Origin of the sequence: Cryobacterium serini (assembly GCF_004404025.1) — a bacterium.
GTDB classification, from domain to species: Bacteria; Actinomycetota; Actinomycetes; order Actinomycetales; family Microbacteriaceae; genus Cryobacterium; species Cryobacterium serini.
The window spans coordinates 458,150-569,779 of sequence record NZ_SOHN01000009.1 but is presented as its reverse complement, the minus strand read 5'-3'; the positions used below and the strand labels follow the sequence as shown (position 1 = coordinate 569,779).

101 protein-coding genes, 2 tRNA genes, 1 other RNA gene and 1 riboswitch (1 of these 105 running past the window's edge) are annotated in these 111,630 nt (G+C 62.4%); of the genes, 44 read left to right on the top strand and 60 right to left on the bottom strand.

All coding sequences use genetic code 11. The features are described from left to right. The coding region (locus E3T51_RS08195; protein ID WP_134529393.1) for a hypothetical protein at window positions 1–376 on the bottom strand (376 nt) is incomplete at its 3' end. A gap of 494 nt (window positions 377–870) precedes the next feature. On the opposite strand from E3T51_RS08195, the gene E3T51_RS08190 reads away from it, so the two are divergent. Further along, window positions 871–1,392 carry a DUF3145 domain-containing protein gene (locus E3T51_RS08190; RefSeq protein WP_134529392.1) on the top strand — a complete coding sequence of 174 codons (522 nt, stop codon included), beginning with the start codon at window positions 871–873 and terminating at the stop codon, window positions 1,390–1,392. A 150-nt stretch (window positions 1,393–1,542) separates the two neighbouring features. Here the strand turns inward: E3T51_RS08190 and E3T51_RS08185 are convergent, their stop codons facing one another. The 7 genes from E3T51_RS08185 to aceE form a co-directional block, all read right to left on the bottom strand. After that, window positions 1,543–2,778 (bottom strand): beta-ketoacyl-[acyl-carrier-protein] synthase family protein, encoded by a 1,236-nt coding sequence (locus tag E3T51_RS08185; RefSeq protein WP_134529391.1) that lies wholly within the window; start codon window positions 2,776–2,778, stop codon window positions 1,543–1,545. Window positions 2,779–2,882: 104 nt separating this feature from the next. Then, window positions 2,883–3,131 (bottom strand): acyl carrier protein, encoded by a 249-nt coding sequence (locus E3T51_RS08180; RefSeq protein ID WP_092108059.1) that lies wholly within the window; start codon window positions 3,129–3,131, stop codon window positions 2,883–2,885. 59 nt (window positions 3,132–3,190) lie between these two features. Continuing rightward, window positions 3,191–4,213: a beta-ketoacyl-ACP synthase III gene (locus E3T51_RS08175; protein WP_134529390.1), complete on the bottom strand. Its 1,023-nt coding sequence runs from the start codon at window positions 4,211–4,213 to the stop codon at window positions 3,191–3,193. Between the two features lie 17 nt (window positions 4,214–4,230). Then, a complete protein-coding gene (locus E3T51_RS08170) occupies window positions 4,231–5,151 on the bottom strand; it encodes an ACP S-malonyltransferase (RefSeq protein ID WP_134529389.1) in 921 nt (306 codons plus the stop codon). 135 nt (window positions 5,152–5,286) lie between these two features. After that, entirely contained in the window at window positions 5,287–6,774 is a 1,488-nt protein-coding gene (locus E3T51_RS08165; protein WP_134529388.1) for an amino acid permease, read from the bottom strand. Between the two features lie 186 nt (window positions 6,775–6,960). Beyond that, entirely contained in the window at window positions 6,961–8,163 is a 1,203-nt protein-coding gene (locus E3T51_RS08160; RefSeq protein WP_104192638.1) for a PucR family transcriptional regulator, read from the bottom strand. 6 nt (window positions 8,164–8,169) lie between these two features. Beyond that, window positions 8,170–10,896 (bottom strand): pyruvate dehydrogenase (acetyl-transferring), homodimeric type, encoded by a 2,727-nt coding sequence (gene aceE / locus E3T51_RS08155; protein ID WP_134529387.1) that lies wholly within the window; start codon window positions 10,894–10,896, stop codon window positions 8,170–8,172. A gap of 271 nt (window positions 10,897–11,167) precedes the next feature. Here aceE and E3T51_RS08150 point away from each other — a divergent pair, with 271 nt between their 5' ends. The 6 genes from E3T51_RS08150 (at window position 11,168) to rnpB (ending at window position 14,467) form a co-directional block, all read left to right on the top strand. Then, window positions 11,168–11,638 (top strand): peroxiredoxin, encoded by a 471-nt coding sequence (locus E3T51_RS08150; protein ID WP_134529386.1) that lies wholly within the window; start codon window positions 11,168–11,170, stop codon window positions 11,636–11,638. Between the two features lie 68 nt (window positions 11,639–11,706). After that, a tRNA-Val gene (locus tag E3T51_RS08145) sits at window positions 11,707–11,779 on the top strand. 201 nt (window positions 11,780–11,980) lie between these two features. Beyond that, window positions 11,981–12,316 carry a hypothetical protein gene (locus E3T51_RS08140; protein ID WP_134529385.1) on the top strand — a complete coding sequence of 112 codons (336 nt, stop codon included), beginning with the start codon at window positions 11,981–11,983 and terminating at the stop codon, window positions 12,314–12,316. A 79-nt stretch (window positions 12,317–12,395) separates the two neighbouring features. Beyond that, on the top strand, window positions 12,396–13,214 hold the full coding sequence (locus E3T51_RS08135; protein ID WP_134529384.1) for a Nif3-like dinuclear metal center hexameric protein: 819 nt from the start codon (window positions 12,396–12,398) through the stop codon (window positions 13,212–13,214). A gap of 73 nt (window positions 13,215–13,287) precedes the next feature. After that, a complete protein-coding gene (locus E3T51_RS08130; RefSeq protein ID WP_134529383.1) occupies window positions 13,288–14,025 on the top strand; it encodes a zinc ribbon domain-containing protein in 738 nt (245 codons plus the stop codon). Window positions 14,026–14,072: 47 nt separating this feature from the next. Next, an RNA gene (rnpB, locus tag E3T51_RS08125) (RNase P RNA component class A) lies at window positions 14,073–14,467 on the top strand. Window positions 14,468–14,545: 78 nt separating this feature from the next. Here rnpB and ppgK read toward each other — a convergent pair. Further along, window positions 14,546–15,304, bottom strand: coding sequence for a polyphosphate--glucose phosphotransferase (gene ppgK, locus E3T51_RS08120; protein WP_104192644.1), 759 nt, complete (start codon window positions 15,302–15,304; stop codon window positions 14,546–14,548). A gap of 30 nt (window positions 15,305–15,334) precedes the next feature. Continuing rightward, complete coding sequence (gene map / locus E3T51_RS08115; protein WP_134529382.1) at window positions 15,335–16,198, bottom strand: type I methionyl aminopeptidase; 864 nt, start codon at window positions 16,196–16,198, stop codon at window positions 15,335–15,337. A gap of 12 nt (window positions 16,199–16,210) precedes the next feature. On the opposite strand from map, the gene E3T51_RS08110 reads away from it, so the two are divergent. After that, entirely contained in the window at window positions 16,211–16,399 is a 189-nt protein-coding gene (locus E3T51_RS08110; protein ID WP_134529381.1) for an SPOR domain-containing protein, read from the top strand. Between the two features lie 14 nt (window positions 16,400–16,413). Here E3T51_RS08110 and panB read toward each other — a convergent pair whose 3' ends face one another. After that, window positions 16,414–17,292: a 3-methyl-2-oxobutanoate hydroxymethyltransferase gene (panB, locus tag E3T51_RS08105; RefSeq protein WP_134529379.1), complete on the bottom strand. Its 879-nt coding sequence runs from the start codon at window positions 17,290–17,292 to the stop codon at window positions 16,414–16,416. Between the two features lie 115 nt (window positions 17,293–17,407). Here panB and E3T51_RS08100 point away from each other — a divergent pair, with 115 nt between their 5' ends. Next, window positions 17,408–18,745 (top strand): glutamine synthetase family protein, encoded by a 1,338-nt coding sequence (locus E3T51_RS08100; RefSeq protein WP_104192648.1) that lies wholly within the window; start codon window positions 17,408–17,410, stop codon window positions 18,743–18,745. A gap of 37 nt (window positions 18,746–18,782) precedes the next feature. After that, complete coding sequence (locus E3T51_RS08095) at window positions 18,783–21,878, top strand: bifunctional [glutamine synthetase] adenylyltransferase/[glutamine synthetase]-adenylyl-L-tyrosine phosphorylase (RefSeq protein ID WP_134529377.1); 3,096 nt, start codon at window positions 18,783–18,785, stop codon at window positions 21,876–21,878. A gap of 107 nt (window positions 21,879–21,985) precedes the next feature. On the opposite strand, the gene glnA is transcribed toward E3T51_RS08095, so the two are convergent. Next, the gene (gene glnA, locus E3T51_RS08090; protein WP_134516089.1) at window positions 21,986–23,410 is read right to left on the bottom strand and encodes a type I glutamate--ammonia ligase; all 1,425 of its coding nucleotides are present in this window, start codon (window positions 23,408–23,410) and stop codon (window positions 21,986–21,988) included. Between the two features lie 144 nt (window positions 23,411–23,554). On the opposite strand from glnA, the gene E3T51_RS08085 reads away from it, so the two are divergent. Next, window positions 23,555–23,983 (top strand): RDD family protein, encoded by a 429-nt coding sequence (locus E3T51_RS08085; protein ID WP_420898418.1) that lies wholly within the window; start codon window positions 23,555–23,557, stop codon window positions 23,981–23,983. 81 nt (window positions 23,984–24,064) lie between these two features. Here E3T51_RS08085 and E3T51_RS08080 read toward each other — a convergent pair whose 3' ends face one another. Genes E3T51_RS08080 through lipB form a run of 3 tightly spaced genes read right to left on the bottom strand, consistent with a single transcriptional unit; the run spans window position 24,065 to window position 26,486 of the window. Continuing rightward, the gene (locus E3T51_RS08080) at window positions 24,065–24,772 is read right to left on the bottom strand and encodes a DUF4191 domain-containing protein (RefSeq protein ID WP_134529373.1); all 708 of its coding nucleotides are present in this window, start codon (window positions 24,770–24,772) and stop codon (window positions 24,065–24,067) included. Window positions 24,773–24,819: 47 nt separating this feature from the next. Next, on the bottom strand, window positions 24,820–25,809 hold the full coding sequence (gene lipA, locus E3T51_RS08075; RefSeq protein WP_134529371.1) for a lipoyl synthase: 990 nt from the start codon (window positions 25,807–25,809) through the stop codon (window positions 24,820–24,822). Continuing rightward, complete coding sequence (gene lipB, locus E3T51_RS08070; protein WP_134529369.1) at window positions 25,806–26,486, bottom strand: lipoyl(octanoyl) transferase LipB; 681 nt, start codon at window positions 26,484–26,486, stop codon at window positions 25,806–25,808. The genes lipA and lipB overlap by 4 nt, the downstream gene beginning before the upstream one ends. A gap of 167 nt (window positions 26,487–26,653) precedes the next feature. Here lipB and E3T51_RS17390 point away from each other — a divergent pair, with 167 nt between their 5' ends. Continuing rightward, window positions 26,654–28,534, top strand: a complete 1,881-nt coding sequence (locus tag E3T51_RS17390) for a protein kinase domain-containing protein (RefSeq protein ID WP_166806417.1) — start codon at window positions 26,654–26,656, stop codon at window positions 28,532–28,534. Window positions 28,535–28,579: 45 nt separating this feature from the next. Here E3T51_RS17390 and E3T51_RS08060 read toward each other — a convergent pair whose 3' ends face one another. The 3 genes from E3T51_RS08060 to E3T51_RS08050 form a co-directional block, all read right to left on the bottom strand. After that, complete coding sequence (locus tag E3T51_RS08060; protein ID WP_134529365.1) at window positions 28,580–30,037, bottom strand: 2-oxo acid dehydrogenase subunit E2; 1,458 nt, start codon at window positions 30,035–30,037, stop codon at window positions 28,580–28,582. A gap of 62 nt (window positions 30,038–30,099) precedes the next feature. Further along, window positions 30,100–31,473, bottom strand: coding sequence for a dihydrolipoyl dehydrogenase (gene lpdA, locus E3T51_RS08055; RefSeq protein ID WP_134529363.1), 1,374 nt, complete (start codon window positions 31,471–31,473; stop codon window positions 30,100–30,102). 100 nt (window positions 31,474–31,573) lie between these two features. Further along, window positions 31,574–33,067, bottom strand: coding sequence for a leucyl aminopeptidase (locus tag E3T51_RS08050; RefSeq protein ID WP_134529361.1), 1,494 nt, complete (start codon window positions 33,065–33,067; stop codon window positions 31,574–31,576). A gap of 115 nt (window positions 33,068–33,182) precedes the next feature. Between E3T51_RS08050 and E3T51_RS08045 the strand changes: the two genes are divergently transcribed. The 5 genes from E3T51_RS08045 (at window position 33,183) to E3T51_RS08025 (ending at window position 39,073) form a co-directional block, all read left to right on the top strand. Then, complete coding sequence (locus tag E3T51_RS08045; RefSeq protein WP_104192659.1) at window positions 33,183–34,106, top strand: proteasome assembly chaperone family protein; 924 nt, start codon at window positions 33,183–33,185, stop codon at window positions 34,104–34,106. A 69-nt stretch (window positions 34,107–34,175) separates the two neighbouring features. Then, complete coding sequence (locus tag E3T51_RS08040; RefSeq protein ID WP_134529359.1) at window positions 34,176–35,510, top strand: MFS transporter; 1,335 nt, start codon at window positions 34,176–34,178, stop codon at window positions 35,508–35,510. A 194-nt stretch (window positions 35,511–35,704) separates the two neighbouring features. Beyond that, entirely contained in the window at window positions 35,705–36,994 is a 1,290-nt protein-coding gene (locus tag E3T51_RS08035; protein WP_134529357.1) for an RNA polymerase sigma factor, read from the top strand. A gap of 43 nt (window positions 36,995–37,037) precedes the next feature. Then, the gene (locus E3T51_RS08030) at window positions 37,038–38,315 is read left to right on the top strand and encodes a Mur ligase family protein (protein WP_134529355.1); all 1,278 of its coding nucleotides are present in this window, start codon (window positions 37,038–37,040) and stop codon (window positions 38,313–38,315) included. Beyond that, window positions 38,312–39,073, top strand: a complete 762-nt coding sequence (locus E3T51_RS08025; protein ID WP_134529353.1) for a type 1 glutamine amidotransferase — start codon at window positions 38,312–38,314, stop codon at window positions 39,071–39,073. Before E3T51_RS08030 ends, E3T51_RS08025 begins: the two co-directional genes overlap by 4 nt. Before the next feature lie 104 nt (window positions 39,074–39,177). Here E3T51_RS08025 and E3T51_RS08020 read toward each other — a convergent pair whose 3' ends face one another. Beyond that, window positions 39,178–39,414 carry a DUF7455 domain-containing protein gene (locus E3T51_RS08020; RefSeq protein ID WP_134516117.1) on the bottom strand — a complete coding sequence of 79 codons (237 nt, stop codon included), beginning with the start codon at window positions 39,412–39,414 and terminating at the stop codon, window positions 39,178–39,180. 183 nt (window positions 39,415–39,597) lie between these two features. On the opposite strand from E3T51_RS08020, the gene E3T51_RS08015 reads away from it, so the two are divergent. Then, on the top strand, window positions 39,598–41,676 hold the full coding sequence (locus tag E3T51_RS08015; RefSeq protein ID WP_174844570.1) for a DNA gyrase/topoisomerase IV subunit B: 2,079 nt from the start codon (window positions 39,598–39,600) through the stop codon (window positions 41,674–41,676). A gap of 25 nt (window positions 41,677–41,701) precedes the next feature. Here the strand turns inward: E3T51_RS08015 and E3T51_RS08010 are convergent, their stop codons facing one another. Next, entirely contained in the window at window positions 41,702–44,191 is a 2,490-nt protein-coding gene (locus tag E3T51_RS08010; RefSeq protein ID WP_134529350.1) for a DNA gyrase/topoisomerase IV subunit A, read from the bottom strand. A 123-nt stretch (window positions 44,192–44,314) separates the two neighbouring features. On the opposite strand from E3T51_RS08010, the gene E3T51_RS08005 reads away from it, so the two are divergent. After that, a complete protein-coding gene (locus E3T51_RS08005; protein WP_241989220.1) occupies window positions 44,315–45,460 on the top strand; it encodes an alkaline phosphatase family protein in 1,146 nt (381 codons plus the stop codon). A 33-nt stretch (window positions 45,461–45,493) separates the two neighbouring features. Here E3T51_RS08005 and E3T51_RS08000 read toward each other — a convergent pair whose 3' ends face one another. Next, entirely contained in the window at window positions 45,494–46,087 is a 594-nt protein-coding gene (locus tag E3T51_RS08000) for a DUF3043 domain-containing protein (protein ID WP_134529348.1), read from the bottom strand. Between the two features lie 38 nt (window positions 46,088–46,125). On the opposite strand from E3T51_RS08000, the gene E3T51_RS07995 reads away from it, so the two are divergent. The 5 genes from E3T51_RS07995 to E3T51_RS07975 all read left to right on the top strand — a co-directional run bounded on the left by E3T51_RS07995 (window position 46,126) and on the right by E3T51_RS07975 (window position 51,429). Further along, entirely contained in the window at window positions 46,126–47,601 is a 1,476-nt protein-coding gene (locus E3T51_RS07995) for a dipeptidase (protein ID WP_134529346.1), read from the top strand. A gap of 147 nt (window positions 47,602–47,748) precedes the next feature. After that, window positions 47,749–48,135, top strand: coding sequence for a HesB/IscA family protein (locus E3T51_RS07990; RefSeq protein ID WP_134529344.1), 387 nt, complete (start codon window positions 47,749–47,751; stop codon window positions 48,133–48,135). 252 nt (window positions 48,136–48,387) lie between these two features. Beyond that, window positions 48,388–49,278, top strand: a complete 891-nt coding sequence (gene ctaC, locus E3T51_RS07985; protein ID WP_134529342.1) for an aa3-type cytochrome oxidase subunit II — start codon at window positions 48,388–48,390, stop codon at window positions 49,276–49,278. Between the two features lie 3 nt (window positions 49,279–49,281). Then, window positions 49,282–51,012: an aa3-type cytochrome oxidase subunit I gene (gene ctaD, locus E3T51_RS07980; protein WP_134529340.1), complete on the top strand. Its 1,731-nt coding sequence runs from the start codon at window positions 49,282–49,284 to the stop codon at window positions 51,010–51,012. After that, on the top strand, window positions 51,013–51,429 hold the full coding sequence (locus tag E3T51_RS07975) for a cytochrome c oxidase subunit 4 (RefSeq protein WP_134529338.1): 417 nt from the start codon (window positions 51,013–51,015) through the stop codon (window positions 51,427–51,429). 125 nt (window positions 51,430–51,554) lie between these two features. On the opposite strand, the gene E3T51_RS07970 is transcribed toward E3T51_RS07975, so the two are convergent. The 5 genes from E3T51_RS07970 to ctaE all read right to left on the bottom strand — a co-directional run bounded on the left by E3T51_RS07970 (window position 51,555) and on the right by ctaE (window position 56,693). Continuing rightward, entirely contained in the window at window positions 51,555–52,376 is an 822-nt protein-coding gene (locus E3T51_RS07970) for a putative RNA methyltransferase (protein ID WP_134529337.1), read from the bottom strand. Between the two features lie 25 nt (window positions 52,377–52,401). Next, a complete protein-coding gene (gene qcrB, locus E3T51_RS07965; protein ID WP_134529335.1) occupies window positions 52,402–54,051 on the bottom strand; it encodes a cytochrome bc1 complex cytochrome b subunit in 1,650 nt (549 codons plus the stop codon). After that, a complete protein-coding gene (gene qcrA / locus E3T51_RS07960; protein WP_134529334.1) occupies window positions 54,048–55,121 on the bottom strand; it encodes a cytochrome bc1 complex Rieske iron-sulfur subunit in 1,074 nt (357 codons plus the stop codon). The genes qcrB and qcrA overlap by 4 nt, the downstream gene beginning before the upstream one ends. 92 nt (window positions 55,122–55,213) lie before the next feature. Continuing rightward, window positions 55,214–56,026, bottom strand: a complete 813-nt coding sequence (gene qcrC / locus E3T51_RS07955) for a cytochrome bc1 complex diheme cytochrome c subunit (protein ID WP_134529332.1) — start codon at window positions 56,024–56,026, stop codon at window positions 55,214–55,216. Window positions 56,027–56,063: 37 nt separating this feature from the next. Beyond that, window positions 56,064–56,693: an aa3-type cytochrome oxidase subunit III gene (gene ctaE / locus E3T51_RS07950; RefSeq protein WP_241989219.1), complete on the bottom strand. Its 630-nt coding sequence runs from the start codon at window positions 56,691–56,693 to the stop codon at window positions 56,064–56,066. 143 nt (window positions 56,694–56,836) lie between these two features. Here ctaE and trpD point away from each other — a divergent pair, with 143 nt between their 5' ends. Further along, entirely contained in the window at window positions 56,837–57,889 is a 1,053-nt protein-coding gene (trpD, locus tag E3T51_RS07945; protein ID WP_134529330.1) for an anthranilate phosphoribosyltransferase, read from the top strand. 29 nt (window positions 57,890–57,918) lie between these two features. Here the strand turns inward: trpD and glpK are convergent, their stop codons facing one another. Together glpK and E3T51_RS07935 are read right to left on the bottom strand one after the other, a co-directional pair. Continuing rightward, entirely contained in the window at window positions 57,919–59,433 is a 1,515-nt protein-coding gene (gene glpK / locus E3T51_RS07940) for a glycerol kinase GlpK (RefSeq protein ID WP_134529328.1), read from the bottom strand. Between the two features lie 94 nt (window positions 59,434–59,527). Beyond that, a complete protein-coding gene (locus tag E3T51_RS07935; protein ID WP_241989228.1) occupies window positions 59,528–60,247 on the bottom strand; it encodes an MIP/aquaporin family protein in 720 nt (239 codons plus the stop codon). Between the two features lie 265 nt (window positions 60,248–60,512). Between E3T51_RS07935 and dhaK the strand changes: the two genes are divergently transcribed. The 4 genes from dhaK (at window position 60,513) to E3T51_RS16735 (ending at window position 63,212) form a co-directional block, all read left to right on the top strand. Next, a complete protein-coding gene (gene dhaK, locus E3T51_RS07930) occupies window positions 60,513–61,514 on the top strand; it encodes a dihydroxyacetone kinase subunit DhaK (RefSeq protein WP_134529324.1) in 1,002 nt (333 codons plus the stop codon). Window positions 61,515–61,525: 11 nt separating this feature from the next. Next, a complete protein-coding gene (gene dhaL, locus E3T51_RS07925; protein WP_134529322.1) occupies window positions 61,526–62,224 on the top strand; it encodes a dihydroxyacetone kinase subunit DhaL in 699 nt (232 codons plus the stop codon). Next, on the top strand, window positions 62,224–62,916 hold the full coding sequence (dhaM, locus tag E3T51_RS07920; RefSeq protein ID WP_134529320.1) for a dihydroxyacetone kinase phosphoryl donor subunit DhaM: 693 nt from the start codon (window positions 62,224–62,226) through the stop codon (window positions 62,914–62,916). Before dhaL ends, dhaM begins: the two co-directional genes overlap by 1 nt. A 74-nt stretch (window positions 62,917–62,990) precedes the next feature. Beyond that, on the top strand, window positions 62,991–63,212 hold the full coding sequence (locus E3T51_RS16735) for a hypothetical protein (protein ID WP_166806415.1): 222 nt from the start codon (window positions 62,991–62,993) through the stop codon (window positions 63,210–63,212). Between the two features lie 145 nt (window positions 63,213–63,357). Here the strand turns inward: E3T51_RS16735 and E3T51_RS07915 are convergent, their stop codons facing one another. The 3 genes from E3T51_RS07915 to E3T51_RS07905 all read right to left on the bottom strand — a co-directional run bounded on the left by E3T51_RS07915 (window position 63,358) and on the right by E3T51_RS07905 (window position 65,926). Next, a complete protein-coding gene (locus tag E3T51_RS07915; protein ID WP_134529318.1) occupies window positions 63,358–63,768 on the bottom strand; it encodes an ester cyclase in 411 nt (136 codons plus the stop codon). A 227-nt stretch (window positions 63,769–63,995) separates the two neighbouring features. Further along, entirely contained in the window at window positions 63,996–64,844 is an 849-nt protein-coding gene (locus E3T51_RS07910) for an alpha/beta fold hydrolase (RefSeq protein WP_134529316.1), read from the bottom strand. A gap of 272 nt (window positions 64,845–65,116) precedes the next feature. Continuing rightward, window positions 65,117–65,926: a DNA-3-methyladenine glycosylase gene (locus E3T51_RS07905; RefSeq protein WP_241989218.1), complete on the bottom strand. Its 810-nt coding sequence runs from the start codon at window positions 65,924–65,926 to the stop codon at window positions 65,117–65,119. Window positions 65,927–65,958: 32 nt separating this feature from the next. Next, window positions 65,959–66,024: riboswitch (guanidine-III (ykkC-III) riboswitch) on the top strand. Window positions 66,025–66,035: 11 nt separating this feature from the next. Between E3T51_RS07905 and E3T51_RS07900 the strand changes: the two genes are divergently transcribed. Next, window positions 66,036–66,410: a DMT family transporter gene (locus E3T51_RS07900; protein ID WP_134529314.1), complete on the top strand. Its 375-nt coding sequence runs from the start codon at window positions 66,036–66,038 to the stop codon at window positions 66,408–66,410. Here E3T51_RS07900 and E3T51_RS07895 read toward each other — a convergent pair. The 3 genes from E3T51_RS07895 to E3T51_RS07885 form a co-directional block, all read right to left on the bottom strand. Continuing rightward, window positions 66,407–68,305 (bottom strand): Na+/H+ antiporter, encoded by a 1,899-nt coding sequence (locus E3T51_RS07895; RefSeq protein WP_134529312.1) that lies wholly within the window; start codon window positions 68,303–68,305, stop codon window positions 66,407–66,409. The two genes, E3T51_RS07900 and E3T51_RS07895, sit on opposite strands and share 4 nt — an antisense overlap. A 28-nt stretch (window positions 68,306–68,333) precedes the next feature. Beyond that, window positions 68,334–69,263, bottom strand: coding sequence for an aldo/keto reductase (locus E3T51_RS07890; protein ID WP_134529310.1), 930 nt, complete (start codon window positions 69,261–69,263; stop codon window positions 68,334–68,336). Window positions 69,264–69,457: 194 nt separating this feature from the next. Beyond that, entirely contained in the window at window positions 69,458–70,288 is an 831-nt protein-coding gene (locus tag E3T51_RS07885; protein WP_166806414.1) for a DeoR/GlpR family DNA-binding transcription regulator, read from the bottom strand. Between the two features lie 224 nt (window positions 70,289–70,512). On the opposite strand from E3T51_RS07885, the gene E3T51_RS07880 reads away from it, so the two are divergent. Together E3T51_RS07880 and E3T51_RS07875 are read left to right on the top strand one after the other, a co-directional pair. Then, window positions 70,513–70,905: a hypothetical protein gene (locus E3T51_RS07880; protein WP_134529307.1), complete on the top strand. Its 393-nt coding sequence runs from the start codon at window positions 70,513–70,515 to the stop codon at window positions 70,903–70,905. A 7-nt stretch (window positions 70,906–70,912) separates the two neighbouring features. Then, on the top strand, window positions 70,913–72,418 hold the full coding sequence (locus tag E3T51_RS07875) for a mannitol dehydrogenase family protein (protein WP_134529305.1): 1,506 nt from the start codon (window positions 70,913–70,915) through the stop codon (window positions 72,416–72,418). On the opposite strand, the gene E3T51_RS07870 is transcribed toward E3T51_RS07875, so the two are convergent. From E3T51_RS07870 to E3T51_RS07860, 3 genes are read right to left on the bottom strand one after another with little or no spacing between them, the layout of a single operon-like run. Continuing rightward, entirely contained in the window at window positions 72,415–74,832 is a 2,418-nt protein-coding gene (locus tag E3T51_RS07870) for an ATP-binding cassette domain-containing protein (RefSeq protein WP_134529304.1), read from the bottom strand. The two genes, E3T51_RS07875 and E3T51_RS07870, sit on opposite strands and share 4 nt — an antisense overlap. Next, window positions 74,795–76,975: an alpha/beta hydrolase family protein gene (locus tag E3T51_RS07865; RefSeq protein WP_134529302.1), complete on the bottom strand. Its 2,181-nt coding sequence runs from the start codon at window positions 76,973–76,975 to the stop codon at window positions 74,795–74,797. Before E3T51_RS07865 ends, E3T51_RS07870 begins: the two co-directional genes overlap by 38 nt. A 14-nt stretch (window positions 76,976–76,989) precedes the next feature. Further along, the gene (locus tag E3T51_RS07860; protein ID WP_134529300.1) at window positions 76,990–77,754 is read right to left on the bottom strand and encodes an SDR family oxidoreductase; all 765 of its coding nucleotides are present in this window, start codon (window positions 77,752–77,754) and stop codon (window positions 76,990–76,992) included. Window positions 77,755–77,918: 164 nt separating this feature from the next. Between E3T51_RS07860 and E3T51_RS07855 the strand changes: the two genes are divergently transcribed. The 4 genes from E3T51_RS07855 to E3T51_RS07840 all read left to right on the top strand — a co-directional run bounded on the left by E3T51_RS07855 (window position 77,919) and on the right by E3T51_RS07840 (window position 80,619). Then, window positions 77,919–78,413 (top strand): NfeD family protein, encoded by a 495-nt coding sequence (locus E3T51_RS07855; protein WP_104192694.1) that lies wholly within the window; start codon window positions 77,919–77,921, stop codon window positions 78,411–78,413. Then, window positions 78,406–79,371 (top strand): SPFH domain-containing protein, encoded by a 966-nt coding sequence (locus tag E3T51_RS07850; protein WP_134529298.1) that lies wholly within the window; start codon window positions 78,406–78,408, stop codon window positions 79,369–79,371. Before E3T51_RS07855 ends, E3T51_RS07850 begins: the two co-directional genes overlap by 8 nt. Before the next feature lie 3 nt (window positions 79,372–79,374). After that, window positions 79,375–80,139: a glycerophosphodiester phosphodiesterase family protein gene (locus E3T51_RS07845; protein WP_241989217.1), complete on the top strand. Its 765-nt coding sequence runs from the start codon at window positions 79,375–79,377 to the stop codon at window positions 80,137–80,139. 111 nt (window positions 80,140–80,250) lie between these two features. Continuing rightward, window positions 80,251–80,619, top strand: a complete 369-nt coding sequence (locus E3T51_RS07840) for an RNA polymerase-binding protein RbpA (RefSeq protein ID WP_104192696.1) — start codon at window positions 80,251–80,253, stop codon at window positions 80,617–80,619. 81 nt (window positions 80,620–80,700) lie between these two features. On the opposite strand, the gene lnt is transcribed toward E3T51_RS07840, so the two are convergent. The 9 genes from lnt to E3T51_RS07790 all read right to left on the bottom strand — a co-directional run bounded on the left by lnt (window position 80,701) and on the right by E3T51_RS07790 (window position 91,124). Further along, window positions 80,701–82,227, bottom strand: coding sequence for an apolipoprotein N-acyltransferase (lnt, locus tag E3T51_RS07835; RefSeq protein WP_134529296.1), 1,527 nt, complete (start codon window positions 82,225–82,227; stop codon window positions 80,701–80,703). Between the two features lie 7 nt (window positions 82,228–82,234). Further along, window positions 82,235–84,694, bottom strand: a complete 2,460-nt coding sequence (locus tag E3T51_RS07830; RefSeq protein WP_134529294.1) for a DEAD/DEAH box helicase — start codon at window positions 84,692–84,694, stop codon at window positions 82,235–82,237. A gap of 40 nt (window positions 84,695–84,734) precedes the next feature. Next, a complete protein-coding gene (gene tatC, locus E3T51_RS07825; RefSeq protein ID WP_134529292.1) occupies window positions 84,735–85,487 on the bottom strand; it encodes a twin-arginine translocase subunit TatC in 753 nt (250 codons plus the stop codon). Window positions 85,488–85,532: 45 nt separating this feature from the next. Next, a complete protein-coding gene (gene tatA / locus E3T51_RS07820) occupies window positions 85,533–85,790 on the bottom strand; it encodes a Sec-independent protein translocase subunit TatA (protein ID WP_134529290.1) in 258 nt (85 codons plus the stop codon). A gap of 22 nt (window positions 85,791–85,812) precedes the next feature. Beyond that, complete coding sequence (locus E3T51_RS07815) at window positions 85,813–86,088, bottom strand: hypothetical protein (protein WP_166806413.1); 276 nt, start codon at window positions 86,086–86,088, stop codon at window positions 85,813–85,815. 42 nt (window positions 86,089–86,130) lie between these two features. Beyond that, window positions 86,131–88,272 (bottom strand): helix-turn-helix transcriptional regulator, encoded by a 2,142-nt coding sequence (locus tag E3T51_RS17110; protein ID WP_241989216.1) that lies wholly within the window; start codon window positions 88,270–88,272, stop codon window positions 86,131–86,133. Between the two features lie 14 nt (window positions 88,273–88,286). After that, on the bottom strand, window positions 88,287–89,234 hold the full coding sequence (locus tag E3T51_RS07800) for an FKBP-type peptidyl-prolyl cis-trans isomerase (protein ID WP_134529286.1): 948 nt from the start codon (window positions 89,232–89,234) through the stop codon (window positions 88,287–88,289). Window positions 89,235–89,364: 130 nt separating this feature from the next. Then, window positions 89,365–90,366: a tRNA (adenine-N1)-methyltransferase gene (locus tag E3T51_RS07795; protein WP_104192702.1), complete on the bottom strand. Its 1,002-nt coding sequence runs from the start codon at window positions 90,364–90,366 to the stop codon at window positions 89,365–89,367. Then, on the bottom strand, window positions 90,363–91,124 hold the full coding sequence (locus E3T51_RS07790; RefSeq protein ID WP_420898420.1) for an HAD family hydrolase: 762 nt from the start codon (window positions 91,122–91,124) through the stop codon (window positions 90,363–90,365). The genes E3T51_RS07795 and E3T51_RS07790 overlap by 4 nt, the downstream gene beginning before the upstream one ends. 85 nt (window positions 91,125–91,209) lie before the next feature. Between E3T51_RS07790 and E3T51_RS07785 the strand changes: the two genes are divergently transcribed. Further along, on the top strand, window positions 91,210–92,166 hold the full coding sequence (locus E3T51_RS07785; RefSeq protein WP_134529284.1) for a PAC2 family protein: 957 nt from the start codon (window positions 91,210–91,212) through the stop codon (window positions 92,164–92,166). A 35-nt stretch (window positions 92,167–92,201) separates the two neighbouring features. On the opposite strand, the gene mshC is transcribed toward E3T51_RS07785, so the two are convergent. The 3 genes from mshC to E3T51_RS07770 form a co-directional block, all read right to left on the bottom strand. Continuing rightward, complete coding sequence (mshC, locus tag E3T51_RS07780) at window positions 92,202–93,494, bottom strand: cysteine--1-D-myo-inosityl 2-amino-2-deoxy-alpha-D-glucopyranoside ligase (RefSeq protein ID WP_134529282.1); 1,293 nt, start codon at window positions 93,492–93,494, stop codon at window positions 92,202–92,204. 73 nt (window positions 93,495–93,567) lie between these two features. Further along, a complete protein-coding gene (locus E3T51_RS07775; protein WP_134529280.1) occupies window positions 93,568–94,422 on the bottom strand; it encodes an undecaprenyl-diphosphate phosphatase in 855 nt (284 codons plus the stop codon). Between the two features lie 74 nt (window positions 94,423–94,496). Beyond that, window positions 94,497–95,864 (bottom strand): M20/M25/M40 family metallo-hydrolase, encoded by a 1,368-nt coding sequence (locus E3T51_RS07770; protein ID WP_134529278.1) that lies wholly within the window; start codon window positions 95,862–95,864, stop codon window positions 94,497–94,499. Between the two features lie 106 nt (window positions 95,865–95,970). On the opposite strand from E3T51_RS07770, the gene E3T51_RS07765 reads away from it, so the two are divergent. After that, a tRNA-Leu gene (locus tag E3T51_RS07765) sits at window positions 95,971–96,055 on the top strand. A 112-nt stretch (window positions 96,056–96,167) separates the two neighbouring features. Here the strand turns inward: E3T51_RS07765 and E3T51_RS07760 are convergent. The 4 genes from E3T51_RS07760 to E3T51_RS07745 all read right to left on the bottom strand — a co-directional run bounded on the left by E3T51_RS07760 (window position 96,168) and on the right by E3T51_RS07745 (window position 99,673). Continuing rightward, window positions 96,168–97,043 carry an ABC transporter permease gene (locus E3T51_RS07760; protein WP_134529276.1) on the bottom strand — a complete coding sequence of 292 codons (876 nt, stop codon included), beginning with the start codon at window positions 97,041–97,043 and terminating at the stop codon, window positions 96,168–96,170. After that, the gene (locus E3T51_RS07755; protein WP_134529274.1) at window positions 97,030–97,998 is read right to left on the bottom strand and encodes an ABC transporter ATP-binding protein; all 969 of its coding nucleotides are present in this window, start codon (window positions 97,996–97,998) and stop codon (window positions 97,030–97,032) included. Before E3T51_RS07755 ends, E3T51_RS07760 begins: the two co-directional genes overlap by 14 nt. A 28-nt stretch (window positions 97,999–98,026) precedes the next feature. Beyond that, complete coding sequence (locus E3T51_RS07750) at window positions 98,027–99,193, bottom strand: LolA family protein (protein ID WP_134529272.1); 1,167 nt, start codon at window positions 99,191–99,193, stop codon at window positions 98,027–98,029. A gap of 99 nt (window positions 99,194–99,292) precedes the next feature. Beyond that, window positions 99,293–99,673 carry a hypothetical protein gene (locus tag E3T51_RS07745; RefSeq protein WP_134529270.1) on the bottom strand — a complete coding sequence of 127 codons (381 nt, stop codon included), beginning with the start codon at window positions 99,671–99,673 and terminating at the stop codon, window positions 99,293–99,295. A 95-nt stretch (window positions 99,674–99,768) separates the two neighbouring features. On the opposite strand from E3T51_RS07745, the gene E3T51_RS07740 reads away from it, so the two are divergent. Continuing rightward, the gene (locus E3T51_RS07740) at window positions 99,769–100,647 is read left to right on the top strand and encodes a hypothetical protein (protein ID WP_134529268.1); all 879 of its coding nucleotides are present in this window, start codon (window positions 99,769–99,771) and stop codon (window positions 100,645–100,647) included. 21 nt (window positions 100,648–100,668) lie between these two features. Here E3T51_RS07740 and E3T51_RS07735 read toward each other — a convergent pair whose 3' ends face one another. The 3 genes from E3T51_RS07735 to E3T51_RS07730 form a co-directional block, all read right to left on the bottom strand. Then, entirely contained in the window at window positions 100,669–101,655 is a 987-nt protein-coding gene (locus tag E3T51_RS07735; protein ID WP_241989215.1) for a J domain-containing protein, read from the bottom strand. A 257-nt stretch (window positions 101,656–101,912) separates the two neighbouring features. Further along, window positions 101,913–102,077 carry a hypothetical protein gene (locus E3T51_RS16730; RefSeq protein ID WP_166806412.1) on the bottom strand — a complete coding sequence of 55 codons (165 nt, stop codon included), beginning with the start codon at window positions 102,075–102,077 and terminating at the stop codon, window positions 101,913–101,915. 103 nt (window positions 102,078–102,180) lie between these two features. Then, window positions 102,181–102,891: an SOS response-associated peptidase gene (locus E3T51_RS07730; protein ID WP_166806411.1), complete on the bottom strand. Its 711-nt coding sequence runs from the start codon at window positions 102,889–102,891 to the stop codon at window positions 102,181–102,183. A gap of 59 nt (window positions 102,892–102,950) precedes the next feature. Here E3T51_RS07730 and E3T51_RS07725 point away from each other — a divergent pair, with 59 nt between their 5' ends. Beyond that, complete coding sequence (locus tag E3T51_RS07725; RefSeq protein ID WP_134529262.1) at window positions 102,951–103,787, top strand: DUF3097 domain-containing protein; 837 nt, start codon at window positions 102,951–102,953, stop codon at window positions 103,785–103,787. 311 nt (window positions 103,788–104,098) lie between these two features. After that, window positions 104,099–104,302, top strand: coding sequence for a transcription antiterminator/RNA stability regulator CspE (gene cspE, locus E3T51_RS07720; RefSeq protein WP_035840308.1), 204 nt, complete (start codon window positions 104,099–104,101; stop codon window positions 104,300–104,302). A gap of 131 nt (window positions 104,303–104,433) precedes the next feature. Here the strand turns inward: cspE and E3T51_RS07715 are convergent, their stop codons facing one another. Together E3T51_RS07715 and E3T51_RS07710 are read right to left on the bottom strand one after the other, a co-directional pair. Next, a complete protein-coding gene (locus E3T51_RS07715) occupies window positions 104,434–104,913 on the bottom strand; it encodes an Lrp/AsnC family transcriptional regulator (protein ID WP_092107921.1) in 480 nt (159 codons plus the stop codon). A gap of 251 nt (window positions 104,914–105,164) precedes the next feature. Then, window positions 105,165–106,982: a DEAD/DEAH box helicase gene (locus E3T51_RS07710; RefSeq protein WP_134529260.1), complete on the bottom strand. Its 1,818-nt coding sequence runs from the start codon at window positions 106,980–106,982 to the stop codon at window positions 105,165–105,167. Window positions 106,983–107,063: 81 nt separating this feature from the next. Here E3T51_RS07710 and E3T51_RS07705 point away from each other — a divergent pair, with 81 nt between their 5' ends. After that, window positions 107,064–107,852, top strand: coding sequence for an SGNH/GDSL hydrolase family protein (locus tag E3T51_RS07705; protein ID WP_134529258.1), 789 nt, complete (start codon window positions 107,064–107,066; stop codon window positions 107,850–107,852). 54 nt (window positions 107,853–107,906) lie between these two features. On the opposite strand, the gene E3T51_RS07700 is transcribed toward E3T51_RS07705, so the two are convergent. Beyond that, window positions 107,907–109,148 carry a D-alanyl-D-alanine carboxypeptidase family protein gene (locus tag E3T51_RS07700; protein ID WP_134529256.1) on the bottom strand — a complete coding sequence of 414 codons (1,242 nt, stop codon included), beginning with the start codon at window positions 109,146–109,148 and terminating at the stop codon, window positions 107,907–107,909. Between the two features lie 45 nt (window positions 109,149–109,193). Further along, window positions 109,194–110,003: a TrmH family RNA methyltransferase gene (locus E3T51_RS07695; RefSeq protein ID WP_134529254.1), complete on the bottom strand. Its 810-nt coding sequence runs from the start codon at window positions 110,001–110,003 to the stop codon at window positions 109,194–109,196. Window positions 110,004–110,134: 131 nt separating this feature from the next. On the opposite strand from E3T51_RS07695, the gene E3T51_RS07690 reads away from it, so the two are divergent. Further along, on the top strand, window positions 110,135–111,058 hold the full coding sequence (locus E3T51_RS07690) for a Sir2 family NAD-dependent protein deacetylase (protein ID WP_134529252.1): 924 nt from the start codon (window positions 110,135–110,137) through the stop codon (window positions 111,056–111,058). A 66-nt stretch (window positions 111,059–111,124) separates the two neighbouring features. Next, window positions 111,125–111,630 carry the 5' portion of a histidine phosphatase family protein gene (locus E3T51_RS07685; protein ID WP_241989214.1) on the top strand. Its footprint extends 79 nt past the window's final position, so only the first 506 of its 585 coding nucleotides appear in the window; its start codon is at window positions 111,125–111,127; its stop codon lies beyond the right edge, outside the window.

Sequence of the window (111,630 nt, the reverse complement as noted above, 5' to 3'; positions counted from 1 at the left end):
TGGTGCCGTCGGATTTGCTGGTGACGGGGACGGTGTAGGTGCGTTCGGGGCCGTCGCCGGCCGGGGCGGTGAAGTAGTACCGCTGGGTGTTTTCTGGACCCACCAGAACCTTGATGTCGGTGCGGGCCGACGCGGTCGTGTCGAACACGACGTCAACGGTGGCGGCGCCGACCGGGATGGTGCCCAGGTCGCGGGTGACTTTGCTGCCGGCGGGAACGGCGACCGAGGTGGTGTTCTCGGCGGCGTGGGCGGGCAGAACCGTCAGGCCGCTGAAGGCGACGGCGAACGCGCCAGCGGCGGCGATGAGGGCCAGGCGCCGCGACGGGCGAGTGGAGCGCACGGAGGTGGGCGAAGCGAAAACAGTGGGGGAGGTCATGGTTCACATTTCGACTAGAGCACAGATTCGGGAGGGTGCGGGTGGGCTGGAGGAAGCCGCGACAACAAAGATGACTATTGCCCACTATGGGTATTGTTACAACCGAACTCGGGTCTTTCTCAGGTTCACCCCTCGTTCAGGGGCAGACGATGCGCACGAAATAGGCGCAAAAAAGCGGCCGGACCTGCGATAACAGGCCCGACCGCATCCCACGAACAAATTTCGAGTCCGAGCACAATCCGGCGCGCGTGCGCGGTAGATCGGTATGCGGTAGCCGCGGTAGAGGACGCACCAGCTACCGTTCAGACGTCACCTTCGATCCCACGGCGTCCTTGTCAATGTGCAGGTCGCTGGGGCATAATGGCGCTATCGGCACGCTGGCCTCCAGCTACCGAACAATTTAATATTCGCCGTCGTGTCACAACCCTGAGTTGAAGGCGCGGTCGTTCCGAGGTCGTTGGGGAAGACGAACCTACTAGGAACGGAGAAACACGATGGATGCACTACCGAACCGTCGGGCGCCGATTGCGCGGGGGGTGCTATTTGTGCATTCCTCTCCGCGAGCGGTCTGCGCTCACGTCGAGTGGTCTGCCGGTCGCGCCCTCGGCGAGGCCGTCAACTTCGACTGGTCAGAACAACCAGCCCTGCCCGGCTCCCACCGCGCTGAGTATTACTGGGAGGGATCTCCGGGCACCGGCGCCGCGCTCGCATCCGCTCTGCGCGGCTGGGAACAGCTGCGCTTCGAAGTCACCCAAGACGCCGGACCAGGTTCGGATGGTGGACGGTGGTTACACACGCCCGAGCTGGGTATCTTTTACGCTCAGACCGACAGCGTGGGTAATGTGGTCGTTCCGGAAGATCGCATTCGATCCGCTATGGAGGGTGCGGGGGCTAACGCCATCGAATTGCACCGGCAGTTGCGCCTGGCCCTCGGGCAATCCTGGGACGACGAACTCGAACCGTTCCGGCAGGCGAGCGACCTGAATGCTGTCGTTTGGCTGCACCAAGTCGGCTGATCAGCCAATTTTCCAGCGTGCGGTTCGCTCAGGACGGCGCGGCCCGTTGACCGGCGACATTCCCGGCGGCAATCCCACGAAGTCAAGTGAATCGCCTCACAGAAATGACCCCGTCCGAACCGGGCGGGGTCATTGTCTTATGCTGAACTTTTAGACTGACCGGAACGCCACGACAGCGTTGTGGCCGCCGAAGCCGAACGAGTTGCTCAGCGCGAGCAGGTCACCGGCCGGCAGGGCGCGCGGCGTGGTGACCACGTCGAGCGGAATCGCCGGATCCTGCGACGTGAGGTTGATTGTCGGCGGTGCGGTGCGGTCGGCGAGAGCCTTCACCGTGAAGAAGGCCTCGAGGGCGCCAGCCCCCCCGAGCAAGTGCCCGGTTGATGCCTTCGTGGCCGAGACCGGGATGCCGTCGAGCAGATCGCCGAACACCCGACTGAGGGCGTTGTACTCGGCGATGTCGCCAACCGGCGTACTCGTAGCGTGAACGTTGATGTGTGAGACATCGGCGAGGCTTGCTCCGGCGTTCTCAACGGTCGAGAGCATTGCGCGGGCGGCCGCCGATCCTTCGGGGTCCGGCGCGGTCACGTGGTAGGCGTCACTATTGACAACGCCGCCGAGAAGCTCGGCGTAGATGTGGGCGCCGCGCGCCTTAGCGTGCTCCTCAGTCTCAATGACGAGGGCGGCTGCACCCTCGCCGAGAACGAAACCGTCGCGAGTCACATCGTACGGGCGGCTCGCGGTAGCCGGGTCGTCATTACGGGTCGACAAAGCGTGCATCGCTGCAAACGAGGCAATCGGCAGGGGATGAATGGCAGCCTCGGAGCCTCCGGCGATAACGACGTCAACCAGGCCAGACTGCAGGCGCTTATAGGCGTTGATCAGCGCTTCGGTGCTCGACGCGCACGCGGAGACCACCGTGGTAATGCCGGCACGGGCGTGCAGGTCCATTCCGATGGCCGCCCCCGGACCATTGGGCATGAGCATCGGCACGGTCATCGGCAGTACGCGACGCGGGCCGCGTTCGCGCAGGGTGTCCCAGGCATCCAGCAGTGTCCACACTCCGCCGATCCCGGTCGCCCAGTCCACGGCAAGCCGTTCAGGCTCGACCTCGGGGGAGCCGGCATCAGCCCAGGCTTCACGTCCGGCGATCAGCGCGAACTGGCTGGACGGATCAAGGCGCTTGACCTCAAATCGCTGCAGCACATCCACGGTTTTTACCCGTGCCTGTGCGGCAAAAGTTACGGGGATCGCTGTTTGCGCGACCCAGGCCTGCTCGAGGGTGGTGGCACCCGATTCGCCGGCCAGAAGGGCCGTCCAGGTGTCGACCGCCGTGCCGCCCAGCGGCGTAGTGGCACCGATGCCGGTGATAACGATTTTCTTGGTCATAAGTCAACTCTCCATGGAACGACAAACGTGTGGGCCGGTGCGTTGTGGCACCAGCCCAATGAACAGGTCGGCCGTTGTTCGGCCGACCCGGTTCAGGCTTGGGTCTAGTCCTGTGCCTTCACGATGAACTCGACGGCATCGCCGACGGTCTTGAGGTTTTTAACCTCTTCGTCGGGAATCTTCACATCGAACTTCTCTTCTGCGTTGACGACAATGGTCATCATCGAGATCGAGTCGATGTCCAAGTCGTCGGTGAACGACTTACCGAGCTCAACCGTGTCGGTTGCAATTCCGGTTTCGTCGTTGATGAGCTCGGCCAGGCCGGTCAGAACTTCTTCGGTGGACAATGCCATGTTTTTTCTCCTTGAGGGGTGTCTCGGTTGACCGAGACTTAGTTTAGAGGGTGGATAGGTTAGGGCAGCACAACGACTTGCGCACCGAACACAAGTCCGGCACCGAAGCCGATCTGCAGCGCAAGTCCGCCGCTGAGCTCTGGGTGTTCCTCGAGCAGGCGGTGGGTGGCGAGGGGGATCGAGGCCGATGAGGTGTTACCGGTCGTGGCGACATCGCGGGCGATGACGACGGATTCCGGCAACTTGAGCTGCTTGGCGAACTCGTCGATGATGCGCATGTTGGCCTGGTGGGGAATGAACGCGGCGAGGTCGGCGCTTTCGATACCGGCGACTTCAAGGGCCTTCTTGGCTACCTTTGCCATATCCCAGACGGCCCAACGGAAGACGGTTTGTCCTTGCTGACGCAGGGTTGGCCAGTCGGCCTCGCCGCGACGGTACTCCTGCAGGGTGTAATTCATGTGAATCGCGTCTGCCTTGGAACCATCCGATCCCCACACCGTGGTGGAGATGCCCGGGTAGTCACTCGGGCCGATGACGACAGCGCCAGCACCGTCGCCAAGCAGGAATGAGATGCTTCGGTCTGTAGGGTCGACCAGGTCAGAGAGCTTTTCAGCGCCAACGACGAGTGCGTAGTGCGCAGCCCCCGTGCGGATGAGCGCATCCGCCTGGGCGATGGCGTACGCATATCCGGCGCAGGCTGCATTGATGTCGTAGGCCGCAGCCGGATTGCTGCCAACGCGGTCGGCCAAAACGGCGGCCATGGATGGTGTCTGGCGGCCGTTGCTGATGGTGGCCACAATCACGGCATCAATGAGCGCCGGGTCAATGCCACTTTTTTCGATGGCTTCGCGGGCGGCATCCGTTGCCATGTCGACAGCGTTGACGTCTTGGCTGGCACGCGTGCGGGTGATGATGCCGGTGCGCTGCTGGATCCACTCATCGGAGGAGTCGATCGCTGCGACCAGTTCGTCGTTGGGTACGACGAGGTCACCGCGGGCGGCGCCGATCGAAAGGATGCGGGTGTACTGCGGTCCCTGGGACTGCTTCAGTGTTGGCACAGTTGCTTTTGTTGGCTTTGGCATTGTCTCTCTTATCAGATTCAGGACTGCTGGTCGATCATGGCCCAGGCGGCGGGCAAGTCGTCCGGGGTCTTGATGGCGACGGTGGGTACGCCTTTGAGGGCGCGCTTTGCGAGACCGACGAGCGCGCCGGCGGGCGCGACCTCGATGATTCCGGTGACTCCCGCTGCGGCGAAAGCCTCCATGCATCTGTCCCACCGTACCGGCGATGACACCTGACCCACGAGCAGATCCACAAAGCGGATGCCCTCGGCGGTCTGACCTCCGTCATGATTGGTCCAGATGGGGAGGGTGGGGTTGGTGGGGGTGAGCGAGTCGGCGACCACGGTCATCCGTTCGACGGCCGGCTGCATATAACGCGTATGGAATGCGCCGGCGACCTGAAGGGGAATGACTCGGGCCCGGTGCGGGGGAGCCGCGGCGAGTTCGGCGAGAGCGTCGAGTGCCCCCGCGACGACGATCTGACCACTGCCGTTGAAGTTGGCGGGTTCGAGGCCGAGCTCGGCCACTCGGGTGAGTAATTCGGTCTCGTCTGCACCGATCACGGCGCTCATTCCGGTGGGAACGAGGGCGGCGGCGGCCTGCATTGCCAGGCCACGCTCGCGAACAAATCGCACCGAATCCGCGGTTTTCAGGATGCCCGCGCCCGCGGCGGCAGTGAGCTCTCCGACCGAGTGCCCGGCGATCCCGGCGATGCGGTCTCGGCGACCATCCGCGAGCAGCGCTTCAAGCGTAAGGATGCCGGCAGCCACGATGAGGGGCTGGGCAATCGCCGTGTCGCGGATGGTGTCGGCGTCGCTGACCGTGCCGTGGGCGACGAGGTCCAGGTCGACGTCGTCGGAGATTTGCCGGAGGCCTTCATTAAAAGCAGGCAGAGCCAACCACGGTTCGAGGAATCCGGGAGTTTGGGAGCCCTGACCCGGGCAGACGACAACGATCATTTACTTAGTCTTCCAATCTGGTGACGCAAATGAATGTACAGAAGGCACTAAGTATTTCGAGAACCTTTGTAGATTCCTGCAGGCGCATTCCTCGAGGAGGGATTTTGATTTGTCACATCGTGATCGATGCCGGGATCATTTTTGGCTGTGGTGCGATTCAGAATGCACCTTGCCGACCATCGGTTGGGTGTTCCCCACGCCGCTCCCTCCACGCCCGCCTCGGTAACGCCACAGGCCAACACCCAAGAGCAACCCGGCCAGCAAGAGGGACAGCCCAAGGGATTCCCTCGTTTCCGGGATGATCAACATCCCAACGAGCAGGGCGAGGATGCTGAGGATGGCGAACCAGGTGAGGTAAGGGAACAACCACATCTTGAGCGAGAGCGCCTTGGCGGCATCCGGTCCCATGCGGCGGCGCAGGATCAACTGTGAGGCGGCAATCACGAGCCAGACGAACAGGGCGATGGCGCCGGAGGTGTTCACCAGGAACAGGAATACGGTGTCTGGGGCAATGTAGTTGAGACCGACGGTCACAAACCCAACGATGGTCGAGGCGAGTACGGCGCTGCGCGGCACCCCCCTGGCAGAGATCTGTGCCCAGGAGCGGGGAGCATCGCCGCGCGTCGAGAGCGAAAACAGCATTCGGCTGGCGGTATAGAGCCCAGAGTTGAGGCACGACAGCACGGAGGTGAGCACAATCACGTCCATGATCGCGCCAGCGCCGGGAATCCCATAGAGCTCGATGGCCGCCACGTACGGGCTCTTTGCCACGGAGGCGCTGTCCCAAGGCAGCAGGGTGACGACAACTGCGATCGAGCCGATGTAGAAGATCAGGATTCGCCAAACGGTGGATCGCACGGCCTGCCGAACAGCAGCGACGGGATTTTGCGACTCCCCGGCGGCGATCGTCGCGATCTCGGCGCCGAAAAAGGAGAAAACGACCACGAGCACTCCACCGAGTACTGCTCCGGCACCGTTGGGGAAGAATCCGCCACGACCGGTGAGGTTGTCGAGACCGGGCGCAGCCACGCCGGGCATGAAGCCAAGAATCGCCACGATGCCAAGCACCAGGAAGACCACAATCGCCGCGACCTTGATCGAGGCGAACCAAAATTCAAATTCCCCAAACGACTTCACCGAGGCCACATTCGTGAGGGTGAGCAGCACCATGAGCAGGAGAGCCCATACCCACTGATCGACCTCGGGCACCCAGCGATGCACGATCGCCGCGCCCGCGGTTGCCTCGATCCCGAGGACGATGATCCAAAACCAGGCATAGAGCCAGCCGATGCTGAATCCGGCCCAGCGGCCGAGAGCCCGATCGGCGTAGGCCGAGAACGAGCCGGTCTCCGGGCTCGCCGCCGCCATTTCACCGAGCATGCGCATAACGAGAATGACTACGAGGCCCGCAGCCGCGTAGGCCACAAGAATTCCGGGGCCGGCCTGCTGGATCGCCGCTCCTGATCCCACGAAGAGGCCGGCACCGATAACTCCCGCGATCGCGATCATCGAGACATGGCGGGGTTTGAGGCTGCGGGTCAGTTCGCGAGCCTTCGGGGCGACGCTGGCGGCTGCAGTGGGTTGTGCAGAACCTTCGGTCGCGGATTGTGGGAATGGCGGCATGACACGCTCCAAGTCTGAATACGGGCAACTCTGTTTCACGCGAGACGGCTGATGGCCCTGGCAACGGATGCCGGTGTAGCAACGACGCCCACCGCGTCATTTCTCACATTGAGAGGAACGTCACGACGACGTGACGAACGAATCACACCCTATCCCCCCGCAGATCAGCAAAATCGCGGGACTTGATTAGCGGCGGCGGCTGGACCCATCGTGGTCGCTGATGGAACCGATGATCAGCGCGGACTGCAAGATGAGCGCCTCGCGGGCTCCAGTGGCGTCATAGCCGATGACTTCGGACACTCGTTTCAGGCGGTACCGCACGGTGTTGGGATGCACGAAGAGTTCACGTGCGGTGGCCTCGAGGGAGCGGCCGTTATCGAGGTAGCACCACAGGGTGGTGAGCAGTTCGGTGGAGTGCGCTTGCAAGGGCCGATAGATGCGATGGATCAGCGTGGCACGGGCGAGCGGATCGCCGGCCAGGGCCCGTTCGGGGAGCAGATCGTCGGCCTGCACCGGCCGTGGGGCGTTGCGCCACGAGCGGGCGACGGCAAAACCGGCCAGCGCCGCCTTTGCACTCTTAGACGCGTCAACAAGGTTGGGTACCTCGTGGCCAAGCACCAAATGTCCGGGGCCGAAAATCGGCTCCAACTGCATGGCGATCTCCATAAAAGTGAGGGCAGCGGCTGTGCCGACGTCTTCGCTGTCAGCCGGCGCCGGACGGGCCCGGCCGATTACGAGCACGAGGCGGTTTCCCTGCACGCCGATGAGAACGTCGGCGGCCATGTGCCGGGCAGCCCGGCGCAATTGGTCGACGTCGAGCATCTGCGGGGTGGTGCCGACCAGTACGCAGACCTCACCGTGGCCATGCCAGCCGAGGGCCGCGATCCGGCTGGGTAGTTCATCGTCATATTCACCGCTGAGAATGGAGTCAACGACGAGTGCTTCCAGCCGTGCGTCCCAGAGGCCACGTGCTTCGGCTGCGCGTGCATAGACATCCGCTGCCCCAAAAGCGATCTCGCGCGAGTAGAGCAGAATCGCCTCCCGCAGGGCTTCACCGCCGTCCTTGACTCGTTCCTCGACGACCTCAACCGTCACGCGAATGAGCTGCAGCGTCTGCTGCAGGCTCACCGAGCGCAGCAACTCTCGCGGAGCGGCACCGAACACGTCCGCGGCGATCCACGGCGTTGACCGTGGATCGTCAAACCACGAGATGAAACTCGTGATCCCGGCCTGGGCGACCAGGCCGACAGCCGACCGCCGCCCTGGTGGCATATCGCCATACCAGGACAGCGTGTCCTCTAGTCGCTTGAGTGTCTGGGTCGACAGCTCACCAGAGATGGTGCGCAGCCAGTTGAGAGTTTGTTCTTTCGTCTTGGGCGCCGGTGCCACGGTTTCTTAGCTCTCGCCCCCGGCAGAGCCGGTGGTGCCCGCGCTCACATCGTGCAGGCGATACTTTGCGATCGCCTGGCCCGCGAGGGTGCGGTCTACTTCACCGCGACGAGCGAGCAGCTCCAGGGTGCGCACAACCATTGACGGACCGTCGATCTTGAAGAATCGGCGGGCCGCCGGACGGGTGTCCGAGAAGCCGAAGCTGTCGGCACCGAGCGTCGCGAAGTCGCCTGGAACAAACTGCCGAATCTGGTCCGGAACGGCGTGCATGAAGTCAGACACGGCGACGAAGGGGCCGGCAGCGCCTTCGAGCTTCGTGGTGATATACGGGATACGCGGCTCGTCGTCGGGGTTGAGAAAGTTGTGCTCCTCGGCGGCCAGACCATTGCGGCGCAGTTCAGTCCACGAGGTGACCGACCAGACGTCGGCCGAGACACCCCAGTCATCGGCGAGCAGCTGCGCAGCTTCCAGCGCCCACGGCACTGCGACGCCGGAGGCGAGCAACTGCGCCTTCGGTCCGGTGAGCGCGGATGCGCTAACCCGGTGGATGCCGTGCAGGATGCCGTCCACATCAACGTCAGCGGGCTCGACCGGCTGTACGGCCGGCTCGTTATAGACAGTGACGTAGTACATGACGTTCGGGTCAGTGTGGGTGCCGCCGTACATGCGCTCGAGTCCGGCGCGAACGATGTGGCCGATCTCGTACCCGTACGCCGGGTCGTAGGAGACGACGGCCGGATTGGTCGATGCCAGGAGCGGCGAATGACCGTCGGCGTGCTGCAGTCCTTCACCGGTCAATGTTGTGCGACCGGCGGTGGCACCGACGATGAACCCGCGGCTCATCTGGTCGCCGGCGGCCCACAAAGCGTCGCCGGTGCGCTGGAAACCGAACATGGAGTAGAAAACGTAAACCGGAATCAGCGGTTCACCCTGCGTGGAATAGGACGTGCCCACGTTGGTGAAAGCCGCGGCAGCACCGGCCTCGTTGATGCCGACGTGCAGGATCTGGCCCTGCGGGCTCTCCTTGTAGGCGAGCAGCTGGGCGTGGTCGACCGAGGTGTAGTGCTGGCCGTTGGGGTTGTAGATCTTCGCGTTCGGGAAGAAGGCGTCGATGCCGAAGGTGCGGGCCTCGTCGGGGATGATCGGAACGATGCGGTTGCCGAAGTCCTTGGCGCGCAGCAGCTCCTTGAGCAATCGCACAAATGCCATCGTCGTGGCAATTTCCTGCGTTCCCGATCCCTTCTTCGAGACAGCGTAGGTTTCATCGCCGGGCAGGTTGAGCTTGGTGTGCGTGGTGCGTCGCTCCGGTAGGTAGCCGCCGAGCGCACGACGGCGCTCGTGCATGTACTCGATCGCCTCGTCTTTGTCGCCGGGGGTGTAATAGGGCGGCAGGTAGGGGTTTTCCTCCAGCTGGGCATCCGTGATCGGCACGTGCATGCTGTCGCGGAACGACTTGAGGTTGTCGAGAGTCATCTTCTTCATCTGGTGGGTCGCATTGCGGCCCTCGAAGCTCGGACCAAGGCCGTAGCCCTTCACCGTCTTCGCGAGGATGACGGTGGGCTGGCCCTTGTGCTCCGACGCGGCCTTGAACGCTGCATAGACCTTGCGGTAGTCGTGGCCGCCGCGCTTGAGGTTCCAGACCTCATCGTCGCTCAAGTGCTCGACAAGCTTGAGTGCTCGCGGGTCCCGACCGAAGAAGTTCTCGCGCACGTAGGCGCCACTTTCGGCCTTGTAGGTCTGGTAGTCACCATCGGGGGTGACGTTCATCAGGTTGATCAGGGCGCCGTCTACGTCGTTCTTGAGCAGGTTGTCCCACTCGCGGCCCCACACCACCTTGATGACGTTCCAGCCGGCACCGCGGAAGAAGCTCTCCAGTTCCTGGATGATCTTGCCGTTACCGCGTACCGGGCCGTCAAGGCGCTGAAGGTTGCAGTTGATGACGAAGTTGAGGTTGTCGAGGCCCTCGTTGGCGGCGACCTGCAACTGGCCGCGGCTTTCCACCTCGTCCATTTCACCGTCGCCGAGGAACGCCCAGACCTGCTGGTCGCTGGCATCCTTGATGCTCCGATTGGTCAGGTAGCGGTTGAGCTGCGCCTGATAGATCGCGTTGATCGGGCCGAGGCCCATGGAGACGGTGGGAAACTGCCAGAATTCCGGCATCAAACGGGGGTGCGGGTAGGACGAGATGCCGTCGGGGGCGTGTGATTTCTCCTGACGGAACCCGTCGAGCTGGTTCTCGGTCAGCCGGCCCTCGAGGTAGGCACGAGCGTAGGTGCCGGGGGAGGCATGGCCCTGAATGAAGATCTGGTCGCCACCGCCCGGGTGGTCCTGGCCGCGGAAGAAGTGGTTGAAGCCGACTTCATAGAGGGCAGCGGATGACGCGTAGGTCGAGATATGACCACCCACGGCAATACCCGGGCGCTGCGCGCGATGGACCAAAATGGCAGCGTTCCAGCGAATCCAGGCGCGATAGCGACGCTCAATGTCCTCGTCGCCGGGAAAATCTGGTTCGTTCTCCGGCGCAATGGTGTTGATGTAGTCGGTTGTCGGAACCATGGGAACGCCCAGATGCAGCTCTTTCGAACGCTTCAAAAGGCTCAGCATGATCTCACGGCCGCGCTCGTGGCCGTGTTCGGCAACGAGCGAATCGAGGGATTGCGACCACTCAGCCGTTTCCTCCGGATCGGAGTCGGCGTTGTTCGTCGAGTACGGGTCCTGGTCGTTGACCGTCACAGTCGACCTCTCTCTGGGGTTTATGCAGCGATGGTGCTCCGTGGGGACATTCCGCCACTACGAGGGCACGTGCCGTAGGCAAGCGGGTTGGATTGCAACCAGCGGCACCCCGTAAGCCTACTGATTCCACTCGATGTCCGCGTACGGGGGTTTCACCGGCTGAAAACTCGCGCGGTCGGGTGGCGCGGTCTGTGAAACCACGCACGTTGCCGGGCTAGAGTGTGTCACCGGCCAATCCGTGCGTCAACGACGCACGACGAAAGGAGCATTTATGGCTCTCCAGAACGACACCCAGGCACCTGATTTCAAGCTCATCAACCAGTTCGGTGAGAGCGTGCAGCTCAGTGCGTACCGAGGAATCAAATCGGTAGCACTCGTCTTCTTTCCGCTGGCATTCTCCGGAATCTGCAGCGGAGAGCTGTGTGAGCTACGCGACAACCTCGCGATGTTTGAAGACGGCGGCGTCGAGTTGATTGGCATTTCGGTCGACTCTCGACACGCCCTGCGCGCGTTCGGGGAGCAGGAAAAGTATTCCTTTGACCTGGTCGCTGATTTTTGGCCCCACGGCGCCGTCGCGAAAGAATATGGTGTCTTTCTCGAGGAGAAAGGGTTCGCGAATCGCGCGACTTTCTTGATTGATCCGAGCGGTATTATCCGTGCCAGTTTCATTACCGCACCCGGTGAGGCGCGTTCGATTGACGCTTACAGGGCGGCCCTCGAACAGCTCGTACCAGTCCTGTGAACCTTCCGGGTCGCCAAACCTGCGTCAACACTGACCTATACTGAATAAACCCGCACAGCGAGACGTCGGGGCCTTTAGCTCAGTTGGTAGAGCGCCACGTTTACACCGTGGATGTCATCGGTTCGAGCCCGGTAGGGCCCACACTCACTATTTTTAGCCGCCACCTGCAAGCCAGGCCCAGTGTTTTGGGGTGTGCACGACGGGCATTAGCCGTACACCCCGCCGCACGAAAATGCGAGATCGCCGCATTTTCCTCTTGCGGGGGTAGACCGGGCATATACTGACGTGGCGACCCTAGACCTTGGACGTACGTGAACTTTCTGCGAGCTTCGAGGGGCGATCATGAAACGCATATTTCACCCGGGCGGTTCGGTAATAACCGGCAGCGATCTTGCTGATGCAGTGCTTCTTTACGCTGAGGCGCTGTGCAATCGTCGACAAGTCGATGTCGTCGATATTCCCGTGATGGGCGACAACGGACTCCTGCTGCGGGCCCAGTTTTTAATCGGTTCCGCCAGTCAGCTCATGAGCGTCACTGCTGACGGCGTGTCGCCCGAGCTGGTCGAACCGGAGACCACCGATTTTCTTCAGCGCAAAGCGCAAACCGGGGCCATGATTCCGGCTGCGTGGACAAGGGAAGAATCGGCTGCTCCGCAGTTCGACGATTTCGACTACTGACCTTTTCCGTCGGACACGGGGTATCGGGTAGCTTCGTGTCCGACGCAGCCCGGCGCCGGTCGCCCAGTAGGCTGAACGAGTGTCATTCTCGCTAGCCGACTTCACTCGCGTCGTCCATACCCTGTGGCCACTGGACGGTGCTGAAGATTGGGACCGGCCGGGCCTGGCCAGCGGGGACCTGTCACGCCCGGTGCGTAGTATCCACCTCGCAGTTGACGCCACTTCCCAAACCGTCGACGAGGCCATCCAGGCCGGGGCTGACGTGCTGCTGACGCACCATCCGCTGCTCTTGCATGGCATTACAAGCGTTGCCGAAGATCGCTACAAGGGCGCACTGCTCAGCCGACTCATTCGGGCCGACTGCGCATTGATATCCGCGCATACGAACGCCGACGTTGTAGCAGACGGCGTGTCGGATATTATTGCCACGCACCTCGAGTTGGTCGATGTGACGCCCATTATGGAGAGCACCGCGCCCGGTACCGGCATCGGTCGCGTGGGACAGTTGGCCCAGCCGACAACGCTGGGACACCTCGCGCACACCATGCTGGCTTTACTTCCCGCTACGGCGTCCGGCGTGCGTGTCGCGGGCGACTATGCCGCAGCGGTCACCACGATCGCGCTGTGTGGCGGCGCGGGTGATTCGCTGTTGCGCCATCCCAAGGTAATCGCCGCGGATGTTTACATCACCTCAGATCTGCGTCACCACCCTGCTTCCGAAGCTCGAGAGCAGGCGCTCTGCGCGGGTGGCCCCGCCCTCATGGACGTGTCGCACTGGGCCAGCGAGTGGCTCTGGCTGGAGCCGGCTGCCGTACAGCTGCGGGCGGCCCTCCCCGGAACCGTTGTCACGGTGAGTGATCTGAACACCGATCCGTGGGACTTTGCCGTAGTGCACTGACTCGTGCACTAACCTCCGAGTCACCCTATTTTTTCGAACCACATCTCATTTTTTAGCGTTAGGTCAGGACATCGTGAAGGCATCACCACTCCACCAGAAGGAACTTCTGCGGCTTCAAGCCCTGGATATCAAGGTTCTTCAGCTCAGCCACCAGTCAAAGTCGCTCGCGGCGCACGCCGAACTGGCCGAGCTCAATCGTGAAGCGGAAGCCAGCCGCATGAAACTGCTCGGCCGCTCGGGCGAGCTTGACGACGTGCGCACCGAACTGGGACGCATCGAGAACGACGTCGAGGTCGTCGAAAAGCGCATCGCGCGCGATACCGACCGCCTGCAGCACACCTCGTCAATCAAGGACATTCAGGCCCTCGATTCTGAGGTCGCGTCGCTCAAAAAGCGCCTGTTTGATCTCGAGGAGATTGAGATTGCCGTTCTGGAACGCCAGGAGGAGCATGAAGCGGCCGTTGCCGTGGTGGCACAGGAACGTGACGCCATCGCCGCACGGGTCAGCGCGACGGAATCAGCACGCGATGAGGTGCTGGGTGACCTCACCCGCCAGCTCGGCGAGCTCACCCGCGACCGGACGACCGTCGCGGCCACCATCCCTGATGACCTCGCTGCACTGTACGAGCGCCTGCGCATCTCCGGCCACGGCAACGCTGCAGCGCTGCTGCGTGCCCGCACGTGCAGCGGCTGCACGATGACCCTGACGGGGAGCGACCTCGCCGACGTCCGCCAGGCGCCCACTGACGATGTCATTTTCTGCCCCGACTGTGGTGCCGTACTGGTGCGCACCGAAGAGTCCGGAATCTAGTATCGGTTCGCGGCGGACGGCTGGCCCGGTAGACTGATCTCTCGGAATGGGTCGGCAAGACGGTCGCGTCATTCGGGAGATCTTCGGGTCGAGCGGATGCCGAGGAACGTCCGGGCTCCACAGAGCAGGATGGTGGGTAACACCCACCCGGGGCAACCCGCGAGACAGTGCCACAGAAAGTAGACCGCCACCGGTGCGCGACCTTCGGGTTGAGCGTGGTGGTAAGGGTGAAACGGTGGTGTAAGAGACCACCAGAGGCCAGGGTGACCTGGTCGGCTCGGTAAACCTCGTCCGGAGCAAGGTCAGACAGAAAGCGCTAAGGCTGCTCGCCGAGCTTTCGGGTAGACCGCTAGAGGGCTGCGGCAACGTAGTCACGAGATAGATGGCCGTCGACGGTGTGTGAACACCTGGACAGAACCCGGCGTACTAGCCGGCCCATTCCACCTCACTGTGCCGACGGCCCCATTATCCCACCCGGCGCGGCGATGCAGACCTGACCGGGTGGGGTCCTGCGGTCGGACTAGCCGGGAAAGCGGGCAGCCAAAGCGGCCGCGCCAAGAATTCCGGCGTTGTTGCGGTGAACAGCGGGAATGATGCGCGTCTTCAGATTGAGCAAGGGCAGAAAGTTCTCGTGGTGCTTGGAGACCCCACCGCCGACGATGAACAGGTCGGGGGAGAAGAGCAGTTCAAGCGTCGAGTAATACTTCTGCAGACGTGCAGCCCAGTTCTCCCAGCTGAGGTCGTCACGTTCCTTGGCGGAGTAGGCCGCACGAGTTTCGTAGTCGTGCCCGTCGATCTGCAGGTGGCCCAGTTCAGTGTTGGGCACCAGCACACCGTCATTGAGCAGCGCCGAACCGATCCCAGTACCGAGCGTGGTCAGCAGCACGACGCCAGCGACGCCCTTGGCCGCACCGAACTGCGCTTCAGCGTAACCGGCAGCATCCGCGTCATTGACGAAGTGAATGGGCAGGCCAAGACCTTTTTCGAACAGGGCTTCAGCGGCGAGACCAATCCACTTTGACGATACGTTTGCCGCTGACATGGTGTGACCATTTTTGACGACGGCGGGAAAACACACGCCGACCGGGAGGTCGCCGACGCCTTTCGAGACGGTGGAGAGTAAAGCTCGGGTCGTCTCGACGATGTCCTGCGGGCGTCCCCCCTTAGGCGTGGGCAGCTTGACCCGGTCAGTGAGGAGCGCACCGGTAACCAGGTCGACCACGGCGCCCTTGATTCCCGTGCCGCCGATGTCGATTCCAATTGCCGTCGTTGCAGTCATGTGTGATCCTCTATCTGTTTGAAAACCGTGTCAGGCTAGGGTCAGAATCTCGGCGCCGCGCTCGGTCACTACGAGTGTGTGTTCAAATTGTGCGGTCAGGCTTCGGTCGCGGGTGAGAACCGTCCAGTCATCACTCCAGATGTCCCAGTCACCGGTTCCCAGGGTCAGCATCGGCTCGATGGTGAAGACCATCCCGACTTCCATAACCGTGTCGTACTGCGGTGCGTCGTAGTGCGGAATGATGAGGCCGGAGTGAAAGGCTTCGCCAACGCCGTGCCCCGTATAGTCGCGCACAACGCCGTAGTTGAACCGCTTGGCATAGGACGCGATGGCGCGACCGATCACGTTGACCTGGCGCCCGGGGGCAACGGCTTTGATGCCGCGGGCGAGCGCTTCCCTGGTTCGTTCGACCAGCAGCGTCACCTCCTCGGTGGCTTCGCCCACAATGAATGTGACGTTGGTGTCGCCGTGCACGCCGTTCTTGTACGCCGTGATGTCAATGTTGACGATGTCACCATTGTCGAGCACCGTGTTGTCGGGGATTCCATGGCAAATAACCTCATTCACCGAACTGCACAGCGATTTGGGGTAGCCGCGGTAACCCAGGGTCGACGGGTAGGCATCGTTGGCCACCAAATAGTCATGACCGATCTGGTCCAGTTGCTCGGTGGTGACGCCGGGAACGATGGCCCGCCCCACAGCAGCAATCGCCTCGGCGGCGATGCGGCCGGAGTCACGAATGAGCTCGATCTTCTCGGTCGAATAGACGTCGGAGCCGGTGAAGGGGCTCGGCCCTTTCTTGCCCACGTACTCCGGGCGAACGATGTGGGATGGAACGGAACGGGTCGGTGACACCGTTCCCGGGATGAGGTGACCGATGGAATCCTTAGGCATAGGATCAAGCTTATGGCCGTCGACAAAGAACACGCATTCTGGTACAACATGCGCACGGGCGAAGTGGAGCACGGTCTCCAGTCGACATCGCTGGATCGGGTGGGACCATTCGCTACTCGGGACGAAGCAGCCCACGCCATGGAGAAGCTGCGCGCGAAAAGCGCCAAGTGGTCAGAAGACGACGCTCGGGATGCCCGCTAACCGTTGAACTCTTTCTACTCGTAGCTGTGTTCTGGTGCCGGATAAGCACCAGTGGCGACGTCAGCCGTGAACCGCTGCACGGCATCCGTCAGCACTGCGCGAACATCGGCGTACTGACGCACGAACTTCGGCACTCGACCACTGGTCATGCCGGCAAAGTCTGTCCAGACGAGCAGCTGGCCGTCAACGGATGGCCCCGCCCCGACCCCGATAGTCGGGATCGACAGCCGCTCCGTGACGAGTGCGGCGACCGACGCCGGTACCATCTCCAGGACGACAGCGAAGGCACCGGCGTCTTCCACGGCGAGGGCGTCCGCGATGAGTGTCTCGGCAGCGTCTCCCCGGCCCTGAATGATATGGCCTCCCAAACCGTGTTCGCTCTGCGGGGTGAATCCCACATGGCCCATCACGGGGATGCCGGCCGAGACAATGCGCCTGATCTGCTTGTGGCTGCGCTGGCCGCCTTCAAGTTTCACCGCGTGCGCCTGGGCTTCCTTCATGAACCGGACGGCGGTTCCGAGGGCCTGATCCGCGCCGCTCTCGTACGAACCGAACGGCAAATCGGCCACGACGAAGGCACGGGTCACTGCTCGCGCAACGGCACGGGTCAGTGGGATCAGCTCGTCGACCGTGACGGGGAGGGTGGTCTCGTACCCGAAGACGTTGTTGCCGGCGGAATCGCCGACCAGTAGAAAGTCGATTCCGGCCGCATCGAAAATCTGGGCGGTGAGCATGTCGTAGCTGGTCAGGCCCGTAATGGGGATCCCCTGGGCTTTAGCGTTCTGAAAGTGCCGCGTGCGCACTCGCTTAGGCCCGGAAACCGCTTTATTCGGATGCTGCACGGCGGCGTCGCCGCCCGTCACGTCGGGCTGTGGTGCTGTCAACTCGGGCATGCGATAAGTGTAGTCAGGCGAGCAATCATGCTCGGAGCCAGTAGCCTAGATAAGACGTGTTGAGGACGGTAGCTATTTCGGTACGTCCCCGTTGGAGCAATCAGAAAGAGCGTGAATGGACAAGCAGCGCGACTTCGTTCTTCGGACCATCGAGGAGCGAGGAATCAAGTTCGTTCGACTCTGGTTCACCGATGTCGTCGGTACCTTGAAATCAGTTGCTATCGCACCCGCCGAAGTGGAGGGCGCATTCAACGAAGGCCTCGGGTTCGACGGCTCCGCCATCGAGGGCCTCACCCGCTCTTTTGAAGCGGATGTCCTGGCACACCCGGATCCCACCACCTTTCAGATTCTTCCGTGGCGGGGGGAGGTCGACCCCACCGCCCGCATGTTCTGCGACATCACCACGCCGGACGGCCAACCGGCCGTTGCTGATCCGCGCAATGTGCTCAAGCGAACCCTCGCCAAGGCGGCCGAGCGTGGTTTCACGTTCTACACCCACCCCGAGGTGGAGTTCTACCTGCTCAAGTCGTCCAAGTACGGCAAGAACGGTCCGATTCCGGTCGACTCGGCCGGATATTTCGACAATGTTCCCGGTGGAACCGCCCACGATTTCCGTCGCCGGTCGGTGCGCATGCTGGAAGACCTCGGTATTTCCGTTGAGTTCAGCCACCACGAGGCGGGGCCAGGCCAGAACGAAATCGACTTGCGCTATGCCGACGCTCTGACCACCGCCGACAACATCATGACCTTCCGGACCGTGGTCAAAGAAGTTGCGATCGAGCAGGGCGTGTATGCCACGTTCATGCCCAAGCCCATGTCGGAGCACCCCGGATCGGGCATGCACACGCACATGTCTTTGTTTGAGGGTGACGCGAACGCGTTCTATGAGGCCGGTGCTAAGTACCAGCTCTCCAAGATCGGCCGACAGTTCATTGCCGGGCTGCTCAAACACGCCCCCGAGATCACCGCGGTGACCAACCAGTTCGTCAACTCCTACAAGCGGCTGTGGGGCGGCGACGAAGCTCCAAGCTTCGTCTGCTGGGGTCACAACAACCGCTCAGCCCTGGTGCGCGTACCGCTGTACAAGCCGAACAAGGGCCAGAGCGCCCGCGTGGAATATCGAGCGATCGACTCCGCGGCCAACCCGTACCTCGCCTATTCGCTCATGCTGGCCGCCGGCCTCAAGGGCATCGACGAGGGTTACGAATTGCCGCCAGAGGCGGAAGACAATGTGTGGAGCCTGAGCGACACCGAACGTCGTGCGCTCGGCTACACGCAGCTGCCAGCCAGTCTCGATCACGCGATTCAGTTCATGGAGGAGTCCGAACTCGTCGCGGAGACGCTCGGCGAACAGGTCTTCAATTATGTTCTGCTGAACAAGCGTCAGGAGTGGCGGGACTATCGGTCACAGGTCACCCCGTTCGAACTTCAAAAAAACCTGGAGATGCTCTAACTCGCCAGTGTGTCGATGATCGAAGGAATCACCCGCGATGGAGCGTTTGCACTTGACCCTGACCGAACTCGTTCGGGTAGGTTTTGTAGACCTTGCCGAGATCCGTGTTCGACTCGACGAAGTTGCCCAGCTCGGTGCGGGCAGTCCGCACCGAGGTTTTGCTCCAGCCGTTCGGTTGACCGATACGCGGGCATTGCTGCCGTTGCTCACGAAGACGGCCAGCCCGGATGCCGCTCTGGTCGCGCTGGTCGCGCTGCTGCGGCAGGGTTCGCCTGAACTGTTCGACCTGCTCCAGTCGCCGAGTACGGCCGGGCGGCTGCTGAAGGTCGTCGGCGCTTCCAGCGGACTCACCGAATTCTTCCTCCGGCATCCGGCGGAACTCGCGGTTCTCGCCACGCCGCTAACCGTGCTGCCCGGCGTCGACGAACTGGTCAACGACCTGCTGGACTCTGTCGGCGCAACCGAGGGTTTCTCCGACCTGGTCGATGATGCAGCCTGGATCGCCCTGAGGGTACGCTACCGTCGCCGTCTGGCGCAGCTCGCCGCCTTCGACCTCGAACAGGCCGACCCCGTTGCCGGGCTCGACGGCATCGCCCGTACCCTGTCCGATCTGGCCACGGCGGCGCTCGAAGCCGCCCTAGCGGTGGCCCGCACCATGTGCAGCGGCGACGCTGCCGGGCGTGTGGTGTTTGCTGCCGATCAGGTGCGCGCAACCCGCCTGGCCATTATCGGCATGGGTAAGGCCGGGGCGAGCGAGCTCAACTACGTGAGCGACGTCGACGTTATTTTCGTCGCCGACGGCGACGAATCAGCTGGTCTTGAAAGTTCTCGGGCTGTAGAGATCGCGACCCGCCTGGCCATGCTCGTCATGCGAGGCCTGGGCGAATCCGGCATTGAACCGGAGCTGTGGGAGGTCGACCCCAACCTTCGCCCGGAAGGCAAGAGCGGAGCCCTCGTCCGCTCGATCGAATCCCATCTCGCCTACTACGACCGTTGGGCTAAGAGCTGGGAGTTTCAGGCGCTGCTCAAAGCCCGCACGCTGGCCGGTGATCGCGAGCTCGGAGCCCGCTACATCGATGCGGTCACGCCCAAGGTCTGGAGCAGCGCCGGCCGCGAGAATTTCGTCCAATCGGTGCAGCGCATGCGGGAACGCGTCACCGACAACATCCCCGACGATGAGGTTGCTATTCAGCTCAAGCTCGGGCCGGGCGGACTGCGCGATATCGAGTTCACGGTGCAGTTGCTTCAGCTCGTTCACGGCCAGACCGACCCAGTCGTTCGACAGGCCGGCACACTCCCGGCGCTGACCGCCCTGGCCGCCGCTGGGTATGTGGGTCGGGCCGAAGCCACCGAATTCGCTCAGGACTATCGCATGCTGCGCCTGATGGAACATCGGCTGCAGCTGCAAAAACTGCGCCGTACCCACCTGATGCCACGGGACGAGGCAACTTTGCGGGTGCTGGCCCGGTCGACCGGTCTGGCCACCAGCGCCGCCGGGCTCACCCTCCGCTGGTCGGAGACAAAACAGCGGGTGCGCGGCCTACACGAGCGACTGTTCTACCGTCCCCTGCTAACGGCGGTGGCGTCCCTGCCGGCCGACGGGCTGAACCTGACAAGTGCACAGGCCGAAGCTCGGCTCGCTGCAATCGGCTTTCTGAACGCCAAGGGCGCTCTGGCTCACATCGCCGCCCTCTCCGGTGGAGTCTCCCGGCGCGCGGCCATCCAGCGGCACCTCCTTCCCGTGCTCCTGCAGTGGCTGTCGCAGGGGGCAGACCCGGACTACGGTTTTCTGGTTTTTCGACGCCTGAGCGACAGCCTCGGTTCGACCTATTGGTTTCTGCGCATGCTGCGTGACTCCTCGGGTGCCGCCGAACGCCTCACCAGGGTGTTGTCCGGAAGTCGTTTTATCGGCGAGCTGCTGGAGAAAATCCCCGAAGCGGTGGCGTGGCTCGAAGACGAAGCCGACCTGCAGCCCCGGCCGCTGAGGGCTCTCCAGGACGAAACCCGGGCGGTCCTTGGCCGGCATGAAAGCCCGGATGCCGCCGCGACTATTCTGCGTGCGGCCCGGCGCCGTGAGATGCTGCGATTGGCCTTCGCAGCCCTTCTCGGTCAGATTAATCTCGACCAGCTGGGTCAGGGTCTGACAGATGTCAACGCCACGTATATTCAGGGCGTCATCGCTGCCATTCGTGGGGGAGAGCTGATTGTTCAGGGTGGTCCTGATGGTTCCGACAACAGCGCGTCGAGCGGTGACGGCATTGAATTCGGTGTGATCGGTATGGGGCGGTTCGGCGGTGCCGAGCTCGGTTTCGGTTCCGACGCTGACGTCATGTACGTATTCCGCGCTGGAAGTCTCGACAGCGAAGCGGCCAACGAGCGTGCCCGGTACATCGTGCGCGAACTTAATCGGCTTACCGAAGACGGCCGTTTGCCGCTCGATCTGGACATCGGTTTGCGGCCGGAGGGCAACAATGGGCCGGTCGTGCGGTCGCTCGACTCCTATCAGGCGTACTACCGTCGCTGGTCCCTCACCTGGGAAGCTCAGGCGCTCCTCCGCGGTCGCGGTGTGGCCGGTGATGTTGCGCTGCTGCGGGACTTTGAGGCAGTCGCTGACGAGGTGCGGTACCCCGCAGGCATTAGCGAACAGGCCGTGCGGGAAGTACGTCGCATCAAGGCTCGAGTTGAGAACGAGCGTCTGCCGCAGGGCGCGGACCCGAACCGGCACCTGAAATTGGGGCGCGGCTCGCTCAGCGACGTGGAATGGCTGGTTCAGTTGCTTCAGCTGCAGCACGCCGCGGCGATTCCGGCGCTGCGCACGACGTCTACACTGGCGGCGTTGGACGAGGCAGTCAGGGCCGCATTGATACCAGCAGTGGATGCGGCGGTGCTGCGCAGCGCGTGGATCTTCGCGTCCCGCGCTCGCTCGGCCATCACTCTCTGGACGAACCATACCTCGAATGTGTTACCGACCGATCGTGCCGCCCTCGAGGGTATCGCCCGGGTCATGGAATACCCACCAAGGTCGGGTAATCAATTGGAAGACGACTATCTCGCTGTGACTCGGCGTTCCCGCGCCGTATTCGAGCGCCTGTTTTACGGCCCCGTGGAACGTCCCGGCCCGACCGTCGGCTGACGATTCCACAAAAGTCTGATCCACCTAGGTCAGGAGCAACACAGAAGGGACCGCATCCGAAGATGCGGTCCCTGTCTGAGTGCCGTGTGGCCTATGGGCGGTGCGGTTTAGACCCCGTAGTACAGTTCGAATTCGAACGGGTGCGGACGCTGGGCGAGCGGCTTGATCTCGTTTTCGCGCTTGTACTGGATCCAGGTTTCGATCAGTTCGGGTGTGAACACGTTTCCGGCCAGCAGAAAGTCGTGGTCAGCTTCGAGGGCCTGCAGGGCCTCCTCGAGCGAAGCGGGAACCTGGGGGATGTTCTTGGCTTCTTCGGGGGGCAGTTCGTAAAGGTCCTTGTCGACGGGCTCGTGTGGCTCGATGCGGTTTTTGATGCCGTCGAGCCCAGCCATGAGTTGCGCGGCAAAGGCGAGATACGGGTTGCCAGATGCGTCGGGAGCGCGAAACTCGAGGCGCTTGGCCTTCGGGTTGGTTCCGGTAATCGGAATGCGGATCGACGCCGAACGGTTACCGGCCGAGTAGACCAGGTTCACCGGGGCCTCGAATCCGGGAACGAGACGGTGGTACGAGTTGACCGTCGGGTTTGTGAACGCGAGCACGGCCGGGGCGTGCTTGAGCAGGCCTCCGATGTACCAGCGAGCCACGTCGGAGAGTCCGCCATAACCGGCCTCATCGTAGAACAACGGCTTGCCATCGGCCCAGAGCGACTGGTGCGTGTGCATGCCGGAGCCGTTGTCGCCGAACAGCGGCTTGGGCATGAACGTTGCGGTCTTGCCCCAGTCGTGTGCCGTGTTCTTGACGATGTACTTAAATTTCAGCAGGTCATCCGCTGCGTGAACCATCGTGTCGAATCTGTAATTGATCTCGCCTTGGCCGCCGGTGCCGACTTCGTGGTGGCTGCGTTCGAGGATGAGGCCGGATTCAATGAGCTTGAGGCAGATGTCGTCTCGCATGTCGACGTGCTGGTCGACCGGGCTGACCGGGAAATAGCCACCCTTGAACGGCGTCTTGTTGGCGAGGTTTCCGCCCTCTTCCTTCTTTCCAGAATTCCAGGCGCCTTCGCCGGAGTCGACGGAATAAAAACTCGTGTGCTGGTTCACTTCGTAGCGCACGTCGTCGAAGATGTAGAACTCCGCTTCGGAACCGAAGAGCGCAGTGTCGCCAATACCCGTGGACGCGAGGTATTTCTCGGCCTTCTTAGCTACCTGGCGCGGGTCCTTGGAGTAAATCTCACCGTTACGCGGGTTGTAGATGTCGAAGAGCATAATGAGCGTCTTCTCGGTACGGAACGGGTCCAGGTACGCGGTCGAAACGTCGGGAATGAGCTGCATGTCCGATTCGTGGATCGACGCGAAACCGCGGATGGACGAACCATCGAACATTTGGCCAACGGTGAAGAATTCCTCATCGACGGTGGATGCCGGAATGTTGAAGTGCTGCTGCACACCGGGAAGATCTGTGAAACGGATGTCAAGAAACTTGACATCATTTTCTTTGATGAATTTGAGCACTTCGGACGAATCGCGGAACATGCGGACTAACTCCAGACGACGGGGGCGTAGAAACGGCCGAATCGGACACATCGGCTCCCCTGAGATTAGTATCGCCGCGTTACTTCTCCGTGACGCTTATGTTTCCCCCATGTTACAGGGAGGGCTCCTCGGTAGACTCATCGGGTGCCAGACTCCAACCCCCGCCCGAACACTTTTGGTCAGCTTCCGCCCAGTAAATGGCCGGGGGAGCGACTCGGACTACCCCAGATGGGACCCAATTCCATCGGCCGTCCCGGCAGACGGATGCTCGGCTTCGCCATTGATTGGGCGATCGCCATCGGGGTCTCCAAGGTCTTCTTCAACTATGACCCGGCCGCCAACCTGATCATTTTCGTCATTCTGCAGATCGTCTTCATTCCCACGATCGGCGCCAGCATCGGTCATCGGCTGGTCGGGTTGCGGATCATCTCTATCCACGGGGGGTGGGTAGGGTTGTGGCGTCCCATTGTGCGCTCTGTGCTTCTTGGAATTGCACTTCCCGCGCTGGTCTGGGATTCCGACCAACGTGGCTTCCACGACAAAATCGCGGGAACAGCTCTCATTCGCCGCTAGCCCGAAAGTCGGGAAACGCGGTCACGCCGAACAGGGAACGGCCGGGCGCAGAGCGCCCGGCCGTTCATTTATTTACAGAGACTAGCCGCGCTGTGGACGGGCCTTCATCGGGTCGACGCCTTTCGGAATGGGAAGTTTTGTACCCATGGAGTTGAGCCGGTTATTGACGGCGAGAACCTCAGCCTTGGTCAGTGTGGGCTTGATTCGGGTCAGGCGGCGTGCCAGCTTGTGCAGCGGCACGGCGTCCTCGTCGGGTCCAACCGAGATCACCGTGACGCCGACGTTGCCACCGATGCGCACGATCTTGCGCTTTTCTTCGTCGACCATGCGAGCGGTGCGCGTCTTGGGACCCTCGCTGATCAGCACGACACCGCCGCGACCGACGGCGCGATAGACCGCGTCCTGGGTCTTGCCATTGACGGCGACCGGCATCTCGCTGCCGACCCAACCACGCTTCAGTGAGCTGCGCAGCACGGCCCCGACGGCACCGGGCTGACCCTCAATCTGCGAATACGCTGCCTTCTCCGCACGTCGACCCAGAATGATCAGCATCGCCAGAATGCCGGCAAGTACACCGGCGATGATCCAAAGCACCACGGTGAAGACGTTGCTGCCGGGAATCAACAGGGCCAGGGCCAGGCTGATCAGAACGGGTATGAGGAAGGCCAAAACCAGAATCCAAACGATGTTCGAGTCGTAGCGCCTCGTCATCTGGAAAACCTGCCACATTTGCTTCAAGCGGCCGGGCTGTTTTGGTTTTTTGGGGGTCTTTTCCTTGCTGCGTGCCATGGGTATAAGACTACCCAGTCACTCGAATGCCGCATGACCGAATTTGGTCACGACGCGGCTTGGGCAAACCCGAGCTGGGCATCGGCCAGCTGGCGCAGTTCAGCGGGGATCTCCCGACCGGTCGCGACCATGGACTGGGCCCAGAGTCGACCGGCACGATAAGAAGAACGCACGAGCGGGCCCGAGAGAACGCCAAGAAAGCCGATTTCCTTGGCTTCCTCGTTGAGCTCAACGAACTCCTCCGGGCGCACCCAGCGAGCGACCGGCAGGTGCCGGGCGCTCGGGCGCAGGTATTGCGTGATGGTGATGATGTCGGTGCCGGCCTCGTGCAGGTCGTGCAGCGCCTGGGTGATCTCAGCGCGTTCCTCTCCCATACCGAGAATGAGGTTGGACTTGGTGATCAGTCCGGCGTCGCGTCCCTGGGTGAGAACGTCGAGCGACCGGTCATACCGAAACGCCGGGCGGATGCGTTTGAAGATGCGCGGCACGGTCTCGACGTTGTGGGCAAATACCTCCGGCTTGGCGTCAAACACCTGGGCCAGGTGCTCCGGATTGCCGGAGAAGTCCGGCACGAGAATCTCGACACCGGTGCCAGGGCTCTGCTGGTGAATCTGCCGAATGGTTTCGGCGTACAGCCAGGCCCCCTCATCGGGGAGGTCGTCGCGGGCGACGCCGGTGACGGTGGCATAACGCAGGTTCATGGTGACAACGGATTCACCGACACGGCGCGGTTCGTCGGTATCGTAGTCAGCCGGTTTTCCGGTATCGATCTGGCAGAAATCACACCGTCTCGTGCACTGTGAGCCACCGATCAGGAAGGTCGCTTCGCGGTCCTCCCAGCATTCAAAGATGTTCGGGCACCCCGCTTCCTGACACACGGTGTGCAGATTTTCGCTTTTGACCAGGCTTTGCAATTTCTGATACTCCGGCCCCATCTTGGCGACCGTCTTGATCCAAGCGGGCTTGCGTTCAATCGGCGTCTCCGCGTTGCGAATTTCTAATCGCAACAGTTTGCGACCTTCGGGTACTGCGCTCATGCGTTCGTCCTGACGTTGTCGAGGCTGGCGGAGGTCGTGTTGGCGGGGTTCACGCTCGCCGAGCGTCGGAAGGCGGCCATGATGGGGTCAATCAACTCGCTCGGGTCAACCGTGTGTCCCAGCACGCGCGACATGGTGGTCACACCGGCATCGCGAATGCCGCAGGCGATGATGCGCGAGTAGGCTTCCAGCGAGTTGCTGCAGTTGAGCGCGAAACCGTGCATTGTGACGCCCTGGGCGACGCGGATGCCGATGGCGGCGATCTTGTCTTCATGTCCGGCCTCGCCGACCCAGACACCCGAGCGTCCGGCCACCCGCACGGCGTCGATGCCGAACTCGATCAAGACCTCGATCAGGATGCTTTCAAGGGACCGAACGTAGCCGACGACATCGACGGGTTCGTGCAGGTGCAGAATGGGATAACCCACCAATTGACCAGGTCCGTGCCAGGTAATCTTGCCACCCCGGTCGACGTCGATCACCGGGGTATCGTCGACGGGCCGTTCCTCAGGCAGGGTGCGTTTTCCGGCCGTATAAACTGCTGGATGCTCCAACAGGAGGACGGTGTCCGGTCGTTCACAAGCGACGACGGAACGATGGACTGCGCGTTGGAGCTCTAGGCCCTCAACATACGGCACGGAGTTGGCGCTTAGCCCCGCGACGACAAAGTCGAGCATATGCCCCAGTCTAGGGCGCCATGGGCAATCTGTGTGCAGCGAACACCGTGGCTGCGAGGTCACCGGAGCGAATACTTCGACTCCTCCACAACGGCACGGATCGCTCGCGCTGCACTGATGAGGGATGTGCGGGTCGTTCAGCCGGTTATGCGCACGAACATGGTCCAGTGAGACGACGCGCTGAACGGTCCCCGGCTACGGTCGACGAAACACATCGCCACGAGTCTGCTCAACAGGCCTCACACCAAGACGCCGACGATGCTGACGTTGATCCGAGCACTGCGGCATCGGTGCACACGGAGGGCGTCGTTGCCGGACACCGGGTAATCCGCCTTCTGGGCGCTGGGGACCGCGCCGTGGTCTACCTGGGACATTCCGGAGCCGGCAGCCTCGTCGCTCTCAAGGTCTTCCACGCCGCCACCGAGACGGCAAGCATTGAACTCGACATCACCGTACTGACATCGGCCGCAGCGCCGGGACTCGTGCGTCTGCTCGACGTCGCGCAAGTTAGCGATGGCCGCATCTGTCTGATCCTGGAACGGCTCGCCGGGGGTTCCCTCGCCAGGTATCTCGTCGAACACCCGTCCCTGTCGCCGGGCGAGGTCGTGACCCTGCTGGCACCGATCACTGTAGCCCTCAACGCGATGCACACGGCCGGGTTCGCGCACGGCGGCGTCACCCAGTCAACAATTCTGCTGGATGCGAATGGCCGGGCAGTGCTGACCGGTTTTGGTGCTGTTATGAACCTCAACGACGCGCCCCGGGACCGAATACAGAGGCTGCGCGCCGACTACGAACGCTTGGCAGTTGTAATGGTGGCCGTCTTTGAGTCGGTCGCGAAAACGGACCCGCACCGCGAGAGCGGTGCCGCACTGATGCGACGATTTCAGGCTGCCATCAATCCCTCAGCACCTCCAGCACGTCCAGCACAGGCACCTGACGCCGCACACCCCGGATCGATCCTCGGCAGGCTCGAGTACGACCTTTTTGAGTGGGCCGACGCTGAACCACTTCACGGCTTTGACCCCGACGACCGACGCGATGCACAAGGAGTCACGGCGAACACTGCCGCTGTCGAGACGAAAGCTGTGCAGGTCAACGGGGTTCAACTCCGCCACAGCGCTCTGCACACAGACCCGGCCGGACCGCGGGCTTCCGACGACAAGGACTTTGGCCATGAAACCCCCGCCGACCCAACGGGCGGCAAGCTCGACAACGCAGTAAGTTCACAGGCTTACCGCCCCGACGAACGCGCCGACGAACTCGTCGAGGACTTCGACGAGAGCTTCGACGATAGGTGGCCGCGCGATCGTTTCGCCTTCAGTGGCGGTGTTCTTCGCAACCTCTCCGGTCGGGGAGCCACCCTCCTACGTGCACTACAGCCGCGGGCACGCCTCGGTCGGGTAATCCCGAGCGTGGTCTACTCTGTGGTCGATTCGCATCCGCTCAACTCCGCGGGGCACGCACTACGTAAACGACTGCACGGGCACCATCGTCCCCTGCTGGTGGCTACTGTCGGAGGCGCCAGCATTCTCATGCTCGCCCTGGCCCTGTTCCCCGTCTCGGGCCGTGCCGGGGAAACTGGGCCACCGCGTGTTGCGGCTACAGCCGGTGCTGCACCTGTCAACAACACGCCAGGGCCAACCGACGGTCCGACAATACCGAACGATTTACCAGTGGATACCGCAGGCTCCGCCAGCCAGGCGGCAATAGCGGGGGATGACCCGGTAGCGGCCGTGCTGGTCCTGCTCGGGCGCCGGGCCGCGTGCCTGTTGGCCGCGTCCCTGGTCTGCCTGGTCGACGTCGACCAGACCGGGTCGGCCATTCTGGCTTCAGACAGCTACGACGCCCGTGAGCGGCAGCAGGGTCTGTCCGGCCGGGATATCGCAGACTATTCGGGCTATGTGCCGTCACTGGCTGAACGCAGCGGCGACCTCGCCGTCGTCGCATTGACCCCGGCGTCCGGGGAGCAAAAAAGCCAGCCGGCCTCGATCCTTGTGGTCAAGGGCGAGGACGGCTGGCGTCTTCGTGAAATTTTCGACTACTGAACTGCGCCATAACCGCGGGTGGTCCAGAGCCGTAAGTTCAAGCTGTTAGATTCCGAGATTGCCCTCGAACGCACCGGCCTCGAGCCGCGCCTTCATCGTAGTGAGGAAGCTGGCTGCATCCGCACCGTCGATGATGCGGTGGTCGTAAGACAGGGCCAGGTACACGCTCGATCGGATCGCGATCGAATCAAGGCCGTCGTTGGTGACAACAAGCGGCTTCTTGTAGACGATTCCGGTACCAAGGATGGCGCTCTGCGGCAGGAACACGACGGGCGTATCGAACAGGGCACCACGCGAACCGGTGTTGGTCAGCGTGAACGTTCCACCACTCAGCTCGTCGGGCTTGAGCTTGTTGTCCCGCGTACGAGCGGCGAGGTCCGCGATTTGAGCGGCGAAACCGGCCAGGTCGAGTTCCCCGGCGTTGCGTACGACCGGAGTCAGGAGACCACGTTCTGTATCAACAGCAATGCTGATGTTTTCCTGGGCCGGGTACACGATCGTGTCACCGTCGATCGTGGCGTTCACGATCGGGATGGCACGAAGCGCCTCAGCGGCAGCCAGAGCGAAGAACGGCAGGAACGAGAGTTTGTTGCCGGACTTCTCGGCAAAAGCTGCCTTGACCCGATCGCGCAGCAGGGCTACACGAGTGACATCCACCTCGACCACTGTCGTGAGCTGAGCGGATGACTGCATCGAGATGACAGCACGCTCGGCGACAACCTTGCGCAGGCGGGACATCGGCTGAGTCGTTCCGCGCAGCGGTGAGACCTCGATAACGGGCGCCGCTACGGCAGTGCCGACCGCGGAAGCGGCCTGGACGATGTCTTCCTTGCGGATGCGTCCGCCCACGCCGGTGCCGCTGATCGTCGACAGGTCAACGCCGGCCTCGTTCGCCAGCTTGCGCACAATCGGCGTGACGTAACCGCTGGTTCCAGCGTGTGAGCCTCGAGTTGCCGGCGCAGCAGCAGCCGGTGTCTGCACAGCAGGAACGGGGGTCGGCGCGGCTGGTGCCGGGGCAGCCACCGGAGCGGCTGCAACGGGCGCCGGGGCAGCCACCGGAGCGGCTGCAACGGGCGCCGGGGCAGCGACCGGAGCGGCTGCGACGGGTGCCGGGGCAGCCACCGGAGCCGCTGCAACGGGCGCCGGGGCAGCCACCGGAGCGGCTGCGACGGGCGCCGGCGTAGCGACCGGCGCCGGGGCGGGCGCAACGGGCTCGGGCTCTTCAACGGCAGCCGGTGCCTCAACGACCGGTGCCGCTGCGCCGGAGCCATCGCCGATCGTGACGAGCGGGGTTCCGACCTCGACAGTCTCGTCTTCCTGCACCAAAATGGCTTCGATGATGCCCGCGACCGGGGACGGGATTTCCGTGTCCACCTTGTCGGTCGATACCTCGAGCAACGGCTCATCGACCTCCACGCGGTCGCCCACGTTCTTGAGCCAGCGGGTGACCGTGCCCTCTGTGACACTCTCTCCGAGTGCCGGGAGGCTGACGGATTCGCTCATGCGTATGTCTCCTTCAAAACCGTTTGCTTGTCTGAAAATTGGTAGAAAATGGTGGGAGCCGACTACATCGCGTGAAGCGGCTTGCCAGCAAGCGCCAGGAACGCCTCGCCCAGCGCTTCATTTTGCGTCGGGTGCGCGTGCAGGAACGGTGCGATGTCCTCCGGGTACGCTTCCCAGTTCACCACGAGCTGGCCTTCACCGATGAGCTCACCAACGCGGGCACCGATCATGTGGATTCCCACGATGGGGCCGTCCTTGACACGCACCAGCTTGACCGAACCGGCCGTGCCAAGGATCGAGCTTTTGCCGTTTCCGCCGAGGTTGTATTCGTAGGTGGAGATCTGGTCGGCGCCGAACTTGTCGGCGGCCTTGGCTTCGCTGTAGCCGACGGAGGCGACTTCAGGATCCGAGTAGGTGACCTTGGGGATATTCAGGTCCTCGACGATGATCGGGTTCAGCCCGGCGATTTCTTCGGCAACGAAGATGCCCTGCTGAAAACCGCGGTGGGCGAGCTGCAGGCCGGGCACGATGTCGCCCACGGCGTAAACGCCGGGGATGTTCGTGGCGAGGCGATCATCGGTGATGACAAATCCGCGGTCCAGGGTTATGCCGACCTCGTCAAAGCCAAGACCGGCGGTGACCGGGCCACGCCCGACAGCCACAAGCAGCAGGTCGGCCTCAACGGTCGTGCCATTCTCGAGCGTGACGACAACGCCGGAGTCGGACTGAGTGACGCTCTGAAAGCGGATGCCGAGAGAATACTCGATACCGCGCTTGCGGAACGCGCGCTCGAGCTGCTTGGAAATCGACTCTTCTTCGTTGGGCACGAGGTGCGGCAGTGCCTCGATGATCGTGACCTCGGCGCCGAATGACTTCCAAACGCTCGCGAACTCGACGCCGATGACGCCGCCGCCGAGCACAGCAACCTTCTTCGGAACATAGTCCAGGGCAAGTGCGGTCTCGCTCGTGATGACACGGCCGCCGATCTCCAGGCCGGGCAGCGAACGGGAATAGGAACCCGTGGCCAGGATCACGTTCTTGCCGACGATCAAGTCGTCACCGACCTGAACGGTCGTCGGGGAGACCAGATGCCCCTCGCCTTCGATCACGGTGATCCCGCGCGCTTTGACCAGGCCCTGCAGCCCCTTGTACTTGCTCGCCACGATGCCCTCGCGGAACGCGGTGACGGCAGCGATATCGATGCCCTCGAACGCGGTCTTGACGCCGTATTTGGCGGCTTCACGGCTGACGTCGGCGACTTCGGCCGAGTGCAGGAGGGCCTTGGTGGGGATGCAACCGACGTGCAGGCAGGTGCCGCCGAGTTTGCCCTTCTCGATCAGACCAACGGTGAATCCCAGCTGCACGGCACGCAGCGCTGCTGCGTATCCACCGCTTCCGCCACCGAGAACGACAATGTCAAAATTCTGTTCCGACACTCAGCTACTCCCTCGCGCATTACGCTCTGTCACGACGGCCGACGGATTATGCTCATCGGCCACGTGGTTTGACAAGCTTTTTCTTGCCCCTTCGACTGTACTACGGGCGTGAAAAGTCCTCGGCCAGTCGAAGAAGCGCCCGAACGGACACGCCGGTTGGTCCGACACCGGTGAAACCCCAACCGGATCCGGAATTCTGAGCCGGCCCGGCGATGTCGAGGTGGGCCCACGGAATAGTTTGGCCAGCCGCGCCTGTTCCGATGAATTCCCTCAGAAATACCCCGGCGAGAAGCATCCCGCCGGCCGTGCTGCCGATTTTTGCATTTGCGATGTCGGCGACGTCAGAATTGAGGGTGGCGCGCAATTCCTGCGGGAAAGGCATGGGCCAGGCCGTCTCGCCGGTCGCGGCGCTGGCTGCGAGCACGTGCTGCACGAGAGTGTCATCTCCCATCGCGCCGAAATACCGGTTGCCGAGGGCCACGACAGCGGCGCCGGTCAGGGTTGCGACGTCGATGATGGCGTCGGGATGTTCTTCACCCGCGGCGACGAGTCCGTCGGCGAGCACGAGGCGACCTTCGGCATCCGTGTTGAGCACCTCGACGGTGCGTCCGCCGCGCAGGCGCAGCACGTCGTTGGGGCGGATGGCCGATCCCGACGGCATGTTTTCGGCGATACACATCCATGCGGTGATGCGAACAGGGAGCTGGAGCCGGGCCGCGGCCACCACCACGGCCAGCACGGTGGCGGCGCCAGTCATGTCGTACTTCATGCCCACCATCGATGCCGGCGGCTTGAGCGAGAGTCCGCCGGTGTCGAACGTTATGCCCTTGCCAACGAGGGCGAGGTGTTTGGCGGCACCGCTCGGGCTGTAGCTGAGCTTGACCAGGCGCGGCGGGCGAGTGGAACCCGCACCGACGCCGGCAATGCCGCCGAACCCGTCGGCTGCGAGCTGACGCTCATCCCAGACGATCACCTCAAGCGGCAGGCCACGTGCGGCGTCGACCGCCAGGTCGGCAAGCGAGGCCGGGTATAGATCGAGCGGCGGCATATTGACAAGGTCCTTGACCAGAGCAATCGCTTCGGCGCTGACCCGGGCGCGTTCCACAGCGGATGGCGCCGGGGTCGTACTGTGCACGACAACGCTCCGGGCCGGCAGTTTCGCCGCAGCCAACGAACTGTGCCGGTAGGCCGTATAGGAGTAGCCGCCGAGGGCAGCCCCCTCCAGTACAGCTTCGACCTGGTCGGCATCGTCCATGGGTATTGAGAAGGCCACCGAGGCTGCACCGGTCAGCTGCCGTACGGCAGATCCGGCCGCGTGTCGAAGGGCCTCGGTATTGAGCAGGTCTCCCAGTCCGACAACGGCGATACTGCGCGGTGTCCCGACCGTGACGACCAGGCGCACCACCTCGTCACGCGCGCCGGTCGCATTCAGGAGCGGCAGCTGAGCCGTCACCGACTTGATCAGATCCTGACCGAGTGTGACATCCGCGAGCAACCGCACCCCGTCATCCGTTTGGAGTGAAGCCAGAATGAGGATATCGGCGGTGGAGGCCTGCGCGGACTCGGTGGACAGGGACAGGGAGGGAACAGTCATACCTCGATGGTATCCGTGGCGTTCCTGGCCACCCGCTCTGGGCTGTTCGCTCAGGGCACGATGGTGAAAACCCCAAAAGACAGCAGGAATGGGCGCCTCGGATTACAGTTAAGGGATGTCAGACCCCGAGGATCTCTACGAACTCACTGCCGACGCTGAAGGCGTCCCGGAGGGACTACACCTGATCATGGGACTCACCGGCTTCGCGGATGCCGGTGGCGCGGTAGCGCAGTTCACCGACTATTTGCTGACCACGCTGGATCACACCGTCGTTGCGTCGTTCGATACCGATACCCTGCTGGACTATCGTGCCCGGCGTCCGATCATTTACTTCGATCAGGATCACCTCACGAACTACCAGCCGCCTTCGCTCCAGCTGTACCTTGCCCGCGACGAGATCGGTCAGCCATTCCTTTTTCTGACCGGCTTCGAACCAGACTTTCGCTGGGAGCAGTTCACTGCGGCCATGCTGCAGCTCGTTGACCGATTCACGGTTTCCTCGACGACCTGGATGCACGCCATTCCAATGCCCGTTCCGCACACGCGCCCGATCGGTGTGACGGTCAGTGGCAATCGTTCCGATCTCATCGAAAATCGATCGGTCTGGCGACCGCACACGCAGGTAGCCGCCAACGTTTTACACCTTCTGGAGTTCCGCCTGCAGGAACGTGGCGCATCTACCGTCGGCTATGTATTGCTCGTTCCGCACTATCTGGGTGATACCGAGTTTCCGGCCGCAGCCCTCAGCGCGTTGGAGAGCACGAGTGCGTCAACGGGTTTGATTTTTCCGACCGATCGCCTGCGCGAAGCAAACAGAGAATTTGTCGCGCGCATCGACGACCAGGTGCAGAGCAATCCGGAGCTGGCCAAGCTTGTGGGCACCCTCGAGCAGCGCTACGACGCCTATATGGAGGGGAGCACGCTGCGTTCACCACTCACCGACGAAGACGGCGAGTTGCCGTCAGCCGATGAGATCGCCGCAGAACTCGAGAACTTCCTCGCCCTGCGCCGCAGCCGCGATGACGGCGCCAACAGCTGAAACCAGCTCACGTAACGCGATGACTTGCCGTGAAGTGCCGGTCGGGTTGAACGCGATAGGTTAGATCCAGTGAACTCGTCTCGATCCACCCTGATCTTTATCGTCGGGTCGTTCGCGTACCTGTCGGCCGTGCTTCAGCGCACGTCAATGGGAATCGCCGGGGTGGCCGCTACGGAAAAATTCGGTGGCTCGGCCGCCATTCTCTCGAGTCTGGCCGTCGTGCAGCTCATCGTTTACGCCGCCGCGCAGATTCCGGTCGGGGTATTGATCGACCGATACGGTCCGCGAGGGCTCATGATCACGGGAACCGCGCTCATGGTCACCGGCCAGATCACCCTGGCCCTGGCACCGGATATCTCGGTCGCCGTCATCGGGCGCATTCTCGTCGGCGCGGGTGATGCGACCATTTTCATCTCGATGATCCGCCTTATCAGCTCCTGGTTTAGCGGTCGCATCGTTCCCCTGTTGAGCCAGTGGATGGGCAACATCGGCCAACTCGGTCAGGTGCTCTCCGCGGTGCCCCTGGCTTGGCTGCTGCACGCGCGCGGCTGGACGCCGGCCTTCCTCTCGGCGGCCTCCGTGGCCGTTATCGCCCTGATCGTGATCATCATTTTCGTGCAGGACCGACCCAAAGACGCGATTGCGCGCGTGCAGGCCAACAGCCTTCGAATGGCGCTGACCCAGCTGCGGCACAGTTTTCGGCGCCCGGGAACCCAACTCGGGTTCTGGTCTCATTACGTTTCGCAGTCTTCCGGTACCGTGTTCAGCCTGTTGTGGGGCTATCCATTCATGGTCTTCGCCCTCGGCTACAAACCCACGTTTGCGGCCGGCATGCTCACAGTTTTGGTCGGTGCAGGCTTGATATTCGGGCCAATTCTCGGCCTGCTGACGGCGCGCTACCCGCTGCGCCGCAGCAATATCGTGCTCGCCATCGTGACCGGTATCGGCATCGCTTGGGCGATCGTGTTGCTCTGGCCCGGTGTTCCACCACTCTGGACGATCGTGCTGTTGCTCGTCGTGCTTGGAATCGGCGGGCCCGGATCGCTGATCGGCTTCGATTTCGCGCGCACTTTTAATCCACAGCGAAGCCTGGGATCGGCTAACGGCGTCGTCAACGTCGGAGGCTTCACCGCGAGCTTCGTCATGATGTATCTAATCGGGCTACTGCTCGATCTTCAAAACGGATGGCGCGTCGCCGGGGGAGCGGCGAGTGACCTGTATGCGCTCGACGCATTTCGGGTGGCCTTCGCAGTGCAGTACCTCGTCGTCGGACTCGGCATCGGCTTTCTGGTACACGCCCGCCGGCGTACCCGGCGTCAGCTTTCCCGCGACGAAGGAATAGAAGTCGCACCTATTTGGGTTGCACTATCACGTGGCTGGAAACGGCGTAATCCGCAATTGTAGTACGCGTTGTGGCTTGTCGTCCAGACAAACCGTGCAATAATTGAATCTAGGACCCGTTCTGGTCCGGGGCATTCCGAATTCACTTCGGCATGGACATCCCGGGACTTGACATGGGTCCAAGTTCTGCCCAAAAACGCTTCTGGCTCCCTTGAGGTTTTCAGAAGCAGGTACGACTCTGCATGAGAGGTGTTCGAATGGCAACCACCGTCAAGACTGAGGTGACCGATGAGTCTGTCGCGACTCCGGTAGTATCGTCGGTCAAGAAAGCCGTCACTAAGGCCGCCGCCGCGAAGGCCGCTGCCGCCGAAGCTGCTGCGACGAAGAAGTCTACAGCGGCTGACCTGGCTACCGAAAAGCCGGCCCCCAAGAAGCGCGTGACGAAGGCGAAGGTCGTCAAGAAAGACGACGAAGCCGACGTCGTCGGCGGTTCAGAAGCCGAAGACGACGAGTTAGACGAGGACAGCACTAAGCGTTCGGCGCCGACCGAGCCGCTCCCCAGTGGAGCCCTCGTACTCTCGCTCGTTGACGACGACGACGAGGTTCCGGTCTACTCCAGCGCCATCACCGGCGCCACGGCTGACCCGGTTAAGGACTACCTCAAGCAGATCGGTAAAGTCGCCCTGCTGAACGCCGCCGAAGAGGTTGAGCTGGCGATGCGTATCGAAGCCGGCCTGTTCGCTGAAGACAAGTTGTCGGAGATGACCGACGTTGAGAAGAAGAACACGCTGGGCCGTGAGCTGCAGTGGGTCGCCAAAGACGGCGCCAGGGCCAAGAGTCATCTCCTCGGCGCCAACCTGCGCCTCGTCGTGTCACTTGCCAAGCGGTATACCGGTCGCGGCATGCAATTTCTCGACCTGATCCAGGAAGGCAACCTTGGTCTGATTCGTGCCGTCGAGAAGTTCGACTACACCAAGGGCTTCAAGTTCAGCACGTACGCCACTTGGTGGATCCGGCAGGCCATCACCCGTGCCATGGCCGACCAGGCCCGTACGATTCGAATCCCTGTGCACATGGTCGAGGTCATCAACAAGCTCGCCCGCGTTCAGCGCCAGATGCTGCAGGACCTCGGTCGCGAGCCAACTCCGGAAGAACTGAGTCGCGAACTCGATATGACGCCTGAAAAGGTCGTCGAAGTGCAAAAGTATGGACGCGAACCGATTTCCCTTCACACCCCGCTCGGCGAAGACGGCGACAGCGAATTCGGTGACCTCATCGAAGATACCGAAGCCGTCGTTCCCGCCGATGCCGTGGGCTTCACGATGCTGCAGAAGCAGCTCGAGAGCCTGCTTGACTCACTCTCCGAGCGCGAAGCTGGGGTGATCCGTATGCGCTTCGGCCTCGGTGACGGAATGCCGAAGACTCTCGACCAGATCGGTGACACCTTCGGTGTGACGCGCGAGCGCATTCGCCAGATTGAGTCTAAAACGATGGCGAAGCTTCGTCACCCGTCCCGGTCGCAGTCCCTACGCGACTACCTCGAGTAAACGTGACAGTGGCAGGTCCCGCCCCGGTTATGCAGTGCGCTTCGTGAGTTCCCTTCGGTACGCCCCCGCGATTCTGGTCGGTCGAATCGTTCGAGTGCTGGCGCGATGGCGCAAACCGGGCGGCGGCTCTGCCATCCCCGGAGTCGTCGTCAACCGCATCGCCCCGGGCTTTCTGGCCGCGACGCTGAACGGTTTTCCACGCGGTCTCGTGATCGTGACCGGGTCAAGCGGCAAATCAACGACGACCAAGATGCTCGTCGCTATTCTTCGCGCCCACGGCCTCTCCGTGTTCACCAACCAGTCGACGGCCAACATCAGCCAGGGTCTGACCAGCGCCCTTCTGGAACAGGTCAGTCTCGCTGGCACGTTCGCCGACGATGTTGCCGTGCTAGAAATGGATGAAGGACACGGCGCGTTCATCGCCAGGTCCCTGACTCCGCGAGTCGTTGCCCTGACCAACGTCATGGTCGACCAGATCGATCGGTTCCACGATTCCGAAATGGTCGCTGCCCTTCTGGAGAAAATCGCCGCTCGGGCGACGGAATCCGTCGTGCTCAATGCCGATGACCGGTACCTGGCCGACCTCGGCTCTGCCCTCAAACCAGGCATTGCGGTGTCCCGCTACGGTGTGACAGCCGAGGTTCTCGCTGAGTATCCTCGTGGACTCGGTTATGCCGACACCGCACCGACTCGCCTGCCGGCCGGAAGCGGGCTACAGCTCACTCGGGTGGTCGGCCGAGACGCCGACGTGCAGTTTGCCACGGGTATTCACAGCATCCGCCTACCTGCCCGCGGCATCCACTATGCCGTCGACGCGCTGACCGCCTTGAGCACGGCTAGCGTGACGCTCGGCGAACGCTTCTCTCCGGAAATGGCCTGTGCGGCGTTGTCGGCTCTGCCGGCCGTGTTCGGCCGCGGCGAAGTGGTGACCGTCGGTGGCAAAACCATCGAGTTTGTTCTGGTGCAAAACCCGTCGAGCTTTCAGCTCAATGTCGACAGTCTCGTACCGGGCACAGAGCAAATTCTGGTCATTATCGGCTCGGACGTTCGCGACCCGTCGTATTTCTGGCCGGTGGACACGTCCGGGCTCGGCCACGTGCTTATGGCTTCCGGACTCAAGGCGCACGAGATCGCCCTGCAGCTGGCCTATGACGACGTTGCCGTTGACCGCATTGAACCGGATGTACCGACTGCCCTCGACGCGTTCCTGGCTCTGCCCGATCCCGCATCCGGGGTGAAAACCATTATCTTTTCCGCCGACGGAATGCGGCGCACGCGCGCGCACCTCGGCCTCGTCTCCAACTCTGAGGACCCGGTATGACCGCCACTTCGCCTGACCGGCCCTTCACGGTCGTTTCGCTGCTGCCGCGCCTGCTCAACACGAATGGCGATGCCGGTAACGCCAGAGTGCTCGCGCAGCGCATTCGGTGGAGCGGCCACGACGCGCTGGTGGTCGAGGTGCATTCTCGCGCTGACCTGCCCGAACACGTGGACGCGGTGACAATCGGTTCAGGAACGGACGCTGACCTCCTACCGGCCAGGGACGCACTGCGGACACTGGTCGAAGAACTGCGCGTCTGGTCCAACTCCGGTGTGCCCATTCTGGCCGTCGGAACTGGCTGGGAATTGCTGAGCTGGGGCATCGAGCTCGCCGATGGTTCTGTGCTGGAGGGTCTCGGGCTCGTGGCCGGCCACGCCGTGCCGCGTGCTGCACGCGCAACCGATGACATCATCGTCGCGTCGAAGTACGGGCGGTTGATCGGGTTCGAGAACCATGCCCGCGACTATGTCGGCGCCGACGCCAGTCCACTCGGACGGGTGATCTACGGCATCGGTAACTCGGATACCCGGGCGAGCGGACCGCAGATTGAGGGGCTGACCATGGGCGAGGTATTCTGTACCCACCTGCACGGGCCGGTGCTCGCGCGCAACCCGGCCCTGGCCGATCACCTGTTGCAGGCAACTTTCACCCGATCCGGACTCGACTATGTACGCGGAGCACGGTCAGTGTCCGTCGATGAAACCGCGCGGGCGGCACGCAATCAAGTGGCCGTGCGGCTCGGACAGGCAGCCGAATAGCGCCCTATTAGACGAAGTACGACCCTCAACAACGAGAAAGCCGCGCAGGCCGCCAGCCGAAGCCAGCCGCCTGCGCGGCATCCGTTTCAAAGTCGCTGAGTCAACTAGGAACGCTGATCTTCGAGCAGCCGGCTCGATTCGTCGTGCCAGCTTTCAGCGATGGCCGCGAGTTTTTCCTGGTGCTTGCGGCCGTGGTGCGCGCAGAACAGCAGTTCGCTGTTCTTCACGACGACACGAATGTAAGCCTGGGCACCGCAAGCGTCGCAGCGGTCGGCTGCGGTGAGCTGATGGGGGGCACCCTGGTTGGCTACGGCACCATTTTCGGTGGCGATCTGGGACATTTTCTCCTCCTCCAGATTGAATGCATGAACCCTCTTAACTAATGTAAACACGTCGAAGGAACTATGACGAGATGAATGGCCGGTATTTCGCTCACCGCGTAGACGTGTTGTGGTCAGTGGCGAGTCGCGACCAGCCGGTTCCGCGCGAAAACTTGCTAGTCGGTGCCGGTATTCTTAGATGTTGTGAACTCTGATTACTCCGCGCGCCACCTGTCCGTCCTTGAGGGACTCGAGGCAGTGCGCAAACGCCCCGGCATGTACATCGGTTCCACCGACTCGCGCGGGTTGATGCACTGCCTGTGGGAGATCATCGACAACTCCGTCGATGAAGCCCTGGGCGGACACGGTGCCAGCATCAACATCGAGCTGCACCCAGACCACAGCGTCGAAGTACGCGACACCGCCCGGGGAATCCCGGTCGATATCGAGCCCAAGACCGGACTGACCGGCGTTGAAGTCGTGTTTACGAAACTGCACGCCGGAGGAAAGTTCGGCAGCGGATCGTACGCGGCATCCGGTGGTCTGCACGGAGTGGGAGCATCCGTCGTCAATGCTCTCTCCGAACGTCTGGATGTCGAAGTCGACCGCGACGGCAAGACCTGGGCCATGTCGTTTCACCGAGGCGAACCGGGCCTGTTTGCCGACGCGGGGCAAAAGAGCCCCGATGCCCCGTTCACTCCGTTTGAGAACCAGAGCGAGCTGCGGGTGATCGGAAAGGTCAAGCGCGGCGTCACGGGAACCCGCATCCGCTATTGGGCCGACCGTCAGATCTTCACCAAGGGCGCCACGTTCCAGACCGACGAGGTACTGGGTCGCGCCCGTCAGACCGCATTCCTCGTACCCGGCCTCGCGATCGAGGTTGCCGACCGGCGCACCGATGAGCCCGTCATCAGCCTGTTCCAGTTCGACGGTGGCATCTCCGAATTCGTCGAGCACCTCGCTACGGATGCCCCCATCACCGATACCTGGCGACTGACCGGCAGCGGTACCTTCAGCGAAACCGTGCCAGTGCTCACCGACAAAGGTGCCATGGTGCCCACCGAACTCGTTCGCGACTGCCAGGTGGATATCGCCCTGCGCTGGGGGACCGGCTACGACACGATCGTGCAGAGTTTCGTCAACATTATTGCCACGCCAAAGGGTGGAACCCACCAGGCCGGCTTCGATGCCGGTCTGCTCAAATTTCTTCGCGGTCAGGTCGAACTGAACGCCCGACGACTGAAGGTCGGCAGCGACAAGCTCGACAAGGACGACGTGATGGCGGGCCTCACCGCCGTACTCACGGTGCGTCTGCCCGAACCGCAGTTCGAGGGGCAGACGAAGGAAGTGCTCGGTACGCCAGCGGTTCGGGCAATCGTTGCCAACGTGGTCGCCAAGACCATGGCTGAGCGCTATGCCTCGCCGAAGCGCGACGACAAGACCCAGTCAGCGGTGCTCCTCGACAAGATCGTCGCCGAGATGAAGTCGCGCATCTCCGCCAGGGCACACAAAGAGACCCAGCGGCGCAAGAACGCCCTCGAGAGTTCTTCCCTGCCGGCAAAGCTGGTCGACTGCCGCAGCAACGACGTATCGACGAGTGAGCTCTTTATCGTTGAAGGGGACTCGGCCCTCGGCACCGCCAAGCTGGCTCGCGACAGCGAGCATCAGGCACTTTTGCCGATTCGGGGCAAGATCCTGAACGTGCAGAAAGCGTCGGTTGCCGACATGCTCTCCAACACGGAGTGCGCCTCGATCATTCAGGTAATCGGCGCCGGTTCCGGGCGCAGCTTCGACCTATCGGCAGCGCGCTACGGCAAGGTCATCATCATGAGCGACGCCGACGTCGACGGCGCCCATATTCGTACCCTGCTTCTCACGCTGTTCTTCCGCTATATGCGTCCGATGATCACCGAGGGCCGCGTGTTTGCCGCCGTACCGCCGTTACACCGAGTCGTCGTGATGAACCCGGGAAGCAAGCCCAACGAAACCATCTACACCTACTCGGAGACCGAACTACACGGGGTCCTCAGCGCGCTCGAGAAGAAGAACCGGCGTTATCAAGATCCAATCCAGCGCTACAAGGGCCTTGGGGAAATGGATGCCGACCAGCTCGCCACCACGACCATGGAACGCGCCCACCGCACGTTGCGGCGGGTGCGCGTCGCCGATGCCGAGTCCGCCGGCAAAGTGTTCGAGCTGCTGATGGGCAACGACGTTGCCCCGCGTAAAGAGTTCATTATCGACAGTTCCGACAAACTCTCACGGGACCGCATCGACGTCTAGCCAGTCGCTATCGCCGCGACATCGGCTAGATCTCGGCGCCGATCGCTCCAATCATGGCGTCGAGCATGATTCCGGAGGCGTCGCGGCGGGAGCCGGAATCCGGCAGGGTGCGCGGAGTTCCGTCCGGGGCAACGGCGCGGGCAGGGGAGCGGCCGACCCAGGCCACTACGAGGGTATCTTCACCCTTCAGGAAGCGTTGGGCGCGCACGCCGCCGGTGGCGCGTCCCTTGGCCGGATATTCCGAGAAATCGCTCTGCTTCGCGCTGCCGGGGTCGGTGCCTGGCAACGTTTGACTGCTCGATGCCACTGTGGCCACGACAGCCGTGGTGACGTCGTCGGTCGACAGGCTGGAAAAGAACACGACGTTTTCGCCGGGCGTCAGTTTGATGCCGGCCATCCCTCCGGCCGCTCGGCCCTGGGGGCGCACACCCGACGCGGTGAACCGCAGCAGCTGCGCATCCGACGTGATGAAAACGAGGTCGTCGTCCTCGGCGCCCTGCACGGCACCGACCACCTCGTCCTTCGGCTTGAGCGCGATGATCTCGAAGTCGGGTTTGTTGGCCCAGTCCCCGGGAGCGACCCGCTTGACAACGCCTTGCCGCGTGGCAAGCGCGATTGCCCGATCAGAGTCGAGCGAGACAACGGCCAGCACGCGTTCCTTTTTGTCGGGCAGCACGAGGTACTCGCTGATCCGCACGCCAGCCGCCAACTGGATGGACGTGGGCGGCATCACCGGAAGGTCGACGGGGGAGAAGCGGATGAGCCGGCCCCGGTTGGTCACGGCGCCTACCTCCGTGCGGCTCGTTGTGTCGAGCGTCGACAGCACAGCATCGTGCTTGCTGCGGCGCTGCGGCGGCTGGATCCGAGGAGGCACGGCGTCGTCGACCGCGACCAGATCCACACGGGCAATGCGCCCGGTCACGCTCAGGAAGACCCGGGTGGGAATGTCCTGCACCTCGAGGACTGCGGCCTGGCGTTTGGCGGCGGCGGCCGACAGCCCGGCGATGCTCGGCTTGGCCTCGGTCAGCACCGTGCGGCGCGGAGTACCGAACTTTTCGGCCACAGCACCGAGCTCCTGCGAAACGAGCGTGCGAATGGCCGCTTTCGACGACAGCAACTTCTGAAGTTTCGCGATCTCCGCGAGCAACTGGTCGCGTTCAGCTTCGAGTTCAATGCGAGAAAACTTGGTCAAGCGCCGCAAGCGCAGTTCGAGAATGTACTCAGCCTGGATCTGGCTGAGGTCAAACACATCGATCAGCTTGGCACGAGCCTGTTCGGTATCGTCACTGGCACGAATGACTTGGATGACCTCGTCAATGTCGAGGATCGCGACGAGCAGACCGAGCACGAGGTGCAGCCGTTCCTTGCGACGGGCCAGCCGGTACGCAGAGCGCCTGGTGACAACCTCGATGCGGTGGTTCACATAGACGTGCAGCAGTTCGAGCAACCCCAGGGTTTGCGGGGCGCCGTTGACCAGGGCCACAGCGTTGATGTTGAAGGAATCTTCCAGCGGCGTGTACCGATAGAGCTGCTCGAGCACGGCGTCGGGGCTGAAGCCGGTCTTGATTCCAATGACCAGGCGCAGTCCCTTCATCCGGTCGGTGAGGTCGGTGACGTCCGAGATACCGCTGAGCTTCTTGGAGTTGACGCCGTCCTTGATCTTTTCGATCACTTTTTCCGGGCCGACCAGATAGGGGAGTTCGGTCACGACGAGTCCGGTCTTGCGGGCGCTGATCGCCTCGATTGAGACCCGGGCGCGGGTCTTGAAACTGCCGCGGCCGGTGCTGTAGGCATCTCTGATCCCAATCAGGCCAACAATCGTTCCGCCGGTGGGCAGGTCGGGCCCTGGCACGAATTCCATAACGTCGTCGAGGGTCGCGTTCGGGTGGGCCAGTAGGTGCCTGGCTGCCCCGACGACCTCGATCAGGTTGTGTGGAGCCATATTGGTTGCCATGCCGACGGCGATGCCGCTGGTGCCGTTGACGAGCAGGTTGGGGTAGGCGGCCGGCAACACGTCGGGCTGGGTCAGCTGGTTGTCGTAGTTGGGCACGAAATCCACGACGTCCTCGTCGAGATTCTCGGTCATGGCCAGCGCCGGAGCTGCCAGTCGGGCTTCGGTGTAGCGCGGTGCGGCCGGTCCGTCGTCGAGAGAACCGAAGTTGCCGTGCCCGTCGATGAGCGGCACGCGCAGGGAAAACGACTGGGCCATGCGTACGAGGGCGTCGTAGATGGCGGTGTCGCCGTGCGGGTGGAGCTTGCCCATGACCTCACCGACGACGCGGGCACTCTTGACGTGACCCCTGTCGGGGCGCAGTCCCATTTCGCTCATCTGGTACAGGATGCGTCGCTGCACCGGTTTTAGGCCATCCCTGGCGTCGGGCAGGGCCCGGGAGTAGATCACCGAATAGGCATACTCGAGGAAGGACCCCTGCATCTCCGCCGACACATCGACGTCTTCGATGCGTTCGGTGCTGGCTGTGCTGGCGGCTGGTGGGGTGCTGTCTGAGCGGCTCATTGAAAAATTCTGCTTCAAGCGTGCGGCGGAAACCGATTGAACCGGCGACCTCTGCACTACGTAGGAAGCGCTCTCGGGAGCGCTGGAGGGCCCGGGTTCATCCCTGTGAAAGAATGAGACCCGATGCCCACCATGCTACCGGCCCGCCAATTCAGTGCCCTGCGCCTTGCCGATGTTCTCGCCAGTTCCCTCGATGCTGTCTGCGCCCGGCCGAACGCGCTGGACTTGCCCCCGGTGCGCAAAGCAGTCGTGATTCTGGCGGATGGGCTCGGCGTCAGCTCTCTTCGAGCACGCGCCGGGCACGCCCGATTCCTGTCGTCCCGGCTCAACAAGGCGAGCATCATCGATGGTGTCTTCCCTGCCACAACGGCCGCGGGAATTGCGTCGCTCACCACCGGCGTAGAACCGGGCCAGCACGGTCTGGTCGGCTATCAGGTTCTCGACCAGGCCAACGACCGCGTGGTCAACCAGCTCACCGGTTGGGACGACGGTATGCAGCCAGCTACCTGGCAGCGGGCCCGCACCGTCTTCGACCGTGCTGCCGACGAGCACGTGCCGAGCTTCGCCATCGGCCCCAGGCGGTTCGTGGACTCCGGCTTCACCCAGGCGGTGCTGCGCGGCGCCCAGTACGTTCCCGCCGAGAAGGTGGCCGACCGATTCGCGGCCGCGCGCAACATCCTGAACGACAACCCGACCGCGCTGATCTACCTGTATGTGGCCGAACTCGACATCGCAGCGCACGCTCTTGGTTGGGAGTCCGACCGGTGGCTGGCCCAACTGGAAAACCTCGATTCCGAAGTGACCCGCTTTGCGGCGACGCTGCGATCCGACGAGGGCCTGCTGCTCACCGCCGATCACGGCGTGATCGACGTACCGAACACACGACATGTACTCTTCGACACCGAACCCGCCCTCGTGTCCGGTGTGCGTCACGTGGCGGGGGACCCGCGCTGCGTACAGCTCTACCTCGATCCGCAGCAGTACGCGGTGACCGCTGACACCCTGGCGGATGCCTGGCGCACGTCCCAGGGCGATCGCGCCTGGGTCTATACCCGCGCTGAAGCCGTCGCGGCAGGCTTGTACGGACGCGTTGCCGCCGAGGTACTCCCGCGGATCGGCGATGTGCTCGTCGCCGCCCGCAAGTCGATCGCCTACTACGACTCCCGTCCGACCGACCAGAGAGCCCGCGGAATGATCGGGCAGCACGGCTCCCTCACCGATGAGGAAGTGCGTGTGCCGCTGATCCGCGCGGGCGCCTTCGCGCGATAATTCGCCTCCGCCGCGCGCTGGGAACCCGGCTGGTTAGACCGGGTACTGGCGGCGCTTGACCTGCGGCTTGGGCAGACGCATCGGCCGCAGCTGCAACGCACGCATGGCTGCATACCAGCGAATGCGTTCAGCTTTGTCGGCTCCAAACTTGGCCTCAATCTTCTTGGTGAGAACGAAGCCGAGAACGACGCAGTCGATGACCGCGAGAATGAAAAACGCCCAGAGCGCAATCAGGGACACGCTGGCCAGGCTGGGAACCGTCGTGAGGAGGATAGCCAGGAACATGACCGGAATCATCAGCTCGCCAACGTTGAACCGTGCATCCACGTAGTCCCGGACATAGCGCTTCTGCAGGCCGCGTTCGCGCAGCGGCAGGTACTTGTCGATGCCGGCGGCCATGCCGACCCTGGCCACGTCACGCGCAGCGGTCGACTTGGCGCGTGCCTGCTTAGCGGCCAGCTTGCGGTCATCGGGAACCAACGGGCGTTTATTGGCCGCTTCCTGCTTCTTTCGGGTGGGGGTCGCCTGACCCTTGCCCGGGTTAGGCGTGACACCGAGGCGCGCTGCGGTCTCGTCGGAACTTTCAATCGACGGCTGGGCGTCGGGGTCTACGGGAGGCTTAGCCACATCAAATCCTTGCAATTGGTTGCCTTAAGATTACCGGTATGACTGGTAACCCACAGACAAATTCTCATTCCAACGGCCAGACGCCCGACTCGGCGACCGATTCGAGTGCCACTTCACAGACACGGGCTGCGCTCCGCGACGCCGTCGAATTGGGCCTTCCCACCACGATCGCTGACCTGTGCGCGCTGGTGCGCATTCCTTCTGTGTCTTGGGCAGCGTTCGATCGTGCGCAGGTCGCGGCTAGCGCCGATGCCGTAGCTGCGCTGGTGCGGGGCCTCGACGTGTTCGAGTCGGTCGAGATCGTGCAGGCCGGCATTGGGCCGACCGGAACTGGCGGCGGCACCGAATTGGGCCAGCCTGCGATCCTCGCCTCGCGTTCGGCCCGTAACGGCCGCCCGACCGTCTTGCTGTATGCCCACCACGACGTACAACCCCCCGGCAAGGACGAGGACTGGGAATCCGACCCGTTCACGCCGACCGTGCGCGGCGATCGACTCTACGGCCGCGGCGCTGCCGACGACAAGGCGGGCGTCATGGCCCACGTCGCGTCTATCCGCGCTCTCGTCGCGGCCGTCGGTCCCGACTTCGATCTGGGGATCGCACTGTTTATCGAGGGCGAGGAAGAATTCGGCAGCCGCTCCTTCGCCACCTTCCTCGAGGAAAACCGCGAGGCCCTGCGCGGCGACGTAATCGTCGTGGCTGATTCGAACAACTGGGACATCAACACGCCCGCCATCACCACGGCCCTTCGCGGTAATGTCACTCTACGGTTGACCGTGCGCACCCTCGCGCATGCCTCACACTCTGGCATGTTCGGCGGAGCAGTCCCCGATGCCATGCTTGCCACCATCAAGCTGCTCTCGACCCTCTATAACGAAGATGGTTCGGTAGCCGTCGCCGGCCTGACCAGCATTGACGTTCCCACTCCGGACTATTCTGACGAGCAATTGCGGGCAGAAACCGGTCTGCTGCCCGGCGTCAGCCCGATCGGCCACGGCTCTATCCTGAGCCGAATCTGGTCGCAGCCAGCTCTCACCGTGACGGGAATCGACGCACCCACCGTCGACAACGCGTCCAATACACTCACCCCGGCGGTGACGGTTCGGCTCAGCACGCGGATCGCCCCCGGCCAGTCCGCCGTAGAAGCCGCAACGGAAATCAAAACGCACCTTCAGGAGAACGCGCCATTCGGCGCGATTATTGAGATCGACGATGTGGATACCGGCGAGCCCTTCCTCGTCGATACCAGTGGATGGGCCGTGACCGAGGCTCGTTCCGCCATGACAGATGCCTGGGGCGTTCCACCGGTCGACATCGGGGTAGGTGGTTCGATCCCGTTCATCGCCGATCTGGTACGGGTCTTTCCGGCTGCCCAGATTCTCGTGACCGGAGTCGAAGACCCGGATTCGAGGGCCCACAGTCCAAATGAGTCCCTGCACCTCGGCGTCTTCAAACGCGCCGTGCTCAGCGAGGCCTTCCTCTTGGGCAGCCTGAACACACGCACCGGGCAGTGAGCGGACACCGTATCAGCGGCCCACGATCAAAGAAATTGTGACAGCGTGGGAATGCACCCGTCGAATTTATGGTTGCCGGGGGTAGGCTTAATCACATCGCAATCTATGAGATCGCACTGTGCGTGACTGCGTGAACCGAGGAGAAGCATGACCGACACCATAACCGAAACCGTCAGCACTGCTGACACCGCCCACGTCCCTGCCGCTGCGCATGGCGTCGGACTCACCGACACGGCCGCGCTCAAGGTACGCAGCCTGTTGACTCAGGAAGGGCGCGAAGACCTCCGCCTCCGCGTCGCCGTCCAGCCCGGGGGTTGCTCTGGCCTGATCTACCAGCTCTACTTCGACGAACGCGTGCTCGATGGCGATGCCCTCGTTGATTTCGATGGGGTCGAGGTCGTTGTCGACAAGATGAGTGTTCCCTATCTCGATGGCGCCTCAATCAACTTCGAAGACACGATCGAGAAGCAGGGCTTCACCATCGACAATCCCAACGCCGGCGGCAGTTGCGCCTGTGGTGACTCCTTCCACTAATAGCCGGCACTCCAGCGCGGCGTTTGTCCAGTAACGATTGCGGGGACATCATCACTTCGATGATGTCCCCGCTTTTTTCAGCCCAAAATGCACCGGATTCACCCAAAATGACACCACCACGACAGTGCCGGGTGCACAAATCGTGTGCAACCCGGCCCGGAGTGCACTTCGTATGCGCTCTCGCGGAGTAGGCTAGTAATCGATCAAAACGCTTCCTGAGAAGCGTCCTCGAATCTCCCGAAAGGTCCCCCGGTGCGCAATAATCACCGCCTTCGTTGGGCTGCCATTCCGCTTGCAGCGACGTTAGCCGTTGTACTGGCAGGATGCACGCAAGCCCAGCTCCACGGTTTCCTGCCCGGTTTTGAAGAAGAGGGCGAAACGGCGGTGACCAATCAGACCGATCGCATAGCCGGTCTGTGGACCACCTCGTGGATCGTGCTCCTCATCGTAGGTCTCATCACCTGGGGCCTCATCATCTGGACGATTGTCGTCTACCGTCGGCGGAAGGGCCAGACTGGCCTCCCGGTTCAGCTTCGGTACAACATGCCGATCGAGATCTTCTACACCATCGTGCCGTTCATCCTCGTCATCGGTTTCTTCGCCTTCACCGTGCGCGACCAGGTCGCTATCGAGGCTCGCTACGACAATCCCGACGTGACGATTGAAGTTCAAGCCAAGCAGTGGGCTTGGGACTTCAACTACGTCGACGAAGATGTCTACTCGCCCGGCATCCAGGGCCAGGTTGATCCCAACGGCGAGGTCGGTGCGATCGATCAGTCGAAACTTCCCGTGCTGGTGCTCCCGGTCAACAAGACCATTGAAATAGCGCTTGAATCTCGCGACGTCATCCACTCGTTCTGGGTCATCGACTTCCTGTACAAAAAAGACGTCGTCCCCGGCAAGACGAACTACATGTCGGTCACCCCGGAGCGCATCGGCACATTCGCGGGCAAGTGTGCCGAGTTGTGCGGCGAATATCACTCCCTCATGCTCTTCAACGTCGAGGTCGTCTCCCAAGAGGACTACGACATCTACGTTCAGACACTGCGCACTGCGGGTTACACCGGTCAGCTCGACAACGAGTTCGACCGGAATCAGAATCAGCCGGGCACGAGTGCCCCGACGGCACCGGAGGGCAACTAAGCCATGACAACGACAATCGCACCCGTTCCGTTACGTCCGGCTGCACCGGTTTCGACCTCTGCCGAACGCAAGGGCAACGTTCTCGTCCGGTGGATCACCTCCACCGACCACAAGGTCATCGGGTACATGTACCTGATCACCTCGTTCATCTACTTCTGCCTCGGTGGCGTAATGGCGCTCATTATTCGTGCGCAGCTGTTCGCGCCCGGGCTCGACGTGGTGCAGACAAAGGAGCAGTACAACCAGCTCTTCACGATGCACGGCACGATCATGCTCCTGATGTTTGCAACGCCGCTCTTCTTCGGCTTTGCCAACTTCCTGGTTCCCCTGCAAATTGGTGCTCCCGACGTTGCATTCCCCAGGCTGAACGCGCTCGCATACTGGTTCTTCAACTTCGGCAGTCTTATTGCCGTAGCCGGGTTTCTCACCCCGCAGGGCGCGGCATCCTTCGGTTGGTTCGCCTACCAGCCGTTAGCGAGCACCACGTTCTCGCCCGGCGTTGGAGGGAACCTCTGGATGGTCGGCCTCGGACTTTCCGGATTCGGTACCATTCTCGGGTCGGTGAACTTCATCACCACCATCATCACCATGCGCGCTCCGGGCATGACGATGTGGCGGATGCCGGTATTCACCTGGAATTCGCTCATCACGTCCCTGCTGGCCCTCATGGTCTTCCCGGTTCTCGCGGCTGCCATGCTCGCCGCAGCCTCCGACCGAATCTTCGGCTCACACATCTATGATCCGGCCAACGGTGGCGCCATCCTCTGGCAACACTTGTTCTGGTTCTTCGGCCACCCCGAGGTGTACATCATTGCTCTGCCATTCTTCGGCATTGTCTCCGAGGTATTCCCGGTCTTCAGTCGCAAGCCAATGTTCGGCTACAAGACGCTCATCTACGCGACCATTTCGATCGCAGCCCTGTCGGTATCGGTCTGGGCGCACCATATGTACGTCACCGGTTCGGTGCTACTGCCGTTCTTCTCTCTCATGACGATGCTGATCGCGGTGCCAACAGGGGTGAAGATCTTCAACTGGATCGGCACCATGTGGCGAGGGTCAATTACCTTCGAAACGCCCATGATCTGGGCCATCGGCTTCCTCGTTACGTTCACCTTCGGTGGACTTACCGGTGTCATACTGGCTTCGCCGCCGCTCGACTTCCACGTGTCGGACACGTACTTCGTCGTCGCGCACTTCCACTACGTAGTCTTCGGCACCGTGGTCTTTGCAATGTTCAGCGGGTTCTATTTCTGGTGGCCCAAGTGGACCGGCAAGATGCTCAACGAAAGCCTCGGCAAGTGGCACTTCTGGCTGCTCTTCATCGGATTCCACACAACCTTCCTGATCCAGCACTGGCTCGGTGTCATGGGCATGCCTCGCCGGTACGCAACGTACTCACCGGATGACGGTTTCACCTGGATGAATCAGGTATCCACCGTTGGCGCCATGGTCCTTGCCGTATCGATGATCCCGTTCTTCCTGAACGTGTACATCACCGCACGCAAGGCACCCCAGGTCACCGTTAATGACCCGTGGGGTTATGGTTCCTCACTCGAGTGGGCAACGTCCTGCCCGCCGCCGCGCCACAACTTCACCTCTATTCCGAGAATCCGCTCCGAGCGTCCCGCGTTCGACCTGAACCACCCGGAAGCCGGCATACCCGTCGGTATCGGCCCTGGTAAGGACGCGCCCGACATTGCGGTCTACGACATCGACTCGAACCAGGTTAAATAAATGAAGACCAACGTCAACATCCTCTGGGTCCTCACCGTGTTCTTTGTCGTCGTCACAGCTGTGTATGTCGCGTGGAACGTGTTGGACCACGGCCGTGTCGAGTGGGCCGGAACCTTCATGCTCGCATTGACGGCGCTGCTCGTAGCGTTCATTGCTTTTTACCTCGACAGGGTGCACGCGGCTCAAGCGGGGGAACTGCCCGAAGACCGTCTCGATGGCAACATTGATGATGGTGATCCAGAGATGGGCTTCTTTAGCCCCTGGAGCTGGTGGCCCATATTCCTGGCCGCGTCAACGGCGCTACTTTTCCTCGGTTTGGCCGTGGGCTTCTGGATTTGCTTCATCGGTCTAGGTATCGGTCTCGTTGCCCTTACCGGTTGGGTCTACGAGTACTACCGGGGCGTGTTCGCCCGCTGAGCACACAACTTCGTCGATACCGATCTCCTTCAAAGGGGGTCGGTATCGTCGTTTAACCAATCAGCCGCGTCACATCACGGGGATGCATGACGCGAAGAAGCAGGCGGATGCTCCGCACAGCCCCTTCAGCGTCGCCGAAAACCAAAGATGTCGAACGCGACTGTAACGACTCGGTCCGGTGCCGCTGAGTCCACTCCCGCCGGCCCTGAGTGATGCGCGGACGGCCCCATACCGATCAGTGACGTCACTTCTAATGCCGTTAGCTGCAATGTACGGCCGAGCTGCTCGTGCACCTCGAGAGTGAACCAGGCGGCGAGACTCGCCGTCAAATGAGCAGCCTTGTCGGCGTGCATCTGCACCGCGAGTCCTGACTCGCGCAATTGCTGCAGATGGGTCGGCTGCGGAACCACGACCAGCAGAAGCCCGTCCGCTCGCAGCACGCGGGCGAATTCAGCGGCATTGCGGGGTGCGAAAACGTTGAGGATGATGTCCGCGACGCCATCGCGTACCGGGAGCGGCGACCAGACGTCCGCCACAAGCCCGTCAACGCGATCGCTTGAGCGGAGAGTACGACCCACGGCAGTGGGGGACAGGTCCATTCCCAGCGCCCGTACATCGTCTCCTGGGGGCAGCGCTGCACCCAGGTAATAACCGGTGCCACAACCCACATCGAGGATGCGGTGGGGCGCCTCATCGGCGACGATGTCGCGGATGCTGTCTCGAAGCGGCTCGTACCACCCGGCATCGAGGAAATGCTCCCGGGCATCCAGCATTGTCGCGCTATCGCCAATGAACTTGCGCTGCCCGCCAAGAAGATTAACGAAGCCCCGCTTGTTCACGTCGAAGGAATGCCCGTGGTCACAGCTCAGCAGAAGCGCACCGCTGGAACGTAACGGGAGAAAACAGTTCGGGCACCGAAGCCACTCCGATAGTGTCTGGAGTGACATCGATGCCCGTTCTGTTGGTTTCGCTCTACTTTTCGGTGATCTCCGCTGGATGATCACCGTGGGCTCTGTTGAGCTCAGTCTGCGTAACGGGAGTGATCCGGTCCTCGAAGAACCACCGGGACAGACCGGCACGAACTTTCTCAGCCGCGCCGATCTTGCCCTGAGCGTTGGGACGCAACATGAGCGGCTTGAAGTCGCTGTAGCTGACCAGCTTCCAACGCTCGTACTCGTCGACGGGCTGATGCACCTCGACGAATTCGCCACCGGGGAGTCGTACGATACGGCCAGACTCGTAACCGTGCAGCACGATCTCGCGGTCCTTCTTCTGTAGGGCCAGACAAACGCGCTTGGCGATGAAGAAGGCAAGGAACGGGCCGAGCAACGTAGTCGCCTGGAGTGTATGGATAACACCCTCCATGGTGAGGTGGAAGTGCGTCGCCATGATGTCCGACGATGCTGCTGCCCAGAGCGACGCGTAGAACGTGACGCCGGCCGCGCCAATGGCTGTGCGAGTGGGGGCGTTACGCGGACGATCGAGCACGTGGTGTTCGCGCTTGTCGCCTGTGATCCACGCTTCAATAAACGGATAGATCATGACGGTCACGATGAACAGTCCGACCACGACGAGCACCACGAGGATGTTGAGCGAGTAGGTATGGTTCAGCCAGACGAACTCCCAACCGGAAGGAATCAGCCGCATCGCGCCGTCGGCGAAACCGATGTACCAGTCGGGCTGAGTACCGGCCGAAACCGGTGACGGATCGTATGGCCCGTAGTTCCAGATCGGGTTGATCGTGAACAACGACGCGATCAGCATGACGACACCGAAGACGATGAAGAAGAATCCACCGGCCTTGGCGGCGTAGACCGGCAGGACCGGGTAACCCACAACGTTCTCGTTTGTGTGTCCGGCAGCGGGGTACTGGGTGTGCTTGTGCACGACAATGAACAAGAGGTGCATGGCAATCAACGCCACGATGATCGCCGGCAGCAACAGAATGTGCAGCGAGTACAGCCGTCCGACGATGTCTGTACCGGGGAATTCTCCACCAAAGAGAAGGAAAGAGACCCACGTGCCCACGACCGGGATGCCCTTGATCAGGCCGTCGATGATGCGCAGCCCGTTGCCGGAGAGCAAGTCGTCGGGGAGGGAGTAGCCGGTGAAGCCTTCGGCCATGGCCAGGATGAAGAGGATAAAACCGATGACCCAGTTGAGCTCCCGCGGTTTGCGGAACGCACCCGTGAAGTAGATGCGCAGCATGTGCAAGCCGATGGCTGCGACGAAGAGAAGCGCTGCCCAGTGGTGGACCTGACGCATGAGGAGGCCACCGCGAATGTCAAATGAGATATCCATCGTTGATGACATGGCGACTGACATCGGAATGCCCTTGAGCGGGGCATACGACCCGTCGTAGACGACTTCGGCCATCGATGCCTGGTAGAAGAACGTCAGGAATGATCCCGACAACAGAATGATGACGAAGCTGTACAGCGCCACCTCTCCCAGAAGGAACGACCAGTGATCCGGGAAAATCTTGCGACCAAGTTCTTTGACCGCACCCGAAATGCTCGTTCGTTCGTCAATGTAGTTGGCCGCCGAGGCGGTGAAGCCGCCGGATTTCTTCGCCCCGACGGTTTGATCGTCAGCGGAATCGCGGGTGATTATCGTTGTCATGCTCGCTCCCAGAAACTCGGGCCGACTGGTTCAGTAAAATCGCTTTGTGCGATCAGGTAGCCCTCAGCGTCCACGGCGATCGGGAGCTGGGGTAGTGCCCGTTTGGCCGGTCCGAAGATGACCTTGCAGTGGTTCTCAACGTCAAACTGCGACTGGTGGCACGGGCAAAGCAGGTGGTGCGTTTGCTGTTCATAAAGTGCGACCGGGCAGCCGACGTGAGTGCAGATCTTAGAATATGCCACGATGCCGTCATACGACCAAGACTTGCGGTCTTCCTGCTCGGTCAGGTCGTTTGGATCCATTCGAATGAGCAGAACAGCGGCTTTGGCCTTCTCTTCCAAACGACCGTGACCCATTTCGGCCAGTCCCTCTGGAATGACGTGGAACGACGATCCAAGCGTGACGTCTGCTGCTCTGATCGGGGTTCCGCTCGGGTCCATGGTCAGACGAACGCCTTTTTTCCACATGGTTTCATGGAGTAGGGCAACCGGGTCTTGATCCATCGGGCCAAGGCCACGAAACAAAACGACGGCCGGCAACGGGAAGACGACGAGGGCGCCGATCAGGCTGTTCCGGATGAGCGTACGGCGGCCAAAACCTGATTCCTCGTTGGCCTGCTGGAAAATCTCCACGGCGCGGGCGCGAACCGGTTCGGTTCCCCGAACGGGATGGCGTTCGTCAACACCCTCGTGATCGCTCATGAGGGCTTTACCCCAGTGCACCGCTCCGATGCCGATCGCCATCAGGGCGAGAGTCAGGCCGAGGCCGATGAAGAGGTTGTTCAGGCGAACGGAACCGGGATCTTCGGCAACGATGGGAAAGGCCATGTATGCGGCGATCGCAAAAATACTGCCCACGATGGACACGTAGAACAACGTGTAGACGGTGCGCTCGGCCTTGCGCTCTTCCTTGTGGTCAAGGTCGGTGATGCGCGGACGGTGCGGCGGGAATCCCGGATTAACCAGGGAATCCCGTGTAACGACGGCTGTGCTTGCGGCAGATGTCGCGAGCTGCGCGCCAGGCGAGTCGGCGGCGGTTACGTGCTCCGCGCCGTTATCGTCCTTGGCCATTGTTCTCCTTCGTGGGTGTAAATACTTTGCACTGTGGTGCTACGCAGCGTTCGATCGGTACCGAATGGCGTGTCAAGACCGGATACCGCGTTCTAGTTTGATTTTGCGGTGATCCACACGGTGAGGGCCACGATTGCGCCCAATCCGAAGATCCAGATGAAGAGGCCTTCAGCTACCGGTCCCAAGGAACCGAGGGCTAATCCGCCCGGAGACGGATTGTTCTCGACGTACTTGAGGTAGGTGATGATGTCGCGCTTGTCTTCGGGGGAGATGTTCATATCGTTGAAGACCGGCATGTTCTGCGGCCCGGTGATCATGGCTTCGTAGATGTGCTGGGCCGATGCGTTCTCGATTGCGGGAGCGAACTTTCCCTCCGTCAGCGCGCCACCGGCGCCGGCAACGTTGTGGCACATTGCACAGTTGATACGGAACAGTTCAGCTCCGCTTGCGGCGTCTCCAGCTGCGTCGAGCACCTCGCCGGAGGGGATAGCCGGACCGGGGGCGAGCGAGGCGACGTAGGCGGCCAGCGCGGCAGTCTGCTCGGCCGTGAACTGCACCGGCTTCTTCTGCGCCTGCGGGCCCTGCATCTGCAGGGGCATGCGACCGGTGCCGACCTGGAAGTCGACCGAGGCTGCTCCGACTCCGATCAGGCTGGGGCCTTCTGACGATCCCTGAGCGTTGAGCCCGTGGCAGGTGGCGCAGTTCGCCGCGAAGAGTTTTTCACCCTGGGCAATGGTCTGCTGGGAGGACGCATCCGTTGTCGCAACGGCAGTACTCGTGCTGAAGGCGACGTAGGCGCCTCCAGTGAAGAGCAGTCCGACGGCAATGAGCGCAACGCTGGCGAGAGGATGGCGACGTCCGGTCTTGCGTGGCCGGCGTGCACGAGGGGTTTTGATCTTGGTCATTCTGAAGTAGTCCGCTCCCGTTTCTAAGTATTGACTTCTATTTGAGAACGTAGATGACCAGGAAGAGCCCGATCCAGACGACGTCGACGAAGTGCCAGTAGTAGGAGACCACAATGGCGCTGGTGGCCTCTTTGTGGCCGAAGTTCTTGACCGCGAAACCGCGTCCAATCACAAGAAGGAAGGCGAGCAGTCCACCGGTGACGTGAATGCCGTGGAAGCCGGTCGTTATGTAGAAAGCCGAACCATAGGCATTGGAGGAAAGTGAAATTCCTTCGGAGACCAGCGTGGCATATTCGAACACCTGGCCGGTGACGAAGATTGCGCCGAGGGCGTAGGTGAGGAAGAACCACTCGATCATGCCCCACTCACTCGGCTTCCAGCCCGTTGAACGAGCCTGCAGCCGTTCAGCAGCGAAAACTCCGAACTGGCAGGTCACCGAGGACGTCACCAGGATCAACGTGTTGATCAACGAGAAGGTGAAGTTGTGCTTGTCGGCCTCGAACAGCCATAGCTCGGGGGCGGTTGAACGGAGCGTGAAGTAGATTGCGAAGAGCCCCGCGAAAAACATCACCTCGCTGCCCAACCACACAATGGTGCCTACAGCCACGCTGTTGGGCCGGTTCACGACGGGCGCACTCGCCGTCTGAGTAATTGAGGTGCTGGTCACCCTTCTATTATGGCCGATATTCCCACAGGTTTTTCTCAATCACTCGTGCGAGTGAGTCTTATTTCTTGGTTCGGGTGTGCAATTTCGGCGAGGGAGTGCCGTGAATTCGGGGGAGTTGGACCCGTTCTTCTATGATCGGACTCATGCTTGAATCACAGTCTTGGCCAAACATTTTGAATTCCCTTCTTGGCGGGCGGGACCTGAGTGTGGCCGACGCCGCCTGGAGCATGGAACGCATTATGCTCGGCGAGGCCTCTCCGTCCCAATTGGGTGCTTTTTTGGTGGCCCTTCGGGCTAAGGGGGAGACCGTCGATGAGATTGTTGGATTTCGAGACGCGATCCTCGAGCAGGCAGTGGCGCTCCCGATTCATCCGATGGCACTCGACATTGTCGGTACGGGTGGTGATCAGTTCGGGACCGTAAACATTTCTACGATGGCGTCGATCGTTTGCGCGGCAGCGGGTGTGCCGGTAGTCAAGCACGGTAACCGCGCCGCCAGTTCAGCTTCCGGATCGTCGGATGTTCTCGGCGAATTGGGGATCGACCTGTCACGAGATGCGACGCGGGTGGCCCAGGTTTTTGAAGAGACCGGGATCACCTTTGCCTTTGCTGGGGCTTTTCATCCCGGGTTTCGTCACGTGGCTCTCACCCGCAGGGAGTTGGGAATTCCCACCGTGTTCAATTACCTCGGTCCGCTGTGCAATCCAGCGCGGCCAGAGGCATCCGCCGTCGGCGTGGCCGACCTCGATCGGGTGCCCCTCTTCGTTGGTGTGTTTCAAACCCGCGGTGCAACGGCCTTGGTTTTTCGGGGGGATGATGGCCTCGACGAAATGACGACCACCGGGCACAGCCACGTCTGGGAAGTGTCGCGCGGCCTGGTCACCGAACACGATATCGACCCGCGGGACCTCGGCATCAAGCGAGCGCAGATTAGCGATTTGGTCGGCGGTTCACCACAACACAACGCGGACATCGTGCACTCCGTCCTCACCGGAGAGCCCGGACCAGTCCGCGACATCGTTTTACTCAATGCCGCAGCCGGGCTGGTGGCCTTCGACTTGGCCAATGATGCTTCCCAAGTTCAGGTGGCTATTTTGGAACGCTTTCGCAATAAGTTGGCCGTGGCCGCCGAAGCAATTGACTCTGGCGTGGCCACGGCCAAATTATCGGCGTGGATTGCGGCGACCCGGGTCTGAAACCGAGGCCGCCATTCACGTGACGCTCGCTACAGAACGTCCTCGTCGACCCATCCGAATGTCTTCGTGACCGCTTTTTTCCAGTTGCGCAGCTGACGGCTGCGTTCGGCCTCGTCCATTTGCGGCGTCCATCGACTGTCTTCCTGCCAGTTGGTGCGTAGCTCGTCAAGACCGCTCCAGAAGCCCACTGCAAGGCCGGCAGCATAGGCTGCACCCAGGGCTGTCGTTTCCGCAACGACCGGCCGTACCACGGGCACGCCGAGAATATCGGCCTGAAATTGCATGAGCAGGTTGTTTGCGATCATGCCGCCATCCACCCTGATCTCGGTCAGGGGAACACCCGAATCGGCGTTGACCGCGTCGATCACCTCGCGAGTCTGAAAAGCCGTCGCTTCAAGAGCCGCGCGGGCAATGTGACCCTTGTTCACGAACCGGGTGAGTCCGACCAGGGCGCCGCGGGCGTCGGAACGCCAGTACGGAGCGAACAGTCCTGAGAACGCCGGTACGAAGTAGGCTCCTCCGTTGTCGTCGACCGTTTTGGCCAGGCCCTCAATCTCAGAGGCCGAGCTGATCATGCCGAGGTTGTCGCGCATCCACTGCACCAGTGCTCCGGTCACCGCGATAGACCCTTCCAGGGCATAGTGCGGAGCGTCGTCACCGAGCTTGTACCCCAGAGTGGTCAACAGCCCGTTCTTGGAGTGCACAATCTCGGTCCCGGTGTTGAAAATCAGGAAGTTGCCGGTGCCATAGGTGTTCTTGGCTTCACCCTGGTCGAATGCAGCCTGACCGAAGGTCGCAGCCTGCTGGTCACCGAGGATGCCGGCAACAGGAACCTCACGCAGCAGGCTCGAGGTGTGCGCGGTGCCGTAGACCTCGGAGGAGGAACGGATTGAGGGCAGCATCGATTTGGGCACGTCGAACACGGCGAGGATCTCGTCGTCCCATTGCAACGTTTCCAGGTCCATGAACAGGGTACGGCTTGCGTTGGTCACGTCGGTGGCATGCACGCCGCCGTCAATGCCGCCGGTGAGATTCCACAAGACCCAGGAGTCCGTTGTGCCAAAGAGTAGGTCACCGGCATCGGCTTTAGCGCGGGCTCCCTCCACATTTTCGAGGATCCAAACGATTTTCGTGCCGGAGAAGTAGGTGGCCAGGGGCAAGCCGACCTTCTTCTTGAACCGTTCGACACCGCCATCAGCGGCCAGGCGGTCGACGATCGGTTGGGTGCGGGTGTCCTGCCAAACGATAGCGTTGTAGACGGGAACACCGGTGGTCTTGTCCCACACCACGGCCGTTTCTCGCTGATTGGTGATTCCAATGGCCCTGATATCGTGCCGGGTGAGGTTGGCCTTGGACAGTGCCTGCCCGATAACCTGACGGGTGTTGTCCCAGATTTCTTGCGGGTCGTGCTCGACCCAGCCAGCCTGGGGAAAAATCTGCTCGTGTTCGAGTTGACCGGTCGACACGATTGATCCGGCCCTATCGAAAATGATGGCCCGGGAACTGGTCGTTCCCTGGTCAATGGCGAGAATGTAATCAGTCATTGGTGAGTGTCCTCCTTGTGAGTGTGCGAAAAATACAGATCTGCTCGCAGGACAATAGGTCGATTCGCTCAGGGAACCGGCCCGTTTGTTCGAGTCAGGCGGCGAGCAGTGGCAGCAGAATCAACGCGGCCCAACCAGCGAGAAGCCCCCCGATGATCGGCCCCACGACGGGCACCCAGGAGTAAGCCCAGTCGGAGCCGCCCTTGCCCTTGATCGGCAGGATGAAGTGGGCGATGCGCGGCCCGAGGTCCCGAGCCGGGTTGATGGCGTACCCGGTCGGGCCACCGAGCGAGGTTCCGATGACGATCACGAGCAGTGCCACGGGGAGGGCGCCGAGAGAGGCCAGTCCACCGGATTGGCCCTGGCGGTCACCACCGAAAGCGATGACGACGAAGACCAGCACGAAGGTGCCGATGATCTCCGTGACGAGGTTCCAACCGTACGAGCGGATAGCCGGCCCGGTGGAGAAGACACCCAGTTTGTTGGCCGGGTCTGGTTCGGCGTCGAAGTGTTGCTTGTAGGCGAGCCAGCACGCGACGGCGCCGAGGATGCCACCGATCATCTGTGCTCCGATATATGCAAGGACCGAGACTGCGTTGACCGGAACACCCATCCCGAATTCCTCGGTACCGTTGGCGACGAGGCCCAGAGTGACGGCAGGATTGAGGTGCGCCCCCGAACGGTAGGCGACCACGACACCGGCGAACACCGCGAAGCCCCAGCCGATGGTCACCATGAGGAACCCACCCCCGAGGCCCTTGTTCTTGGCCAAAGCGACGTTGGCAACCACGCCGGTTCCTAGGAGAACCAGCATCGCAGTGCCCACGATCTCCGAGACGAATACAGCTCCGATATTTTCCACGAGAACCTTTCTGGTCAGACAAGGGACGCTGCAGCTTCCCCTCTGCGGTGAGCGGACGGCAATAACATAGCGCGGGGCGCCACCAAGGGGAATAGGCCATGCGAGTTCGTCCTGGTATTTACTCACCGCGGTCAAAGCGCGTATGTTGAGCGTGGGAAAATTCGCCTGTGAGAGGCACCCGAACGAATCCGCGGCATCACCGAGTGAATGGCTATTCATGAAGAAGCTCATCAATGATCCGAAGAACGTCGTCAACGAAGCCGTCGCCGGGTTCGAGATGGCGCACGCCGACATTGTGCGGGTCTCCCACGATCCGGTCTTTATCCTGCGAGCGGATGCGCCGCTGCGCGGCAAGGTCGGAATCGTCAGTGGTGGCGGCAGCGGACATGAACCCCTGCACGGCGGATTTGTCGGTTTTGGAATGCTGGATGCCGCCGTTCCCGGCCCCGTTTTCACCTCGCCGACACCGGACCCCATCCTCGCAGCGACACAGGCTGTCGATGGCGGAGCGGGAGTGATCCACATCGTGAAGAACTACACCGGCGACGTGCTGAATTTTGAGACCGCCGCCGATCTTGCTGCCGCTGAAGGCATCGACGTTCGCGCGGTCATCATCAACGACGATGTCGCCGTGAAGGACTCGCTCTATACAGCCGGACGCCGCGGCGTGGCTGGAACGGTCCTCGTTGAGAAGATTACCGGAGCTGCCGCTGAGCGCGGTGATGATCTGGACGCCGTTGTCGCCGTGGCCGAGAAGGTGAATTCGCGCGTGCGCACCATGGGTGTTGCGCTCACCCCGTGCGTTGTACCGCACGCGGGGGAACCTAGTTTCACCCTGGCCGACGACGAAATCGAAATCGGCATTGGCATTCACGGCGAGCCAGGGCGAGAGCGGATCAAGCTCGAGCCCGCCGACGCGATAGTTGACCGGCTGCTCGGCCCCATCCTGGACGACCTGCCGTTTGCCAATGGCGACGAGGCCCTCCTCTTCGTCAACGGTATGGGCGGCACACCGCAGATTGAGCTGTACATCGTATTCCGCCGGGCTGCTGAAGTTCTAGCGGAGCGAGGTATCACAGTCACCCGGAGCCTGGTCGGCAATTACACGACGAGCCTCGAGATGGCGGGAGCATCGATCTCCGTTCTGAAACTCGATGACGAGCTCACCGCGCTCTGGGACGCCCCCGTCCAGACGTCCGCGCTACGGTGGGGACGATAGAAGGAGATTCGATGGCCCCGAACGATGAACCCGGCGCAGCTGGCTCTGGCGCCGCCCTCTCCAACGCAGCGCCCCGGCTGGACACCGGCTGGACCATTCGCTGGATTCGACGAAGCGCTGAGGTACTCGCAGCCAACCGGGCCGCCCTCAACACCCTTGACCGTGACATCGGCGACGGCGACCACGGGGAGAACATGGATCGCGGTTTCCAAGCGATCCTGCCCAAACTCGAGGGACTCGACGACGAGACAACGCCAGGCTCCGTGTTAAAAATTGTCGCCACAACCCTGATCTCGACGGTCGGCGGCGCTGCCGGTCCGTTGTACGGTACAGCCTTTCTTAAAGCTGCCGGTGCTGTCGGCGCGGCGCAATCGTTGGATGCGACCGCCCTGGTCGCCCTGCTGACGGCGGCGCGGGACGGCATCGTGCTGCGGGGCAAAGCAGTGGAGGGTGACAAGACCATGATTGACGCCTGGACCCCGGCGGTGAATGCGGCGTCGGCAGCGCAAACGGCTGGCTCGCCCATTGGCGCCGTCTTGCTGGCGGCAGCGGATGCCGCAGCGCAGGGCGCGCAGGCGACCGAACCGCTGGTCGCACGCAAGGGACGGGCGAGCTATCTCGGAGAGCGAGCGATCGGTCACCGAGACCCGGGCTCCCAGTCGACATCACTGCTGCTGCGCGCCGCGGCCGACCTGATCGCGCAGCATTGATGGCGGCGGTATCCGCTGAACGAGTCGGCATCATTTTCGTTTCGCACAGCGAGAAGATCGCAACGGGTTTAGTCGAATTGGCGCGCCAAATGGCACCGACGGTGCGTCTTGTCGCCGCGGGTGGAACAGATTCCGGGGGAATCGGTACGAGCTTTGAGAAGGTCAGCGCCGGAATCAGCGCGGCAAACGGCGGTGTTGGCGTGGTGATTCTCTGCGATCTTGGTTCGGCCATGCTAACCGCGGAAACTGCGCTCGATTTTCTCGAGGAGACCGAGCAAGACCAGGTGCGGATTGTCGACGCACCCCTCGTCGAAGGCGGGGTGGCTGCGGCGGTGGCCGCAGAAATCGGGGGAGGCCTTGACGAAGTTGTCGCGGCGGCGCAGTCAGCGCTGCACGTGATGAGTAGGGCCACGCTGGCCACCAAGCCATCGTCGGCCGGGGTGTCGCGCACGGTGATCCTTGTGAACAAAGACGGTCTTCACGCACGGCCAGCCGCAGAATTCGTGAACCTGGCGAGCACATTTTCGGTTCCGATTACCCTGAACGGCACGGACGCCTGCAGCCTGCTGAGCATAATGTCGCTCGGCCTCAGTCGGGGGAGCAGCGTGCAGCTCGCGTCGCCAGACCCCGCGGCTGGACCGGCGATCAACGCCCTCGCGCACCTACTGGAATCAGGCTTCGGTGAGAAGTGAGGCGCCGGTGCGAACGTGCGGGAAGCACCTAGCAGTTTCGTGCCTTATTGTCCAATTCGGCGTATCGTAAGGGCATGATTCAGGACAAGAACACCTCAGGAGGTCCCGAAGAGCGGTACACGACCGATTCCTCGGCGTGCCCGATCTGCGGTCAGGCCATGCGGGAACACACCATTGATCACTCAACCCGGAATACCGTGGTCAACTGCCCGGTTTCTCATCCGGGCGCGTGGGATCGCGATGCTTTCGAACCGGTCAATGAATTTGGCATGGTTGTACATCGAGCCCACACCTGACTCGGCAGGGCAACCGGCACTACAGGACGAGTGGCTCCAGAACCGGCAGCAGGTGCGGCCGGGCGCGATCATGGCCGTCTCGCGTTGTGCGTCAGGTTTATGGATGCGCCCGGCCATTCTGAAGGAGAATGCCAGATGTTGCCGGCTACGGTGCGAGGCCCAGTTGTTCGAGCATGCCCTGTTGGTCGCTGCTGCCCCACCGTTCGACAAGTTTGCCGTTCTCGAACCGGCTGATTTGCATGCCACGTACCGACATCGTTTTGCCGCTGGGGGCGTGGCCCATGAGGGTGCCCTGATGGGTTCCGGTGAGGGTATAGGCGAACGCGACATCGGTGTCGTTTGCGACGAGGCGCTCGACTTCGATGTGCAGGTCGGGGAAAGCGGCAATCATCTCGCCAAAGAACGCTTTGTAGCCTGCCGGGCCGGGGCCTTGGCCAGGCGCTGGGTCGTTGTCGACGGCGGCTTCGGCCACGAGGTCATCGAGAAGGTCGAGTTTTCCGCTGTTCACGGCTTCACCAAACTTTTGCTGTGCGGCGATATTTATTTCTTTACTCATGTGTTCACTCTTTTCTTAGGGGATAACACGGATTATTTTGCGAGGGCCACTGGCGGGGTGTCCGCATCCGCGCTGGCGGTAAACGCCGACGACGGCATCGTGGCAGGGGAGATCTGGCTTGAAAGGACCCTAGCTTCGACACCCTCCCGCACGGCTTCGACCCGTAAAGGGACGAAGAGGGTCTGCGCGTCGGACTCTTCCCGGCGGCGCGAACCCTTTCGGGTTCGCTACTGCGCGAGGAAGGCGAGTACGTGCCGGTTCCACTCCTCCCGATGGGAAACGGTAAGACCGTGAGGGGCGCCTTCGATTACGACGAGCTCACTGCCGGCAATGGCTGCGTGAGTGCGCTTGCCGCTGACCTCGAAGGGCACGATCATGTCGGAGTCACCGTGTATCACCAGGGTCGGTACGGTGATTTTCGACAGATCGTCGCGGAAGTCCGTTGTGGCGAATGCGGCCGTGCAATCAAGCGTGCCCTTGGGCGACGCCATTTCGGCCATATCAAGGTTGTATGCAATCTGCGCGGAACTAACCTTCGGCTTATTGACCGACGACGGCTTACCGGCGGTGAAGAACATCTGAAGAAATCCGTGCAGGAATGCCGGTCGGTCTCCGGTCAAGCCGTCGTGGAACCACTTGGCCAATTCGGCATCGACACCTCCATCAGGGTTGTCATCCGATTTCCAGAGGTACGGTGGCACTGCGCTGGCGAAGACGAACTTCGCGATGCGGTCGGTGCCGTAGGTTCCCGCGTAGCGAGCAAGCTCGCCGCCTCCCATCGAAAAACCGATGAGAGTGACATCCTGCAGGTCGAGGGTGTCGAGAACGGCCTTCAAATCGGCGGCAAGCGTGTCATAGTCGTAGCCGTTCCACGGCTGAGATGACTGGCCGAACCCGCGACGATCGTACGTGATGACCCTGTGACCAGCGTCGACCATCGCGGGTACCTGACCTTCCCAGGACCTGCTGCTGAGGGGCCAGCCGTGAATCAGCACAACAGGCTTACCGGCACCAACGTCTTCGTAGTGCAGTTCGACGTCGGGCCCGCTCTGACCAGGGACGGTAATGAAAGGCATGTTCTCTCCTCGTACTCGGGATGTTCGTTGGAGGTAACTGAGTTTGTGGGACCTAGACAATCGAGGTCCGCTGGGAAAACGCTGAAATGATGGCGCGGGCGGTCCCGGCCGGCCGGTCGAATCGCGGTATTCTGCGCCACGCAGTCGTGTAGGGGCTCGGTGGCGAGATGTTCGGAGCGGCTCTCCCGCGCGCTGTGACCTGTGCGAGAGCTTCAGCAGGCGGTTCAAGGTTTACGGCAGACGTTCGCGGATTGCGGGCCCCGCAATTTGTCTTAGGGTCTCGGTGATGAGCGGCCAGGTTTGTAGGTCGAGACGGATGACGCATCCGCCAACCAGTATCGCCACGGGAAGTCCGTCGCATCGCCGCCGGGCCCGCTGACGCCAACTCGGGGTCCGGTTCGGTGCGGTAAAACCACACCGGCATCCGGAATAAAGAACTTCCACTGTCCGCCGAAAAGATCGTCACCGTCGTTGTCCAGGGTTGCTCCGAGGCTTTGGGCCAGGCAGCCAGGGCCTCGCGCCAAACTGCTATCGAGGAGAGGAATTTTTCGAGGCGTGCGTTCTCGCCGACCGCGCGCGATATCGGAACCTTCGATCACGTCTCCCGCCCTGATGAGACAACCGTATGGCTGGCCTGGATCTCCGGTGACGAGGTTGACCGCATGATGCATTCCATAGGTGAAATAGCAGTACAGGTGTCCGGCGGGGCCGAACATTGTCCTATTCCGATTCGTCATGCCCCGATAGCTGTGCGCGCCGGGGTCTCGTTCACCCGCATACGCCTCTACCTCGGTTAGACGAATGGTCACAGTGCCATCGTCATCGGTACGTTGAAGGATGCTGCCGAGAAGTTCCGGCGCAACATCGAATACCTCGCGGGAGAAGAACTTTCGGTCCGCTAGGTGAAACCCGTCCAGAACGCCCATCTGTTCAGCGTATCCACTCCCTGTGATCAGCGCTCGCGCCAGTCCCTGCGAGAAGCCCAGAAGTAGGCGTGCGACAGCAGCGACATACTCGTGGCTGGTGGCCACCGCCCAACGACCAGCGGATGCGCCGGCATCCGTTACCTGGCCCCTCTGCACAGGGATCGTCCAGCGGACCTGCTTAGTGTCGGGGGAGGCCGTGCACTGCGACCCCCGGACGACGGATCAGTACCCGGAACGCGACAAGACTGGCCGAGGAGAATCAGATATGTCGTGGATCGTACTTATCGCGTCCGGAGTGCTGGAAGCCGTCTGGGCGACGGCCCTCGGCAAGTCCGAGGGTTTCACCAAATTATGGCCGACTGTTATTTTCGGTGTAGCGCTTGCGCTGAGCATGGCAGGTCTCGCCTGGGCGATGCGCGAAATCTCGATCGGAACGGCCTACGCCGTGTGGGTGGGCATCGGCGCAGCTCTAACCGTGGCCTGGGCCATGATCAGCGGGGATACCAGCGTGTCCTGGGTGAAAATCGCTTTGCTCGTCGGGCTTATCGGCTGCGTCGTCGGCCTTAAGCTAGTGGACAAGCCAATCGAGGCGGCAGCCCTTGGCGGCACATCTCCCGGCGTGTCGACGAGCGCGCGCTAACCGAGGAGCTCGTCAACGTAACACCAACGCCACAATTCGCGCGGCTCGGCGCTGCACATGATGGGGTGGCCGGACTCGTGAAAATGCCGGGTCGCGTGCTGACCAACGGATGAGTCGCAGCAACCCACATTGCCGCAGACTAGGCACATCCGAAGGTGAACCGGGGTGGTGCCTTCGCGCACACAGTCGCTGCACTCCGGGTCCGGCGGCACTGGATGCTCACCCACGGCCCGTAGGTGCTCGCAGCCGCCGGCGCCCAGGGGCACCCCAGCAGTGTCGGGCCGGGTCGCGGAACGGCTTTCGGGGCTGAAATCGATGCCCGGGTCGTCGGGTGAGGTATCCAGCATGGATTCCTCCACATCGAGCATCTCAAGCACGTCGCTGATCACCTCGTGGGCATAGGCGCCCGAATGGCGCAGTTTGAGAACCCGGGCGCGCTCCGCGTCGAGCATGGCCAGCCGTAACTGTACGTAGCGCTTACTGGGAGTACGGTCGGCCAGCTCTGAACGTCCGAGGCGCTCCCAGGCCGCCCGGTTGCGTTCCTGTGTGCGGCGTTCGAGCATGTCGAGCACCTCCGGCGGATCGTCGGGCCGGGAGTGCTGGTGCAGGTTTTCTATGCCCGCAGCGGTGGCCTGATCCATCAGTGCGGCCTGGCTGAGTGCATCCGCTTTGTTGTCTGGACCATGCACCCCCAGGATGCGAACCAGCCACGGCAGGCTCAGGCCCTGCACGACCAGGGTTCCCGCCACCACGACCAGGGCCGCCAGAACAAGGACGGGACGGTGCGCAACGTCTTCTGGCAGCGCGAACACTGCAGCCAGGGTGACCACACCACGCATGCCGGCCCATGACACGATGGTGGGCAATTGCCAGGGGGGTGCGGGGTCGGCCTTTCGAATTTTGGGTATCAAGCGGGGCAGATAAATCGCGGGGAACACCCAAATCGGGCGCAACAGGAGAACTGCGACGAGTATGACAGCACAGGCACCCCAGATTCGCCCGGCACCCAGCGAGTCGCCGGAGGTCGCTTCAATAATCGACCGCACCTGCAACCCGATCAGCAGAAAAACAGAATTCTCGAGCAGGAACTGCACTGTGGCCCAGTTGCTGCGCTGGCTCAATCGCGACGCGCCGCCCGGCATTGCGGGCGTCTGGGTGCCGATCACGAGGCCGGCCACAACGACAGCCAACACACCGGATGCATGGATCACCTCGGCGGGGATATAGGCCACAAACGGCGCAGCCAGGGACATGGACGTGTTGATGGCCACATTGCGCACACGTTTTCGAATTTGCAACAGGAGCCATGCAGCGATCAAGCCGACGACGACACCACCAGCGGCGGCAAAAGCAAGATCTGACGCCACTTGCCAGACGGTCACACTGCCGCCAATGGCAACGATCGCCGTGCGAAGAAGCACCAGCGCGGTCGCATCGTTGACCAGCGACTCACCCTCCAGAAGACTCACGACCCGGCGCGGGAGCCCGACTCGGCGTGCGATCGTGGTTGCCGCCACCGCATCCGGGGGAGCGACGACCGCACCAAGGGCGAACGCCGCAGCCAGGGGTATTTCCGGGATCAGCCACCAGACGATCAGACCGATGGCGACGGTACCGAAAATGACATAACCAACCGACAGCAGGCCGATAGACCGGAGGTTTGTGCGGAACTCGACCAGGGAGGTACGGATGGCGGCTGCGTAGAGCAGTGGAGGAAGAATTCCCACCAACACCAGTTCCGGATCCAGCTGTACCGCTGGAATAAACGGCAGGTACGAGCCGACGACACCGACAACGACCAGGAGTAGCGGAACAGATAGGTTCAAGCGTCGAGCGAGGGCGCTGGCCGCGCAGACAACGACAACGAGAGTGAGAAGACCGAGTGAGACATCCATTTATTCCGCCAAGAGTTTCGGGGCCCGACTACGGCAAGATATGTCCAGCGGCAGTGAAGAGTCGATACCATTCTCCCCGCGTCAGGGGGATATCAGATCCCGCGGCCGAATCAAGAAGATGCCGCACGCTGGTCGTTCCGAGCACCACCTGCATGTGAGCAGGATGGCGAGTGATCCAGGCCACGGCGATGGCGGCCGGGGGAGCATCATAGGTTCGAGCGAGGTCGTCGATGACATCGTTCAACGCGGCGTAGTTTTCTCGATCATTTAGAAAGATACCGTCGAAGAAACCCTTCTGAAACGGCGACCATGCCTGCAGCGTGATGTTGTTGAGTCGGCAGTAATCGAGAATGCCGTTGTCCCGATCGATGGACTGGTCAAGGCCCGCCATGTTGGCCGAAATGCCGGCGGCGATCAGCGGCGCGTGCGTGATGCTGAGCTGCACCTGGTTCACGATCAGCGGCTGGGCAACCGAGCGTTTCAGCAGCTCGACTTGCCCCGGGGTGTGATTGGAGACGCCGAAATTGCGCACTTTACCCGCGTCGTGCAAAACGTTGAAGGCCGCGGCGACCTCGTCGGGTTCCACGAGGGCGTCCGGGCGGTGCAGCAACAGCAGGTCGAGGTAGTCCGTTTTCAACGCCGTGAGTGACTCGTCGACGGACTCAAGGATGTGCTCCTTGGAAAAGTCCCAGAAGCCGGGTCGAATGCCGACTTTTGACTGGATGGCCACACGTGCCCGATCTTCTGCCGAAAACGTCACCGCGTCACCGAAACGCCGCTCGCATTCGTGGGGCTCACCGCCATACACGTCGGCGTGATCAAAAAAGTTGATGCCGGCGTCTCGAGACGCTCCAACCAAGGATCGGATCTCTTCATCGCTGAGAGGAACGATCCGCATCAGCCCGAGAACGATGTTCGAGACGTCCAAGTGGGTATTGGGTAATGTCATGGTCTTCATAGCTTTAGTGTGGGTGCAGACGAGCCAGAAGAACACCCCATCAACTGTTTGACGCGATCGGGACGTGGAGTTGCGGTTGCCCGACACCAGCCGGTGAGATCACGGCACACCACCACTATCGACTTATTGACATAATGTGCATTATCGGTCACCTGGTGAGTGCTGTGCGGGCGAGCCCGATGGGCTGGGCCTGTCTAGAATTCGACAGTCGGAGTCGGCACGTAATGAACGCGGAGTCCGAGTGTTTCAAGGTGCTCACGGAGCTCCGGCGCGAGTTCGGCGTTGACGACCACGTCGTCGAAGTCGGCCAGGTCAGCCACATGGTACAGACCCTTGGCCTCGAACTTGCTATCGTCAAGCAGCAACACCTTGCGATCGGCCCGAGTGAGCAAGGCTCGCTTCGTTTCGGCCGCCGCGGCATCCGGATGAAAGAGAGCGTCATTTTTCACTGTGGTGGTGGACACGAAAACCACGTCGGCCGAGACCCGGCTGAGCTGCTCGACCACGACGGCACCGAGAAATGAGTCTGTCTCGTGCACGTATTGGCCGCCGAGGCCCACGAGCGCGATCTGCGGATGCATCAGCGTCAGTTCACGCATCAGCCCCAGCGCGTGGGTGATCACCGCGCTCGGCGCCCGCGCGGCGAGCTGGCCAAGCATGGCTGCGACCGTAGTCGAGTCATCGAAAGCCACAACGTCGCCGGTCCGAATCAGCAGGGCTGCTTCTGCGGCAAGAGCCTTCTTGAGGCCGACCCTGGTAGCCCGGCGCAGGCGGACATCCTGTTCGGCAAACGGGTGCGGCTTCGCACGCGCCCCTCCCCGCACGCGTTCGATAAGTCCCTCACGGGCTAGCAGATCAAGGTCGCGGTGAATGGTCATGGCGCTGACGCAAAAGGTCTCGACAAGCTTTTCGAGTCGCACGGGGCCGTGTGCCTCGATGTGGCGTACCAGTTCGCTGCGCCGCACCGGACCGGTCAGGCCGTCGCGCGTGAGGGAATCGTCGTCGGTGACGTGGGCAAGCTTCATGATCGCCATACTAGATGCCCCGAGGCGTGTTGTTAAATCGATGTGAGTATCTGCCTTTCTCATAACAGACTGTATGTTAAATAAGTCAGAACATGTGTTAGTTTTGGTGCGCTCGATCTCTGGACCATCGTAAGGACGCGAAGAATGGCAGCTCAGGTTCTCACCCATCCAAGCACCCCAACAGGCACCCAGCAGGCGCGACCGACGGCCTCGTCAGGCACGGGGTGCTTGACCGACTTGTACTCCCCCGCCCACTGTTCTGGGGGTACATCGGACTGGCCCTGTTTATGGTCGGTGATGGCGTCGAGACCAATATTCTTGCGCCATTTCTCACCGGCGATCACAGCTTCAGTATCCCCCTCGTCGGCACCCTCGTCACGGTCTACGGTGTGGCCGCCGCCATCGCCGCGTTCCTCTCCGCCGCACTCTCGGCCGTGTTCGCCGGTCCGCTCCTCGTGGCCCTGCTCTACGGCACCCTCGGCGCACTCGGACTCGTGGTGCTCTTTGCCGTGCTGCATCTGGTCGCTGCCGTGATGTCATCCGTTTTGCGGGGAACGCAGCCCGGCTTTCACGGTGTGCCCGCTCGCATTCCATTCCATGACGCTCGACTGAATTGAGGCCCCTATGACCACGCTCACCACTCCCCCATTTTCCAACGGCACCGCCCTTTCGACGGATGCCCTGCCCGCCCTCGCCGCCACCGTGCGCGTTCCGTCCTACGACCGCACCGGACTGACCGCGGGCATCATGCACTTCGGTGTCGGCGGGTTTCACCGGGCGCACCAGGCACTCATGATCGATGACCTGCTCAGCCAGGGTCTGGCCCGCGATTGGGCCATTTGCGGAGTCGGCGTGCTGGCCGGTGACGCGCGCATGCGGGACGTCTTAGCTGCCCAGGATGGCCTCTATACTCTGGTCGAAAAGCACGCCGACGGGCATCTGGAGGGACGCGTCATCGGATCGATCATCGACTTTATGTTCGCCCCCGACGACGTCGATGCTGTCATCGAGCGGATGGCCAGCCCCGAGGTGAAGATCGTCTCGCTCACCGTGACCGAAGGCGGCTATAACATCAACCCGGTGACCGGGGCTTTTGATCTTGGCAACCCGCAGGTCCAGGCCGACCTGGCGCCTGGCGCCGCGCCGGCCACAGTCTTCGGCATTACCGTTGAGGCTCTGCGACGCCGGCGCGACCGCGGAGTGACCCCGTTCACGGTCATGTCCTGCGACAATCTGCAAAACAACGGTGCGGTTGCCCACCACACCTTCGTGGCATTCGCGACCGCTCGCGACGCCGAACTTGCCACCTGGATCGACGCCAACGTGAGCTTTCCGAACAGCATGGTCGACCGCATCACCCCCGGCACAACGGATGCCGACCGCGCGCTGGTCGCCGAGACCTTCGGTGTCCTGGACGCCTGGCCTGTGGTGTGCGAGCCCTTCTTCCAGTGGGTCTTACAGGATTCCTTCACGGACGGTCGACCACCCTACGAGCACGTGCGCACCCAGCTCGTCGCCGACGTCGAGCCCTACGAGCTCATGAAGCTGCGTTTGTTAAATGCGAGCCACCAGGGCCTGTGCTACTTCGCACATTTGATGGGCTACCGGCTCGTGCACGACGCCGCGGCCGACCCGCTGATTGCGCTCTTCCTGCGCGCCTACATGGACCGCGAGGGCTCCCCCACCCTCAAGCCGGTACCCGGCATCGACCTCGAAGCTTACAAAGACGAGCTCATCGAGCGGTTCTCGAACCCGAGCGTACGCGACACCGTTGCGCGGCTGTGCAACGAGTCCTCTGACCGCATTCCCAAGTGGCTCGTGCCGGTGATCGTCGACCAGCTCGTGGCCGGTCGTTCGATAGAGCTGTCAGCGGCGATCGTGGCCAGCTGGGCCCGCTATGCGGAGGGAACGGATGAGCAGGGCCAGGCGATCGAGGTCGCCGACCGTCTGAAGGAACGGGTCATGAATAACGCTGCCGGATTCGCCGCTGACCGACATTCGTTCCTGCGCGATCGCGACCTGTTCGGCGATCTCATCGACGACACGACGTTTGTCGGGGCCTACGACCACGCGCTTGACCTGCTGCACACGGTCGGTGCCCGTCAAACGCTGGTCGCGCTCCTCGCCTAGCCCGCGGTGGCCGGAGTCGAAGGCACGGCACCAACATAGGCCGCAAGGTACTCGCCGGTGAGGGACGACCGCGCGGCTACGAGATCGGCGGGCGTGCCCTCAAAAACAATTCGGCCGCCGTCGTGACCTGCGCCCGGACCGAGGTCGATGATCCAGTCGGCGTGCGCCATAACGGCTTGATGGTGCTCGATGACGATGACCGACTTCCCGGAATCGACGAGCCGATCAAGCAGGCCGAGCAGATTCTCGACGTCGGCCAGGTGCAGGCCGGCGGTGGGCTCGTCCAGCACATACACCTCACCCTTTTCGGCCATGTGCGTGGCAAGCTTCAGCCGCTGGCGTTCGCCGCCGGACAGGGTCGGTAACTGTTGGCCGAGGCTGAGATAGCCGAGCCCGACCTCGGCGAGCCGGCCCAGTATCGCGTGCGCTGCCGGAGTACGTGCCTGGCCCGTACCAAAGAATTCCCTGGCTTCGGTTACCGACATCGCCAGCACCTCACTAATATCGCGCCCCGCGAGGTGGTATTCCAAAACGGATGCCTCGAATCGCTTTCCCTCGCACACCTCACAGGGTATTGCGACGCCGGCCATCACACCCAGGTCGGTATAGATAACGCCGGCGCCGTTGCAGTTGGCGCAGGCTCCCTCTGAATTGGAGCTGAACAGTGCCGGTTTGACGCCGTTGGCTTTGGCGAAGGCTTTGCGGATCGGTTCGAGCATCCCTGTGTATGTCGCCGGGTTGCTCCGCCTGGAGCCCTTGATCGCGCCCTGGTCGATGGAGACCACCCCGTCGCGGCCCGTTACCGAGCCTTGTATCAGTGAGCTCTTTCCCGACCCGGCCACGCCGGTCAGCACGGTGAGCACGCCGAGTGGAATGTCCACATCGACGTTGTGCAGGTTGTGGGCGTTGGCACCACGAACCTGCAAGATCCCGGCAGGTCTGCGCACGCTCGTTTTCACAGCGGCCCGGTCGTCCAGGTGCCGGCCGGTCAGTGTATCGCTCGATCGAAGACCGGCCAGAGTGCCCTCGAACACGATGTCACCGCCGTCCGTTCCTGCACCCGGGCCGAGGTCGACGACGTGGTCGGCGATCGCGATCATCTCCGGCTTGTGCTCGACGACGAGCACGGTGTTGCCCTTGTCACGCAGCTGGAGCAGCAGGGTGTTCATTCGTTGGATGTCGTGCGGGTGCAGGCCGATCGTCGGCTCGTCGAAGACATAGGTGACGTCGGTGAGCGACGAGCCGAGGTGGCGGATCATCTTGGTGCGCTGTGACTCACCGCCGGAGAGCGTACCGGAGGGGCGGTCGAGCGAGAGATAGCCCAGCCCGATTTCGACAAAGGATGTGAGCAGGTGCTGCAACGATTCCAGGAGCGGTGCGACGGAGGGGTCGGCCAGACCCCCTGCCCACTCGGCGAGGTCGCTGATCTGCATCGCGCAGGCATCAGCGATATTGATCTCGTTGATCTTCGACGAACGCGCCCCTGCGCTGAGTCGGGTGCCCTCACAGTCTGGGCAGACGGTGAAAGTCACCGCCCGTTCTACAAAAGTTCGGATGTGCCGTTGCAGCGAGTCGACGTCTTTGGAGAGCATCGACTTCTGGATCTTGGGAATCAGTCCCTCATAGGTGAGGTTGATGCCCTCGACCTTGATCTTGGTCGGCTCCTTGCGCAGTAGGTCGTCCAACTCCCGTTCGGTGAAGTCTTTGATCGGTATATCGGGGTCGAAGAATCCGCAACCATTAAAGATGCGGCCGAACCAGCCGTCCATGCTGTAGCCGGGAATGGTGAGCGCGCCGCCGTTAAGAGACTTAGTGTCGTCGTACAGCGCGGTCAGGTCGATGTCGGTGACCGAGCCTCTCCCTTCACAACGTGCGCACATTCCGCCGGTGATGCTAAAGCTGCGCCGCTCTTTGACCGTCTGACCACCGCGTTCGATCGAGACAGCCCCCGCGCCGCTGATGGAGGCGACGTTGAAGGAGAACGCCTGGGGAGAACCGATGTGCGGCTGGCCGAGCCGGCTGAACAGGATGCGCAGGAGCGAGTTGGCATCGGTGGCGGTCCCGACGGTCGAACGCGCGTTGACACCCATCCGTTCCTGGTCAACGATGATGGCCGTCGTCAGCCCGTCGAGTAGGTCGACGTCCGGCCGGGCGAGGGTGGGCATGAACCCCTGCACAAACGTGCTGTAGGTTTCATTGATCATGCGCTGGGACTCGGCGGCAATCGTGTCGAACACCAGCGAGCTCTTGCCAGAGCCGGACACGCCGGTGAATACGGTCAGACGCCGCTTCGGAATCTGCACGCTTACGTTCTTGAGATTGTTTTCGCGGGCACCGTGCACCCGGATCAGGTCGTGGCTGTCCGCGATCTCCGGTTCAGGTGATGGGGTGTCCGTTTTCATTGTCGTGCTCATCGGATCTCCTGTGATTGGCGGCACTGGGCAGAAATCGGGCCCACCAGTCGAGAATAATCTCGAACCGCTGCAAACGGTGCCGTGGACGACCGGTACGGCTGAGTTCGTGGTTCTCCCCCGGAAAGATAACCAGTTCGGCCTGAATCCCGCTGCGTTTAAGCGCGGCATAGTAGCGCTCACCCTGCGACAACGGGCAACGCAGATCCTGCGCGGAATGGAGGACGAGGGTCGGGGTTTGCACCTGGCTGACCAGGAACTGTGGGCTTTGGCTTCGCACCAGGTTGGCATCCGTTCCTGCATACTCGTCACCGAAGAAATCGCCGATGTCGCTCGTACCAACAAATGCGTCGGGATCGAGAAAACCGCGTTCCACGATGGCGGCGGCAAAGCGGTGATCGTGCGCGATTGTCCAAGCGGTCAAATAGCCCCCGTAAGACCCACCCATGATGCCGACACGCTGTGCATCGAGAACGGGCTCGGCTTCGAGGGCGCCGTCGAGAAAGTCCAACACGTCAGCCAGGTCGAGCGTGCCCATCCGCTGGCGGATGGCGCGCCCGTGGGCTTCGCCATAACCGGATGATCCGCGCGGGTTGCAGAGAACCACCGCGTAGCCTGCGTCGACGTAGACCTGCGTCTCATCGAGGAGCGCGCCGGTGTACTGGGAGTATGGGCCTCCGTGGATGGTCAGGAGCACCGGGTGCGGGCCTGATCCTGGCGGGGTATGCACCCAGCCGTGCACCGGGTAGCCGTCTCGCCCGGTGATTGTGAGTTCGATACCCGGCACCAGACCGGTAGCGCGAAGGTGCCCGGAGAAGTCGGTAAGGCGTTTGGGTTCGAGGCACGGCGTCTGCGTGCCGGGGAGGTTCGCGTGAACGAGAACGAGGTCACCGGACGTACCGCCGGACTGCACGGCGACGACCACAGATTCCCCGCTGGCATCCGCTGAGCTCGCGACGCTTGCACCGCAGTCGAGTGGCTCCACGCGCCCGTCGTGGGAGACGCGGAGCAAATCGACGCGGCCGCGACTGCCGCGCAGCACGAGCACGGAACCGTCCGCCAGCACGCTGATTCCCCCGGTGGCCTCCAGATCAAGTAAATCCTGCCCGGTCTGGTGCGGGTGCGTCACGCGTATCGGTGTCGAAGCGTCACCCGGGTAAACACTGCGGTACAGAGCGCTCACCCGTCCGACGAAATCTCGACCGGTCGCACCGACGTCGGTGGCGAGCAGCCAGAGCGCACCGTCATCGGCACAGGCGAGAGCCGAGATGCTCAGGTTCTTCGTCGAACGCACGACGGTACGAGCTGGAGCGGGTAATTCATCCGTCTTGGAAGCGTCTTCGTCGAGGCTGAGGTTGAGTTCGATGACTTCACTGCGTAGGTCGTTGTCACGGTCGGCATGACGCGCCGAGATAGTGAGGAGTCTGGACCCCGCAGACGCAAAGGCCAGGCCGGAATGATCGAAATTCCCCTCGGTCACCTGGCGTGCGACCGGAAGTCCGGACGGCAGGCTGGCCTGCACCGGGAGAACGGGGTTCCGCCCGGTATCCGGTTGGTTTTTGGACTCACCGCGAGTTGCATCGGCCAGAACAGGTGCAAGAGCGGGCATTGGTGCGCCCCAGACGTTCGGCACCACAGCCAGGAACACGTGCACGCGCCGGTCGTTGGTGTAGCCGACCCCGTTCGAGCGGTATCGCAGGGTGTCGATGCGACGGGCTGGTTCTGCGTCCACCGACAAGCCAACGACCGTGCCGTACCGTCCGCGTTCGGGAACCCGGGCCAGGAAAGCGATCCGGTCACCGTTTGGATGCCAACGGAAGTCAGTCACGCCGAGAGCTGCGTCGGTCATTGCCAGGGGCTCGCCGCCGGCCGCATCGACGACGTGCAACTGCGCGGTGCCACCGGCATCGGCCCTGAGAAACGCGATCAGGCTGCCGTCCGGGGAAAACCGGGGCGCCGTATCACGAAAGCCGCGGGTGATTCGGCGGGGAGCGGGCTCCCCCACCAGCGCGACGGTCCACAATTGGCCGATGTAGTCATCCGCTGCGAAGTCGGCGTTCACCCGCGAGAAAACCGCCCGCGAACCATCAGGATGGATCGTCGGGCGCGACACCGTCCGGAGCAGCGGAAGATCGGCAGCCTTCATTGCTTACTCACTTTCTAGGTGTTGGTGAACCCGGTCGTGTCGCCGACCAAACGGGTATTTCCCACTGGAACCGGATCCACCGCAGCCGAGACGATCTCCGCGGCAAACTCGCTGACATTGTAGAGACGACCCGCTGCCTCTTTGCGGGCGTTCAGGGCGCCCGGGTTGGACCGTTCGAGTAGCGTCGCCGTGATGGTGCCCTCGATCATGTCGCCAGAAACGACGACGAATCCGATACCGGACTCTTCGAGTTCGGGAATGACGGCGCGCAGGGCGTCCTCGCCCGCGCGCTTGCTGCGGGCGACCGGCTCATATTCCGGCATAGTGCTTGTCGTCTCGATAAAGTGCGCCTGGTGGCTGGTGACAAAGACAACCCGGGAATCGTCACCGAGCAACGGGATGGCACCGTTCAACAAGTTGACTTGGGCGTCGCGATTGAGCCTGATGGCGTAGTCAGCGGCCATCCCACTTTCCATACCGCCCGATGCGTTCATCACGAGGATGTCGAGGCCCCCGTATTCGGCCCTGATGGTCGCGAACATCGCGGCTACCGATGCCGGGTCGGTCAGGTCAGCTCCGACCGTGATGGCTTGCCCACCGGCGGCGCGAATGGCAGCGGCGAGTTTGTTCGCTCGCGCCTCCTTATTGCGGTAGTTGATGACGACCCGCGCTCCGGCCTGGGCAAAATAGCCGATGGTATCGGCGCCGATACCGCGGGACGAGCCGGTGACGAGTACGCGCTTGCCCTCGAGTGATCCTGCTGCAAGTGGATTGGTCACGCATGCTCCTCTAAATTCGGTCAACTTTATTCCGTGATGAAGTGTGGCCTGATCGGCCACTCCCATACTTTCGACCTTATCAACAAGGCTCAGTCGCTCCCTCGGCGTGTTGAACGCGGTACCTGCTAGTTTCAAGGTGAAACTGAATGTGGAAGGTGTCACACATGGTCGACCTGACCGACTATCTCTGGATTTTGTGGCTCGTGTTCATTCTCGTGGCCATTACCATCGAACTGCTGAGCCTGGAATTCACCTTCCTGATGATCTCCATCGGCAGTCTGGGCGGTTTGGCTGCCAACCTGCTCGGACTGGACTGGTGGCTGCAGATCGTGTTCGCCGCTGGACTGTCCGTACTTCTGCTTCTGACCATTCGCCCCTTCTTACTGCGGGCCCTTCGCAAGGGGGGCGATCCGGCGCTCAGCAACATCGACGCGCTGATCGGAATGACCGGCCGGGTCATGTCCACGGTCACCGAAACCGGGGGGCTGGTCAAACTAGCCAACGGCGAGACCTGGACCGCTCGGCTTCTGCTGGCGCACCCCGACAGCAGCGCCGCTTCCCGGCCTGGTGTGGAGCCCGGCCAGCCGGTCACCGTGCACCTCATCGAAGGCTCAACCGCCGTCGTCATCTCCGCCGAAAGGACCCAGAACAATGCTTGACCCCGCAGCTTTTATCGGTCAGATCTTCGTGATTGCACTTCTCGCGGTGTTGGCGGTGTTCGTCATCGTCATCCTCGTGCGCGCGATTCGCATCATTCCCCAGGGCAACGCCGGGGTGGTCGAGCGCCTCGGCAAATACCACAAGACACTGCTTCCCGGTTTGAATCTTCTTGTGCCGTTCGTCGACCGGGTACGGCCGCTCCTCGACATTCGCGAGCAGGTGGTGTCTTTTCCCCCGCAGCCCGTGATCACCGAAGATAATCTCGTCGTCTCCATTGACACCGTCGTCTACTTTCAGGTGACGGATGCCCGCGCCGCCACCTACGAGATCAACAACTACCTCGGTGCTGTCGAACAGCTCACCACGACCACCCTGCGTAACGTGGTCGGCGGGTTGAACCTCGAAGAGGCTCTGACCAGCCGGGACAACATCAACAGCCAGCTGCGCATCGTGCTCGACGAAGCTACCGGCAAATGGGGCATCCGGGTGGGCCGAGTCGAGCTCAAGGCGATCGAGCCACCCCACTCCATCCAGGATTCGATGGAGAAGCAGATGCGAGCCGAACGCGACCGTCGCGCGCTCATCCTCACGGCGGAGGGTACCAAGCAGTCTGCCATTCTCACCGCCGAGGGGGCGCGCCAGGCAGCGATCCTCGAGGCTGAGGGTGACGCCAAGGCTGCGGTCTTGCGCGCGCAGGGTGAGGCCGAAGCCATCACCACCGTGTTCAAGGCTATTCACGACGGAGATCCAGATCCGAAACTGCTCGCCTACCAGTACCTGCTGACGTTACCCAAGCTCGCCGAGGGCAGCGCCAATAAGCTCTGGATTGTGCCGAGCGAACTGACCGAGGCGATGAAGGGCATCGGCAGTGCGTTTGGTGCGAATGCCCACGACCCAAAGCCGGGGGCAGCCGCTTCACCGGCGACGTCCGCGCACGCCGCAGCGCCGCAGGCCTAGGCGGTGGCGGAGAGCACACAATCCGTCTTTCTGACTGCGCCGCATCCCCGGGTTTTCGCGCACCGCGGTCTGGCACTGGACGCTCCGGAAAACTCCTTGCTCGCCTTCGTGAAGGCCCTGGCGGGAGGGGCAACCCATCTCGAGACCGACGTGCACGTGTCGCTTGACGGTGTGGCCGTGATCAGCCATGACCCCGACCTGGCTGCGCTCGGACGGGACGTACGCATCGACCAGTTGACCATGGCGGAGCTGAGGCGCATCAATCTTGGCTACGGCCAATCGTTTACATCCCTGGCCGATACCCTCGAAGCTTTCCCAGCGGCGCTGTTCAATATCGACATTAAGACGGATGCCGCCGCCGACCCGGCCGCACAGGCGATTCGTGACCAGCGAGCCACGCCGCGGGTTCTCGTGACCTCGTTCAATGACTCGCGCCGCCGCCGCGTGGTCGACCTGCTCCCCGGTGTGGTTTCCTCCGCGTCGTCGCCGCTCGTGGCGCTGGCCGTAACGGCGACGAATCTAGGCCTCACCTCTCTCGTTCGCCGGACGCTTGCTGGCTGCGTCGCCGTGCAGGTACCCGAGCGCGCAGGACCGGTTCGCATCATCACACCCCGATTCATCGAAATGATGCATAGAGTGGACGTCGAGGTGCACGTATGGACCATCAACGACCCGGTAGAGATGATTCGACTGCTCGATTTGGGAGTTGACGGCATCGTGACGGATCGCACGGATCTTGCTGTGGAAGTTTCTACTCGTCGAACCTGAGAATTACCTCCCAGAACGGGGGGTTTGGGAAGGTTAACACCCAGCTTGATGGTTTACAACTATCTAAGCATCGTGGTCGTTTTGTGATCGCGACTGAGAGGAGACCACACTATGGCTGACCGCAGTTTGCGTGGCATGAGATTGGGCGCACAAAGCCTGCAGAGCGAAGAGGGCGTCACCTTCTCCCCCCGTGTTACTCACACCTACCGGTGTGAAACATGTGGGCGCGAGACGGTAATGATTTTTTCGGCTGAAGCCGAGGCTCCGGACGAATGGGAATGCAAGTACTGTGCACGGACGGCGACCCGACTGGTCGACTCCCTGCCGGTGATCGTTGACCACTCCGACGAGAAAATCGCTCGGACCCACTGGGACATGTTGCTGGAACGACGCTCCAGAGACGAACTCGAAGAGTTGCTCGAAGAGCGCCTCTCGGTGTTGCGTCTGCGACGTGGTGGCCAGCAAAAAATCGGCGCCTAACCGCCGGCTGCACCCGCACGACCCCGCACTCTGTGCCGGGGTCGTTGTTGGTTAAAGGGTCGTTTTGTGACTTGCGTTGCTTTACCGGCGCCGTTGGCGCCGGTCGAAACGCGCACACAGGGCCAAGCCGGCCAAGCCCAGCCCCGAGACGAGCCATTCCAGTCCGCGGCCGGCCACCATCGCCGGCGTGATGGTGTCGCTGAGCGGGACGGTCTGCACCATGGCTCCCGCTGTGAAGGTCGGCAGGCTGTCGAGCGTTGCCCCGTCGGGCGTGATGATCGCGCTGGAGCCGACAGTCGAGATATTGACCACCGTACGGCTTGTTTCCATCGCGCGCAGACGGGCGATGGCCAGTTGTTGTACGCTCTCATCGGTATTCCCAAAATCGGCGTTGTTAGTTTGGGCGAGAATGATTTGGGCTTCATCGTCGATCATTTCATGCACCAACTGATCGTCGGCGATGTCGAAGCAGATCGCTATTCCGGCCAGAACCCCATTGATATCGAAAATATTGTCGCGGGTGCCGATGCCGTAGTCCCGGCCAATGAGGTCGATCAGGTCCGGAGCGAATGGTCGCCAGAACGCCCGATCCGGCATGTACTCGGCAAACGGCACCGGGTGCACCTTGTCATAGACGTCCACGGCGCCACGACCGGCCTCCCAGAGCAGCGAGCTGTTGTAGTAAGTGTCATCGGGCTTGGTGATGGTGCCGGTGACGAGCGGGGCATCCATTGCGGTACTGATGTAGTCGAGTACTTGCGCGGCTGCCTCGGAAACGGTGGGATCGATATCACTCGAGTTTTCCGGCCAGACCACGAAATCGACCTTCTGGCCGATCAGCGGCAGGGTGGCCGAGGTGTGGTCCTGCAGAATCTGACCCGGCGCATGCTCGGCAAACAGGCCGGCATCCGCGTTGCCCTGCACCGCGGCGAGGCGCACCTCGCCGCTCTGCAGCGTCGGCCACGCCGGAACTGCGAGGACCACCGCGACGGCACCGACGGCGATACCCGTCCGCAGCATTCGCGCCAGCTCTGGTTCGCGGAATAACTGGACGGTGAGAGCGCTTAGCCAGACCAGAATAAAGCTCAGACCGGACAAACCCACCCAGGCCACGAGCGGACCGAACGGACTCTCGGACTGTGACAGGGCAACCCGGCCCCAGGCAAAGCCGCCGTAGGGCCAGACCGCACTGATCGCCTCCCTGGCCGTCCACAAGCCGGCAACAACAACCGGAACAACGCCGAGACGACCCCACGCACTCGGCCATACTTGAGGACCGTGCCGGAGGACGACGGCGGTCACGCCGAGCCCGACGGCGAAGAACAGGCTCTCCAGTCCGCCGAGCGCGAACCACGGCACAAGACCGAGATACAGGGTGATCCAAAAGATATGGATCAACCAAAAAGACAACCCGGCGACCAGACCCACGAGCAGTCCCGTCGCCAAGCTGCGACCGAGCAGGGACAGGAGCATGAGGGCCACCCCCACCGGCGCAAGATACCACCAGTCGCGATCCGGGAAACCGGCATCCAGAACCGCGCCGGCGCCGCCCGCGACGAGAAGGGCCGCCCACAAAGGCAGGCTGAACGCGCGCTCATTCCCCCACATGATGGGTTCAGGCCACCGAAGAGTAGGCGACGATGCCGCGGCGGATCGCATCCATGGCGCTGCGAGCTGTCGGCCCGACCTGTCCGTCGCCGGCAATGCTGAGTTGGTCGAGCAGATCGATGGTCTGTTTGGTCCAGCGCACGAAATCACCGGCGGCCATCTCGGCCTCGTAGAGGACGTCGGCCAGCGACGCGCCGCGAGCCCACTTCCACATGGCGAGGCTGAGGCCGACCGCGAGCGGATTACTGCCGGGAAGCTTGTGGTCCCGCTCAAGATCGTCGATGCGGCTCCACAGGTCCTGGGTTTCATCGAGGGCCGGTCTGAACGCCCCCTTCGGCAGGTAGCGGGCGTCGATCAGGCCTTCTTCACGTCTTGGCTCGAAGACCAGCGCACAGGCCATTGCGGCGAGACTCGCGGCATCGAGTTCGTTCCACAGGCCTCGGCGCAGAGACTCAGCCACCAGCAGGTCCCTTTCCGCGTAGATTCGGCGTAGGATGCGTCCGCTCTCGCTGAGCGCAATGGCGCCGCTCGCATCCGATTCGAGGTAGCCGTAGCCGAGCAGAACGTCGGTCACCCGATCGAAGACGCGGGCAATGGCCCCGGTGCGCTCCGATATTTGCTGGTTGAGGGCATCCGTTTGGCGTTTGAGCTTGAACCATCGTTCCGCCCATCGGGAATGCGCCTCTCTATCGGGACAGTGGTGGCAGCCATGGGCGCGCATCTGCTTGCGCAGGCTGGTCACCTCCCGCTGGCGTTTGTCCCGTTCCCCGCGCAGGGAATTGTCGGCCTTGACACCCTCGCGCTCCACCTCGGTGAGACGTCGACGAATGGCCGAGTACTCTTCGAAGTCGCCTAGGTTACAGGTCATGCTGACCTTGAACCCGGCTAGGGATTCTTCTTGCTGACGCACAGTCCGGGCCAGGTCGACGACGGCCCGATCGGCCTGAAACTGGGCGAATGACGACTCGAGCACGCCGCGCGTGCGCGTGACGCCGAACTGATCGATGAGGTTGACGGCCATATTGTAGGTGGGCTTGAAGCTGGAATTCAGCGGATACGTACGTCGGGAAGCGAGCGAGGCCACTGCCTGCGGATCCAGTCCCTGTGCCCACTGAATGACCGAGTGTCCAAGGGTGTCGATTCCGCGACGACCGGCACGGCCCGTTAGCTGGGTGTACTCCCCCGGGGTGATCGGCACGCGGGCCTCGCCGTTGAACTTCTCCAGTTTGTCAAGAACGACAGTGCGGGCGGGCATATTGATTCCCAGGGCCAGGGTTTCGGTGGCAAAGACAGCCTTGACCAGCTTCTTCTGAAACAGTTCTTCAACGACTTCCTTGAACGCCGGAAGCAGACCAGCGTGGTGGGCGGCGACACCGCGTTCGAGTCCGTCGAGCCACTCGAAGTAGCCGAGCACGCCAAGGTCTTCGTCGAGCAATGTGCGGCATCGATCATCGACGATTTGACGTATTTCCTCGCGCTCGTGTTCCTGTGTCAGGCGTACCCCCGAGCGGAGCACCTGCCGCACGGCTTGATCGCAGCCGACCCGGCTGAAAATGAAGAAAATAGCCGGCAACAGGTGTTTGCCATCGAGCATGCGCACAATATCGCCGCGATCCATTCGGCCGCCGTCGAACTGTGCGCGTTGTTTGTCATGACCCCGGTAGTCCGCGGACGGGCTGCCCTGGCGACCAGAACCGCGACCACGCCCACCGGCCGAGCGTCCGCCGGCGTGCGCTAACCGCACGAGTTCGGGATTGACCCGATGCGCACCGATCAATCCAGAGGAATCGAACAGGTCGAGCATATTGTTCTTGACCAGCACGTGCTGTTCGAGCGGAACCGGCCGCTCTTCCGAGACGATCACATCGGTCTGACCGCGAACTGCCTGCAACCAGTCGCCGAATTCCTCGGCGTTCGACACGGTGGCGCTGAGCGACACCATGCGCACCGGCTGCGGTAAATGGATGATTACTTCTTCCCACACGGCGCCGCGAAAGCGGTCCGCCAGGTAGTGCACCTCATCCATTACCACGAAAGCGAGGTCTGTGAGTAAGTCGGAATCAGCGTAGAGCATGTTGCGGAGCACCTCGGTGGTCATGACCACGATGCGTGCTCCCGGGTTGACGTTGCTGTCTCCGGTGAGCAACCCAACCTGGTCCGCTCCGTACTCGGCAACGAACTCCTGGAATTTCTGATTGCTGAGCGCCTTCATGGGCGCGGTATAGAAAACCTTCGCCCGCGGCTGCTGCATGGCCAGGTAGATGGCGAATTCGGCAACGATGGTCTTGCCTGCTCCGGTGGGCGCAGCAACGAGTACGCTGTTGCCGGCCTCAAGGCACGCGCAGGCCTCACGCTGGAACGGGTCGAGATCGAATTTGAGGCTGCGATCGAAAGCCAACAACTTCGGTTGGCTTGCTCGGGTGCGCGCTGCCGAATACCGTTCGGCCGGCGATTGCGTGTGCGTCACGTGATCCTTAACAATTACTACGAACGACTCTCAATACAGACTAGAGCGCGAATTCTTTCTCGAAAGCCAGCACTTTCTTGGCGGCTCGACGGTCGTGCAACCAGGCGATGCCGTAGGCGGCAAAATACAACATGACCATGGGAATGGCCAGCAAGAACATCGAGACCACGTCAGCGGCCGGGGTAGCGATGGCCGTGAAAAGCACGATGACCAAAATGGCGATTCGCCAGGATTTGATGATCGACGCCGCACTGATCACGCCGGCGAAGTTGAGCAGCACGATGAAGACCGGAAGGACGAAGGCAATACCGATCGCCACGACGAGTTTGAGTACGAAGTCGAAATAGCCTTGCGCATTAATGAACGCTGAATCCTCGGTGGGCGCGAAACTCGTCATGAGCTCGACCACGTGCGGCAGCACGACCCAACCTGCCGCACAGCCGGCCAGAAATAAAGGAATGGCCGTGAGTAGAAACCCGAACGTGTATTTCTTCTCGGTGCGGGTCAGACCAGGCACCAGAAATGCGAAGACCTGGTAAAGCCACACCGGGCTGGAAACTATCAGACCGACGTAGAGCGAAATTTTTAGTTTTAGATCGAAGGCGCTCGTGATGTCCGGGTAATTGATCTGGGCGTTGCGATGCTGCGCATTGATGATGGCGTAGATCGGCTCGCGCAATTGATCCCAGACAAAATCGGATAGGAACCAACCAGCGATAGCACCAATCAGAAGGCCGGCTGCAGCGAGATAAAGACGCTTGCGCAGTTCGATCAGGTGCTGCCCCAGCGACATCTTTCCCGCTTCGGTCGCACGCCGTCCAGCACGGACCATTCGCGGCTAGGGCTTCGAGGTGGGGTCGGCCGGGCGGGGCTCGGTCGGGAGGGACGTCTTTGACACGCCGTCACCCGTCGTGCTCGTCGACTGCGGTGCGGCGTTGGAATCAGGGTCGACAGTGTCGCTCTTGATCTCACTCTTGAAGATCTTCATGGACTGCCCCAGGCTGCGTGCGAGTCCGGGAAGCTTTGGCGCACCGAAGAGGAGCAGTACAACGACGAGGATGATCAGAAAATGCCATCCGGTCAGGTTTTGCAGCATGAGGGTGTGTCCTCTGTGTTAGCTAGCGGGCGTTTCGCATCAGTTTACCCCGCACGATCCGCGCATCGCGACGCACCTGACTTCGGTGACTGCGGTCAGCTCGATTCTGCTCGACATTGCGAAGCACCACAGCCGCGTCCGCGAATACGGCGGGGATGAACGAGACGGACACCGACGGCGCAACGAGGTCCACTGCGGAAACTTGATCGCTGAGGACCTCAATCGCCCGCAGGGTCGTTAGGGCTTTACGGTAGAGCGTCACCGCGCACCAGCCCAGGACCACGAGGAGACCCGCCACCAGAACGCTCCAAATGAGCAACCACGACCACCACGGCATGGGCTACCTCTCGTTCGACTCGGGCTGATCGTCGCCGGAGTACTGCGCCAGTCCGGCTGTCGACCAGTCAAAAACGACCTTGCGTGATTCTGCCGGTTCAAGCACTGTGACAATGCCAGCGAGGCTGGTGACGAGGCGTTTTAGCACGTGGGCATGAGCGACGCGCAGTGTGGTGCGCGTGCGTGCGCCTGCTCCGACCACCTCGGACCGCTCGGGTCGGTAGTCGGCCAGCAACGGCAGCGCCGCGGTTGGGAGCTCGAGTCGCACATCAACATCGTCGCTCGACGGCTGAAACAGGGTGTCCGGCAGCAGCAGGTCAAGCGCATGTGAACTGCGCGGCGCGGCGGTGATGAGGGGACCGGTCATCCGGTCGAAACGGAAGGTTCGCACGGCTTCGCGAAGGTGGCACCAGCCGCGAAGGTACCAGTCGCTGTCGACGGATTCAATGCGCAAGGGATCGACGAGGCGGTGTTCCTGGTCGCCACGCGCATTGAGATAGTCGAACTCGACCTGCATCCCTGTGCTGAGGGCTGCCTGCACAATCTCGCGGGTCATGCCGGCGTCACGCTGAGCTACGGCGACCTGGGTGGGTGGCGCCGACGCGCCGCGGGTCAACTTAGCCATCAGCGACGCGATCGCATCGGTGTCGGCATTGTGCGGCAAGGCGGACAGGTACTGCAGACCGGCGATGAGTGCTGCGGCCTCGCGCGCGGAGAAGCGAGGGGAGTCATCGATGGCGACCTGGTGGGTGAGCACGATCCGATCATTGGTTTCGAATTCGTCCCAGAGAATGTCGAACAGGTCGCCGTGCAGGTATTGACGTGTTTCCCCGGGAATTCCTGACAGGGCAATGAGGCTGACCAGTGTGCGCACCCGTTCCTCTGACAGTCCGAAGTGCTCGGCCACCTCGGTGACGGTGACCGGCCCCTGGTCGATCAGGTACGGGACGAGGGAGAGCAAGAGTGTGAGCTGGTCTCCGGCGACCCGAGGCTGGCTGGCTGCCTGGGAAGTCTGCGCGTGCAGCGGCGTCGGCCGGCGGCGCTGTGCGCGGACGGGCGGGGACGCGGGGGCTGCGCTGGCATGAGCGTCACGAGCGGCGACCAGTCGATTGTGCACAGCGGTGCGTAAGGCGAGTGGACTTTCGACGAACACCTCGGGCCCGAACCCCGCCAGTTCGTCGGCGAGGATGTTCACGTCGGTGAAGTGCAGGCTGCGCTCAAGCGTCGTTGGCGGGTCCGGCTGGGGTGCGGGGTACTGGGCAGCCTGCCGCGCGGCGAGCCGCACGGCAGCGTCGGATCCCGACACCACGACGATGTGGGCGACATTGCTGACCCACAGGGCATCGAGTTCAAAGAGCGCGCGTGCGCTATCGGTCACGTTGCCCGGTTCGCCAACGCTAATCGGAGTCGGAGTGGAGTTCGCCAGAACTGTCACCGTGCCCACGATGCGAGCCAACAGGAAGGTGCGCGGGGCGTGAGCGACCTCATCCGTTGCGTAAAGGTGCCAGCGGCCTTCGTGCTGCACCAACGCACGCGGAGAAACCTCTCGACGGGCCGGCTTGGTCTCCCCCGGTTTGAGGTAGAGAAATGCCACGACCTGCGCGCGGTCGAGGGCTTTGCTCAACGGTTCGAAGCTCTGGTCTTTCGTGCGTAACAGGGGGGCGTAGCCCAACACCGGTTCGCTCGATTCGACACCCAGGGAGTTCAACTTCATCAGAGCCCGGCGGGATTCCCCGGACAACGATCCTTCCCGCCAGACCGTGCCGGCGAGTTTGAGTAGGGATACCTCGTCGGGAGTGAACGTCACGTCGGCGGGTAGGTCATACAAACCTTTGGGAATTCGGTACCGCAAAAAGTGATTGCTGCCCGGATCATCGGGCGACTCAATTGTTTCGAGCGGAATCCCCAATTCGCGGATATCGTCCTTGTCTCGCTCGAACTGGCGCTCCAGACTCTCATTCGAGCCGCCGGACGAGAATCGCTGTCGGTAACCCTGCACGTTCGCGAGAATATCGGACTTGGTCAGCCCTGATTCCGTTGCTACGAGGGCGAGAACCAAGCTGAACAGCCGTTCCGGGGCCGTCACCAGTAACGGTTTGGCCTCGCTCGCGCTTTCTGGAGGTTCCGATTCAGGCGGGGTAGACATGCGGGCCAGCCGGCTTAGTTGACGCCGAGAATATCGACGACGAAGACGAGCGTTGACCCGGCCGGAATAGTGGCATCCACCGCGTCGCCGTAGGCCTGGTCGGGAGGAATGACGGCGACGATCTGTGAGCCGACCGTCTGTCCGATGAGTGCCGTTGCCAGCCCGGGGATGACCGCGTTGGGGATTATTTGAACGGGGCTTCCGTTGGACCAGGTCGAGACGAAGTTTGTCTTTTCTTTCCAGAGCATGCCGGCGAGATTCGCCGTGACCGTCGAACCCTCCTCGACCTTCTCGCCGTTACCCTGCTTGAGCACACCGATTTCGAGCGTGGTGGGAGCGTCCCCGTTGGGCACGACAATGCCCGGGACGCCGTTTTCATTGAGCACCACGGCGGGAAGGCCATTGGCCACGATCTGGTTGGCTCCGTCAGCTCGCGGCAGATACGCCTTGACGATGTCAACGACAACCACGAGGGCATCCGTCGCTTCGACGCGGAGCTGCTCGTTCCCGCCGGCCGGACCAAACCCATCATCGGGGGAAATGACGACCGCCATGCGCTCACCTTCGCGGGCGCACAGGAGGCCGGCGACGATTCCGGGAAGGGTGGTCTCGGCGAGGGCAGTCGGAAAGGCAACGCTGCCGTCGAACGGAGCCTGTTGAATGGCAGCGCCGGTCGTTCCGTTGTACATGGTCATGACTGCGGAGATCATTTGACCGGCGACAAGCTTCTCGCCGGAACCCTCGATGATTTGCGTGCGCTGAGTAGTTGACGACTTGAGCGGTGTCGGAAAGCTGACGTCGGGCGCCGAGCCGAATTCGCCGGCGGCCGAGACCAAGGTCGAGGCTGCACCGGACGTCGCCGCGGTTTCACAGGAGGCCTGGGCCGTGCCGGGGCCGGCGCACGCGGTCAATGCCGTCATCACGAGGCCGGCGGTGACGATCAGCGCGGATGCTTTGCGCACAAGTCCTTCTTTCGGTACGGGGTTGCTGCAGCATGGATCTGCTGCGCGGGTGTGAGGTTGGTGCGGGTATTGCTAAGGCCAGACGGTTGCGGCTTCGGCGCGGTACAACCCAAATGGGCCGGGCCCTATCCTAACCGGCGTCGAGGTCGCGAGCCTTGGAAAGCTCGGCGCTCGTGCCAGCGGCCCGCACACGTTTGCGCATGACCTTGGCGCTGACGTTGCGTTCACCGAGCGCCCCCGGGGTCCAGGCCTCGACATCCGCGTCGCTGAAGTCCGTTTTGGACGGACGTCGCTTCAGCTCGGGCAGGATCGTATCGGGGGCGAGCCGACGTGCCGTTATGAGGAAACCGGTGTGGCCGATCATGCGGTGGTCGGGTCGCACTGCCAGACCCTCCACGTGCCAACCGCGAATCATCGTTTCATGGGAATCCGGATTGGTATAGAAACCGGTGCCGCGGATGGCCTCAGCCACACGAGACAATTGCGTCACCGTGGCGACGTAGCACAGCAGCACCCCTCCCGGCTTCAGGGCTTCGGAGACGGCGCCCAGGCATTCCCAGGGCGCCAGCATGTCGAGGACCACCCGGTCGACACTCTGCGACGGCATCGTATCGGGCAACGTCTCGGCAAGATCGCCCAGGGTGATGGTCCAGTTCTGCGGGTCATTCCCGAGGAAGGTAGCAATGTTGTCACGAGCGACGTCAGCGAATTCTTCGCGCCGTTCAAAGGAGGCGAGACGGCCGGCCGGCCCGATCGCGCGCAACAACCAGAGCGACAGCGCCCCGGAACCAACGCCGGCCTCAACGACGGTGGCGCCGGGAAAGATGTCGGCCTGCGCCAGAATCTGCGCGGCATCCTTGGGGTAGATGATGGCTGCACCGCGCGGCATGCTCATCACGAAGTCCACCAGAAGCGGCCGCAGCGCCAGGTGCTCGACGCCGACGTTGTTGGTGACGACCGACCCGTCTGGCTGCCCGATGATGTCGTCGTGCGCGAGGATGCCGCGGTGGGTATGAAAGGTCAGGCTTTCCTGAAGGGTGATGGTGTTCATCCGCCCTTTGGGCCCGGTGAGTTGTACCCGGTCGCCGACACGAAAGAGTCCACTGTTTTGAATGACCTGGTTATTGCTCATGCGAGTGGTGCGCTTTCGTTTCGGGCGGACCCGGTGGGGGCGAGAGAATGAATGGGAGAGGATGCTTCGGTACGCTTCAAATCGTGAAACAGTGCCGCGATATCGTGGATCGTTCGCCCGTCGAGCGTCGGCCACCGCGTGTAGAGCACGCTCTCCGGCAGGTCGATCTGGTGGGGAACGGCGATGGTGATCGTGCCGGCGGCAACAGCGGATTCGACACCCGGCACGGAATCCTCGATCGCAATGCACGATGTCGGGTCGACGCCGAGTTGCTCGGCGGCGAACAAATACGGGTCAGGATGCGGCTTGCTGTTTGCGACCATATCGCCAGCGACTACAACGTCGAATGCTGCAAAGTCGATGAGGTCGATGATCTGACGCGCCATGCGCTCCACCGACATGGTGACGAGTGCGGTCGGGACGCCGGCGGCTTTCAGCTGCCGCAAAAGCTCACGAGACCCCGGACGCCAGGGAATCCCGTGTTCAGCCAACTGCTGCTGCACGCGGTCGGTCAGGCGCGCAACAATCGCGTCTGCAGTGAGATCGACGCCCCGTGCTTGCAGAATTGCCGCAGAATTCCACAATCCTGACCCGATCAGCAACATTCCGTCTTCGTGAGTCCAGACACCGCCGAACTCGGCCATGAGCTCGGTCTCAGCACGCATCCAGTACGGTTCGGTGTCGACGATCGTGCCGTCCATGTCCCAGAGGACGGCGGCGGGCAGGGTAGCGGGCGTGGGCAGGGGCGGAGAAAAAATATTCACGGGGTTCAAGTCTAGGGCCACCGCCTATCCTTGACTGAGGCCCTTCACGCGGAAGGCTTAAGAATTGAGGACATAAACGGTGGCTGACGGTAATGGGTTTCTGGGCGGACGGCTGCTCGTCGTCGCTTTCGAAGGCTGGAACGACGCCGGAGAGGCCGCAACGGGGGCGGTTCGCGCGCTAAAAGAATTACTCGACGTTGAGATGATCACCGAGGTTGACCCGGAAATGTACTTTGACTACCAGTTCAACCGGCCGACCGTGTCAACGAACGAGGACGGCGTGCGCACTCTCGGCTGGCCGAGCGCGATTATGTACGGTCCGAAAACCCCAGGGACGCTGAGTGTTCCACTGGCAGACGATGCCGAACTGCGGGTCAGTGGCACGAACGCGGGCAATATCTTTCTGCTGATCGGTACGGAGCCGTCTCGCAGTTGGAAGAGCTTCGCCGCGGAGATACTCGACGCAGCCCTGGCCGCCGATGTCAGCGGCATAGTCTTCTTGGGCGCCATGCTGGCCGATGTTCCGCACACCCGCCCCATCTCAATCTTCGTCTCGAGCGATAACGCTCAGGTGCGCGCCGAACTGCAAATTGAACGCAGCAATTATGAGGGGCCGGTCGGCATACTCAGCGTGTTGTCCGACGCTGCCGAGACGGTGGGAATTCCTACCCTGTCGATTTGGGCATCCGTGCCCCACTATGTGCATAACGCACCATCGCCCAAGGCAATGCTCGCATTGATCGACAAGCTCGAAGAGGTCATCGACGTGGTCATCCCGCGCGGCGCACTCGTGACCGAGGCGGCTGAGTGGGAGACCGGTATCGATGTGTTAGCAGGCGAGGACGAGGACATGGCCGCGTACATCGCCCAGCTCGAGCAGGCCAGAGACACCGTTGACTCGCCGGAGGCGAGCGGCGAGGCGATTGCCCAGGAGTTCGAGAAGTACCTGCGTAAGCGCGGCACCGACGGGCGCGATGGGCGCGCAGACGGCCGGCCCGATGGCCCCGGAAGCCGGCCCGACGGGCCGCGGCACTAGGAACGCAACGGGGCAGCCGAGGAGTCCGCTTCGCTCTAGAGTGCGACGCCGAGCAGCGCGCCGATGGCACGATGCACCAGGCTCACGTCATCGAGCGGGCCGGCGGCCGCGTCGTCGACGAGCTTCAGAGCCTCGGGGGTATTCAGGTCGTGACGGAGTGCAAGGCGCAGGGACTCCACGAGCGAAGCGGCCGATCCAGGCGTCCCCCCGTTGGCAGCGCTCTCGGCTGTGCTAAGGGCTGCAGCACCGAAGGCTGCGGACCACACGGACAGACGCGCGACGGCCTCCTCGAGAAGCGCGTCGGTCCATTCCCAGTCGGTGCGGTAATGGCGGGCTAACAGGGCCAGTCGAATCGCACGCGGGTCAACACCCTGGGCGCGTAGCCCTGAAACCAGAACGAGATTCCCGAGCGATTTGCTCATCTTCTCGCCCTGGTAGGCGACCATGCCGGTGTGGCTGTAGACCCCGGCGAGCGGATGTCCGGACAGCGCCTCTGCATGCCCGGCGCTCATGTCGTGGTGTGGAAAGATCAGGTCGGAGCCGCCCCCTTGCACGGTGAAGTCTGTGCCAAGTTCTTTGAGGGCGATCACCGAACACTCAATGTGCCAACCGGGTCGCCCGGCGCCGACCGGAGATTCCCACGCCGGTTCCCCGAAACGGGCAGCCCTCCAGAGCAACGGGTCGAGTCGGTCGCGTTTGCCCGCACGGTCGGGGTCTCCCCCGCGCTCGGAGAATAGGCGCAGCATGCTGTCCGGGTCGAGGTTGCTCTCGTCACCGAGCGCCCATCCGGTGCTGGCTTCGGCAGCACGGATGTCAAAGTACAGGTCGACGGCGATTGTTCCGTCTGCCCCGCCTATGGCGTCGTCCGTCTGCACCGGATAGGCGAGTCCGGCCTCCTGCAGTAGCGCCACCGCGGCCGCTACCTCGTCGATGACCTCGGTCACAGCGACGAAATCATTCGGCGGAATGATTCCCAAAGCTTCCATGTCGGTGCGGAAAAGTTCAACCTGCGATTCGGCCAGGTCGCGCCAGTGGACGCCGGTGGCGGTTGCCCGCTCCAGGAGCGGGTCATCGATATCCGTCACATTTTGGGCATAGTGCACGCGGTAACCGGCGTCGATCCAAACCCGCTGGAGGGTATCGAAGGCGAGGTAAGTGTTGGCATGGCCGATGTGGGTCGCATCGTACGGCGTGATGCCACAGACGTAGAGTCGGGCTGAAGCGAGCGGCTGGGCCAGCACCAGGCTGTCAGTTTTTGTGTCGTGGAGCCAGGGGGCACCCGACTCGCCGGGGACAGAGACAATTTCGGGTCGTTCCCATGCACGCATGTTTCAAGCCTAGCTTCCAGAGGGCCATCGCTTTGCGAGGGGGCTTCGATGCGACGTTCGTCGCGCGAGCCGACTACGCCGAGATGACGTTTGTTCCAAGGAGCACGAACAGCACGATGCCCAGCACGATGCGATAGATCACGAACGGCAGAAAACTGCGTCGCGAAATATAGTTCATGAAGAACGCGATCACGGCGAGGCCCACCACGAAGGCAACGATAGTGGCCACCAGGGTTTCGAGCGGTCCGAAAATTTCGGGAGTGCACGTGGTCGCCCCCGCTAGACAGGGATCAGCGACGGACTTGTACACCTGGTAGAAGCCGCTGCCGAGCACGGCGGGAATAGCTAGCAGGAACGCATACCGGGCCGCCGCTGCGCGTTCGTAGCCGAGGAACAGCCCGGCAGTGATGGTACCGCCGGACCGTGACACACCGGGGATGAGCGCGAGAGCCTGCGCGAACCCGTAGATCGCGCCGTGGCCGACCGTGATGTCTTGCAGCTGACGCCTTTTGGCGCCGACATGATCGGCAATGCCGAGCAGAACGCCGAAGACGATGAGCATGGTCGCGGTTATCCAGAGTGAGCGCAGCACGGTTTCAATCTGGTTCTGGAACAACAGGCCGAGAATGATAATCGGCAGCGATCCCAGAATGATCAACCAGCCCATGCGGGCATCCGGATCTTTACGGGACACCCTGCCGGTGAGCGACTTGGCCCACTGGCCGATGATGCGCACGATATCACGCCAAAAGAACATGACGACAGCAGCTTCAGTGCCAATCTGGGTGATGGCCGTGAATCGGGCACCTGGATCTGCGCCGGTGCCGAGAAACTGGCCGACGATGGTGATGTGCGCGCTCGACGACACCGGGAGGAACTCGGTCAACCCCTGAACGAGGCCCAGAATGATCGCATTCAGAAAGTCCACACGCTTCGCTTTCTCGGATTACTCAAAATACTCGGGGAACCCGTACTGACGGTGTCGGGCGGCGCTTTACAGCTTCAATATTGTGACAGCAGGTCGGTCAAAACCTGCCTGCCAAACACTAGTGCGTCAAGCGGTACCCGCTCGTCCACTCCGTGGAACATTGCTGGAAAGTCCAAGTCGGCCGGTAAGCGAAGCGGCGCAAAACCGTAGCCCTTGATGCCGAGGGTGCTGAGCGCCTTATTGTCGGTTCCCGCGGACAACAGGTAGGGCAGCACGGGTGCGCCGGGATCGTGGCGTTCCAGGGTACTCACAACGGCGTCGATCAGCGGCCCCCTGAATTCGGTCTCGAGACCGATGTCGCGGTGCATCGTGACGATGCCGATGTCCGGACCAACGATCTCCTGAATTTGGGCGAGCACGAAGTCTTCTTCCCCCGGCAGCGAGCGGATGTCGATGAGGGCTTCGGCCGTGTCGGGAATGACATTGTGCTTGTACCCGGCGGTCAGGCCGGTGGGGTTGGTTGTCGTTCGCAGGCTGGCCTGGATGAAGCCGGACGCTGTGCCGGTTGCCAGGGCGAGCTCGTCCGGGCCGACCGTCTGCGGATCAACACCGAGAATTCGAGCAATTTCACCGAGTAATTGCTCGGTCGTGTCGGTCAGCCGAATCGGCCATTCGTGTCGACCCAGTTTCGCCACTGCCTCGGCGAGCCGGGTGACAGCGTTGTTCGGGTGGATACGAGAGCCGTGCCCGGCCTCGCCGCGCGCGACGAGTTTGACCCAGATCAGCGCCTTTTCGCCGGTTTGCAGCAGGTAGGCGCGTTTGCCGCCGAGAGTGATCGAGTACCCGCCGACCTCGCTGATGGCTTCGGTCGCTCCATCGAACAGGTGGGGATGCTCGTGCACAAGAAAGTGCGAGCCGAGCACACCGCCGGCCTCTTCGTCGGCGAAAAAGGCGATAACGAGGTCACGCTCCGGCGCACCATTGGCACCAATCACGTCCTGCAGAGAAGCCAAAATCATCGCGTCCATATTTTTCATATCGACAGCGCCTCGCCCCCACAGCAGGCCGTCTTTGATGACGCCGCCGAACGGGTCGACGCTCCAGTTCGCCGGATCGGCCGGCACGACGTCAAGGTGGCCGTGCACGACGAGAGCCGGCCGGGACGCATCACGGCCCTTGACCCGGGCGATGACGCTGGTTCGGCCCGGTTCGGAATCAAAGAGTTCCGGCGCGAGGCCGAGGTCTCGCAGTTTCTCGGCAACGTACTCGGCGGCATCCGTTTCGCCGTTGGAACGGCCTCCCCCGTAGTTCGTCGTGTCGAAACGGATGAGATCACGCGCGAGTTCGGCGGTCAGGTCGAGTTTCTGGGGGATGTCTGCGGTTGGGGTACCCGCTGAACCAGGGATACTCGAGGCCGGGGGCACGTTCGAAAAGGAAGCCATGAATAAACGCTACCCGTCGGCGCTGTCGGCAGTGACACATCGGGGGTTCTAATCCGTGCTAAGTTATTACCTCGGCAGCCGGTTCATCCGGAGGCCGTTTCACCCAGTCCGGGTGGCGGAATTGGTAGACGCGCTGGCTTGAGGTGCCAGTGCCCGTTAAGGGCGTGTGGGTTCAATTCCCATCTCGGACACGGAGATTTCTTTTAAGAGATCAACGAGGACTGGTTGAGACAGTTCACAAGGCCGGATCCTTTGGATCCGGCCTTGTCTCGTTAAGCGATCGCCCTACGGTCGCGTGGATGGTCAGGACAAAATGTCCTTGGTCACAAACCTGCTATATGCCAACGCTCCGAAAACTGCCAGGTAACAGACCTGCACGATCGCGTTCTGACCGAACGAGCTGAGGTCGAGTGGTTGCCGGAGCAGGTCGGCGAAACCGAGCCAATAGTGGCTGAACAGCCACGGATGCAGCCAGGACAGTTGCGGAATGACATCGAGGATCTGCGCGACGACCGAGACCACGATCGTCGCCGCCATAGCTCCCACGGGAACATCGGTGAGAGTGGAGATGAACAGCCCGATCATCGACAAGCCGAGCAAGGATACGGTGACATAGGCGGCGACCAGCAGCGAGCGCAACAGCGACTCGGTGACGCTGATGGTGTCGCCCGATAAGAGCGTGACCGGTCCAACCGGGAACAGGGCTGCCCCGATGAGCGCACCCGAGACGGTGAGGGTCAGCGTCGCTACGAGACAGAACAGAGCCGCGCCCGCGTACTTGACCAACAACAGCCGTACCCGGCCGGCTGGCGCTACCAGCAGGTAGCGGAGGGTACCGAGGCCGGCCTCTCCGGCGATCGTGTCTCCGGCCACCACACCGATGGTGAGAGGCAGGAATAGGGGGATGGCAACGACCATTGCGGTGAAGCCGACGAACAGGCCGTTCTGGGTCACCCGATCAAGAAACGGCGGCCCCTCCCCCGGGTTCAGCGTGGAGGACGACAGACGAACGGCGACGGCAAGCAGTACCGGGATCAGCGCCACGGCGACCAACATGGCCCAGGTCCGGCGACGGCGAAACAGCACGGAAATTTCGGAACCGAGCAGGTCCCAGCCACCCCCGCGGCGCGCCGGAATATCGCTGCGGCCGGCCGCTGGCAGAACATCACTGGACGACATCAAAACCCTCCCCGGTCAGGGCGACAAAACGTTCTTCGAGGCTCGGTTCCTCGATGGCGAAGCCGCGGATACGCACCCCGCCGGCGACGAGCGCCGTCACGATGGCCTCGGGCTGCCAGTGGGTACCGACGAGCGGCGCGACCACGACCGGGTCAGCATCGTCAAGCACGCTGCGCGCGGGCTCCAGCCCCAGGTGGGTGAGCACACGGATCGCGCCCGGGGCATCCGGCGTGCGCACACGCACCCGGGTCTCACCGACCTGTCGCAGCGCCGCCAGCGTGCCCTGGGCGACGAGGCGCCCCGCACTCATCACGGCGGCGTGCGTGCACATCTGCTCAACCTCGGCGAGCAGATGGCTTGAGACGAACACGGTCGTTCCCTCTGCGGCCAGTGAGCGCACAAGGCTGCGCACCTCCCGGGTGCCCTGGGGGTCGAGGCCGTTCGTGGGTTCATCGAGGACTAGAAGTTGTCGCGGGAGCAGCAGGGCGTTGGCGATGCCGAGCCGCTGCTTCATGCCAAGCGAGTACGCATGAACCTTCTTGTCCGCTGCATGGGAGAGCCCGACCCGTTCAAGGGCCTGCTGCACCCGCGCACGCCGGGTACTGCTCGGTGCGTGCCGATCGGCGGTGTCGAGGCGGCGCAGGTTGGCCGCTCCGGAAAGGAAGGGATAAAACGCCGGTCCTTCAACGAGGGCGCCTACCTGGGGCAACACCTCGTGCAGGCGGGCTGGCATGCTGTGGCCGAGCACGGTGATTGAGCCGCTGGTCGCCTGGGTGAGTGCCAGCAACATGCGAATGCTGGTGGTCTTACCCGAACCGTTCGGACCCAGGAAGCCAAAGACCGAGCCACGGGGAACCGCGAGGTCAATGCCGTTCACAGCGATTTGCGGGCCAAACCGTTTGGTGAGACCCCGGCTCTCGATCGCGAGGTCGAGAGCCGGGGTATCGCCGGTCACAGTGTGATGCGCGTCATTGCGGTGACGATCACTCTGCGGCTGCCTGGAGCTGGGCAAGCGGAACCGAGCCGGCGAACACCCGCCCGTCCGTGGCCAGGAACACCGTCATGAGGGATGTCGTCAGGGCGCGGCCTCCCTCGACAGCGCTGGTCAGCTGGTCGATCAGGGGGTTGTCGCCGAGCTCGGCCGGTACGGCGGCTGCGGGCACCTCAACGATACTGGACCAACCGTTTCCCGTGACACGGGGCAGTTCATCCGCTGTCGGGCTCTGCGCCTCGGTGTGGTCACCGATAGCGCGGTCGGGCAGGGCCGGAATGGCCTGCTCCGTCACCGTGGCGTTGGTCGGTGGCACGAAATCGAACAGGTCGGCGTCGGGAGCGGCAAAATCAATGGCCGTGAAGCCGACCTGCAGCGCCGGTGCGCTTTGGCCCTCGGCCAGCACGGTCACCTGAACAGGTAGACCGGTCTCAGAGTCGACCGCGATCGAAACGGATTCGACGAGGCTGTCAGCTGCTTTCGGCGTGAGCACCAGCTGGTACACACTGCGTCCAGCAACCCGAGCGTCCGTGCCGACCGAGACCGTCGTACTCGGGTCCAGCTGGCTGAGAAAACGCTCGGCGAGCTGCGCCGGGGTCGAGAGGTCGGTGGGGAGTTCCGACTTTAGCTCGGCGAACGTCGACTCAGCGGTAGCAGCGAAATCGGCCGGCACGCTCAAGTGGGTCGCTGCGTTGCTGTTCGAGTCATACAGCCACACATCGTTCCCGTTGTGTACGACATCACGCTCAGCCATGCGGTCCTTGATCTGCACGCGCGAGTGGTTTTCGCCGCCGACATACACTCGGAACTCGTGGGAGCCGCTGAGCAACTCGAGTGCCGTGCTCAGTGCCCCGATGGTCGACTCTCCGGGGACAGATTCGGCCGCGCCTTCCGGCATGGACTCCGCCATGGATTTCTTCAGGGATTCGGTCATGCCCGCACTGAGATCCAGGGTGGGGAGACCGAGATCAGACGATTGGGAAACCGTTCCGGAGAAGGCCGACACGGTGCTGTCGTGCACCAGGAGGAGAACCTGCTCGGGTGTCTTATCGGGTAGATCAACGGCGGCACCGGCCTGGAGCGGCACGGCGATGACTGCGGCGACCACGACCGCCGGTACGACAACGGCGGGGAGCCATTTGAGAGAATTGCGTGACACGATCAACGCTCTAGCGCATTCGGATTCATATCGCGATCGTACGCCTCGGGCCTGCGCCTCGGTGGTGAGATCAGCGTACTTTCAGGTGCCGGAAGAGGATCAGACGGATTCGAGCTGGTCAGGTGCCGCGTCGGTGATTCCAATGAATTGACTGCCGATACCATCGCACTCGGTGCGGCCGAATCCGGCGGCCGGCTCGGGCAATTCGTCGAAGCCGTGATTCGAACAACTGATATAGGTGAACGTCGGCCACCATTTCTTTGGACGCACGGCTTCGGTGTACCCACAGATACTGCAGGTGAGCTGCACCCAGACGGGCTTCTTGCCGGTGCGATTGGCGCGCGACTGCACCAGCCAAACCGGCGGCTCGGCTTCGAGTTTAGCCAGCTGGCCCTCGCTGAGGCGCGAGGGAATCCCGTGACGTGTCGCCATTTCCAGCGGGATATCCAGGCGCAGTGCTACTTCTCGTCGCGTAATCATCACAGACAACGATAAGCGCTCGCGCGCGTGGCCGCAGCATCCGCTGGCCCGATCGATGCCGGAATCTCTTCCGCCTCCTATGGGACAATGGCAAAATGTCAATTCCCGTTTCCCCGCTCGGACTTCTCCTCGACGTTGACGGCCCAATTGCGAGCCCGATCACGCGCAGTATTTCAACGCCGAGCATCCTGGCCGATTTGATCACACTGGCGGCCGGGCACGTGCCGATCGCGTTCATCACCGGGCGGTCAGCCGAATTTATTCGCGAGCAGGTGGTCGCCCCGCTCGTCGCGGCCGGCCTGCCAGAGACCTTTCGAATGTACGGCGTCTGCGAGAAGGGCGCGGTGTGGTTTCCAATCGGAGCGAACGGCATGGGGGACGTCGTCGTCGATCAGAGCGTTGCCCTGCCGATGGCCGCCATTGACGGGGTGCGCCAGCTGGTCTCCGACTCGTTCGCAGCCGAGATGTTCTTTGACGAAACCAAGCAGGCGATGATCTCGGTCGAACAGCGCACCGATGTGAGCCATGCGAAATTTCTCGCACGCCAAGTCGAATTCAACGAAGCCGCCTTTGCCATCATGGTGCAGCACGGGCTCGGCGTGCGGTTCGACGATCGCCGGTCGCCCGACGAGTTCGGTCGGATACCGTTTCGGCTCGACGCCACGATCATCTCAACCGACATCGAGTCGGTCACGCTCGATAAGGATCATGCGGCAAAGCGTGCCCTCGCCTACTTCGCCGAGAGCGGACCGTTGCCCCGGCTGTGGCGATCAATGGGCGATTCCCGCAGCGACTATCGCATGGCCGATCACCTGTACGAAGCCGGCTACGACGTCTCTCACGTTGACGTGCGGCCATCCGATGGCATTCTGGACCGTCCCTACCGGGTGATCGTGATCGGAGACCAGATCCATGATGAGGCCGGGGCAACATTTCTGCGCTACTGGGTCGAGAAGCTAGCCCTGCCTGCGTGATCACCGCGGTGACCGAAAAGACTAGGTATTGACGAAACGGATACCGTTTTGCAGGGTGCTGCGCAACTCGAAGACCTTTTCAAAGCTGCCGCGTTCCATGCCGGCCAGTCCCTCACGCAGCACGCCGACCAGGCGTGACCGCGGAATCACGATAATCATCGGCCTTCGACCACGCTTGGGCAGCGATACCGGTTGGTCAAGGGCGATGTCGGGCAGCACGACGATGAGCGCGGTGAAGCGTACCTTCAGTGCCCGGCTGATTGAGCGGGCGGCAGCCTCGTACTGGTGGATCGGGCGATCCTCCTCCGGCAGTTCGTCGCCGATCAATTCGCCGCGGCGAAGCTGTACGGGTGCGCCCCAGTCTTCGGACAAGATTCCAAACAGTCCGGCCGGCCCGAGGATAATGTGATCAAGTTTGTCGGTCTGGCTACCGGTGTCGATGTCATGCCACGCAGTGAAACCGATACCGAGATTGGCCACAAGCTGGGCTGTGACCTCCTCTGCCAGAGCTTTCGCGAGGCAGTGCCGTACGAGTTTCGGGGCGCTACGGACGAACGCGGGGGCATACGGGTCGTCGATGACCGTACCGCGGCCAGCCCATTCGCGCACTAGATCGAGGTATCTCAGCCGCGCCTGGCCACCGGGATGACCGTGCATGCGGGTTTTCAGGCTGGATTTTGTGGCCGGGCCGCGGCCGGAGGGGGCGGCGTAGGCATCCGTTGGAACGGCCTGCTCGGGGTCACCGAAGCGACGACGATCGTAAGCGGCCCGGTTTTGTGGACTTCCAACGCGTTCCCAAGCGAGTTGCACGGCGTGAAATCTGATCGCGCTGCCGCCGACATCGGGATGGGTTTGGCGTAACAGCAGTCGGTAGGCGCGACGTAACTCGTCCTCGGTCGCCGTCGGACTCACTCCGAGAACCTCGTAGGGGGTGGATGCGGCCGGGCTGTCTTGCATCCTGGGCGGGACCTTTCCGTGTTCGAAGACGACCAATACTGAATCGATCAAAAACCAACGGTACCGCGTGATTCTGATACCGCGCCGAGGGTGGGCTGGGTGGGTGACGGGCCATTGTCCGCCACGATCAGATACGCTACCCGTGAAGATCCGTCGTGGGTAGTTTCAGAACTCCTGACCTTGCTGTCCGGGCTCGCGAGTCTCTTCGCGGCCAATGCGGCCGTCGCCTTCGCGGTTCTGGCCGGCCCGGTAGCCAAATCCCTGCCTTGATGAGCTCAGCCGACTCACGAAAACGAGCCGCTGGTGACTTAGTCGCGCAGCAGGTGGAACGGGATTGCCATGGCGATGGACACGCAGAGGATTCCGGCAATGAAGATCGGTCCCATCAGGGCCGTGACCGAGAAAGCCAGGCCGAACAGCCAGAAACCGAAAACGAAAATCGCGAAAGCGACGACGAAGGCGACAATGTTCATGGGTGTTCCTTTCACGGCAGCGCCCGGCAATTTCGCCAGTCACTGGTTTGAGCGTACGGCTTATTCGTACTGGATTGAGCGTACCGGTTAGGGCCTGATGCAGTTACATCGAGTCGTTCGTGATCGGCTCGATCAGTTCAGGGCCGTTTCCGGTCACGGGGCCGACTTCATGGAAATTGAGCGACTCTACGACTATCCGGGAGGCTGCGACGGCGGCATCAACGAGGCCTTGGTCGCCCGCGGTAGCCGGGTCCAACCAGTGGTCCCACCACTCTTCTGGGAGGGCAACGGGTGTACGGTCGTGGATCTGCGCGAGCGGGCCCCGGGCATCAGTCGTCAGGATGGTCGCGGACAATACCCAGCGCGATGGATCGCTGTCGGCGGCGGCCGGGTTCTTCCACCAGGAGTACAGGCCTGCGAAGGCGAGGGGAAGTCCGTCGTCGGATTGGATGAAATACGGGGTCTTCACGGCGCCCTCGGTGTTCCACTCGAAGTAGCCCGTGGCCGGAACCAGAGCGCGCCGTGACCGCACGGACACCGTGAAGGTTGGCTTCTCGGCGGCCGTCTCTGCCCGCGCATTAAAGGTCGGAAATTTCGACGTCGACTCCGTTGCGAAAGACGGGATCAAGGACCAGCGTGCTGATTCCAGTCGACGCACGTGTGGGTCGGTTTTGGCCGATTCAAGCACGATTGGAATCTGGTCGGTCGGACGGATGTTCCACGACGGTTCCGGCAGATTTTCGCCTTCATGCTCGATATCGAACATGGCAGCCAGATCGGGCGCTGAATCGGTAATGACGAGTCGACCACACATGCATTCAGAATACCGCGTCATGCCGGGCGCGATCGCGGACTTCCGCTAGCGTCGATGCAATGGACGATCGATATAGTGCAGACGTGCTCTCCCCCGGGTGGCGCGAAGCCGGCCGCATCATTATTCCGACGCAGGAAGCCGTCCGAGACCTGGTTGTAGAAGAAACCGCCACTGGGTTTTGTGGTGCCGTCATTCGTGTGGAAAAGAAAATTGTCACCCTCGAAGACAGGCAGGGCAAGCTGCGACTGTTTCCGCTCGGTTCTGGTTTTCTGATCGACGGTCGTCCCGTCACACTGATTGCACCGACCATGGCCGCCGCCCTGGGTCGGGTGCGCACGGCTTCAGGCTCGACCGCCGTGCCCAACGTGCCCGCTCGCGTCGCGCGCGCCAGCCGCATCTTCGTCGAGGGGCGACACGATGCCGAACTGGTGGAAAAGATCTGGGGCGCAGACCTGCGCCTCGAAGGCGTCGTCGTTGAATATATCGAGGGGGTCGACAACCTCGATGCGATCCTCCGTGAATTCCGACCGAGCTCGGCACGTCGGGTGGGCGTGTTGGTAGACCACCTCGTGCCCGGGTCCAAGGAGAGTCGCATCGCGGAGGCCGCGGCGCGCGGGCCGTTCGCTGCGAACGTGCTCGTGGTGGGGCATCCGTTCGTCGACGTGTGGCAATCGGTAAAACCAGCCAGGGTCGGCCTCACTGCCTGGCCCGAGGTCCCGCGGAGCATCGAGTGGAAACACGGCATCTGCGACGCGCTCGGCTGGCCGCACGAGGAACAGGCAGACATCGCCAGGGCTTGGCAGCGAATTCTCGGCCAGGTGCGCACCTTTGCCGATTTGGAACCACAACTGCTAGGGCGCGTGGAGCATCTGATCGACTTCGTGACAGCAGAATGACACGCCGTAACCAGTTTCGGCCAACGGGCGTCCGGGACCGCGCCGGGCACTGGTCGCCCCGGAGTTCAGGCGAATTTGCTCGAAAACGTAACACTTTCATGTAAAAAAGGCCGGGAACTTTGAAACCGTCCAGACTTGTGGGCTAGTGTTGGACTCGAAGTTGTAGTGCTTGCACGTCTTAAACGCATCGACTGTGATTCAATTGGATCGCGGTTTGTGCGCCACATTCCTTTCGGAAGCGGACGACGAATACCGCGACGAACGGTCCCGACAGTCGGGGCCGGTCTTACACTCCTGGAGGAGTTTTACAAATGGCAACAGGTACCGTGAAATGGTTCAACGCTGAAAAGGGCTTCGGCTTTATCGCACCCGACGACGGAAGCGCCGATGTTTTCGCGCACTACTCCGCGATCGCGTCGAATGGCTACAAGTCCCTCGATGAGAACCAGAAGGTCGAGTTCGAGGTAACCCAGGGCCCCAAGGGTCCTCAGGCCGAGAACATCCGCGCCCTCTAAATAGAGCTTGCGAAGAACGCCTCCCGCTTTTGCGGGGGGCGTTCTTGCTTTAATGCTGGATGGGTATGACCACGTGCTGGTTGAGGGCTCTCGTGGCGTCGGTAAACGCGAGCGGACCGGGCCGATCCGCCCTACTTCACCAGGTCTTGCCAACCGTCGCCATCGACATATTCGAAGATCAGGTTCGTTTCGGTGTGAGCGACGGCCGGATGCTCCGCGAGGTGTTCCAGCACAAAGTCACGCAGGTGTGAGGCATCCGCTGCGGCAACGTGCAGCAGGTAGTCGTCGGCGCCGGCGGTGTGGAACAGCCCGATCACGCCCGGCCAGTGCGGGGCGGCGTTGCGAAAGTCATCGATCTGCACCCTGGCGTGCTTGGCCAGTCGCACGGAAATGAGGGCCTGCAAGCTCGCACCGAGCGCAGCCAGGTCGATGTTGGCCCGGTAACCACGAATGTGGCCGAGCTGCTGCAGGCGGCGCAGGCGCAGGGACACCGTGGACTCGGCGACGCCGATTTCGCTCGCCAGGGCCGCCCCCGAAGCCCTGGCGTTGACCGACAGGGCGCGCAACAGCGCGCGATCAACCCGGTCAAGTTCCGGCTTCTTCGATTCCATTAACAAACTCCCTCGTTACCAAGGAGTTTATGCGATTCGAGCAGAAAAATTGCAAGGGTCTGCAGTTACACCTGTGCGAGGACATAGAACCTGCTTCTGTGTGGGGACGCTGCCACCGTCGTCACATATTAGAACTCTTGTCGTGCATGCCGGGATGGCCCCCATCGTTTGATCGGGCGAAAACGTGCGTTCGCCGGGTCGCTGCCTCTAACGCACTGATTAGATCGGTGTAGCCGCGGCCCGGACCAGCGCTAGCTGCGCCCGAGGCGGCGGCGGAGCAGGTCAATGCGCATCTGCAGCTGCGTGACACTAGCCTGGGCGACGGCCGGGCCACCGCACAGCCGACGGAGTTCGGCGTGAATCATGCCGTGCGGTTCGTTGGCGAGTTTGGACCACATGCCGACAAGACTCGACAGCAGCGTGCGCTGTTCTTTGAGAGTGCGATACAGGGGCGGCGGCTCGAGCGGGGCGATGTCGCCCGTCACCGGATCCTTGCGCTTGTCGGTCGACCGTTTCGACTGACGGGACTGGCGTTGCCGCAGCAACTCCGACACCTGTTCCGGCTCGAGCAGACCGGGAATACCGATGAAGTCGAATTCTTCGTCGGTGCCCGGCTCAGCGAGCTCTCCGAACTCGTCTCCGTCAAACATGACCATGTCAAAGGTCGCCTGGGAGTCAAGCGCCTGCCAGGTGAGATCGTTTTCGCCGAGATCGTCGGAGGCCTTGTCTTCCTTGTTCGCTGCAGCGACCATGGCGTCTTCGGGGTTGTACATACCGTCGTCGCCGTCGTCACGGTTGCTGCGGTCGAGGGCGTGGTCCCGCTCGAGCTCGAGCGCGTTGGCAAGGCTGAGCAGGCCGGGAACGTTCGGCAGAAAGATGGATGCCGTCTCACCACGCCGGCGAGCCCGCACGAACCGGCCAATCGCCTGTGCGAAGTACAGCGGGGTGGCCGCACTGGTGGCATAAACGCCGACGGCGAGGCGCGGAACGTCGACGCCCTCCGACACCATGCGCACGGCAACCATCCACCGACGGGTGTTCTTGGAAAACTCGTCGATGCGGTCACTCGACTCCTTCTCGTCGGAGAGCACGATCGTGACCGGTTCACCGCAGATGTCCTCGAGAATGACCGCGTAGGCACGAGCGGCGGTCTGGTCGGTGGCAATGACGAGACCACCGGCATCCGGGATGCCGTGCCGCACCTCGGTCAGGCGAGAGTTCGCGGCGCGCAATACCGACGGAATCCATTGCCCGCTGGGCTCGAGCGCCGTGCGCCAGGCCTGGCTGGTGATGTCCTTGGTATTGCCCTCGCCGAGCTTGGCTTCCATTTCATCACCGGCCCGGGTGCGCCACTTCATATGCCCCGCATAGACCATGAACATCACCGGGCGAACCACGCCATCGGCGAGGGCGCGGCCATAGCCGTAGGCATAGTCGCTTTGCGACATGCGGATACCGTGCTTGTCAGGCAGATAACTGACGAAGGGAATCGGCGCGGTGTCGGACCGGAACGGGGTACCGGTCAGCGACAGGCGCCTGGTAGCCGGCCCGAAGGCCTCCCGGATCGCGTCGCCCCAGCTCAGGGCGTCTCCCCCGTGGTGGATCTCATCGAGGATGACAAGGGTGCGACTCGACTCGGTGAGCTGTTTGTGCAGGGCTGCGCGAGCCGCTACCTGCGCGTAGGTCACGACGACACCGTGATAGTGGCTGCCATAGCTGCGGTCTGCGTTCTTGAACATGGGATCGAGACGGATGCCCGCGCGCGCTGCGGCATCTGCCCACTGGTTCTTGAGATGCTCGGTGGGCGCAACGACAGTGATGCGGTCGATGGTGCGGCGGGAACGCAGTTCGGCGGCTAGTCGCAGGGCGAATGTGGTCTTGCCGGCGCCCGGCGTAGCCGCGGCCAGAAAGTCGCGAGGTTCGTGCACGAAATACGCTTCCAAAGCTTCGGCCTGCCAAGCGCGCAGCTTGCCGGCCGTACCCCAGGCCGCGCGTTCGGGGAAGGACGGCGACAGGTGTTCGGCTGCACTCGTTCCCTGGGCTGGACCGAAAACCGATGGAGTATTCACTTCTTACAAATCTACCAAAGCCCACCGACGTTCGCGTGCGCCGGGTTCGACCAGCGGGGGCTGTTCCGACAGACTGGGTCGATGACGAAGCAACAGCATCCATGGTCGCGCTACGTCGCCCTCGGCGATTCGTTCACCGAAGGCATCGGTGATCCCGAACAGGAGAGTCCCGGCGGTTACCGGGGCTGGGCCGATCGGGTGGCCGAGATCTTGAGCGACGGCACCGAGGATTTCGCCTACGCCAACCTGGCTGTGCGCGGCAAACTCATTGGCCAGATTGCCGACGAACAGATCGAGCCGGCCCTGGCCCTGCGCCCCGACCTGATCACAATTTCGGCCGGCGGCAACGACGTGATTCGGCCAGGGGCCGACCCGGACCTTATAGCCGCCCGCTGTGAGGCAGCGATTTCGCAGCTGCGCCGGGACGGCGCGACGGTCGTGCTGTTCACGGGAGCCGACCTGGGATTTTCTCCCGTCTTTCGCAGCATCCGCGGTAAAGTCGCGATCTACAACGAGAATCTGCGGGCCATTGCCACGAAGTACGACTGTCTCGTGGCCGATATGTGGCAGCTCACGGAAATTCGGGACCCGCGGATGTGGGCGCCCGACCGGCTACACCTGAATGCACTTGGGCATCACACCGTGGCACGCATGGTCCTGGACACCCTCAACGTGAAGAATTCACTCGCGCCGAGCGAACCAGAACCGATGCTCGGTACCAACTGGCGCCAGGCTCGCACAGAAGATCTGGCCTGGGCGCGGGAATACCTTGTTCCCTGGGTACTGCGCCGGTTACGTCACCAGTCCTCCGGCGACCATGTGACGCCCAAACGACCAGACGCCGGACCCTTCACCCTGCCGACGGTCTGACCCGCTGCGCCGGCGCCGGACGTTTGCGAAAACGGCGGGTTCGGCGCACTGAGGTCAACCGGCGGCGAGCTCGCCGGGGTGCCCCATGCGCCAGGCCGGACCGGGATCCGTGAGGGTGCGCTGCAATTCGAGCGGCACAGTTACCGTAGTGGGTATTGCAGTACCGATTGTGAAGGACACCTCGCCGACCTCATCGCCGGCCCGGCCGAGTTGCACGTCCTTGGCCGTCGCGGCCCCCGCGATCGGTGAGTCCGACCAGACCAGAACCGATGCCGCCCGCTCGGCGACAATGTCGCTCACGTCGCCCCACTGAGTCCTGTAGCTGCCGAACACTGCGCCTTCTTCGGCCAAGACGACCTCGTGGAAGCCAGGCTGGATGCTTGCGATCAGCGCGGCGATCGCAGAATTAAGCTCGGAGTGCGTGTCCCCCCCGAGAACCACGCCAACAAGGGTGACCGCGCTGCTTCCGATAGTGAAATCGGTCGAGAACAACAGGCAGGCACCGGCAACATCCGTTGTGCCCGTCTTGATGCCGTCGACACCACCGCGGCCGAGCAGCTTGTTCGTGTTGGTAATGGTTCCGATGACCGGTAGGACCGCCGACGGGAGGGCTACGATTTCGGCGAGGGCCGGGTGGCCGACGACGAGCTTGCCGATCTCCACCAGGTCGGCCAGGCTGCTCACGCTCGACGCGGAGAGGCCGCTCGTGTCGGCGATGCTGGTCTGGGTCAAGGCGTTGTCGGCCAGCCAGGTTTTCGCGGCCTCCAGGTAGTTGTCCACGGATCCGTACGCCCACACTGCGAGGGAAGACGCATAGTTGTTAGCCGACGGCAGCAGCATCGCCTCAAAAGCCTCACGTTGCGTGAGCACCATTCCAGAGACAACGGGTGCCACCGAACCATTCTCGGCGAGCGCGTCGTAGTATCTGTCCACGTCGGCGTCGGTAAAGGTAATTTCGGGTCCGCCCTCGCCGGCACCGAGTGGCTTGGCATCGAGGATGACCAGGGCTGTGACCATTTTCGCAATGCTCGCGATCGGCACCGTGTCCTGCTCGCCGGTCGAGGCCAGAACACCGGGAAAACCGACCGCGCCGATAGCGCTCGCGCCGAAGGCCGGCCAGGCCGGTGCAGCCGCCGGTTGGGAGAGAGCGCCCGGCTGCACGATCGATGCGGTGCTGGGCGGTATAGGAGCCAGGTTGGTGGCGCCGACGTAGCCGATTCCGCCCAGCACAATGAGGAGAACGCTGAAGACGGCCAGTCTTCTGCGCCGGAGGAGCACACGCCGGGAGGGAGACATCCGATTAGCCTAACTTCTTCGTATCGTGCAGCCGACCCGCCGAGATCACGAGCGCACTCGCAGGGCGTAGAGCGCGACCGCGCTGGCCGAAGCAACGTTGAGCGAGTCGACGCCGTGCAGCATGGGAATTGTCACGACCGTGTCGGCGGCAGCCAAAGCGTGCTGGCTGAGCCCATCACCCTCGGCGCCGAGGATGATGGCGAGTCGTTCGGGCACCGCCTCGGCGAACATGTCGAGGGAGACCGCGTTGTCGGCCAGCGCCAGGGCGGCCAGATGAAATCCCGCAGCGTGCAACAGCGGGGTGGCCACGCTCCACTCCGGCAGACGAGTCCACGGTACCTGCAGCACCGTGCCCATGCTCACACGCACGCTTCGCCGGTAGAGCGGGTCTGCGCAGCGCGGGGTGATCAGCACGGCATCAGCCCCGAGCCCGGCAACCGAACGAAATATGGCGCCAACGTTGGTGTGGTCGACGATGTCTTCGAGGATCACGATGCGGCGGGCGTTTGTCAGCAGTGCTTCGACCGGTTCCAGCGCCGGGCGGTGCATGGCGGCGAGGGCGCCACGGTGCAGGTTGTAGCCGGTGAGCTGCTCCAGCACGCCGGGCTCCCCCACGTAGACCGGCACGTCGGGCCAGTCGACCAGCAGTCTCTCGGCGTCAGCCATCCACTGTTCCTGAATAAGCAGGGACCGGGGCCGATGCCCGGCGTTCAGCGCCCGCGCGATGACCTTGGGTGACTCAGCGATATACAGCCCGCCGGCCGGTTCGAGAACCCGCCGCAGGGCGACATCGGTCAATCGCGAATAGTCGGCGAGACCCGCACTGGACAGGTCGGTAATGCGGGTGATCTGCACGAAGAAGTGCCTTTCGAGACGAGTGGTTGAGCTCAAGCCTGACAGGTGGGTAGTCAAACAGGAAAACAGACGAGTTTAGAATCAACTCACGGGCATATGGTTCATCCCGTCCCTGCGTGAAAGGAGCACCGATGACAGCCGACTCGGCCCCGCCCAGCGAAACGACGCTGGTCGACGCGCTCGAGCCCGTGGGCGCTCCCAATACCGCCGCTGCGCTCGCCTCGGCGGTCGCCCTTGACTCCGAGCGGGCAGTGGATGCTGTGGCCACCCTGTTGCGCGGCAAACGTGCCGCCGTACTCACCGGCGCCGGCCTCAGCACCGATTCCGGCATTCCGGACTATCGCGGTGAGGGCGCGCCGATCCGCACTCCGATGACCTTTCAGACTTTTATTGCCGACGAACGATCGCGGAAACGCTATTGGGCTGGCAGCCATTTGGGTTGGCGAGTGTTTCGCCAGGCTGAACCCAACCTCGGGCATCGCTCGCTGGTGAACTTGGAAAACGCCGGTGCCATCGCCGGTGTCATCACCCAGAACGTGGATGGCCTGCATACCCGGGCCGGCTCACGCCATGTCGTCGAACTGCACGGCTCCCTCGACCGGGTGATCTGCCTGGCCTGTGGCCAGGCGTTCGGCCGAGACAGTATCGCTGCGAGACTCGAAACCGATAACCCCGTACTCCGCGACTCGGAGAGCATTCGGATAGCTCCCGATGGCGATGCCGACGTGGGAAACATCGATGACTTCGTCGTGCCGAACTGCACGGTTTGCGGGGGCATGCTCAAGCCCAACGTCGTATTTTTCGGTGAGCTCGTTCCCACGGAAACATTTCTTGAAGCGTCCGCTTTGATTCAGGGTGCCGACGCCCTCATCGTGGCCGGATCTTCGCTCGCCGTGAATTCCGGCATCCGCCTGGTGGAACAGGCTCGCCGGCGCAAGCTGCCCATCATTGTCATCAACCGCGGCGTCACCAAGGGTGATGGGCGTGCGCTGCACAAACTCGAAGCCGGAACTTCTGAAACCCTCGCGGCCCTGACCGAACGCCTGCTGGGCTGACCGTTGGTGTCCGCCCCGCGAAGCGCCGATCCGACTGGTGGACCACGTACGACTATTTTCTCAATCGTGCGCCACGGCCAGACCGATTGGAATCTGCACCACCGCATTCAGGGCCGCACGGATATCCCGCTCAACGCTGCTGGGCGGGCGCAGGCTGTTGCGGCAGCGGCACGCCTGAAGAACCGACGTTGGAATGCGATAGTAACCAGCCCGCTGCTGCGCGCCGCTGAATCGGCCACAATCATTGCCGCCGAACTCGGACTGGACGAACCCGAAGTGGTTGCCTCCCTCACCGAACGCCACCATGGCGCCATCGAGGGGCTCACCTTCGCTGAACGCCAGCACCGGTTTCCGGACGGTATGGCCGTTCCCGGCCTCGAAACTCGCAGCGACGTCGTCGACCGGGTACTCGCAGCGTTGGCGGCATTGGCCGACGTTCGCGCCGGGCAGTCCGTTCTGGTGTTGAGCCATGGCGGGATCATTGGAACGTTGCTGCGTCACCTCACCGACGGCGATCGCCCGAGGCACGGCGAGTTCATCGCCAATGGCTCGGTGCACGACTTTCGGTGGGA

Coding starts and splice junctions, on each gene's coding strand:
- E3T51_RS07715 (WP_092107921.1), bottom strand. CDS start 104,913: ATGGAATCGAAGAAGCCGGAACTTGACCGGGTTGATCGCGCGCTGTTG.
- E3T51_RS07910 (WP_134529316.1), bottom strand. CDS start 64,844: ATGCCTTTCATTACCGTCCCTGGTCAGAGCGGGCCCGACGTCGAACTG.
- E3T51_RS08185 (WP_134529391.1), bottom strand. CDS start 2,778: ATGACCAAGAAAATCGTTATCACCGGCATCGGTGCCACTACGCCGCTG.
- E3T51_RS07725 (WP_134529262.1), top strand. CDS start 102,951: ATGGACGATCGATATAGTGCAGACGTGCTCTCCCCCGGGTGGCGCGAA.
- dhaL (WP_134529322.1), top strand. CDS start 61,526: ATGGCCCCGAACGATGAACCCGGCGCAGCTGGCTCTGGCGCCGCCCTC.
- E3T51_RS08020 (WP_134516117.1), bottom strand. CDS start 39,414: ATGTCCCAGATCGCCACCGAAAATGGTGCCGTAGCCAACCAGGGTGCC.
- mshC (WP_134529282.1), bottom strand. CDS start 93,494: ATGCGTGCATGGGAACGACCCGAAATTGTCTCTGTCCCCGGCGAGTCG.
- E3T51_RS07935 (WP_241989228.1), bottom strand. CDS start 60,247: ATGCTGGTTCTCCTAGGAACCGGCGTGGTTGCCAACGTCGCTTTGGCC.
- E3T51_RS07770 (WP_134529278.1), bottom strand. CDS start 95,864: ATGGCTTCCTTTTCGAACGTGCCCCCGGCCTCGAGTATCCCTGGTTCA.
- ppgK (WP_104192644.1), bottom strand. CDS start 15,304: ATGACTGCAACGACGGCAATTGGAATCGACATCGGCGGCACGGGAATC.
- E3T51_RS07700 (WP_134529256.1), bottom strand. CDS start 109,148: ATGTCTCCCTCCCGGCGTGTGCTCCTCCGGCGCAGAAGACTGGCCGTC.
- E3T51_RS07760 (WP_134529276.1), bottom strand. CDS start 97,043: ATGTCGTCCAGTGATGTTCTGCCAGCGGCCGGCCGCAGCGATATTCCG.
- E3T51_RS07885 (WP_166806414.1), bottom strand. CDS start 70,288: ATGAAGCTTGCCCACGTCACCGACGACGATTCCCTCACGCGCGACGGC.
- E3T51_RS08025 (WP_134529353.1), top strand. CDS start 38,312: ATGACCGCCACTTCGCCTGACCGGCCCTTCACGGTCGTTTCGCTGCTG.
- E3T51_RS07855 (WP_104192694.1), top strand. CDS start 77,919: ATGGTCGACCTGACCGACTATCTCTGGATTTTGTGGCTCGTGTTCATT.
- E3T51_RS08180 (WP_092108059.1), bottom strand. CDS start 3,131: ATGGCATTGTCCACCGAAGAAGTTCTGACCGGCCTGGCCGAGCTCATC.
- glnA (WP_134516089.1), bottom strand. CDS start 23,410: ATGTTCCGCGATTCGTCCGAAGTGCTCAAATTCATCAAAGAAAATGAT.
- E3T51_RS07895 (WP_134529312.1), bottom strand. CDS start 68,305: ATGGATGTCTCACTCGGTCTTCTCACTCTCGTTGTCGTTGTCTGCGCG.
- E3T51_RS07900 (WP_134529314.1), top strand. CDS start 66,036: ATGTCGTGGATCGTACTTATCGCGTCCGGAGTGCTGGAAGCCGTCTGG.
- panB (WP_134529379.1), bottom strand. CDS start 17,292: ATGCCCGAGTTGACAGCACCACAGCCCGACGTGACGGGCGGCGACGCC.
- ctaD (WP_134529340.1), top strand. CDS start 49,282: ATGACAACGACAATCGCACCCGTTCCGTTACGTCCGGCTGCACCGGTT.
- lipA (WP_134529371.1), bottom strand. CDS start 25,809: ATGAGCGCAGTACCCGAAGGTCGCAAACTGTTGCGATTAGAAATTCGC.
- E3T51_RS07740 (WP_134529268.1), top strand. CDS start 99,769: ATGTCAATTCCCGTTTCCCCGCTCGGACTTCTCCTCGACGTTGACGGC.
- E3T51_RS08165 (WP_134529388.1), bottom strand. CDS start 6,774: ATGCCGCCATTCCCACAATCCGCGACCGAAGGTTCTGCACAACCCACT.
- E3T51_RS07870 (WP_134529304.1), bottom strand. CDS start 74,832: ATGAGCACGACAATGAAAACGGACACCCCATCACCTGAACCGGAGATC.
- E3T51_RS16730 (WP_166806412.1), bottom strand. CDS start 102,077: ATGAACATTGTCGCCTTCGTCGTCGCTTTCGCGATTTTCGTTTTCGGT.
- E3T51_RS08140 (WP_134529385.1), top strand. CDS start 11,981: ATGAAACGCATATTTCACCCGGGCGGTTCGGTAATAACCGGCAGCGAT.
- E3T51_RS07975 (WP_134529338.1), top strand. CDS start 51,013: ATGAAGACCAACGTCAACATCCTCTGGGTCCTCACCGTGTTCTTTGTC.
- E3T51_RS08005 (WP_241989220.1), top strand. CDS start 44,315: ATGCCCACCATGCTACCGGCCCGCCAATTCAGTGCCCTGCGCCTTGCC.
- E3T51_RS17110 (WP_241989216.1), bottom strand. CDS start 88,272: ATGTCTACCCCGCCTGAATCGGAACCTCCAGAAAGCGCGAGCGAGGCC.
- tatA (WP_134529290.1), bottom strand. CDS start 85,790: ATGCTGCAAAACCTGACCGGATGGCATTTTCTGATCATCCTCGTCGTT.
- qcrB (WP_134529335.1), bottom strand. CDS start 54,051: ATGACAACGATAATCACCCGCGATTCCGCTGACGATCAAACCGTCGGG.
- E3T51_RS08035 (WP_134529357.1), top strand. CDS start 35,705: ATGGCAACCACCGTCAAGACTGAGGTGACCGATGAGTCTGTCGCGACT.
- E3T51_RS07990 (WP_134529344.1), top strand. CDS start 47,749: ATGACCGACACCATAACCGAAACCGTCAGCACTGCTGACACCGCCCAC.
- E3T51_RS07705 (WP_134529258.1), top strand. CDS start 107,064: ATGACGAAGCAACAGCATCCATGGTCGCGCTACGTCGCCCTCGGCGAT.
- E3T51_RS07865 (WP_134529302.1), bottom strand. CDS start 76,975: ATGAAGGCTGCCGATCTTCCGCTGCTCCGGACGGTGTCGCGCCCGACG.
- E3T51_RS08175 (WP_134529390.1), bottom strand. CDS start 4,213: ATGCCAAAGCCAACAAAAGCAACTGTGCCAACACTGAAGCAGTCCCAG.
- trpD (WP_134529330.1), top strand. CDS start 56,837: ATGCTTGAATCACAGTCTTGGCCAAACATTTTGAATTCCCTTCTTGGC.
- E3T51_RS08080 (WP_134529373.1), bottom strand. CDS start 24,772: ATGGCACGCAGCAAGGAAAAGACCCCCAAAAAACCAAAACAGCCCGGC.
- E3T51_RS07730 (WP_166806411.1), bottom strand. CDS start 102,891: ATGTGTGGTCGACTCGTCATTACCGATTCAGCGCCCGATCTGGCTGCC.
- E3T51_RS08095 (WP_134529377.1), top strand. CDS start 18,783: ATGGAGCGTTTGCACTTGACCCTGACCGAACTCGTTCGGGTAGGTTTT.
- E3T51_RS08050 (WP_134529361.1), bottom strand. CDS start 33,067: ATGACTGTTCCCTCCCTGTCCCTGTCCACCGAGTCCGCGCAGGCCTCC.
- E3T51_RS08190 (WP_134529392.1), top strand. CDS start 871: ATGGATGCACTACCGAACCGTCGGGCGCCGATTGCGCGGGGGGTGCTA.
- dhaM (WP_134529320.1), top strand. CDS start 62,224: ATGGCGGCGGTATCCGCTGAACGAGTCGGCATCATTTTCGTTTCGCAC.
- E3T51_RS08100 (WP_104192648.1), top strand. CDS start 17,408: ATGGACAAGCAGCGCGACTTCGTTCTTCGGACCATCGAGGAGCGAGGA.
- E3T51_RS07850 (WP_134529298.1), top strand. CDS start 78,406: ATGCTTGACCCCGCAGCTTTTATCGGTCAGATCTTCGTGATTGCACTT.
- E3T51_RS08150 (WP_134529386.1), top strand. CDS start 11,168: ATGGCTCTCCAGAACGACACCCAGGCACCTGATTTCAAGCTCATCAAC.
- dhaK (WP_134529324.1), top strand. CDS start 60,513: ATGAAGAAGCTCATCAATGATCCGAAGAACGTCGTCAACGAAGCCGTC.
- E3T51_RS07890 (WP_134529310.1), bottom strand. CDS start 69,263: ATGAAGACCATGACATTACCCAATACCCACTTGGACGTCTCGAACATC.
- cspE (WP_035840308.1), top strand. CDS start 104,099: ATGGCAACAGGTACCGTGAAATGGTTCAACGCTGAAAAGGGCTTCGGC.
- E3T51_RS07995 (WP_134529346.1), top strand. CDS start 46,126: ATGACTGGTAACCCACAGACAAATTCTCATTCCAACGGCCAGACGCCC.
- E3T51_RS08045 (WP_104192659.1), top strand. CDS start 33,183: ATGTCAGACCCCGAGGATCTCTACGAACTCACTGCCGACGCTGAAGGC.
- E3T51_RS07795 (WP_104192702.1), bottom strand. CDS start 90,366: ATGAGCAATAACCAGGTCATTCAAAACAGTGGACTCTTTCGTGTCGGC.
- tatC (WP_134529292.1), bottom strand. CDS start 85,487: ATGTCGCTGGGGCAGCACCTGATCGAACTGCGCAAGCGTCTTTATCTC.
- glpK (WP_134529328.1), bottom strand. CDS start 59,433: ATGACTGATTACATTCTCGCCATTGACCAGGGAACGACCAGTTCCCGG.
- E3T51_RS07875 (WP_134529305.1), top strand. CDS start 70,913: ATGACCACGCTCACCACTCCCCCATTTTCCAACGGCACCGCCCTTTCG.
- E3T51_RS07915 (WP_134529318.1), bottom strand. CDS start 63,768: ATGAGTAAAGAAATAAATATCGCCGCACAGCAAAAGTTTGGTGAAGCC.
- E3T51_RS07690 (WP_134529252.1), top strand. CDS start 110,135: ATGACAGCCGACTCGGCCCCGCCCAGCGAAACGACGCTGGTCGACGCG.
- E3T51_RS08110 (WP_134529381.1), top strand. CDS start 16,211: ATGGCCGTCGACAAAGAACACGCATTCTGGTACAACATGCGCACGGGC.
- E3T51_RS08060 (WP_134529365.1), bottom strand. CDS start 30,037: ATGAGCGAATCCGTCAGCCTCCCGGCACTCGGAGAGAGTGTCACAGAG.
- qcrC (WP_134529332.1), bottom strand. CDS start 56,026: ATGACCAAGATCAAAACCCCTCGTGCACGCCGGCCACGCAAGACCGGA.
- lipB (WP_134529369.1), bottom strand. CDS start 26,486: ATGCTCGACTTTGTCGTCGCGGGGCTAAGCGCCAACTCCGTGCCGTAT.
- E3T51_RS07840 (WP_104192696.1), top strand. CDS start 80,251: ATGGCTGACCGCAGTTTGCGTGGCATGAGATTGGGCGCACAAAGCCTG.
- E3T51_RS07745 (WP_134529270.1), bottom strand. CDS start 99,673: ATGATTACGCGACGAGAAGTAGCACTGCGCCTGGATATCCCGCTGGAA.
- map (WP_134529382.1), bottom strand. CDS start 16,198: ATGCCTAAGGATTCCATCGGTCACCTCATCCCGGGAACGGTGTCACCG.
- E3T51_RS08010 (WP_134529350.1), bottom strand. CDS start 44,191: ATGAGCCGCTCAGACAGCACCCCACCAGCCGCCAGCACAGCCAGCACC.
- E3T51_RS16735 (WP_166806415.1), top strand. CDS start 62,991: ATGATTCAGGACAAGAACACCTCAGGAGGTCCCGAAGAGCGGTACACG.
- E3T51_RS07970 (WP_134529337.1), bottom strand. CDS start 52,376: ATGTCACTCCAGACACTATCGGAGTGGCTTCGGTGCCCGAACTGTTTT.
- qcrA (WP_134529334.1), bottom strand. CDS start 55,121: ATGGCCAAGGACGATAACGGCGCGGAGCACGTAACCGCCGCCGACTCG.
- E3T51_RS08170 (WP_134529389.1), bottom strand. CDS start 5,151: ATGATCGTTGTCGTCTGCCCGGGTCAGGGCTCCCAAACTCCCGGATTC.
- lnt (WP_134529296.1), bottom strand. CDS start 82,227: ATGTGGGGGAATGAGCGCGCGTTCAGCCTGCCTTTGTGGGCGGCCCTT.